We start from the raw sequence: 115,343 nt of genomic DNA, 5'->3' as shown, positions 1-115,343 counted from the left end.
CGTGAACTTAAACAAATGATTATGGCTGAAGTACAAAAGAAAGGTATGTTGCAAAATGTCAAACTTGGGCCAGGTGGTATTCGAGAGATTGAGTTTATTGTTCAAGCATTTCAATTGGTTCACGGCGGCAGAGATCATGGTTTACAAGGGCGTCGATTAATCCCAACTCTGCAACACTTATTAGAGCGTGGTTTTATAGAGAAAAAAGAGCATGATGCACTGTTAGAGGCTTATATTTTCTTACGCAGGGCAGAGAATCGTTTGCAAGAATGGAATGACCAGCAAACTCATGATTTACCGTCAGATGAATATCAACAGAATTGTCTGGCTCACTCAATGGGATTTGCTGATTATGCCGCTTTTTTAGAAGTATTAAATCAACATCGTGATTTTGTTGAAGGCCAATTTAAAGAGGTTTTTGCAGTTGAAGCAGTAAGTACAGAGGTGAATAACTGGAGCAAAGTTTGGTTAAGTGGTATAGAAGCTGAAGAAGATATTACTGAGTTTGGTCTGGATGATCCAAATGCATTTATAAGACATATTAAAGCGTTTAAACAAAGTCGGTCGGTTGCCCATTTGGGAACGGAAGGTGTTGAGCGTTTAAACTCTTTTATGCCATTGCTTTTGAACGAATTATTTAAGCAGGGCTACAGTGAAGAGATGCTAACCAGGGCACTAAAGATCGTTGAAAAAGTGGTACAAAGAAGTGTTTATTTGGTGCTGTTAAACGAGAACCCACAAGCATTAAAAAATTTAGTCAAATTAATTGAAGTCAGTGCTTGGTTAACTGATATGTTGGCTAAATATCCGGCGTTAATGGATCAGTTAATTGATGAGCGTTCGTTGTATGCTCCATTGGAGCTTGAATCCTTAAATGAAGAGGTTACCGCCATATTAGATGGTTGTTCAGGTGATGAAGAGTGTTTTATGGAACAAATTAGGCAGTGGCGCCATGCTCAGGTGTTTAAGGTAGCTGCTGCTGATGTAACAGGTAGTGTGCCCATTATGAAAGTCAGTGACTATCTAACCTGGATTGCTGAAGCTGCTCTAAATGGTGTTGTTGAATTTGCGTGGCAGTTGATGATTAAAAAAAGTGGTGTGCCAGGTGGTTTAAATCCTGAGAATCCTAGAAATCCATTTTTAGTGTTAGGCTATGGAAAAGTAGGAGGGATTGAACTTGGTTATGGTTCTGATTTGGACATTGTTCTGTTGTATGAAGGTTTGAGTCCTAGCGCATCAGCTACTAATGAACGTGGTCGACAGTTGGAAAACTCACTGTTTTTTGTGCGTATGGGACAAAAGATTATCTCCCTAATGACAACGCTTATGCCGGCAGGTGTTCTTTACGAAGTTGATACACGATTACGCCCTAATGGTGCGTCAGGTATGATTGTGACTGATTTTGAAAGTTATAAGACTTATATTGAAAATAAGGCTTGGAACTGGGAGCATCAAGCCCTAACGCGAGTAAGAGCGGTAGTGGGTGATGAGCAAAGTCGCACGGCTTTTGATAACTTTAAGAATGAGTTTTTACAAAGAGCTCGTGATAAAGCAGTGGTTAAGCAAGAAGTGGTTGATATGCGTAATAAAATGCGTCAAGCTCTTGATAAATCAAATGCTGAAGAGTTTGATTTAAAACAAGGGGTGGGTGGAATTGTGGATATTGAATTTATGGTTCAGTATCTAGTTTTGGCCTATGCAAATGAATATCCATCCTTAACCGAGTTTTCAGATAATGTGAGAATATTAGAGGCGATTGAGCAAGTAGGTTTGTTGTCTCACGATCAGGTGGAACAGCTTGTAGGCGCTTATAAGGTTTATCGTTCAAAATATCATCGCGTGGCATTGCAAAATGAAAAACCTATTGTTGAGCAGACTTGTTATTTAGAGGAGCGAGAGGCCGTTGAAGGACTTTGGAATTTGTTAATGGCTTAATTATTTTGATTTACTAAAGTAAATTTCCTAAATTTAGGAGATAAAAAAACCGCCGTAAAGGCGGTTTTTTTCTCAGTTAATCTAAAAAGATTAAGAAGAGTAGTACATGTCAAACTCAATTGGGTGAGTAGTTGCACGTAAACGTGTAACTTCTTCCATTTTAAGATCGATATAAGCGTCAATCATTAGATCAGTCATAACGCCACCTGCTTTCAAGAACTCACGGTCTTTATCAAGTGCATCTAGAGCTTCTTCTAAAGAGGCACAAACAGTGTTGTAAGTTGCTTCTTCTTCTGGAGGAAGGTCATATAAATCTTTTTCAGATGGAGCACCTGGATCGATTTTATTGATAATCCCGTCAAGACCTGCCATTAATGAAGCAGTGAATGCAAGGTATGGGTTAGCTGTTGGATCAGGGAAACGCAGTTCTACACGACGCGAACGCTCAGAAGGAGCATATGGAATACGAATAGAAGCTGAACGGTTAGAACCAGAATAAGCAAGTAGGATTGGAGCTTCAAAACCAGGTACTAAACGCTTATAAGAGTTTGTTCCAGGGTTAGTGAATGCATTCAAAGCACGTGCATGCTTCATTAAGCCACCAATATAGTAGATTGCTTCTTGTGAAAGACCAGAGTAAACATCACCAGCAAAAATGTTTTTGCCATCTTTAGATAAAGATTGGTTGATGTGCATACCAGAACCGTTATCACCAACAATAGGCTTAGGCATGAAAGTCGCTGTCTTACCTAAAGCGTGAGCTGTGTTGTGTACGCAGTATTTTAGAATCTGAACTTCATCAGCTTTTGCTGTTAAAGTGTTACCTGCTACAGCAAGTTCACATTGACCAGCTGTTGCAACTTCATGGTGGTGAGCTTCTAGGTTAAGGCCCATTGCTTCTGCCATTGCACAGATGTCTGCACGCAATTCATGTAGTTGATCTACAGGAGGAACTGGGAAGTAACCACCTTTGATGCTCGGACGGTGACCAACGTTACCGTCAGTAAATACTTTTTCAGAGTTCCAAGCTGCTTCATCAGCATCAATCTTAACAAAAGAACCTGACATATCAGCACCCCAGCGAACGTCATCAAAAATGAAGAATTCTGGTTCTGGGCCAAAGAATGCTGAGTCTGCTACACCTGTTGATTTTAAATAAGCTTCAGCTTTTTGAGCGATTGCACGTGGATCTTTTTCATAACCTTCCATCGTAGCAGGCTCAACAATCATGCAGCGGATGATAAGTGTAGGATCGTTAGTGAAAGGGTCCATGACATAACCATCAGTTTGTGGCATAAGAATCATGTCTGAGTTATTAATACCTTTCCAGCCTTGAATAGAAGAACCATCAAAAGTTTCTCCGTCAGTAAAGAAATCCTCATCAACTTTAGATGCTGGAATTGTTACGTGTTGCTCTTTACCGTGAGTGTCTGTAAAACGTAAATCTACCCATTTAACATCATTTTCTTTCATTAAATCGAAAATTGCTTGTGGCATTGTTCATGTCCTTTTTCATCTAGTGAATATAAATTTATAACATAGTGATAATAGCGTGAACCGTGCCAGGAATCCAATATTTTTTTCCAATGTTTTAAAGGCCTTTTTTTTCAATGGGTTAAGTGTATATGTGTGGATGGTTTGTTTTGCAGCTAAAAAGACTAAAGCCCCAATCTAGTGCGTTTATATAAAAATAATGGTGCGAAAGGGTAGGTGTTGATGGCTGGGGCTGGCGTTAATGTTACAGTTTTATTACAAGCTGAGAGGGTGAAAGACCTAAAATGCAATTTACCTGTCATATTCGATTGGTAACATTCGTAAAATATTAAATATCCCCTAATGCTTTTGTTAATTAATTTTGATAAAGCTAGCAAGGGAGTAAATCAATTGAAATCATAAACAGGTTAATCAGTTATGACTGCAAAGATTCAAACTAAATTGGATGCGGTATTAAGCGGTAAGGCGTTTGATAAAAGAATTCGTCGAAGAAATGTAAAAGATGCCATTTCTAAATATGTAATTTCGATTGGTGGAATGAGTGTTATTTTTTCAGTTCTACTCATTATGTTTTTTTTGCTTTACGTTGTTTTGCCACTGTTTGTGCCTGCTACGGTAACTAAAGTTTCAGAGTATGCTGTGCCTGGAAACCAGCAAGAAAAAACCCTTTACTACGGTATTGATGAATATCAATCTTCTGCAATCCGTTTTACCGATACGGGTAATTTGATTGGTTTTAATGTTAAAGATGGAGCAGTGAGTTTTGATAGAAAGCTTCCTCTAAACGGTGCCAAAATTACTGCCTATCAAGTGGTTGATGAAATTAAACATTTATTGGTGTTTGGGCTTTCTGACGGTCGAGTTTTATTTGCTCAATATGGTTATAACGTGAGTTATCCAAATGATGTTAGAACCATTACTCCAAAAGTGACTTATCCATTTGGTGAAGATGGGGTGAAATTAGCAGATGTCGCAATCTCAGCAATTACCGCTAAAGCATCTGATTCTGAATTAAAAATTGCTTATCAGGTTAAAAATGGGAAATCAGTTGATTTAAAATCCTTTACAAAAGTTGAATCAATGCTTTCTGACGATATCACTTTAGAGCAAGATGGTGAATCCCAGTTTCAAAGTAACATGCCAGTTAAGTGGTTAATGATTGACGGTAGTGGTCGTAATCTATACACCATCTCTAAAGACGGTGTTACGGATTATTATGATATTTCAGATTTATCAAATCCAAAATTAATTCAGCACGTTAATCTAACGACAGGCGATGAAAAACCGACTACGATTCGTTTTTTATTGGGTGATTATTCATTGATGATTGGTACCAATAAGGGTCATATTTATCAGTGGTTTCCAGTGCGTGATGAACAGAATGATTTTTCCTTAAAACCAATTCGTCAATTTAAAATCAGCGATTCACCTATTGAGTCGATTGGTATTGAGCTTTCTCGAAAAGGTTTTGCCGCTACAGATGCTGCTGGTAATTTTAATCTTTACCATTCAACTTCAGAACGCCACTTAGCGTCAGAAAAAGTGAGTGATGCAGATGCTAACTTGGTCACTATTGCTCCACGTGCAAATGGAGCTTTGGTTGAAACAACGAATGGCTTATTAACGCATTTTGATATCGATAATGAACATCCAGATGTGTCTTTCCATAGCTTATGGGGCAAGGTTTGGTATGAGGGCTATGAGGAGCCAACTTATACATGGCAGTCGTCTTCTGCCAGTGCCGATTTTGAACCAAAATTTTCTTTAATGCCGTTAACGTTCGGTACTATTAAAGCCGCTCTATATTCAATGTTATTTGCTATTCCTATTGCTATTTTAGCGGCAATTTATACAGCCTTTTTTATGGATAAAGCTACACGCCAATGGGTCAAGCCATCAGTTGAGATGATTGAGGCACTTCCAACCGTTATTTTAGGTTTCTTAGCTGGTTTGTGGTTAGCACCTTATATGGAAGCGCATTTAGCTGGATTCTTTGCAATACTCCTGGTGTTGCCTCTAGGTATTGTTGCATTTGGTTTTGCTTGGTCAAGATTGCCTGAGAACATAAGATTGTTTATACCAACGGGTAAACGTGCCGTGTTAATGATGCCTGTAGTTGTTTTCTTGGGCTGGTTTTCCTTGCAAATGAGCGGGCCAATTGAAAATTTAATGTTTGATGGCAATATGCGTCACTGGTTAACCGCTTCAGCAGGTATTGATTTTGACCAACGTAATGCCATGGTTATTGGTTTTGCTATGGGTTTTGCTCTTATTCCTACCATCTTCTCGGTTACCGAAGATGCTATTTATAACGTGCCAAGTTATTTAGTAAACGGCTCATTAGCTCTGGGCGCGAGTGGTTGGCAGACTCTCATGGGAGTTGTTATTCCTACAGCAAGTCCAGGTATTTTCTCGGCAATAATGCTTGGTTTTGGTAGAGGTGTGGGAGAGACAATGATTGTATTAATGGCTTCAGGTAACACGCCTCTAATGGAAGTAAATATCTTTGAAGGTATGAGAACTTTATCAGCAAACTTAGCGGTAGAGATGGCTGAGGCAGAAGTGGCAAGTTCTCACTATCGTGTATTGTTTTTAGCAGGCCTGGTACTGTTTATTTTTACCTTTATTTTTAACACGCTTGCTGAAGTTGTTCGCCAACGTATGCGTCGCAAATACGGTTCACTATAGGAGTCTATGAGATGAAAGAATGGATTAACAAGGGTGAACACTGGATTTGGATGAGTTCTGCAATGGTAAGTATCAGTGTAGTGCTGGTGTTTGGCCTGATGGGAATGATTGCGTATAAAGGTGGTGTACATTTTTGGCCACATGCTGTTTATGAGATTCATTTAAATGAAAATGGTCAAAAAGAAACCGTGATTGGTGAGCTTAGAGATGAAAAAACAGGACATGCAACTGATCCAAAAACAGGTGTTGAAACACCTGTGAATCAATACCTTATTAAAGTGGGTAATCGCGATGTATATGGTATTGATTTTAGATGGATTAACAGCGATGTGATTGATGGACCAATTGACCAATTATCAAAAGATGTCATGGTGGTTGAACGTTACGAATACGGCAATGTTTTTGGTCATTTAGTGAGTGCAAATATCAATGGTCAAAAGATTACTAATCAGACAAACTTATTACCACTTATTAAAAAGCAGCTTAAGCATAGTACTGAGACTCACAATGAAATTCATCATATTGAAAAAATAAAAATTGGTGAAATAAATTACAAAATTGAGCAACTGCGTTTTGAAGAGAAAAAGCTTAAAGCAAAAGGTGAATTCACGGATGCAGAAGCGGCGAAAATTCAAGCAGAGCGTGATGCATATCAAAAGCAATTTTCTGAGTATCAAAAGCAAACTCAGGTTTTGTATAAGAAGTTAGAAAACTACGGCGATATGACACTTGAAATTAGTGGCGGTAAAAAGCTCACGATACCGTTTAAAAAAGTGGTTAATTTTTGGCAACCAAACAATATGAATTTTGCAGAAAAGTTGGCATTTTTTGGTCATTCTGTGAGTAGTTTTTTATTAGACGATCCTCGTGAGGCTAATACTGAAGGCGGTATTTTCCCAGCCATGATCGGTACCATTACTATGGTTTTGTTAATGACAATCTTAGTGACCCCAATGGGTGTTGTTGCGGCCGTTTATATGCGTGAATACGCAAAAGATGGTCCATTGTTACGCATGGTAAGAATATCAATCAATAATTTGGCAGGGGTTCCTTCTATTGTCTTTGGTATTTTTGGGTTAGGTTTTTTTGTTTATATTTTGGGTGGCTCAATAGATGAGTTGTTTTATAACTACAAATTACCAAGCCCAACGTTTGGAACACCAGGCCTTTTATGGGCTGCGGTTACCATGGCACTATTAACACTGCCTGTAGTGATTGTTTCTACTGAAGAAGGTTTATCTCGTATTCCAAGATCGCTCAGAGAAGGAGGCTTGGCGTTAGGGGCTACCAAATCTGAAACCATAATGAAAATAGTGCTACCAATGGCAACGCCTGCGATTATGACGGGGCTAATTTTAGCTATTGCCCGTGCGGCTGGTGAGGTGGCTCCATTAATGTTGGTCGGTGTGGTTAAACTTGCACCTGAGCTTCCTGTTGATTCCATTGCTCCTTTTGTGCATTTAGATAGAAAGTTTATGCACTTAGGTTTCCATATTTATGATGTAGGTTTTCAAAGTCCTAACGTTGAAGCCTCACAACCACTGGTGTATGCAACTTCATTATTACTGGTCATTATCATTGTTGGTTTAAATATTGGTGCTATTTCTATCCGTAATCGCTTACGTGAGAAATATAAAGCCCTAGAGCATTAATCAAATTTTATAAATTAAATTGGCGTTAACTTTTACGCCACTTAGCAATAAATTACATATTTAAGTGTTGATTTACTAAAGTAAATACAACGAAATAAGGAAAGTTTTATGAGTGAACAAAGCTTATCAATCGCACTAGACAGAGAAGATAGAGCTATGTCTTTAGCAAATGAAAAAATTGCCATTGAAGTAAAAGATTGGAATTTATATTACGGAACCAAGCAAGCTTTAAATGCCATTAATATGCATATACCAGAAAACCGTGTAACCGCATTTATTGGGCCTTCAGGCTGTGGTAAGTCAACCTTACTACGTTGTTTTAACCGTATGAATGATCTAATTGATATTGTTAATGTGGATGGTCAAATGACTCTGCATGGTGATGATATGTACGCAAAAAATATGGATGTTTCTGCTTTGCGTCGTCGTGTAGGTATGGTGTTTCAAAAACCCAACCCTTTTCCAAAATCTATCTATGAAAACGTTTGTTATGGTTTACGTCTGCAAGGTGTAAAAGATAAAAATGTATTAGATGAGGCGGTAGAGTGGGCTCTGAAAGGTGCAGGCCTTTGGGAGGAAGTTAAAGACCGTTTGGATGAAAATGCCTTGGGTATGTCAGGTGGTCAGCAACAACGTTTGTGTATTGCACGTGCAATTGCCATTAAACCAGAAGTTTTACTATTAGATGAACCAACTTCAGCACTTGATCCAATTTCAACTTTGGCGATTGAAGAGTTGATTTTTGAGCTGAAAAAAGAATTTACAATTTTGATTGTTACTCACAATATGCAACAAGCGGCACGTGTATCTGATTACACAGCCTTTATGTATATGGGTGATTTAATTGAATACACCGATACCGACAGTTTGTTTACCAATCCGCAAGTAAAACGAACTGAAGACTATATTACTGGTCGATATGGTTAAAACATTTTAAAACCATTTGATTACTGTTTTTAAAACTTGTGCATAGGAATAACAAAATGGAAAGAGAACTTTTTAAGTCCCACATCTCTGGTCAATACAATCAGAATTTAGAAGAACTATTTAATCACATTCTTTCAATGGGTGGGCTTGTTGAGGCTCAGATTAAAAGCACTGTTGAAGCTGTTAAGTGTGAAGATAAGAGTTTAGCTAAAGAGATTAAACAAGTTGATAAGATTGTTAATAAAGAAGAATTAGAGATTGATCGTTTATGTGCACGTGTATTGGCACGACAACAACCAACTGCTTCAGATTTGCGCTTGGTAGTCAGTTCTATTCGTATTGCTGTTGACTTAGAGCGAATTGGTGATGAGGCTGTTAATGCATCAAAACTGGCAACTAAAATGTCTAAAGTTAAAGAGGTACCTTGCGAGGTTTTGCCTGGTTATGGTGCCCTTATGGAAATGGTGTCAATTGATTTAGATGTTCTTAAAAAAACATTAAATGCCTTTGCACAACTTGATATATCTCAGTTAGGTGATGTTTTTGATGACGATAATCGAATTTCTGAGATAAAAAAGAAAGCATTAATAGAAATCAATGAAGCTTTGAATAATAATACAGAAGACTTAGCAGAATATATAATGCAAATGTTCTTTTCTATAAGAGCTTGTGAACGTATTTCAGCCCATATTGTAAATATTGCCGAAAGTATTATTTACTTAGTCAAAGGTAAAGATGTTCGTCATATGAATTCTGAAAAATTAGATTCATTTTTAAGTACTTTAAGTAAAGAATAAATATAAATTATTAACTTTTGGGGAGTCTTTATGGGGCAAAATAAAGTGTTAGTTATCGAGGATGAAGCTGCTATCCGTGATATGTTAAAGTTTACTTTAACAGCCTCTAACTACCTTGTTAGTGAGGCAAACAATGCAGAAGAAGGTTGGAAAATTGCCCTAAACGACGCACCTGATTTAATTCTTTTAGATTGGATGATGCCAGGAACTCCAGGAGTAGCTTTAGCTCAAAGGCTTCGTCAAAATGATAAAACAAAAGCAATTCCCATTATTATGCTAACGGCACGTGGTGAAGAAGAAGATCAAGTTAAAGGGTTTGACTCTGGTGTTGATGACTTTGTAGTAAAGCCGTTTTCACCTAGAGCGTTAATCGCCCGTATTCAAGCGTTATTGAGACGTCAAACCAATGAAAAGGTTGACGTTAATCAGTTTACAGCGGGTAGTATGCGTTTAGATTTAGAGTCACACCGTTTTTACGTTGCTGATGAAGAAGTAAGATTGGGACCAACGGAATTCAATTTAATTCATTTCTTTATGACGCATCCAAATAGAGTCTTTTCAAGAGCACAATTATTGGATCATGTTTGGGGCGTTAACGTTGTGGTTGAGGAGCGTACGGTTGATGTTCATATCAGACGTTTACGTAAGTTATTAGAACCAACTAATGTTGCGGATTATATTCAAACTATTAGAGGTTCTGGTTATCGCTTTTCGGTTGTTGAGGATTAATTTTGCTGACTAACGGTATTAAGCGTGAATTAACCTGGATTGTGACCATTGCTTGGTTAATGCTGTTTTTTGCCTGGATTACTGGTTTCTGGTTGGCTACATTGTTGGCTTTCATTGTTTTTTACATGGCCCGTCAATTATGGAGCATGAAAAGATTTGAAGACTGGATGGATGCCCGTAAGCTAAATACTCATCCTCCCGCTTCAGGTTTTTGGAGTGAACTAACTTATTTAGTGTCTAAGAAGCAACGAGCTTTAGAAAAACATGCCGACCTGAATTTTTATAAATCAGAGCAATTTAAAGCAGCCTCAATGCTCATTCCTGATGCAATTGTCTCACTTGACCAAAGCAACAATATTGAATGGTTTAACACCGTTTCTAAGTCTCTTTTAGGTATAAGACGTCAAGATAAAGGCAGTAAAATTGAATCCGTTATTAGACAACCGGAATTCATTCAATATCTCAAAAAACGAGATTTCTCAAATGCGTTGACGGTGAACTCTGCCTATAAAATGTCACGTACTTATCAAATGCAAATTATTCCATATTTTGAAAATCACAAACTTTTAGTGGTTAGAGATATTACCGAACTTTACCAGTTAGCTCAGATTCGCCGTGATTTTATTGCCAACGCCTCTCATGAATTACGTACACCACTCACCGTGCTTAGAGGTTATTTAGAGGTCATGCTTGACACGCCTGGAGAACACCAACAAAACTGGCGTTTACCTCTCGAACATATGGAAACTCAATCACATCGAATGCAGTCTATTATTGAAGATTTACTCACTCTATCCACTATTGAATCAGAGTCTATTACGGCTGAAAAAGAACTGGTTGATGTGCCTAAAAAATTAAAACAACTTGAAACTGATGCTCAGCAGTTAGGTGGAGAAAGTCATCGATTTTTCTTTGAGATTGATGAAACGCTCAAAATCAATGGTTATCCTGAACCTCTAAAAAGTGTCTTTATGAACCTGGTGTCTAATGCGGTCCGTTACTCGCCAGACGGGGGTGATATCTATGTGCGTTGGTTTGCCAATAAGAAGCACGTGGTATTTGAAGTAGAAGACAATGGGTTAGGTATTTCTCAAGAACATATCCCTCGTTTAACAGAACGCTTTTATCGTGTGGATAAAGATCGCTCACGTGTTACGGGTGGAACCGGTTTGGGATTAGCGATTGTTAAGCATGTTTTAGAAAAACATAACGCCTATTTACAAATTAAAAGTGTGCTTGGTAAGGGGAGTACTTTCCGCTGTGAGTTTCCAATAACTCTTGCTCAGTAAAAAGTTTTGATTATTGCAAGTGAAAGAGTCTAATAGTTAATATCAAAGATACGAAAAACACGATTGTCTTTTGATATTTATCCAGTGCTCACATAACAGAATACCAGGCCTGGTAATTTGTGGTAATTATAAAAACAGCAACATAAGAGTAGCAACACAAGAGTAGCAACACAAGAGTAGCAACACAACACTAAAGTAAGAGCAAAAAAGGGCATATAAAATGCCCTTTTTTGTATGCTTATTTTGTAATGTTTACGGAAGCATCATACCTCTAATTGTAAAGTAAATTAACGCTGCTAAAGTCGCAGACGCTGGAACAGTAATAACCCATGCAGCCACAATTTTTAAGAAGGCTGAGCGTTTAACGAGTTCTTTTTGATAAACTTTATCAAGAGACTTACGTTCTTTTTTACTTAATTCAACTTCAGCTTCTTTGGCTTTAAGTTGGGCAAGCATTTCTTTCTTTTCAATCAAAGATGCTTTTTCAAAACGCACAATATACTCTTCAACCTCTTGCTGATCAGTACCCTGGTGGTGGTCACGAATTGATTGAATGGTTTTAGCGTAACTGCGTTTTAGGTATTCACGTAAAAAGCCCACACCAAATACACCACCCACGGCAATATGTGTTGAACTCACAGGAAGTCCAAGTTGAGAAGCCACGATAACGGTGATCGCAGCCGCCATTGCAATTGAGAATGCACGCATTTGATCAAGTTCGGTAATTTCTGAACCTACGGTTTTAATCAATTTAGGACCAAATAATAATAAACCTAAAGAGATACCAATCGCACCAATAAGCATAACCCATAGTGGAATCTCTGCTTTTGTAGACACTCCATGAGTTTGAACGGCATCATAAATAGCGGCTAAAGGGCCGACGGCATTGGCGACGTCATTTGCACCGTGAGCAAAACTTAATAGAGCCGCAGCAAAAATAAGAGGCACGGTAAATAAAGTATTTACGCTTGCTTTGCTATTTTCTAGACGTTTTGCATGGTTTGAAATAACTGGGCGTATAATTAAATAGATAACTGCGGCAAATGCTAAACCAATTAAGCTAGCTGTAACAAAATCAACTTTCCAAAGATGTTTAAGACCTTTCATAATTAAGTAAGTTGAAAATGCCCAAGCCATAATCGCAATAAGTATAGGTAGCATCCTCTTAGCGGCGCTAACCATGTCGTCACGATAGGTGATACTCCGTTTTATCCAGTAGAGGAAGCCAGCGGCTATTATTCCTCCTATTACTGGGGAGATGATCCAGCTAGCGGCAATCGCTCCCATTTTATCCCAGTTGGCAATAGACCAACCTGCCGCAGCAATACCTGCTCCTAAAACCCCACCAACTATAGAGTGTGTAGTTGAAACAGGTGCTCCCATTGCGGTGGCTAAGTTAAGCCATAAAGCACCTGCTAACAGTGCTGCAATCATAATCCAAATAAAAGTGTCACTGTCACCAATTAAGCCAGGATCAATAATGCCTTTTTTAATTGTGCTGACAACATCTCCACCTGCAATTAAGGCTCCAGCAGATTCAAATATGGCTGCTATAACAATGGCTCCAGTTAGGGTCAATGCCTTAGAGCCTACCGCTGGCCCCACGTTGTTAGCAACGTCATTGGCACCAATGTTTAGTGCCATATAACCGCCAATCATAGCGGCAACGACTAACTCGATACTGACTGTGCCAGTACCTGTTTGAATGTTGGAGGCAAATAAGATGATCATTATGATGAAAAGAAGGGCGGTTCCAAAACGAAACATCTCTTTTCTGCCACGAGAAGTGGCATTTTCAAACTCGTTTATATCTCTAAATTCCATAACGTTAACTCTATATCTGAGGGTAAGAATGTAAACGCATTGTATTAAAAATATGCTCTCAAAACTGACTTTATTACAGAAAATTTACTAATGTTCTCTTATTAAAGTCTTAATAGGGCACTAAGCCCCCTTGTTTATCCGTGTTTATACTTATATATCTTGTAACGAAAGTGTCACATTAGTGTCAATTTAGTTTTATGCGGGCTCACTATAATTTGCTGCGTATTCAAACAAACTTATGCGACATTATTTTGGAGTCACAATTATGAAAAAAGTAAACCTTTTACTTGCAATGGGATTAGCAGCGACAGTTGGGACTTCAACTACTGCTTTTGCTTCAGACTTACCAACTTACCAAAAAGTATCTGGTGTTTCTGGTAATTTATCATCAGTAGGTTCTGACACCTTAGCAAACTTAATGACATTGTGGGCCGAAGAGTTTAAACGTACTTACCCTAATGTTAATATTCAGATTCAGGCAGCGGGTTCTTCTACAGCTCCTCCAGCATTAACAGAAGGTACTTCAAATATCGGTCCTATGAGCCGTAAAATGAAGAATAAAGAAGTCGCTACGTTTGAGTCTAAGTATGGTTATAAGCCAACTCGTATTGGTGTGGCTATCGATGCATTAGCTGTTTATGTAAACAAAGATAACCCAATTGATGCATTATCTATCCCACAAATCGATGCTATTTTCTCTTCAACACGTAAATGTGGTGGTAAAGAAGATGTGACAAACTGGAAACAAGTTGGTGCTACTGGTGCTTTAGCGGATAAAACTATTCAGCTTTATGGTCGTAACTCAGTATCTGGTACTTATGGTTACTTTAAAAAGCACGCTTTATGTAAAGGTGATTACAAGTCATCTGTAAACGAACAGCCTGGTTCAGCTTCTGTTGTACAGTCTGTTACTGCTTCATTAAACGGTATTGGTTACTCTGGTATTGGTTATAAAACAGCAGGTGTTAAAGCAATTTCTGTTGCTAAGAAGCAAGGAAAGGCAGCTGTAGAAGCAACCCCAGCTAATGCGTTAAATGGTACTTACCCTTTATCACGTGTACTTTATGTATATGTAAACAAAGCGCCTAATAAACCAGTTGAGCCAGTTATTGGTGAATTTGTTAAGTTAGTTCTTTCTAAGCAAGGACAAGAAGCCGTAGTAAAAGATGGTTATATTCCTCTACCAGCTAAATTTGCTGCTAAAGAGTTAGCAAAACTTAATTAATTTAAGTTTCTTGCTACATAAAAAAGCCCCGTAATTCGGGGCTTTTTTGTTTTTAAAATTACCAGTTTCCGTAAGCAGTTATAAAGGCCGGATACTTTAAACGGGTAACTTTAAGTTTAAGTGATTGTATATTGAGTGATTAAATAAATTGGTATATAGCCAGTATAGCAATCTAAATTAATTCGATTTCAACATCATTTAATGGAATCACGCTACACGTTAAAATCTCACCGTCTCCAGCTTCATAAGCAGGGCTTTGAATCTCTTCAACTTCACCAGAAATTAAGCGTACTGAGCATGCACCGCAGTTACCACCACGGCAGCTATATGGCATATCAAACCCGTTTTCATCTAATGCTTCAAGCATTGAGAACTGACCATCAAACTCACATTCACCTTGTCCAACTACTGTAATTTTTGCCATGATGCTAACCTTTACTATATTCATAAAAAAAATTTATTTTAACAATTATAAAGACTAATCAATACAGTAAAATAGCCAAAATTTTAGTCACACAGCATAAAAGGCCACAAGCCAGGCCTGGTAAATAATTAAATAACGACTTGAACAAATAAATGGGCTGTTTTAAGTCTTAAATCAAACCTAATAAATAAAAAATAGTAATAAGTAGGAATAACGATGACTTGGTTAGATTTTCAAAACCGTTTTCAAAAAATTAGAGACAACAAAGTATTTGAGCTTTTTGTAATTTCAGTCATTATATTTTCGTCACTAATGATTGGAATACGAACCTATCATTTACCAGGCCTGGTAGAAAGTATTTTGATTGGTCTGGATTATGCCGTCACACTCTTTTTTGTGATTGAAATCACCATTAGAATGGCAGCTGAAGATCGCTTAAGGGACTTCTTTAAAAAAGGCTGGAACATATTTGATTTTGTCATTGTTGTTGTCAGCTTAATTCCACTAGATGACTCTGAATATGCTCTGATTGCTCGTATGTTACGACTGTTCCGTGTTATGCGTTTAATCTCATTTATCCCAGAATTAAGAGTGCTTGTTAGTGCATTAATTTCAGCCTTGCCAAGAATGGGTTATGTAGCATTGCTGATGTTTATCATTTTTTATCTGTATGCGGTTATTGGCAATATGCTTTATTCTCAGCTTAACCCAACTCTGTGGGGTGATTTGGGCGTATCGTTATTGACTTTGTTCCGTGTGGCCACTTTTGAAGACTGGACGGATGTTATGTACGAGGCCATGACTCTTTACAGCTTAAGCTGGATTTACTTTATTACCTTTATCTTTTTCTCGGCGTTTGTCTTTTTAAATATGATGATTGGAATAGTGGTAGAAGTATTAGATGAAGAGCACAAAAAAATGGAAGCCGAAGCTAGTGCAAAAGAGTGTGTTGATAATGTGACTGAAGAGTTAGTGGTTATTCAAAATCATGAGCAAAAAATGGAGGCCGAGATTGCCTCTCTTCACCAAAAATTAGATGCTTTGTTGGCTCAGCAACAAATGAGTAAGTAATCGAAACAGGTTATTTAGATTTAATTTGAAGGTTTAAAAAAAGGCCGTTAATTTAAGATTAACGGCCTTTTTTATTTGTGAAAGCAAAGGGAAGATTTAAACAATCAATTTAAATAATTAATTTAAATAATTATTAACCAGCAACTCCAAATATCATTCCTACCCAAGTGGTGATGGCCATAGCAATACTACCCCATATAACAACACGCAGTGCTCCTTTAAGCTTACTGGCACCGCCTACCCAGGCAGATAAAGCTCCAAGCGTACCTAAAAGTACCAGAGAGGAGATTGTGATGACTATTCCCATATTCTCTAGTGGTAATACGGCAACTAAAATTACTGGAATAATACCGCCAGTAATAAAGGAAACGGCTGATGCAAAGGCGGCTTGAATCGGGTTTGCACTATGGACCTCCGATAAACCAATCTCATCTTTCAGGTGGGCATCTAAGGCATCGTGTTCCATGAGTTCATGAGCCACTTGCAACGCGGTTTCTTTGCTAACACCTCTTTCCATATAAATAAGAGCAAGTTCATGTTTTTCGGTGTCCCAATTGTCTTCTAGGGATTTTTTTTCTATCTCTAAGTCAGCTTGTTCGGTATCTGATTGAGAGCTAACAGAAACATATTCGCCAGCTGCCATAGCCATAGCACCTGCGGCTAAAGCGGCAATGGCTACTAGCAAAATATATTCACGTTCTGCACCAGCTGCAATCACCCCAACAATTAAACTTACCACTGAGATAATGCCATCATTAGCACCTAAAACAGCCGCTCTTAACCAACCCATGCGATGGCTATAATGCTCTGTAACAAGGTGCTTATTTAAATCTTCTGGGGTATTTATTTGGTTTGTCATTGCGTTTCATTAACTCCTTCATGAGTAGCTACTTTGTATTGCAAAATTAGATTGCCAACGTAGACTACCAAACCAGTAATTTATAACCATTTTCTTGAAGAGCCATTAAAGCGGCTGCACCTACTTCTGCATATTCTGCAAAAGGGCGAATGTCTTCATCTTTCCAGCCAATGGTTTTCATGGTATTACCACAAGCAATCCAACGAACATTGTAATCTTTAGCTAAGCTTTCAACGCGTTCGTAGGTAAGAGGGTCGACTTTACGCATTGGTTTTTTGGCTAAAACATGAATACCTGGTCCAATAGCGACTACCGCAATACTGACATCATCTCCGTAAAGTTGAATCATCGCTTGGATAGAATTAAGAATATGAGTTTGGTAATCAGCATCGGATTTATCAAACATATAAACGGCTTTGTGTGTAGGTGGATCACCTGGAAAGCGGTTACTTGATGGCCCAGTAACTTCTGGGGTAACTTTTAATGTATGTTTTGGTGTGGCTGATTTACCAGCTTCGTTTGCATAGGTTGCAAAACTTGAAAACATGACACTTAAACTTAATAGTACCGTGATGAATAAACGCATAGGTCTTTCCTTTTACCTTAATAGAAAAATCAGAAAAAAATGATTTAATAATCAGATTATTGTATGTTGAATTCTTACACCAAGGCGTCTACTTGTAATAAAATTGTTTATATGTGTGATAAGTTAAGTTTATCAGTTAAGTTTTATTAAGGAATAAAAAATGATTCAACCACAAATAGAGCAAGCCATTAACAACCACTTTGACGTTCAGTTTATGGAGTTGTTAAATGAAAGTCATATGCATTCAGGGCCAGCACCAGAATCGCATTTTAAGTTAACCCTTGTCTCAAATAGTTTTGACGGGCTAAATAAAGTTAAAAGGCAGCAAGCTGTGTATAAAGCATTAGTAGAGCTTATGCCACAGTTTCATGCATTAGCTTTACATACTTATACGCCAGCTGAATGGATTGAACTAGAACAAAATATTCCCGCTTCGCCTAGGTGTACTGGCGGTCACTGAGTATAGTCATTGTTCAAATTATGGTTTTACCAGGCCTGGTAAATTAAGTAGGATTGTTTTGATTAATCTGTAGCAAAGTTCGGTTTACGGTGTTGGCTCAGAAAAGTTTGAGTCATCAGCTTTATCGGGATCAATCTCAGGATAAGTTAGGTACCAGATATGAGTAAAATTTTCTGCATCTAATTTATTTTGTAGTAATAAAATAGCTTGGACATACTGTTCAATATATTGATATTTGCCTTTTTTAAGAGACTGCCAAAGGTGACGATATTTACTAGGTAAAAAGTGCTTAAAGTGTGGGATAAGACCAAACTCACCTTCAGTTTGTTTTATGCGTTGCATTATCTCATGGCGGGCGGCAATTTTATAATTTCTCTCTTGCCCTTCAAACATCTTACTTACCCAAAAAAGTAGGGCAGCGGCAACTATAAAGCTGAGAATGGGTTGGTCAAACATAAAACTACCAAGTAAAGTAATTAACACCAAAATAATAGCACTTACTGGTATTGTTAAAACCGATACCCAAATCTTATTGCCTTTAAGTTCAGAAGCAACTGTTTTGATATTGAACTGCTGTACATCCACATCATTTAGACGTCGCAACATCTCTTCTGGCGAAGGGATATCTACTTTATTTTGAGAATCATTTGGCTGATTATCGTTCATATGAATTTGCGGTTCTTACTTTTTCTTTTTGAGTTTCGGTTTGCATAACTGCTGACAGTCAATGGTATAACGCTGTTTACTTTCCATAGCAAAAGCGGTCATTTTGCCACCCCATAAGCAGCCCGTGTCAGTGGAATGAATATTGTAAGCATCTATCGCACCAAGCGTTGACCAGTGACCAAAAAATATCTCATAGTCTTTGTTACGTCTATTTGGAAAAATAAACCATGGTTGGTATTCTGAGTCGTTATTTTTGGTTATTACAGGTACCGACTTTAATTGAAACTCTAACCTACCATTACTGTCGCAATAACGCATACGGGCAAATGCATTTACGATATAACGTAAACGTTTGTAGCCAGTTAGGCTGTCTTTCCATTTATTAGGTTCTGAGCCAAATAAATGATTGATAATATAATTTTTCCAATCACTCTGCTGCAATTGGTCTTGCACCTCTTTGGCATAATTTTGAGCTTCAGAAATAGACCATTGAGGTGGAATCCCTGCGTGAACCATGACCGAGTTGTAGATCGGGTGAGTCACCATTAACGGTTGTTTACGTAACCAATCCATTAACTCATCAACTTGCGGATGTTCTAATATGGGTTGTAAGGTGTCAGATTTTGAAACAAACTTTTCGAGTCCGCAATAGGCCGCTAAAAGATGAAAATCATGATTTCCCAACACCATATCAGCTTTGCCTTGTTGGCTTAGCGTTTTAACAAATTGCAAACATTCTAAAGATTTTGGACCACGATTGACAATATCACCCACAAACCATAAATGGTCATTGTCGGAGTTGTAGTTAATCTCTGTTAATAACTGTTGTAGCTCATCGTAACAGCCTTGTAGATCACCAATTACATAGGTTGTCATAGGGAGTGTTTCACCATCAAAATAGGTTTATTTATAAAATTTATTGTGCAGATTGTAATGTAATTTTGTAATAAAGGTTGGCCAATTCTACAAACTTTTCAACACTAATTGTTTCTGCACGTGCAGTTGGATCAATGCCACAAGACTCAATTTGTTCAGCATCTAAAACACCTTTTAATGTATTACGTAGGGTTTTGCGTTTTTGGCTAAATGCTTGTTTAACCAGTTCAGCAAATGCCTCTTGGTTATCGGCAACAAATGGTTTTTGTTGATAAGGTAGTAAACGTACAATGGCGGATTCAACCTTTGGCGGTGGCGTAAAGTTCTCAGGCCCAACGGTAAAGAGGTATTCGGCTTCACAGGCGTACTGAATCATGACACTTAATCGACCATAAGCTTTAATGCCTGGTTTTGCTGTAATACGATCAACCACCTCTTTTTGCAACATAAAATGCATGTCTTTGATGTGTTCACTGTAATTAAGTAAGTGAAACATCAGCGGACTAGAAATGTTATAGGGTAGATTTCCCACAATTCTTAGAGGTTGTTCTGGCTCAAATTCAAGTAGGGTGCTGTAGTCAAAGGCCAAGGCATCTGTATGGTGAAGGTTAAACGCAGGCTTGGTTGCAAAACGGATTTTTAACGGACCAATCAAGTCGTTATCAATTTCAATAATATCTAATCGTTTAACGACATCAATCAATGGGGTGGTTAAGGCGGCTTCACCAGGACCAATTTCTACCATATGATCAGTGTTTTTAGGACGGATAGAAGCAACTATTTGGTCAATCACTCGGCCATTGTTTAAAAAGTTCTGCCCAAATTGTTTTTTGTGTTTGTGGCCAGAAGAACGACCTGAATGCTGTTTTGCCATGCTTTTTACTCTTTAACTTGAGGGCTTATCAATGGTGGTTATTGATTATGTGAGTTTTGATTATGCGGGTTTTGATTTTGTGCCATTTGCAATGCGACTTCAATAGCGTATTCAAAACTTCTAACATCTGCTTTGCCTGTGCCTGCTAAATCTAGGGCCGTTCCGTGATCAACCGAGGTACGAATAAAGGGCAGCCCTAACGTAATATTGACCGCATTACCAAAGCCCATGTGTTTTAACACAGGTAAACCTTGGTCATGGTACATGGCTAATACGGCATCAGCTTGCTGTAAATACTTTGGGGTAAACAAGGTGTCAGCCGGTAATGGGCCGCTTAAGTTCATTTGCGAAGACAACTTCTCTAAAACAGGTTCAATGACATCAATTTCTTCACGCCCCATATGACCACTTTCACCCGCATGTGGGTTTAAACCAGTAACTAGAATGTGTGGATTCTCAATACCAAATTGGTGTTTGAGTGAATCGTTGGTAATGGTTAAAACATCGGTTAATAATGTTTGAGTGATCGCTTTTGGCACATCCGCTAAAGGCAAATGGGTGGTGGCCAAGGCGACTCGTAAACCAGGTGTGGCTAACATCATGACGACCTGTTTAGTATTACTGTCTTCTGCAAGTAATTCGGTGTGACCAGTAAATGGCAGGCCTGCTTCATTGATTACGCCTTTATGAACAGGGCCGGTAACCATACCCGCAAATTCATTATGCATACAACCTTGAATAGCTCTTTTAAGCATTTTAATCACATATTCGGCATTGGCAGGGTTGAGCTGTCCATCAACCACCGGTTGTGGAGTTTTAATTTCTTCAATAACCATTTGCAGTGCTTTGCTAGGCTGAGCAGGTTTATTGGCATCGTATTCAATGAAATCAACGTTTAAACCAAGTAGTTTTGCACGATGTTGAAGCAGAGTTTTGTCGGCGATTACCACTAACTCGATTGGCCACGCTTTTTGAGCAAGTTGCAGTACTAAATCTGGGCCAATGCCTGCAGGCTCTCCAGAGGTGATTATTAAACGTTGAGTCATCTTGATGTTCACTTTTAGGGTTGTACGAAGGCTGAAAAAAGAACCTTTATCAAGGTAAAAAGCAGAATCTCAGTCTTTGTATGTTTAAAAGGTTTTTACCTTAAAAGACTGAGTATTCTGCTTAACTAAATAAAATATGTTAAATGCTATAAGTTAAAGGCGATAAATTTTACGGTAAAGCTAAGCTTATTTTATTTGAATGTAAGCTTCATCTTTTAAGCGACGTAACCATAGGTCAAACATTTCGTTGGCTTTACGCATACGAATTGTCTGAATCGCTTTTTGAGTTTGGTCTTCGCCAGCTTTGTTTATTTCTTTTTTGTCGTCAAGGTATAACAGCATCCAACCTTTATCAGTAGCAAGTGGCGGTAATGCCGTTTTGGTTTGCTGCTGCTTAACATCTTGGCGAATAACTTCTGGAATTTTATCAATTGTGCGCCAACCCAAATCACTGTCAGCATTCACTTCAGCCGGGATATCTGGATATTTTTGCGATAAAGCCTGAAAGTCTTGCATACTGTGAATTGACTGAGAGAGCTTCATCAACTCTTTTGGTACATGAGTTCTGTCAATATCATCACTCAAAATAATAAAACGGAATAGATGGTATTCAGTTACTTCATCGATTTGACTAGTATCTTTTTTATCAGCCAATTTAATTAAGTGAAAACCACTGGCACTCTGAATAATGTCACTAACTTGACCGACTTTTAAGTTTTCAATGGCATCGGCAAAGAAGGTTGGTACTTCTGACTCTTTCATCCATCCTAAATCACCACCTTGCAGGGCTTTACCACCGTTAGAATAACGTACTGCAAGTTGTGAAAAGTCTTCACCTTCTTGAATACGTTTTTTGATTTCGGTAATTTTGTCCAATGCTTGTTGGCGTTCTTCCGGGGTTGCCGATTCTGGTAAAGCAATCAAAATGTGATTAAGTCTTACTTCCACATTTTTTTCGGCTAGTTTTTGACGTTTTAAGTAATTTTGAATTTCACTTTCAGTCACTAAAGCTTTACTAATAACTTCTTCTTGACGTAATTTTTGAATAAGCAGTTGTTCTTTAATCGTTTCACGAGCTTTTTGAAAACCATTTGGCTGCTCTATATTTAAACGATTACGTAGCTGCATTAAGCTCATATTGTTTTGTTCAGCAATGGTTTTCATTTGTGCATTAATTTCTTCGTCAGGAACTTGTAACCCTAACTGCTGAGCACGTTCAATTTGTAGCTCTTCTAAGATCATGCCATCTAAAACTTTTTTTCTAAGTGCATCTACATCATTGACCGGGATGTTTTGTGCTGCCAGTTTTTGAGACTGCTCAAACATTTTTGTCGATAATTCACTTTGTAAAATAACATGGTCGTTTACAACAGCAGCAATCTTATCTAATAACTCTTCGCCGGCATTGGCTGGTGCACTATAAAAACTAGCTGATGTGAAAAGTGTAAAAACCGTAAAGAGAGCAGAATGTAGAGTTTTTTTCATGCGTTTGCCTTTTAAAGCCTTAGTTAAGAGACTTGTTTAAAAATTAAGTCTTTTGTTTAGGTCTTGTTGAAATTTGCTACCAGAAGAGCTTAGCCCTTTAAGCTCAAACTGAATTTGAATGCCATCATTATACAAGCCATTTTCGAGTTGTGTGCGTTCTGCAATAATTTCTGCTGCCCAACAACAAGAGTCGTATCGTAAACCGATTTGTGTTTCATATAAATCTTTTTCACGCAGGTCATAACTGCTGTATAAACCCAGGTTCCAAGTGTTATTGATTTTAGTATAACCACCCATTGAAATCATTTCAGTTTCATCAGGTTCATTTCTATTGGTTAAAGTGTGGTTGACTAAGATTGTGGTCGCTTTTGATGGTTGCCATCTAATACGGTTATTCGCATTGGTTAAGGTGTATTTACTGCGGTCAAGCTGTATGGTTGAAGAGGCGTACCAATCTTGAAGGTTTAGGCCAAACTTGACAAAAATATCTGAAAAGCCATCGGTTTCTGGTGTGTTGGTTAAGGTAACTTTTCGGTCAGCTAAATAAGCGATTTGTCCAATACCAGCTTCAGCTACTTTTAGCCCTTGTGGGGTTAATAGTTTAGTGGTTAAAGCGGTGGCAATCTGTGATGTATCACCAATACGGTCATAACCGGTAAAACGGTTAAGCTCAAATAAGTTGCTAAAAGCAAGACTGCGATTATCTGTATCAAATAATGCAATATTGGATTGATCTTCATAAGGAGTATAAAGATATTGAATTTCAGGTTCTAACGTTTGGGTAAAGTTTTGGCCTGCGAGAGTAACGTCTCTTTCAAAAGTTAAGCCACCACGCACAGCAAATTGCGGAATAAAACGCTCAATATTACTTTCATTGGCAGGATTGTAGCCATTGTTTTTCATAAAGTATTGGGTTTCGTTAGCCACTAGGGTGGTTTGCAAATAACCATAATTATTTTCTACTTTATGGGTGAGTGTGGGGGCAAAGTGTAAACGAGTGGCTTCTGGTTTTCCAACGCTAGAAACGGGGTTAACAAACTCGGTAGCCGTTGCATTTAATTCCATATTAAAATGATTAAAGTATTTGCTATAACTGGCACCAATTTCTGGACGTTTTTCATAGTTAACTGCGGCATTTTGTAAACGCAAATAGCTCAGTAATTGAATGTAAGAGCTAAAGTCACCATTTTGGTAATTAAGTTGAGCTGTTCTCAGTTTTTGTGATGCTGTTTTTAGCTCATTTTGCACTGGGATATCGGCAAAAAAGTTTTCATCAGACACTTCATCCCAATTAATGTTACTACTAAAACCATGCCCCCAGTTTTGTTCTGCTTTAATGCTTGCTCGCCAACGATCAGAGATTTTATCGCCGTAAACTAAGTTGCCATCAGTGTCAGCTGATACCAGGCCTTCTGATTTGGTTAGCTGATCTTGCAGGCCTGTTAAGGTGATTTGTGCTTTATGGGTAATGCCATAATCTTTGCTGAGATATCTAAATTCGTTTTCAACCGCTAAACCGCGTTGTGTCATAGGTATGGCAGTTAAGGTGTCATCCATATTGGGGGCGATATTGAAGTAATACGGAATTTTAATATATTGGTTACTGGAATTTTGGGTTATGGATTTATAACTACCAATTTCAGGAAATAGCAAACCGCTAGCTCTATCGTCTAAAGGGTAATCAAAATAAGGCGTGTAAAAAACGGGTATATCTTTAAAGTAGATGGTGGTGTTTTTACCGACCACACGGCGAGTTTTATTGTTGATGGTTAATTCATCAGATTTTAAATCCCAATCTACTGATTTATCAGAATTGACTTTACAGGTGGTTAAAGAAGCACGGGCTAGCGCAGCTTGTTGGGCTTTTTCATCGATGCTAATTTGTTTAGACTTACCATGCACACGACTTGGCAATATTTGATATTTAGTGTCTGTTAGAACCGCTGTTTTCTGTTGATTATTAATTTTAGCCTGTTGAGCGGTAATGGTAATGTCTGGTTGATGTACTTCTATATGTCCATCAAATTGAGCTGTTTGTTGTTGTTTATTAAACAACGCCTTATCACTTAACACCACCAGCCCAGGTTGTTTAAAGACCGCTGACCCCTCCAATAAATACTGGTTATTGTCTGGTTGCGAAAGTTTGTCGGCTTCAATATGTTGTTCTGCAGGTGTTTTTGTTTTGGTATTTTTAATAACAGCAGGAATCTTTTGAGGTTCAGCAATCAGTGCAGGAGCACAAGGGTTGTTATCTAACAGAGTAGCATTGGGGTTAACTGTATTAGAGTTAACGATAGTGGGATTAACGGAATCTGCTTGGTTTTCTGAAGCAGACCAGGCATTGAATGAGAGAAAACATAAAACAAAAAGTAATGCTTTAACTGGAATTTTAGGCTGAAAAAGCCCTTGTTGACGATTTTTTTGCATTACAAAATGTGACTCAGCATTTGACATCTAATAGAGAATCATTAATTATTCACGAATTGCTTATTTTAACCGAGTATTTACCCAATGAATGAAAGATTTCAAATGATGTTGAATTGGCTTCAAAGTTTGCCCATTTTACAGGATTGTGATGTGAGCAATCCAGAACCAGCTTCTGCTGATGCGAGCTTTAGACGTTACTTTAGAATTGAGGCCCAAGGCAATGCTGGCAAACATAACTATATTATTATGGATGCCCCCGTTGAACATGAAGATTGCCAACCCTTTATAAGAGTTTCAAATCAGTTAGTAAATATGGGTTTAAATGTGCCCAAAGTGCTGGCTCAAAACCTAGAGCAAGGATTTTTATTACTCTCAGATCTGGGTAACACCACCTATCTTTCTGAACTAGAAAAAAGAGTTGAAAGCCAAGCTGAGCAACTTTATGGTGATGCCTTAACCGCTTTGGTAACGTTGCAAACTAAAGGTAATGATGCGGCAAACAGCCTGCCCGAGTATGATCAAAAACTGCTGACTACTGAAATGTCATTATTTCCTGACTGGCTGTTAGATAAACACTTAGCAATTGGGTTCGATAAACTAGAACACCAGGCCTGGGAAAATACTCAACGTACATTAATAAAATCGGCACTAAAACAGCCACAAGCCTATGTTCATAGAGATTATCATAGTCGCAATTTAATGGTGGTAGAGCAAGGTAATCCAGGTATTCTAGATTTTCAGGATGCAGTAAAAGGACCGATTACCTATGACGCGGTATCAATGTTAAGGGATTGTTATATCGCTTGGCCAGAACAGCAAGTCACTGAGTGGCAACGTAACTATTTTTTACAACTTTGTACGGCAAAGGTGATGCAACGAGATGAGTGGTCTGGCTTTCAAAAATCTATGGATTTAATGGGTATTCAACGACACTTAAAAGCCTCGGGTATTTTTGCTCGATTATTTCATCGTGACGGCAAAGATGGCTATTTAAATGATATTCCTTTGACGCTTAACTACATTGCTAAAGTGGGTGCTCAATATTCAGAAATGCACAGTCTGGTTGATTTAGTAGAAAACAAAGTACTGCCAAAATTTAATTAACTGTTTTTGAAGCGACTTATAAAATTAAAAGTCGCCTGATTTTTTTAAGTTTATTTATTAAAAACGAAACCGTTCAAAACAAAGGGCGTTAAAACATGCCAGTAACACCAATGGTAACCGCAATGATTTTAGCCGCTGGCCGTGGCAAGCGTTTACGTCCAATTACAGACTCCATTCCTAAGCCTTTAGTTGAGCTATGCGGTAAACCACTGATTGAATACCACATTGAAAAATTAGTCCATGCCGGTGTGCAAAGAATTGTGATTAACCATGCGTGGTTAGGCCATAAATTAGAGCAAACCTTGGGTGATGGATCACGTTGGAATATTCAAATTATCTATTCACCAGAGCCAGAAGGTGGGTTAGAGACGGCTGGCGGTATCATCAATGCGTTACCTTTTTTGGGACAACATCCTTTTTTAGTGGTGAATGGTGATGTGTACAGTGAAATAGATTATACAGGCCTGGTAAAACAGGCCGAGCAAATGCAGTTAAATCCAAATGCTAACCAACTTGGTCGTTTGGTTTTAGTGCCAAGTCCAGACCATAATGCTAAAGGTGATTTTGGATTGGATGAGCAACAAAATGTGACTCCGCAGGGGGAATATACCTTTGCAGGTTTGAGTATTTTGCACCCGCATCTGTTTGCTAATAAAGAGGTCGATTTTATTCCTCTCGCCCCTATTTTACGTGAGGCCATGCAGTTACAAAAAATGAGTGGGCAAATTGAAACTGCATTGTGGTCAGATATTGGAACAATTGAGCGTTTACAGGCAACCGAGTCAATTGTTTGTCCATAATGGCTTAAAGATGAATTTTGCTACTCAGCTATCATTCTGTTTATAAATTTACCAGGCCTGGTGTTTCTGTTTTGAGCCCTAACAATTATTCTACTCGTATTAATAAATGGCTCAGTGAAATGGGTGTTTGTTCTCGCAAACAAGCAGATCAATTCATTGCTGAACATAGAGTTCAAATTAATGGCGAGCCCGCTCATTTTGGCCAAAAAGTCTTTAAAGATGATTTGGTTGAAGTCGATAATCAAGTGATTAAATCACGTCCAAAACCCATTTTTTTGTTGTATCACAAGCCTGTAGGTGTTGTTTGTACACACGATTTATCAGTTAAAAATAATATTGAACAAGCGGTGAATTATCCTCAGCGTGTATTTGCGGTTGGTCGTTTAGATAAAGACTCTGAAGGCTTAATGCTATTAACCAATCAAGGTGATAGCGTTAATAAAATCATGCGAGCCGAAAATAAACATCAAAAAGTCTATAAGGTTTGGGTTGATAAAACATTAACTGAGTCATTTAAAGATTCCATGGAATCTGGTGTGGCAATTTTAGATACGGTTACTTTACCGTGTGAAGTCGAATTATTGGATGAGATGTGTTTTCAAATTACCTTAACTCAAGGCCTAAACTTACAAATAAGAAGAATGTGCAAAGTGTTAGGTTATAGAGTGTTGCGTTTGCAGAGAATTCAAATTATGAATTTTACTCTAGGTCAATTAACCGAGGGTGATACCTGCCTTTTAAGTGAAGAGGAAACGTATAAATTGCTTGTTAAATTAGATATAGCTACCGACTAAGGTATTGAGTAAAGTACCGAGTTATTTTTTAGGTTAATTTGAGATAACTTTTTACATGAAAAGTGTGTGTTTTATTCCATAGAGTTTTAAAATGTAATTAACCCAATAGATATTAAATATAAAAACAACTAAGAACTCAGAAAAAGGAAAATATATGAGCCATAAGCACAGAGCTATTATTGAAAAAGTATTTGCACACCCAATCGCAACGAATGTTGATTGGAAGAAATTGCAACATACTTTAGAGCATTTTGGTGCGACAATTGAAGTATCTAATAGCAATAAAGCTAAGATTTTTTTTAAAGATCAAGAACTTGTTTTAGGGTTACCGCATCATGGGCATGAACTTGCAGATAAAGCTGATATTACTCAATTGCGTCATTTCTTAGAAACAGTGGGCTTAACGCCAGATGCAGTGTGATTAAACATTTAGGGTATACAGATTGATTTGTAGCGTTCTAAATTATTTTGGTTTAGCTTGGTTGTTTAAGTAACAAGTTGCGAGCAATAAGCTAAGCCAAAAAGCAAAAAGGCCTGAATGGAAAACCATTCAGGCCTTTTTTTATGCCATGAAGAATGAAAGATTAACCTTCAATAACTTCGATGTTTTCTGCTTGTGGTCCTTTTTGACCGTCAGTAACAGTAAACTTAACTTTCTGACCCTCTGCAAGAGTCTTAAAGCCAGATCCTGTGATTTGACTGAAGTGAGCGAATACATCAGGTCCTGAATCTTGTGCGATAAAACCAAAGCCTTTTGTTTCGTTAAACCATTTTACGGTGCCAGTAGTGGTAGACATAATCTAATCCTAATTTTTCACAGACCTTTGTTGAGATATTGCCCAACAAAATAAAGGTCTTTAATAAGTAAAACATGCCTGAATATTCAGGCAGACATCTGTAGATCTTGCAGTTACTTATTGAAAATCAGAGCGAAACGAAAACGAACGAAATGGAAAAACAAAAAATAGTGCACTTAATCTTACGAATCCCATTATATACACATTTATTGATAATAAAAGTGAAATTAAAATGACAATATTAAAATAAAAAGACAATTTTAATTTAGGTGGTTATAAGTATAACTGCATGAATTTAAATGGTTAATTCTTTGAGTTTTTCATCCACCAGCCAAATGCCGCTCCAGTTATAAACATAATTAAAGAGTAGGTTACTGCAGGAATCATCATTGCTTCGTTGCCAATAAGAGTACCAGCAACTAATAATGCCAAGGTACCGTTTTGAATACCTATTTCAAAACCAATCGATACGGCTTGCGGGTGGCTTAGTTTAGCCGCTTTGGCTAATTGATAACCTAATATTAAAACCAGTACATTCAATAACAAAGTGGCTAAACCCGCTTGAGCAAAAAAGTCTAAAACATTGTCTTTATTTTTAAGCACAATCAACATAATAATTAACATTAAGAACAGCACAGAAAACCATTTTAAAAAGTTTTCCATTTTTGCGGCTGCGTTAGACCAGCGAGAAAGAACAAACATACCTATAGCAACGGGTACAACGGTAATTACTAATAACTGAATAATGGTTTTGGCAATGGGTAGGTTAAATTCTGTGCTATTACCCATAAAATAACTCATGCTTAATGCGGCAATAACTGGAATAGTAAAAGGCGTAATGACACTGACTACTGCGGTTAATGAGATAGATAAGGAAGTGTCACCCTTGGATAAATAGGTAAACATATTAGAGGTTGCACCCCCTGGTGCTAAAGCAATAATCATTAAACCGACAGCAATTTCTGGTGGTAAAGAGAGTGTTATGGCAATCAGGAATGCCACAATGGGTAATAAAATCATTTGCCCAATGATGCCAATACTAAAAGCTTTAGGAGATTTTGCGACATTTTTAAAGTCTGCGATTTTTAAGGATAAGCCCATGCCAAACATGATTAGAAATAAAGATAGCGGCAGAATGACTTTAGTTAAAATATCTGGTGACATGGTAAATCCTATTTGTTGAAGTTTGATAGATACTGACGCATTGTATGCGAACTAATCAAAAAATCTATCATCTTAATTAATCTTTACAAACCAGTAACTGGATTGCATCGTTTATAATTTAGGTTAATTTATTATTTTTTAAAATAGAATAAGAGAAAAGGACATCCCCAATGTTAATGGTTGTATCGCCAGCAAAAGCTTTAGATGAATCTACGCCAGTGCAAACTGATTTGCACACCAAAGGTGCTTTATTAAATGAAGCGGCTCAATTAATTGATGAATTGAAAGGTGTTGGGCCTGTTGAAATTGGGCAGATGATGCACATCAGTGAAAAGCTTTCAGAGCTAAACTACGAGCGTTTTCAAGATTGGACAATGCCTTTTCCAAAAGACAAAGCCAAACAAGCGGCGTGGTTATTTAAAGGTGATGTTTATCAAGGATTAGATGCCTATTCTTTAAGTGAAAAGGGCATTGAATACATTCAAAACCACTTGGCCATTTTGTCGGGTTTATATGGTTTGTTAAAGCCTTGTGATGATATGTTGCCATATCGTTTAGAGATGGGTACAAAGTTTGCCAATCAAAAAGGCAAGGATTTATACACTTTTTGGGGGAGTCAAATTACTGAACAGTTAAACAAACTCTTGGCTGAACAAGAGAGTAAAACATTGGTTAATTTAGCTTCTAATGAATATTTTAAAGCCGTAAAAAAGAAAGAGCTTAATGGTCGCATTATTACTCCAATCTTTAAAGATTGGAAAAATGGTCAATATAAAATTATTAGTTTTTACGCTAAAAAAGCACGCGGTCTAATGGCACGTTACGCGGCAGATAATCAGGTAGAAAATGCTGAAGATTTAAAATATTTTGATACCGATGGATATAAGTTTAACCCTGAAATGTCCTCAGAAACGGATTGGGTTTTTACACGTAAAATTGAAGATTAGTTTTTTAAACACATTTAAGATTGAAAGATTTAAATAAGGTAACCTTATGAACAAAACACCGCAAGCTGGCATTTTTTATGAATCCGCTAAACATATGTATTTTTTAGAATACCGTTTAAAAGAGGCTGAAATCCAAGAAATCAAAGCCGCAATTAGCGATGCTTTGCAATCTAAAACAGTCTCAGTGGTGATTTCCTTTGGTAAATCTGCATGGAGTAAATTACAGCCCGCTTGGTTGCCTGCGACCCTAGAGGATTTTTATGAAGTAAGAGCCACAGAGGGCGGCCATAGAGCACCGTCTACACAAACGGACTTGTTTTTCTGGTTGCAAGGTGAAGATGTGGCGGAGGTCTTTGATCAAGCCATGCACATTCAACAAAAGATGAAATCTGTTGCTAAGTTGACTTTGGATGAACGTGGTTTTGACTACCATAATCATATGGACATAATTGGCTTTGAAGATGGTACCGCCAACCCTAAAACCGACGAGCTAAAACGTGATGCCGCTTTAATTCCTGCAGGCCTGCCTGGTGAAGGAGGCAGCTTGGTGATGAGTGAGAAGTGGGTGCATAATATGGAAAAGTGGAATCAAGTGCCTGTGCATTGCCAAGAAGCGGTGGTTGGCCGCACCAAAATTGAGAATGAAGAATTGGAAGGTGACGCCATGCCTGTTGATTCTCATGTAAGCCGAACCGACTTAAAGGTGGATGGCGTAGCGATGAAAGTTTATCGTCGTTCTGCACCTTTTGGAAGCGTTAAACAACACGGGTTGCTCTATTTGGCGTTTGCTTGTGAGCTAAAACGTTTTACCACGCAACTGGAAAGTATGTATGGGCATAATGAAGAAGGGGTTATTGACCAGCTACTTAATTACTCAACTGCGGTAACAGGCTCTTACTGCTTTGCACCATCAATTGAAGATTTACAAGAAGTTTTGAGTTAGCCAATTTAACAGGTTTACCAGGATTACCAGGCCTGGTAAATTTGTTTTTGTTTTTGTTTTGTTCTGTTTTTCTATATGTATTAGATGTTTTATTGAACGGTTTGCTTATCTTCAGAAAATAAGGCATCTATATCTTCTTTATTAAAGCGTAAATGGTAGTTACACATCTCATTATGAATAACGATTTCACCTTGTTCTTCTAATACCTTGCGAACCTCTTCTTCTCCCAAAGAGAGCAGCATATTAGTAACACGCTCTTTGTCTTGAGGGCATTCATATACAACATTATCGGCTGCAAAAAGTTCTAACAACTCCTCATGGAATAAACGGTGTAAAAGTTCTTCAGAACCTAACGTTGTTAACTCTTCATCTTTAACTGTTGTAGCAATCTGCATAATACGTTGCCAACCATCTTCATCATGTCCATCGGTTTCAGGCATTTTTTGAATGAGTACGCCTCCCAGGCTGTTTTCATCTGCCGCTAACCAAAGCTTAGAAGGTAGCTGTTCTGATTGGCTTAAATAGGTTTCAAACGCTTCAGCGACCGAATTGCCTTCACGTGGAACATAGGATTGAAAGTGGTGCTCAGTTTGTGTGTTTTCTAAGGTCATTAAGATTTGACCATCACCCAATAATTCATCCATTGAACTTTCTGTGGTGATGTCTTTATTGGTTTTTGCCACCCCACGAATCTTAAGGTCATGAGTCACATCTACCACTAATAAGCTAATTGGACCAGAGCCTTGAATTTGCATGGTAATGCGGCCTTTATGTTTCATTCCATTGGCAAGTAGCACTGAAATGGCCGTTAATTCACCTAATAACTTAACGATAGAGTTAGGGTAGTGACGGTCTTTAATCATCTCTTGCCAGCTTTCTTGTAGCTGAATATGTTGGCCACGAATGTTTAGCTCTTTAAATAAAAAACGTTGTACAGAATTCATCTATCGGTATTCTCTTTTAATATTTGTATATTTGGATAATCTTTATTTAATGTTTAGTGAGCCAGTTCTTTGGCTTGTAAGTCCGCATGATAAGAAGAGCGAACCATTGGCCCAGAAGCGACATTGGTAAAGCCCATCTCATATCCTGCTTCTTCAACTTGTTTAAACTCATCTGGCGTCCAATATTTTTTTACCGCAATATGGTATTCACTAGGTTGTAAATATTGGCCTACGGTTAACATTTCAACCTCATGTGCACGTAAATCACGCATAACTTGTAAAAGTTCTTCCATAGTTTCACCTAAACCAACCATAAGGCCAGATTTTGTGACAACATTTGGGTTCATGGTTTTAAAACGTTTTAATAAATCTAAAGAGGCTTGGTAATCTGCTCCAGGACGAGCTTCTTCATATAAACGTGGCACCGTTTCTAGGTTGTGATTCAGTACGTCAGGTGCTGATTCTGACAAGGTTTCTAAAGCCACGCTTAAACGCCCTCTAAAATCAGGTACTAGGGTTTCAATGCGTAAACTCGGTAAGCTAGCACGAAGCTCTGTGACTACATTGGTAAAGTGTTTTGCACCTCCATCACGCAAATCATCACGGTCAACAGAGGTAATCACCACATACTTTAGGTTCATCGCTTTAACGGTTTCGGCTAGATGTTTTGGCTCATTGGTATCAAGCGGTTTTGGACGACCATGAGTGACATCACAAAATGGACATTTACGCGTACAGATATCGCCCATAATCATAAAGGTTGCTGTGCCGTGACCAAAACATTCGCCCAAGTTAGGGCATGAGGCTTCTTCACAAACTGAGTGCAGGCCTTTTTCACGCATAATGTTCTTAAGCTCTTTTACTCGGTGCATGTCTTTTGCTTTAGGTAATTGAGCTTTAATCCAACGTGGCTTTTTTAGTCTTTCAGCCGTTGGGTCAGGTCGATGTTTGAGCGATTTGGTTTTGTACTGGCCTTTTGGCATGGCATCATTTTTTGCTTTTAAGCTTGAAAGATTGCCGATGTCATTTAGACCAATTTCTTGATATTGTGGAGGATTAGACATACTGTTTGGTCGTCCGCTTAAAATAATTTATGAAAGTAATAGGCCGTATTATAAAGGATTATAAGAATAGGCGTTTTAGGAATCGAAATTACTTAATAGTTGTTTGAATTTGTTTGTTTAAAATCTCTGCAAGCTGCTGACCTACTTGTTGTGTTTTTGGCAGTTTTTCTGCTGAAAGTAGGTTGCTAAGCTGAGTCATTTGCATGCCTTGTAAACCACAAGGGTTAACCAATTTAAAAGGTGATAAGTCCATATCGACATTTAACGCTAAACCGTGGTAACTTTTTTGTTTACGAATCTTTAAGCCCAACGAGGCAATTTTTTGGCCATCAACATAAACACCAGGTGCATCGGCTCTGGCTTGCGATGATATATTGAACGTTGCAAGGTATTCAATAATGCTGTTTTCCAGCATTGTAACTAAAGCTCTTACTCCTAGTTTGGCACGTTTTAAATCTACTAACACATAGATAATCACCTGGCCTGGGGCATGGTAAGTGATTTGCCCGCCACGATCAGTTTGCACTATTGGAATATCTGAGCTTTGTAATATATGCTCGGCTTTTCCGTTTAAGCCTTGGGTAAAAACAGGGGGGTGTTCAACAATCCATAATTCATCTGGGGTTTCTGGTTGACGATTGTCAGTAAAGCTTTGCATGGCTTGCCAGGTTTGTTCATAAGGCTGCAAGCCCAGCGGTTTTATGAGGATAGTCATGCGAGTTTGATAAAGTCTGTCTTAAAGCGACATTAATACTTCTGGGTGTTTTTTTAGATCACCATAAATACCGTGAATTTGTTCTAAACAAGTTGCATAGATAGTCACGTTTACAGAGATAAATTTATCACCTTTCGAAGGGGTGATTTGAATGTTGTCTCTCGGTGTGTTAGGTGCATATTTACAGGCGATTTCAAACACTACTTCAACAAAGGTCTCGGTGTTTTTTCCCATCGCTTTAAGTTTAAAATCACAAGGAAATTCAAGCAGTGATTCGTTATCTGGAGTATGTAAATCTTTTGTCATAATTAACCCTTAATAAGCTTCTTAAAATATCTGCAACTAAACCTTGTCAGTAAAAGCTTTAATAAATTGTTGTTTGTGTGTTTGATAATGTGCATTCATTTTTAACCAAAGTGCCCCTGGCTTACCTGTGCCTACAGGTTTGCCATTTAATTGCGTTACCGGTAAAGCTTCTTTGGTTGAGCTTGATAACCAAATTTCGTCGGCATTATATAGCTCGTCTTCACTAATATCACGTTCTTCTATGTCTATATGGTGCTCTTTAGCGATAGATTCAATAACCATTCGGGTAATGCCTGGTAATATTTTATTACTGTTTGGCGGTGTAATTAATACGTTATCCTTAACAATAAAAGCATTGCTAGCTGTACCTTCAGAAACCAGGCCTTTTTTGGTAATTAAAATAGCATCATCTGCACCTTGGGCTTTAGCCGCAAGTTTCATCATGACATTTGGTAAAAGGGTGATTGCTTTAATATCGCATCGTAACCAGCGAATATCGTCTAAGGTCACAATTTTGATGCCGTTTTCAAGAATGTTTTGTGCCACTGGTTTTAGTGGGTTAGTGTAAGCATAAATGGTTGGTGTTAAGCAATCTGCAGGCATGTGATCACGTTGCATTTGTACACCACGCGTTACTTGTAAATAGATGAATTGGTCTTGCCAGTCATGTTTTGCTATTAAGGTTTCTAGCATTTCCTGCCACTCGCTATCAGTAAGCGGGTTTGCAATACTGGTGCCTTTTAAGCTGTTTTTTAAACGTTGTAAATGCTCTGCAAACCAAAACATTTTTTGATTGTAAACGGGGATCACTTCATAGACACCATCACCAAATAAAAACCCACGATCTTGAGTAGAAACTTGTGCTTCGGTAATAGGAAGGTATTGGCCATTTAAATAGGCGATTTGTTGGTTAAGGGTGTTGGTCATTTTGTTTCCTGCAATGACAAAGCCATGCTCAAAAAATGAACATGGCTTAAAACAGTTTAAACGGATTAAAAGTTTATAGGCTAATGTGGGCTATTCTATACTTAGCTATAACTTTTTTAGTTATTTGTAACTATCTATGACTATCTATAACTAGTTTGTAACTAGCCAATAAGAGAGTTTATGAATAGTTTAACTTGGTCAATTAATTTTTTAAAGAAAGAACCTTCTTCAACAGCATCTAAAGCAACCAGTGGTCTATCGGCAATGGTTTCATCACCTAAGGTAATGTGTAATGTACCTAAAGTTGCACCAGCTTCAATTGGGGCTTTAATTTCTGGATTAACAGAGCTTTCGATTTTAATGTTTTTATACTGACCACGTGGAATGGTAATGTATAAGTCATTGGTTAATCCTACACCAATTAAATCTCTATTTCCTTCCCAAACTTTCACATCATTTAAACGTTGTTTTGCCGTGTAAAGCTTGTGAGTTTCAAAAAATCTAAAACCGTAATTAAGAAGTTTTTGGCTCTCTTGCACACGCATTTTGGCACTTGAAGTACCAAGAACAACGGTAATTAAACGGTCGTTTTCACGTTTGGCTGAAGACACTAAGCAATAACCTGCACTCTCAGTATGGCCTGTTTTTAAGCCATCAACGGTTGGGTCTTGCCAAAGCAATTTGTTACGGTTGTATTGAGTAATGCCATTAAAGGTAAATTTCTTTTGTGAATACCATTTGTACTCTTCAGGGAATTTAGTAATTAACGCTTTTGCAAGTAGAGCCAAATCATAAGCTGTGGTGTAGTGATCAGGGTTAGGAAGACCTGTAGCATTAACAAAATGTGTGTGTTCCATACCTAAACTTTTTGCATACTTGTTCATTAGTTCAGCAAATACTTCTTCACTGCCTGCAATATGTTCTGCTAATGCAACACTGGCATCGTTACCTGATTGGATTACCATACCTTTAATCAAATCCTTAACAGAGACCTGTTTACCTACTTCAATAAACATTTTAGAGCCAGGCATTTGCCATGCTTTTTTGCTGATGGTTACCATGTCATCAAGGTGAATATTGCCATTTGCTAGTTCATTAATGACTACAAATCCAGTCATAATCTTAGTTAAGCTGGCAGGTTCAATTCGGCCATGTGCGTCTTTTTGAGCTAAAACAGCACCACTGTTGTAGTCCATCACTAAATAGGCTTTTGCAGCAATATTTGGAGCAGAAGGAATTACGTGAGGAGTAGGGGCCGCAGGAGTAGGCAGGTTTTCTGCTGAGGCAACATTGAATAGGCTAAAAAAGCTTAATAGTAAAAGCGTTAATGTCTGTTTTAGAGTAAGCATGGCTGAGTCTATTTCCCCTGGTGGTTGTGTGTTTGACGCAATAAGTTATAAAAGGTTATAAATGTTTTCGAGTGCACTAATCTAACATATTCTAGGGCAAATCGAAATGGTAACAGGCTTTAATATCGGTGATGAACTAGGGAGAAATAATGACTTTGTTTATTAATCATGCTTGAGGATAAAAAGAAGGATGGTTTTTTGTCTGGTTTACGAGAATTGAGTATGAATTTTTTACATCTATTTTAGATTTACACTGTGCTTACATAACAGAAAAAGCCACAAGGCAACCAGGCCTGGTAAAAATGTAAAAACCTTAACTCAGTTAATATTATAAATTCAGGTTGTATTAGTCTGTTAATAAACGTTTATGGGTATGAATTGACATTAAAATCCCAAAGCTAATCATTAAGGTAACCAGTGAGCTTCCACCGTAACTAATCAATGGTAATGGTAATCCTACAACCGGCAGAAGGCCGCTTACCATGCCGATGTTAACAAAGATATAAACAAACAGTGTCATGGTTAAACTTGAGGCAACTAGACGGGTAAAGTTATCTTGTGCTTGAGAAGCAATATATAAACCGCGAGCGATAACAAACGCGTACAAAGTCAGTAGGGTAATGACACCCAATAGACCAAACTCTTCTGACAGTACAGAAAAGATAAAGTCGGTGGTACTTTCAGGCAAAAAGTCTAAGTGAGCCTGAGTACTGCCTAAAAACCCTTTACCTTGAATGCCACCAGAACCAATGGCAATTTTGGATTGAATAATATGATAGCCGCTACCTAAAGGATCAGATTCTGGGTTTAAAAACGTTAAAACACGCTGTTTTTGGTATGAGTGCATAAAGTGCCAAGCAATAGGTGCACTGGCAACAGCGGCAGTGATTGAAGCCAAAATTACCTTCCAAGGCAGGCCTGCAAAAAACAGTACAAACAGTCCACTCATCGCAATTAATAAAGACGTTCCTAAATCAGGCTGAACCACAATTAAACTGGCAGTAAAAGCGATTGTTAAGGCACCCAAAAATAAACGTTTATAACTTGGAGGGAATTCGCTGTGAGCAAATAGCCAGGCTACTGTTATGGGTAAGACGAGCTTCATTAATTCGGAGGGTTGAAACTTGGCTACCCCTAAATCTAGCCAGCGTTGTGCACCTTTACCGATATCACCAAATAAAATAACCGCTACTAGCATGAGTATGCCCAATAGAAATAGCCAGGGCGTGAATATATAGATAATGTTTGGCGGGATTTGAGCAAATACAAACATAAGCCCTAATGCAAAACCAATACGAATTATGTGGCGGGTAATGACGGCTTCATCTCCACCTGATGCACTGTAAACAATTGCAACACTGGTAGTTAATAAAAGTAATAAACCTAAAAGCAGCCAACCATCAATATGTAGGGCTTCTAATAGGCCTTTGTTTTGGCGATACATTTGTTGTGGTTGTATGTTTTCTAGTTTCATTTTGAAGCAGACTTTTGTTTTTTATCTGATTTAGCATCTTTATTAGAAAGTTTATCTTTTAAATATCTTTTAATTAAATTAACACCTAATGTTGAGGCACCGCTACCACCATTTTCAACAATAATGGCGACTGCAATTTGAGGTTTGTCAACAGGGGCAAAACCAATAAATAAAGAGTGGTCATGTAGTCGTTTAGCTAATTCATCTGCTTTATATTTACCTTGATTTAAGCTAAATACTTGTGCAGTACCCGTTTTACCGGCCATTTTAAAAGGAAGGTTTTTACCATCTTTACGTGCTGTACCTTTGGCCCCGTGCATTACGTCCTCCATTCCCTGGATAACCGCTTCCCAATTTGAGATTTTTTTAATCTCAATTTGCTCAGAAGGTGAATCTTTTAATTCATTTCTCAGTAAATGCGGTTGAATAATTTTTCCACGGTTAGCTAATATGGCAGTCGCTTTTGCCAGTTGTAATGGTGTTGTTAAGTTATACCCCTGACCAATGGCCGATATTATGGTTTCACCACGATACCAGGGCTTACCTTTGGTTTTTTGTTTCCACTCTTGTGACGGCAAAATACCAGTAGATTCACCATGAATATCAATATTGGTTTTTGAACCAAAGCCAAAAGGGGCTAATGCATCATGAATGGCGTCCACACCCATTAGCAAACCTAGTTCATAAAAATAAGTATCACATGACTGTGCTATGGCTGAGTTCATATCAACTAAACCGTGTCCCCAACGTTTCCAGTCACGATAACGGTGTCCGGCATAATCAAGATAACCTGGATCGAAAATCTTTTTGGCAGGCGATATATAGTTGTTTTCTATCGCACCCAGTGCAACAAAGGGTTTGATGGTCGAGCCAGGAGGATATTGGCCATTCATGACCCGGTTAATAAATGGGCGATCTGGATCATTAAGCAGGCGACTGTAATTTTTTTGATCAATGCCATCAACAAATAAATTTGGATCAAAGGTTGGCATGCTTGCAAAAGCTAAAATTTCACCGTTTTGTGGGTCAATCGCAACCATTGCCCCACGTTTGCCTTCCAATAGAGATTCGGCATATTGTTGCAACTTAATGTCTAAAGTAAGGTGGATATCTTTACCGGGCGTGGCAGGTATAGTTTCTAACTTGCGTAAAATTCGGCCACGGGCATTGGTTTCAATTTGCTGAATACCTGGTGAACCGTGGAGAGCGTTCTCGTAATAGCGTTCAATTCCAGATTTGCCAATAATATCCGTACCGGCATACTCTTTTTCATTAAGTTTTTTGAGTTCTTTTACGTTGATACGACCAACATAACCTATCGCATGTACTCCAGTGCTTTTATATGGATAAACACGTTTTAAACGTGCGGCTAAGGTAACGCCAGGAAATTTATAACTAATAACTGAAAAACGGGCGGCTTGTTCTTCGCTAATAGCAAAAGGCAAAGTGTAGGATTTAGCACGATTGTTTTTACGAAATTTCTTGAAATATTCTTCAATTTTTTCTGGTTTAACGTTATCAAGAAGTTGCATTAATGCCAGTTCAAAAGCATGGATATCATCCATTTTTTCTCTGATCATGGTAAGAGCATAAACGGGTTGGTTATCAGCTAATAAGATGTGGTTGCGGTCATAGATTTTGCCACGAGTGGGAGGCAGGGTTTCAACAGAAATACGGTTGCCTTCTGCTAACCCGTGATAACGCTCATAGCTATACCATTGCAGATGAGCCATGCGGATAATTAAGAAACCAAATAGCACTAATACAAATCCATAAGCAAAGTAAAGCCTAAAGCGGTATAAACGCTTTTTTTGGTGGGTTTCAGCATCACTATTAAAGCTTAAAGTCTCTTTCATAGCATTCATTACCAGGCCTGCATAATCTAGGTAAGACTTTGGGTGATTTTATTTAGTGTTATTGAAAAAAATGGCCAGATAAGGATGGCAGCCGCAGGCATGCTCCAATAAGGCACAAAAGCTCCCTCATTGAGTACCGGATTAAAAATAACAAAGCTAAGCAATTGGTAAATCATCAGATAAATACCAATAATAAATGCCTGTTGCCAAGTAGGGTAGGTTCTAAACTGTAGGCGATTACGAATCATCATAAACAGAATTAAGCAGTACAGAAGGGCGTGAGCTCCTAAAGTGGTTTGGTATAACGTATCAGCCAATACGCCAAGTATAAATGCCGATGCAAAATAGGTTTTGTCTAAACAATGACTGCTCCAGTAAAGTATCGCAATTAAACTCATTGGCGGAATAAACTGTAGGTCATTATTAAGCAGCACCATACTATCTACAACCAGGGCAAACAGAAATGAGAATAAGATTAACCAGCGGATTTGATTAGAGCGAATGTTGACAAATTTTTCCGTCATTGGTTAGCTCCTGCTTTTGAATCGGTCTCATTCTTTTTGTCAGTTTTGAGGTTAAAGTCTAAGTCGAAATCAAACTTATTTGACCAGTCATCTTCTTCTTTCTGAGAAATAATAAGAACCTTATGTGACTGGTTTAGCTTAGCAATTGGAGCCGCACTAATATTAAAATAAGGGTTGTCGCCTTGTACTTCTATTTGTGTGATTTTAGCTACAGGGTAGCCCGGTGGAAAAAGGCCACCTAAACCAGAGCTTTCAATTATATCGCCTACTTTTACTTCACTATTCACAGGGATAAAACTAAGTTGGGCATTATCGTGTCCAGTGCCGTTCAAAATACCTCTTTGCCCTGTACGTTGGATTCTTACAGGGATTTGATGGTCAGGGTCAGTAATTAATAACACTCGCGAGGTAGTGGGGGTTGTTTCAATGATTTGCCCCATTATGCCTTGTGAATCAATAACCGTTTGATGAACCTTAACGTTATCTAAACTGCCTTTGTTTAAGGTAAGGAATTGTGATAACGGATTACTGCTGTAAAAAACAACGGTGGCGATTTGAACCGTTTGATTGGTTATTTTACCTGTGGTACCTAAAAGCGATTCTAGGCGTTCTACTTGAAGCTGTAAATTAGCAAGTTGTAACTGTTTGGCTTTAAGTAAAAGGACTTCGGTTTTGAGTTGCTGGTTTTCCATCTCTAAAGAGTTGATAGAGGTAAAATCAGTGGTAACCAGTTTGTAAATTTGTTGTGGAAGGGTTGCTACACGTTCAATAGGAGTCAGTGTGGTAAGAAGTACGCTTCGCACACTACCTAAGATTTGACCATAATGATCAGCAGCCATCAACACAATGGCAAGAATGAATGCAACGATGAATTGCACTCCCTCTTGTTGTGATGATGAGCTGTTAAGGTTGATCTTGATTCTCCAGGCTTAGCACGGGTTGATTAAAGCAAAATGTTTTTACTCAAAAGAGAAAACATCAACGCCTTTTTCATCCATTAATTCTAAGGCTCTACCGCCACCACGAGCCACACAAGTCAGTGGGTCATCAGCAATGATGACTGGAATTCCAGTCTCTTCAGAAAGTAATGTACTTAAGTTACGAAGCAAAGCACCCCCACCAGTTAATACAATACCATGCTCAGCAATGTCTGCCCCAAGTTCTGGAGGCGTGTTTTCTAATGCTGTTCTTACCGCACTAACAATTGCCGAAAGAGGTTCTTGTAATGCTTCTAATACTTCATTGCTATTTAACGTGAAACGACGTGGCACAGCTTCGGCGATGTTAGAACCGTGAACTTCCATGGTATCAGGATTAACTTCATGGTAAGCCGTACCAATGGTTTTCTTGATTTTTTCAGCGGTAGTTTCACCAATAATCATGCCGTAGTTACGACGCACGTATTTGATAATGGCATCATCAAAACGGTCTCCACCCACTTTAACTGAGTCAGACCAAACAATACCATTTAAAGACAGTGTTGCTACTTCTGTAGTACCACCACCAATATCTACCACCATAGAACCTGTTGGTTCAGAAACAGGCATGCCAGCACCAATTGCAGCGGCCATCGGTTCTTCAATTAAATAAACTTCGCGAGCACCTGCTCCAGCTGCTGATTCACGAATTGCACGACGCTCAACTTGAGTTGATCCACAAGGTACACAAACTAGAACACGAGGGCTTGGTTGAAAGAATTTGGCTTCATGTACTTTTTTAATAAAAGCTTGTAGCATTTTTTCGGTGACTTCAAAGTCTGCAATAACCCCATCTTTTAAAGGGCGAACAGTTTGAATATCTTGGTTTTCTTTACCAAGCATTAACTTGGCGTTTTCACCTACCGCAACAATAGAACGGCTATTGTTTCCACGTTTATTTGTACGTATTGAAACAACAGAAGGCTCATTTAATACCATGCCTTTACCACGAACGTAGATAAGCGTGTTTGCAGTACCTAAATCAATAGAGAGGTCGTTTGAGAATAGTCCCATAAATTTGCGAAACATTGAGTGCGGTCCTTAAAATTAGACTTAAAAAGAATCCTGGCATTTTAACCCATAATAGAGGTGCTTAGAAGACTAATTTTCTTTTAATTATTCAGTTAGATAAGCGAACGTAATAATCCATTATTTCTTAACACTTAATGCCAAAAAAACTTTATCTTGATTGCAAATGAAAAGGGGGCGGCATTTAACGTTTAAACCAATAAATCGCTTTTAAATGACGTAAATTGTCTTTAGAAGAGTGCGTAAATATGGTATTTTATATGGCTAAATTTTTTCTACTGGTTTTGAATTTTTAGTTAACGCTTTTGAATGGAGCAATCTGTTCAAATAATTCATTAAATTAACCAAAACGAGTAGCCAACCGTACCCGTATCCGATTAGGAGTAGAGTGTGTCTTTAGGAAAAACTGAAGTCGAATACATTTCTCGTTTAGCCGCCATTGAAGTCAAAGAGACTGAAGTTGATGATGTTGCCGCTAAATTATCTAATATTTTAGATTTATTCTCACAAATGCAAGCCGCTAATACCGATGATGTTCAACCAATGGCACATCCGTTAGACCAAGTACAGCGTTTACGTTCTGATGTCATTACAGAAACTAATCAGCGTGAAAAACTGCAATCAGTTGCACCAGCAACTGAAAATGGTTTGTATTTAGTACCCCAAGTGATTGAGTGAGAAGAACACAAAAATGCATAATTTAACTATTAAACAAATGAGTGAAAAATTACACGCAGGTGAAATTACCAGTGTGCAATTAACTCAACACTACTTAGATCGCATTGCTCAGTTTGATGCCGATATTAATGCTTACGTTACCGTGACTCCCGAACTTGCAATTGCTATGGCAGAAGAAGCCGATAAAAAATTGGCTGCGGGTGAGGGCGAGTTGTTAACTGGTATTCCGGTTGCACACAAAGACATATTTTGTACAGACGGCATTAAAACTTCATGCAGTTCTAAAATGTTAGACAACTTTATTGCTCCTTATGATGCTCATGTTGTAACTCAGCTTAAAAAAATAGGCATGCCTATTTTGGGTAAAACAAATATGGATGAATTTGCCATGGGGTCTTCTTCTGAGAGCAGTTATTACGGGCCAACTAAAAACCCTTGGGATTTAAATGCGGTGCCTGGTGGTTCATCAGGTGGCGCGGCGGCAGTTATTGCGGCTGGTCTTGCTCCAATGGCAACGGGTACTGATACGGGTGGTTCAATTCGCCAGCCAGCATCATTCTGTGGGATTACCGGTATTAAACCAACCTATGGTTCTGTTTCGCGTTTTGGTATTGTGGCTTATGCTTCAAGTTTTGACCAAGCGGGGCCAATGACTCGTTCTGCGGAAGATGCGGCCTGGATGTTAAACGCCATGGCTGGATTTGATGAGCGTGATTCAACCAGCTTAGAACGTGAAACGCCAGACTACACTGCTGAGCTAGGTCAATCTTTAAAAGGCCTAAAAGTCGGTGTGCCTGCTGAATACTTTGAAGATGGTCTAGATCCAGATGTTGAGATTGTGGTTGTTAATGCGATAGCTGAAATTGAAAAGTTAGGTGCAGAAATTGTAGAAGTTCACCTGCCTAATAAAGATTTAGCAGTACCTTCTTATTATGTATTGGCACCAGCAGAAGCGTCTTCTAACCTGTCACGTTTTGACGGTGTGCGTTTTGGTCACCGTTGTGAAAACCCTAAAGACCTTGAAGACTTATATAAGCGTTCACGTTCTGAAGGTTTTGGTCCAGAAGTAAAACGCCGTATTATGGTTGGGGCTTATGCCTTATCAGCTGGTTTTTATGATGCTTATTATTTAAAAGCACAAAAATTACGCCGTATGGTACGTGATGACTTTACTAAAGCCTTTGAATCTTGTGATGTCATTATGGGGCCAGTTGCACCAAGTACTGCGTTTAATATTGGCGAAAAGTCAGACGACCAAGTCAGTATGTACCTATCCGATTTATACACCATTCCTGTTAACTTAGCTGGTTTACCAGGCATGTCAGTGCCTGCAGGGTTTGTCAATAACCGCCCAGTGGGTTTACACATTGTTGGGCCTTATTTTAGTGAGGCAAAACTGTTGAATATTGGTCATCAATTTCAACAAGTGACTGATTGGCATAAACAGATGCCTGAACAGTATCAATAATAGGAGTTAACAGATATGAGTTGGGAAGTTGTAATTGGTTTAGAGATACACGCTCAGTTAACCACCAATACAAAGATATTTTCAGGGTCTTCCATTGCATATGGTGCAGAACCAAATACCCAGGCCTGTAATATTGATTTAGGTATGCCTGGTATGTTGCCAGTGTTAAATGAAGGGGTGATTAATAAATCTATCGCTCTAGGTTTAGCGTTAGATGCAGAGATTGGGCGTAAATCAGTCTTTGACCGTAAAAACTATATGTACCCTGATTTACCTAAAGGTTATCAAACCACACAGTTGGAATTTCCAATCGTAGGTAAAGGTACTTTAGAAATTGAAGTGGATGGGATTAAAAAGGTCATTGGGGTAACTCGTGCCCATTTAGAAGAAGATGCTGGTAAATCAAACCACGGTATTGTGCCGGGTATGAGTGGTATTGACTTAAACCGTGCCGGAACACCTCTATTAGAAATCGTTTCTGATCCTGATATGTCATCAGCAAAAGAAGCGGTGGCTTACGCAAAAAAAATGCACGAGTTGGTTCAATACTTAGGTATTTGTGACGGCAATATGCAAGAAGGTTCTTTCCGTGTCGATTCAAACGTTTCAGTTCGTAAACCTGGTGAACCTCTAGGAACTCGTACCGAATTAAAAAATATCAACTCATTCCGTTTTATTGAAAAAGCGATTGAGTTTGAGATTGAACGTCAAATCGAAGTAATTGAAAACGGCGGGCAAGTAGTTCAAGAAACGCGTCTTTATGACTCAGAAAACGACACCACTCGTTCAATGCGTTCTAAAGAAGAAGCCAATGACTATCGTTATTTTCCATGTCCAGACCTACTGCCTGTCATTATTACTGAAGAAGACATTGACGCGGTTAAAGCAACTATGCCTGAACTACCAGATGCAAAACGTGCTCGTTTTGTTTCGCAGTTTGGCTTAAGTGACTACGATGCTGAAGTGTTAACCAGTTCACGAGATATGGCCGAATTCTTTGAAGCCGTAGTCGCCGCAACGGATTCTAAAGATCCTAAATTGTGTGCAAACTGGATGACATCTGGCTTTGCCGCTGCATTAAACAAAGACGGCCTAACCGTTAAGGATGCGCCAGTCAGTGCTGAAATGTTAGCGGGCATGATTACGCGTTTAATGGATGACACCATTTCAGGTAAAATTGCTAAACAAGTCTTTGAAGCCATGTGGAACGGTGAAGGTACCGCGGATGAAATTATTGAAGCCAAGGGCCTAAAACAAATTACCGATACCGGTGCGATTGAAGCATTGGTTGACGAAGTATTAGCCAATAATCCATCTCAAGTTGAGGCCTATAAAGCCGGCCAAGAGAAGATGATGGGCTATTTTGTTGGTCAAATAATGAAAGCATCAGGCGGTCAAGCCAACCCTGGACAAGTTAATAAAATGTTAAAAGAGAAGTTAAGTTAAACGTTATTGTAATATGACTTAAAACCCATATTAATGATAAGTTTATTTAATGATTTATTCTTTTATTAGCCGTTATTTAAGCCAAATTTAAGATTACCAGGCCTGGTAATCTTAAAATAATGTGAATTTTATTTAAAAACCAATAATAAAACTTGAAAGGTTATAAAAAATCCTTATATTGGTAATTAAGCAAAATATTAAATACCACACAACACTTCTAAGGAGAAAATAATGAAGCGTATTGGTTTATTTTTACTAATGAATATTGCGGTCATTGCCGTGGCAATGTTAGTAATGAACATCTTGGGTGTAGGCAACTATATGCAAGGTACCAGCCTTAACTTAAGCAACTTGTTTATGTTTGCATTAATCTTTGGTTTCGCGGGTTCTTTTATCTCTTTGGCTATGTCAAAGTGGTTGGCAAAAATGTCAACAGGTGCCCAAGTTATCACTGAACCACGTAATGCAGATGAAAAATGGTTACTAGACACCGTTGCAAAACAAGCACAAAAAGCGGGTGTTAAAACTCCAGAAGTGGCTATTTACGACTCACCAGAGCCAAATGCTTTTGCTACTGGTATGACAAAAAACAGCTCAATGGTCGCGGTTTCAACTGGTCTATTACGTAGCATGCGTCAAAACGAAGTAGAAGCGGTTCTTGGTCACGAGATGGCTCACGTTGCAAACGGTGACATGGTAACCATGGCTCTTTTACAAGGTGTTTTAAACACGTTCATTATCTTCTTCGCTAAAATCGTAGCGTATGTGGTTGACCGTGTTGTGCTTAAAAACGAATCTGAAGGCCACAGTATTGCATTTATCGTGGTAGATATTGTTGCTCAAATCCTATTCGGTATTTTAGCAAGTATTATCGCTATGGCGTTCTCTCGTTACCGTGAGTTCCATGCCGATAACGGTGGGGCTTACCTAGCTGGTAAAGAGAACATGATTGCGGCATTACGTCGTTTACAGACAATGCAGCCTGGTGAATTACCAGACCAAATGGCCGCTTTTGGTATCTCAGCTAAAAAGTCGTCTTTCGGTGATTTATTCAAGTCTCACCCAGACTTAGAAGACCGTATTGCACGTCTAGAAGCAACACCACAAGAGCAGTTAAAAGTCGCTTAATTTAGCCGCTTTATAATGCTTAATTAAAAGCCCCGCTTAGGATTTCCTAGCGGGGCTTTTTTGTAAGGAAATTATTGCTTATTTTCTTCTTTTCTTTCAAAAATATAAAAATATATGAAAAAGGAGACTTGAAAAATAAATATAGAAATTAAAAATTGTTTAAAGTTTAGTGTATATATATATGTCAGTAATAGGCTTGGATAAGTGATGATTGAGCTGGCAAACAAAGCCATTAAAACCCCGTTTGCCCCTTCTGTTATTGGATCTTTATGAGAGTAAATAAGTACAATATTTAATATGACAATTGGAATGGTCAGAGATAGTGAAAATAGTATTAACTTGGAAGTGTCTAGCAGAGTGATAAATTCTGGTTTAAATAAATAGAGCATTAAAAACCCTGGCGATAGCATTCCAAAAAAACCAAACATTCCACTTAGTACTTGAATGTAAGTTAAGTCTTTAACGTCTTTAATCATTTTAATTCCCTTTAAGAAAACTATAAATTTACGTATTTTGATTGTATTTTATAGTTTTAAGGGGTATCAAAATGTATATTTTTTTACATGTTTTGAATAATTAGGGAGTTATATAGATTCGCCACAAATTAATCGGTTCACACTCGATTGATTTTTATATGATTGAGAAGCCTCTTTAATCTTTAAAGGCCTTTATTTTCGTGGCTCTGGCTTCCCGTCACTTTATTTGCTTGTCCAAATAAAGTAACCAAACAAAAGACACCCCGCTGACGCAATCGATTTTACTAAGCTTGTCTGCTGAAGTTTGTGAACTCGCTTCGCTCAAGCAGCACAAACTTTTAACCGCATCCTTCACTAGCGCCCAACGGAAGTGCCCTTGGGGTATAAAAGAGCGATTTCTTACAGAGGGGAGGCTTTTTCTACGCTAATTCCGTATTTCTATCTTATGTATCTTCTTATGCTGTGGCTTTTTACCAGGCCTGGTAAATCCAATTTCTATTCGGTATAGCCAACCACAAACGCCAAATACGCGCCCTGAAAGAAGTGCCCTTGGGGTATAAAAGAGCGATTTCTTACAGAGGGGAGGTTTTTTTACGTTAATTCCGTATTTCTATTGTTCACATATTCTTGTGCTGTAATTTTTACCAGGCCTGGTATGCCTTGTGAACGACCATACATTGTGGGCGTAGGGCAATAAAATCAATTTTATTTTTAAAAATAAACACTTATCGTCATTCTGGTATTGAAGTCTTAAATGTTTAATTATTTATAGATGTTTTCATCCTGTACGTTGCTATTACTCTAATAAGAATTGGTCTGCTAGTTGCTATGAGAGTATCAATTTTTTAAAAGTAAACTTAAGTGGCAGTGGTTGCCGTGCCGTACAGGATGTAATTATGTTTAAGACAATTAAGTCAAAATTGGTTGGTGGTTTTTCTTTAATCACTGTGTTGATAGTGTTGGTTGCCATTTTTAGTGTCGTTAAAATCAATGAGTCGAGTAATGGTTTTACGGATTATAGGGGGATGGCTAAGACTTCGCTTCTAGCAAGTGGAATTCAGACGAATATGTTAATGGTGCGTATGAATGTTAAGGATTATTTAATTCACCCTGTTCAGAAAGAGGTTGATGAATTTCAGACATATTACGATAAAACGTCAAAGTTGATTGTTGATGCAAAAAAGATGATTCAGGAACCTAAAGTAGCAACCATGATTGGAGATGTTTCAAAAGGATTTGCCGACTATAAGGCTGACTTTGAAGAGGTTCAACAGCTTATGCAACAGCGTAATGAGATTGTGAAAAATGGTTTGAATCTCATTGGTCCAAAGATGGAAAAATCTTTAACCTCTGTGATGCGAGAAGAGGTCAAACTTGGCGATTTTGAGATTGTCACTAATTCAGCTGAAGCGGTAAGAACACTTATGATGGCAAGGTTATATACCGTTAAGTTTATGGAAAATAATGAACAAAGTGCTATGAATAAAGTGCTAGAAGAGTTTGATAATTTGAATAGCCAGATATGGACTCTAAAATCTATGGTTAATTCAGAAAAGCTGACAGATGAATTGCAGCTTGTATCTGAAGATATCGTTGAATACAAAGAAAAGGTAGAACAACTCTATAAAGTTGTTAATGATCGTAATGACATTGTGACGAAAAAGTTAAATGTGGTTGGACCACAAATTGCCAAATTAGCAGATGACATTAAATCTTCAATGAAGGCTGAGCAAGATCGTATTGGGCCTGAAGTTCAGGAAAATAACAAGAATATTATAATTGCTATGATGGTTTCATCTGCTGTTGTGGCGTTAATTGCTATTCTTATTGCACTTTTCTTACCTCGCTCAATTGCTCGTGGCTTAGCAAGTATCCAAAATGCATTAAATAATATCAGTACGACAGGTGATTTTAGTATTAGAGCCGATGCCAGCAAAGAAGATGAAGTTGGAGATATGGGTCGAGCGGTTAATAGCTTGTTAGTTGATATGCAAAAAGCGATTGGTGAGTCTAATGAAGTGATTGTTGCTATATCAAAAGGAGATTTTTCAAAACGTATTGCCTCTGATTTAAATGGTGACTTGAATACCTTAAAGCAAGGTATAAATGGTTCAGCCGATTCTATTGATGACACTATGACTCAGTTAGCTCATGTCATGACAGCAATGAGTAAAGGTGAGTTTGATGTGTCAATTAATAGCACCAATGTTGAAGGTAAGTTTTTAGAAATGGTGCAAAGTTCTAGTTTAACGTTGAAAACGTTGAATGAAACAATCAGTGATATTATCAATATCATGACTCGCATGGAGAATGGTGATTTTGATCAAAGAGTTACGGTTGAAGCACACGGGGATTTGTTGAAGTTGAAATCAGGTGTAAATAACTCGATGGATTCTATTGAGGCGGCAATGTCAGATATCATTCGCATTGTTGTGGCTCAATCAGAGGGTGATTTAACGCAAACCATCACGGCAAGTTATCACGGTCAGCTAGATACCCTGAAGCAAGCGATTAATACGAGTGTTGCCAGATTATCTGATGTGGTCGCTAAGGCCTTAGATGCAACTAATATTCTGAGCAGTGCTGCAGATGAAGTGTCGAAAGGTGCTTTAGACTTGAGTCAGCGAGTACAAGAACAGGCTGCTGCTTTGGAAGAGACTTCTGCAACCATGGATGAAATGAATTCGGCTGTTCAGGGTAATACGGATAATGCACAAGAAGCGAGTGAAGTCGCCCAAGACGTGCAATCTAAGGCCAATACTGGTGTTTCAGTTATGAATCAGACCATTGAAGCGATGGATTCGATTCAAGAGTCGAGTCACAAGATTAATGAGATTGTCTCTTTAATTGATGGGATTGCATTCCAGACTAACTTGCTAGCACTTAACGCGGCGGTTGAAGCGGCCAGAGCAGGTGAACATGGTCGAGGTTTTGCCGTTGTGGCGGGTGAAGTTCGTGCACTTGCTCAAAAATCTGCAGAAGCTGCAAAAGATATTAAAACTCTTATTGAAGAAAGTGTTAAACGCATTGATGATGGTACTCAATTGGCAAGTGAGTCGGGCAAAATGCTAGGCGAAATTAATACTTCAATTGAAACGGTAAGCCAGATGATTAAGCATATCGCTGAGGCATCGGGTGAGCAAGCAACTGGTGTAAGCCAGGTTCATCAAGCGATTAGTCAGATTGATGAGGTAACGCAACAAAATGCGGCATTGGTTGAAGAAACCTCAGCGGCTTCAGCGAGTATGAACGACCAAGCTAATCTGCTAAGTCAAGAGATGGCATTCTTCCATATCGGAGCACAAAATAATGCTTTTAAGGCTCCTTCTGTTCTCAATACGTCAGCAGAGAGTATCTCAAGTTCTACTCAGGTTAGTTCTCAAAAATCGGATAAAGCTGCTTCAGAACCAAAAAAAGAGATGAAAAATGAGCAAAAGCAGACGTCATCAGACACTGTTGAAACCTATAAAAGTAAAGAGACTGGTAGCAACGGTGATGAATGGCAAGACTTTTAAAATAACTAAAAACCAATTGAGATATTAAGGCAGAATAAAGCTGATTCACTTCAATGAAGTCTTTCTCAATAGGTTACAAAAGTTTTCGTGTTCAACGATTAATATAAATTTACCAGGCCTGGTAGATTTAAGACACAAAAAATCTTAATGAAATGCACCCTAAAAGTTGGAGATAATATCCAGCGGATTAAGGTGCATTTTTTACGTTAATTCCGTAATTCTATTGTCCACGCCTTCTCGTGATGTAAATTTAAGTTTTACCAGGCCTGGTAGTTCTATTTTTATACGCTTACTGAAAAGTTTTACCTTGATGTTTAAGCCAACCATTTATGTGTCGGCCTCTTGGGTCATGATGTGTCCAGTGTATTACGCCGCCTTTAGAATTCCATTCGTATTCGCCATAAAAACTAACCGTATCACCTTTTTTAAGCCTGTTGATGCGTGGCGCTAAATCGATATTATGGGCAATCAGTAAAGTTTGACCAGAAGAAAGTCTGATTATAAATCTTTGATGTTGGCTTCCATTAGTATCGTCGGCCAAGATTTTAATGACCTTGCCAGAACCTTGAACTTGAATATCGCTTTGTTGGTTTTTAAAGGCATGAGTGATTGCTTGGTTATGGGTTATGTTTTGATCTGCATAGGCTTGGAATAAACTATGGGTGTTATTGGACAGCCCGTAGAGTGTAAAACTGATAACAATAAGGGTAAGTAATTTTTTCATAATAGTTCCTGGCTAGGACGGGCATTGATCTGTTCAGAGTATAGTTTTATAGGTAAGCCTGTCTAGGCTGATTATAATAAAGAGAATTCTTAATTATACTAATTTAAACAATTAGTTAGTGTTCTTGTCGTTTGTTAAATAAAAGTGTAATAAAAGTGTAGTAAAGATTACAGATGCGTTTGTTAATATTTTTTAGGTCGAGTTTGCTGGCGTAGTGATGTTGGCAGATACCTCAACTACATTCTTATCTGGAGATAAACGTGAAAAAAATATTAGCAGTTGCAGCTTTAGCCGCAAGTATGTCAACATCAGCCTTTGCTTCTACCATTGAAGGAACTGGTGCATCTTTTCCATATCCTGTTTATAAAGCATGGATTTCTGATTACTACAATGCAACAGGCAATAAGGTTAATTATTCGCCAACTGGTTCTGGTACTGGTATTAAAGAGATTAGTGCTCGCCATGTAGATTTTGGTGGGTCTGATAAGCCTTTAAAACCATCGGTCTTAAAAAAATCTGGTCTTTATATGTTCCCAACTGTAGTGGGAGCAATTACGTTCTCTTATAACCTACCTGGTGTAAGTGACCTAAAATTGTCTGAAAAAGCAATTTCTGGAATTGTTATGGGTGATATTAAATACTGGGATGACGCTATTTTAAAGCAAGATAACCCAGAAGCTAAATTACCGCATGAAAAAATTCTTTTTGTTCACCGTTCTGATAAGTCTGGTACTACATTTAACTTTACTTACTACCTATCAAAAATGAACAAAACTTGGAATAAAGAGTTTGGTGCTAAAAAAGCGATTAACTGGCCAATGGAAAATCGTGTAGCTGGTAAGGGTAACTTTGGTGTTTCTACTGCAATTGAAACCAATAAATACTCTATCGGTTATGTTGATTATGCTGATGCTAAGAAAAACGGCTTACAAATGGCAACTGTTCAAGGTAATGGCGGTAAATTCTATGCTCCAACTACCGAGAACTTTGTTGCAGCAGCAGGGCATGCGACTTTAGATCCTAAGAAAGATTTCTATTCAATCATCGCTTATCCAGAAAGTGCTTACCCAATGGTAGCGGCAACGTTTATTTTGTTACCGAATGATTCTAAGAAAAACAAAGAAGTAACTAACTTCTTTGATTATTCTTACAAGCATGGTGATAAAGCCGCTTCTGATTTAGGTTATGTTCCTTTACCAGAAAGCGTTAAAGAAAAAATTCGTGGTTATTGGTCTGATAAAGGCGCTAAATAATAACGGTTAAAGTATTTAAATGCGGTGTTAAATGCACCGCATTTAGTGCTTTTATAAAAAAGACGTAAAAGAGAATTTATGCTTTTTTATAAAAGTTCTTTAATACTTTTTTAAATGCATTTAAATATGGCCTTTTATATTGGCTTTATCTTGTTATCCTCCGTGTTTATAGATTTTTATATTCCATTTGAGTTTTTGTAGGGTTGGTATGGAAAAAATATTTGCAAGACTGTCACAGGTAAGTGCAAGCCTAGTTTTTGTTGTGCTGATTGCAACATTGGTAACACTTTATATCTCAGCAAAGCCTGCAATTGAAGCTTTTGGTGTACATTTCCTTTTTGACTCTCGCTGGGGCGTTGATGTGGCAAATGAAACTATGCCAGATGATAGCGTGCAAGAAAACTCAGTTTTAACTCAAAAGTCTACAACAGGTTCCGCTGAGAGCTCTAGCTCGGCTGATGAAGACCTAGATGGCGGTATAAATGTAGGTGATGAAGACCTAGATGGTGGTATAAATGTTGGGGACGATGATATTAATGTTGGCGATGATGACATTAATGTGCCTGACGATGATATTAACTCTGATAGTGGAGATGAAGCAAATTCAACACATACAGAGGTTTTTGGTGGTGCTGTTGCGATTGTTGGTACGGTTTTTTCAACCATTATTGCTTTACTGTTTGCGATACCTTTAGCGATGGGAATTGCCATCTTCTTGTCTGAAATAGCTCATCCTCTCATAGCTAAACCCGTTGGAATTGCCATTGAGTTGTTGGCAGCCATTCCTAGTATTATTTATGGTATGTGGGGCTTGTTTTATTTTGGCCCATTTATCGCCTCAATTTTTGGTGGGCATTCTGTTTCATTGTTGGTTGCTGGATTAGTACTTGGCGTAATGGTTATCCCTTTTATGGCAGCGTTAAGCCGTGATGCTATTAATACTACCCCAGATGTATTAAAAGAAGCGGCTTACTCGGTAGGGGCAACTAAGTTTGAAGTCATTAAAGATGTCATTTTCCCTTATGCCAAAGCAGGGATTATTGGTTCAATCATTATCTCTTTAGGTCGAGCGATTGGTGAAACAATGGCGGTGGCATTTGTCATTGGTGGTGTATTTGAGTATGCGAGCTCCGTCACTGATCCTACCAACTCAATTCCAGTGGTGCTGGCAAATAGTTTCTCTGAATCAAGTGGTGTAAGTTTGGCCTCGTTATTCTATTTATCCTTAATATTGTTTGTAGTAAGTTTTATTGTCATTTTTACCGCCAAACACTATTTCTTAAGAAGAGGTAAATAAGCATGAGACTTTGGATTAATAAAATTGTGCTTGGGTTGTCTACTTTAGCGGCGTTGATTGGGTTGTTATTTCTTGGTTGGATCTTAGCTACCTTGATTATTAAAGGCTCTCACGCACTTTCACCTTATATTTTTACCCACGATTTAATCAATAACGGTATTCGAAACTTATTGTTTGGTCAGTTTATGATGGCGGGTTTGGCAACATTAATTGGTATTCCAATTGGGATTATGGCGGGGATTTATTTGCAGGAATACAGTAACGGCAGTAAATATGCCGATTTTATTCGTGATTTATCAGACGTTATGATGTCTGCACCATCTATTGTTATTGGTACTTTTGTTTATGCCATTATGGTTGTACCAATTGGTCATACTGCTGGTTGGGCTGGTGTGTTTGCTTTATTTGTGATGATGTTACCTATTGTGGTGCGTGCTACCGACGATATGTTAAGCCTTGTGCCAACCGAGTTAAGAGAAGCAGGTATTGCGATTGGAGCTTCAAAATATCATGTAACGGTTCATATTATTTTACGAGCGGCTAAGGTGGGTATTGTAACCGGACTTATTTTGGCATTTGCCCGTGTAGTTGGTGAAACAGCTCCACTTTTATATACCAGTGGTTCAAGTGTGTATTGGTCAACAGATTTGTCAGATACCTTTCCTTCGATTACTGTTTCTATTTATAACCTAGCTACCATGCCAGACGACAAAATGGTTGATCTTGCTTGGGCGGCTGCTCTTGTTTTAACTTTCTTTGTATTAATACTGAACCTTTTAGGTCGGTATGTTATTAGAGAAAAGCATCATTAAAAGGTTTTAGTGTGAAAGATATTGCCAATATTATGGAAATTCAGGATTTCAGTTTTACTTACCCTAAAACTGAAACACCTTCTTTAAACAAAATAAATTTACCGATAAAAGAGAACCATATTACGGCTTTGATTGGGCCAAGTGGTTGTGGTAAATCTACTTTGTTACGAGCAATGAATAGAATTCATGATTTATATCCTGGTTGTACCTATGAAGGGGCAATTAAGCTAAAGAACCGTGATCAATCTGTTAGCGATATATTAAATATTAAGAAAGAGAATGAATTTATAGCTTTGCGTCAACGTGTGGGTATGATTTTTCAAAAACCGACTCCGTTTCCAATGACCATTTATGAAAACATCGCTTATGGTTTGCGTATTGCAGGTACTAAAAACAAAGCAGATATTGATAATATTATTGAGCAATCTTTGCGTGATGCGGTGTTATGGGATGAGGTAAAAGACCGATTGCATAAAGACGCACGCGGTTTGTCAGGTGGTCAGCAACAACGTTTGTGCATTACGCGTGTTGTCGCTTTAAAACCTGATTTAATGTTGTTTGATGAACCTACTTCGGCACTTGATCCGATATCTACTCTGGCCATTGAAGAGATGCTTTTTGGTTTAAAAGAAAAATACAGCATTGCAATTGTTACTCACAATATGCAGCAAGCTGCACGTATTTCTGACTACACTGCTTTTATGTATTTGGGTGATCTAATTGAATTTAATAGTACTGATAAGATGTTTACCAATCCAAAAGAAAGACAAACAGAGAACTACATTACTGGTAAGTTTGGTTAGAAGATTTAGAAGATATAATCCCGCCTTTAAACGGCATTTTAAAATTTGATTTATTTTGTTAGGCATAATATCAGTTGATAAAAGCTCAACTGATTTTATGCCGTTAAGTTTGTTTTTGTTAAATATTAGTTTGTTAAATATTAATTAGTTAATATTATTAGTTAATATTTTCTTAGTCAAACTGCTATATTCAGGTGAGCGTTCACTATTCACCTGTGCCAAAGTTTTCGGCAACATAATCAATATCTTTATCACCACGACCTGATAGGTTAATCAAAATAGTACTACCAGGGTTAGCTTTACCGTGTTTCATGGCCCATGCAACCGCATGAGAGCTCTCTAAAGCTGGAATAATACCTTCCATACGTGAAAGCTTGTAAAAAGCATCTAAAGTCTCATCATCAGTCACCGCGTGATAATTTACTTTGCCCATCGTTTTTAGGTAAGAATGCTCTGGACCAACGCCAGGATAATCTAAACCAGAAGCGATTGAATGAACGGGAGCAGGGTTGCCGTCTTCGTCTTCTAGTAATAAGCATTTAAAGCCGTGAATCATACCTGGCTTACCGTATGTCATGGTAGCTGAGTGCTCACCAAGATTGGTGCCACGACCTAATGGTTCAACACCATTTAGACTAACACCTTCATCTTCTATAAATCCGGCAAACATGCCCATGGCATTAGAACCTCCGCCCACACATGCACCGACTTGATCAGGCAATTCCCCCGTCATTTCTAAAAACTGTTCACGTGCTTCATGGCCTACAACTGATTGAAAGTTACGCACCATCATTGGAAAAGGGTGTGGCCCAACAACAGAACCAATGGCAAACAAAGCCGTATCTGCTTGAGGAACATAAGAGTCAAAGGCTGAATCAACGGCTTCCTTTAAGCTACGTCCGCCAAAAGAGACTGGTACAACTTTAGCACCAAGTAGCTTCATACGAGTAACATTAGGAGCTTCTTTGGCAATATCAATTTCACCCATGTGAATTTCACACTCCATTCCAAAATAAGCAGCGGCTGTGGCTAATGCTACACCATGCTGTCCAGCACCTGTTTCTGCAATAAGTTTGGTTTTACCCATGTGTTTTGCTAATAAGGCTTCAGCCATGCAGTGGTTAAGTTTGTGAGCTCCAGAGTGATTTAAGTCTTCACGCTTTAAGTAGATATGTGCACCACATTCCTTACTTAGGTTATGTGCATAGTAAACAGGAGTTGGACGGCCTTGGTAGTGTTTACGAATGTACTTAAGTTCATTTATAAAGTCAGCCGATCGACCTAATTCCATATAGGCTTTATTAATCTCTTCAAAATGTGGAATCAAAACTGGCGGTAAAAAGGCACCACCAAAATCCCCAAAAAAACCTTCTTGGTTAGGAAAACTTTTTAAATAAGACATTCGTTTTTCTCCTCTGTATTTTTAATAACGAACATAAAGTTTACTTAGGATACACATAAATCAATCTGAGTAAAAGGGAGTTACAAGCAGTAAGTTTATTTTATTTTTATAGAGATAAATAAGAAATTAATAAGCGGGTTGTGCTTATAAAGATGATTAATATTTCGATGTTTTAGTTTGACTGGGTTTGAAGAAATAAATGATTCTATCTTCTGGATAGCAAATTAAAGATACTGAAAAGGTTTGATTTTAAAACGGACGTTATATGGCTAAAGAATAAAATTCTAAAGCCATATCAAGGAGTACTGGTATTTGATTTAAGGGATAACTTAAACAGCACTACCAATAGATAAAGATAGTGAACTATAAATTAAACTTAATACGGCCATAGGAAGGCCAGTTGATAAAAGTTTAACTGGTACAAATCCACCCATAGGGTTTTTGTCTTTTTGTTTATTGCGACTGAACATGATAATTATTCCTTATGCACTTATAAAATTAATTGATTCATGATTAGTATAAGGTTTTTCTATGATATATCAAGTTTTTTTATGAAAGCAATAAAAAATTTAGTGATGTCTAAATTGTTGTATTTGAATGCATTTTTACAGGTTGTTTGATTTTATTAATAATGAGAAGCTAGATTCTTTTCAAGAAGTCACAGAAAAATGTATGTTTTTTGGGGTTGTTTTAATCATGTTGAATTTAAAAAAAAGAAAATGTATAAGGTATCAATTAGATTACAAGTTAGAAATTATTAAAAGTAAACAATAGTCTTTTATCGTTTTACCAGGCCTGGTAAATTATCAAAAAACATGAGTTGTTTTTGCAGTTCTAAATTTAAGATTGGTATGAGTTGACGATTGAAGGAAATTAAGTTGAAAAAAGCGATTGGAGAGATATAAGTCGATTTCAATAGATTGAGTTTCTATATATAAAAGACTAAAGACTAAAAACTAAACACTAAAAACCCCAATTAAGGGGTGTTAGGCAAGCAGGCAGTTTTAAAACAATTGACGTTTATTAGTCATATTAGGTTAGCTACCCTTCAAGGCGACTAAAAATATTACGCAATACGGCTTTTACCTTCTGCTTGAATACGTTTAATCATGTGATAAAGCCCAGTTGATCGGTTTGGTGAGAGTTGTTGTAATAAACCGATTTTACCTAAAAACTCTAACGGAGCTGTAGCGACTTCTTGCGGGGTTCTGCCATTGTAAATTTTGAGCAGTAGAGCAATTAATCCTGACACTATGGCAGCATCACTTTTAGCTTGCATAAATAAGTGACCATCTTTCTCTTCAATATGAATCCATACTTGAGATTGGCAACCATGAATACGATTCGCTTCTGTTTGATAGCTATCATCTAATTGCTGAAGTTGTTTACCCATATCAATAAGATATTTGTAGCGGTCTTTTGGGTTTTCAAAGTGCATAAAACGTTTAGTTAAATCTGCTTGCACTTCTTCTATGCTTTTTTCAGGAACAGTGTAGTCCACAAGAAAATCCTTTATATTTTTAATGCGGCATAGTTTACCAAATTATATGGTCTTTGTATTTGCCACAAAAAATCGTGTTTTATTGTTAGCAATAAAAAGGCAAATACAGTAATCTAAATTACAATTTTTTATTCTAAAAATTCATTATTAAGGTTTACGAATTTGAAACAGTGGTTACTTGGTTTTACATTTCTTGGGTATTTTTTCTTTACACAACAAAGCATGGCTATGCAGTTGCATGGTGAAAAAGCTTTATCATTGCCGCTATACAAACCAAGCAAAACTGGGGTAATGAAAACGTTGGATAAAATGAATATTAAATACGTTGTAGATAACGAGGGGGACTTGGTTTATACCATGAATAAAAAGGGTTGGACGGGTTATGTTATTTTTAGTATGGCAGGTAAAAATAAGAATTTATGGAGTTTGCAAATGCGTACCCAATTTGCAACTAAAGCCAGTTATTACGACGATTTACTAGAGTTTACCAATAATTGGAATGCAACCCATAAAATGCCTAAGATAGCCATGAGAAACCGCGGCAAAATGGTATTAAGTTTTAATTATCCAGTGCAGTATGGTTTTAATCCTAAAGAGTTTAAGTTTAATGTATTTAACCTATTTAACCGAACAGCAGAAGAAATTGGGGCTGAAATTAATTCTATGCGTCGTTAGTCTTTAATTAGTGATTGTTAATTAGTTATTCTAAATGGTAACTTACAGGCACTTTAATAGGCCACTTTTTACGGTTAATCTCTTTGGGAAACGGCTTAAAATAATGAGCCATCTTAACCTGAAATATCTCTAATGCAGCTTGATCTAAAATGCTTCTGCCAGAAGTTTCTATAATGGTTAACCCAGTAATTCTGCCATCGGGTAATAGGTTAAACTCAATAATTACATCTCCTTGCCATTGACGTCTTTTTGCTCTTTTTGGGTAGGTATCCTGAGCATAAGCCATAATTTTTTGTCTTAGATCATGTAAATAAACCTGTTCTGCATTAGCTACTTGTTGAGAGCTGTACGCAGGTTTGGGTTTGACTACAGGTTTAGGTTCTTGTGGTTTTACTACCGGTTTATGGGGCTCTATTTTAGCAGTCGTGTTTTCAATGGGTTTGGGCTGTTGTTTTTTTGGCTCAATTTTTTTAGGTTTCTTTTTTACAACCTTTTTTATCTCTTTTACAGGTTTCTTGATAGGTTTAGGCTTGGGAATCGGTTTCGGTTCTGGCTTGGGTTCAGGCTTAGGTTCCGGTTTAACCTCTTCAACAACAGGTTTGGTTACCGGTTCTGATATTGGTTCAGGTTCAGCTGTTTCAATGGGTGGTTTTTCTTTAATGGTTGGTTCAGAAAACATGGCTAAAGTAACAGGTACTTGGCTTAGTTTTGGGTCAATACTTTCTTTTAAGGGAGTTATTGTCCACAACCAATAACCTACTGCGAATAATAGGCTGTATATAATGACGGCAAGAATAAAAGAGAGAGTAGATAAAGGCTTCATTCACTTTGCGATTTAGTGAGAATAGTAAGGTTGTTGAGTTCATGACCTTTTAGGGCATCAACTAAAGAGACAAAAGTGCCAAAGTCAGCTTTTTTATCGACTTGTAGGGTAATAGCTTGTTCACTATTTAGGGTCTGTAAAAAAGCCTTTATGCTGTCTATATTTTGAGGTTTTTCGTCAACAAAATATTCATTGTGTTCATTAATTGAAAAATGAATTGGTTTTTCATCTTCTTGCGGAACATAGCTTTGGGTATTGGAGGTCTCAGGCAGTTCAATATTTAAATTGTCTTTTACAATAAAACTTGCTGTCATCAGCACAATGGCCAAAAGCACTAACATAACGTCAATCAACGGTATGACGTTCATGTTTTCGAAACGTTTTGGTCCAGAATCCATCATAATTTTTCTCTGCTTACTCTATTTACTTAACTAATAAATTACTAATGAATTACTGGTTTTGAGAACGATACAGTGCTTTGAGTACATCTACTTTTCTAAGTAAAGCACTGTAGGCAATGATCGCGGGTATGGCAATGGCAATACCTGCTGCAGTGGCTTTAAGTGCCAGTGCCAGCCCTGTCATAATTGACCCCGTATCGAGTGATTGGTTTTGGCCCATGTCGTAAAAAGTGATTAAGATTCCTACCACGGTTCCTAATAGACCAACAAACGGTGAGTTTGATCCAATAATAGACAAAATGGTTAAATTGCGGGTTAAGTCAATATTAAGAAGTTCGCTGTCTTGATACTCTTGAAGATTAATTGAACGATAGAACAGCACGCGTTCAATAGTTACCCATAAAGCAAGAAAACCCATGGTGCCTAAAATCCCAAAAACGGCGAAGTCTAGATAGGTTTTTAGTATTTCCATTTTGCTGTTTATCCTTGCGTAGAGTTATTTTTTAATGCTTGATTTGGTTGCTTATTTTAATACTTTATTCGTATAGATACTTAAGAAAGTATTAAGGTAGAACATGGTTATGTCTTGAGCATATTATAAAGCGAATGCAAGATCCTTTAGTACCTAACTATGGTTAAATCATATTTATTTACTGAATAATGGTAAAATTAGAATGATTATTTATGTGAATAAATAGATTGAATTTTTAACGAGTAGAGGTAACTATGAAACGTCGTGATCTTTTAAAATCTGCTTTAGGATTATCTGTTGGTTTAGCAGGTATGTCGGCATTAAATCCATTGTATGCAATGGATGATATGGCTTTTAAAGGGCCAGCAGTACCTGATATTGATGCGGTCAAAGTTTCTGAGCGTTGCTATATGATTCCAGCATTAGGGGCTCACCCAACACCTGAAAACTTTGGGATGTTTAGTAATCCAGGTTTTGTGGTAACGTCTGATGGTGTTGTGGTTGTTGATACTGGGAGCTCGGTACAAATTGGGGAGATGGTTTTACGCCAAATTAAAAAAGTCACTGATAAGCCAGTCGTAAAAGTAATCAATACACACTTCCACGGTGATCATTGGTTAGGTAATCATGCTTTTGTTGCGGCTAACCCTAATGTAGAAATTATCTCGCACCCAGAATGTTTGAAAACTTTAAAAAATGGAGCTGATAAATTTTGGTTTGATTTTATGCAACAAAATACCAATAACAAGATTACTGGTACAGTTGTGACCTTGCCTAATAAGATGGTCAATGGCGGAGAGGAGTTTACTGTAGGTGATACTACATTCAAAATTCACCACTATGGTCAAATGCATACGGTGTCTGATATTGCAGTAGAAGTGGTTAATGATAAAACTGTTTACACTGGTGATATGGTTATGCGTCGTGTTGCTAATATGGAAGATGGATCTTACCTAGGAAGTATTAAAGGGTTACAAGCTCTTGCTGACTTAAACTTTACGCACTACATTCCGATGCACGGTAAAGCAGATAATGTTCAGTTAATTAACGAGGGTAAAGAGTTCTTAGAAACGATTTATACCAATGTTGAAACTTTATATGATGAAGGGCTGTCTGATTTTGAAATGAAACCTATTATTATGGATAAGCCATTTATGAAAAATGTGGCGAGCCAATGGCCTGGTTATGAATCGGCTATTGGTAAGTTTATTGTAGTGGCGATTGCTGAAGTAGAGAGAAACATGTTCTAAACCGTTATGCTCTCCACTAAACCCTTTTTACGGGGTCAAAAAAACCGAGTTTAACTCGGTTTTTTTATTTCTTTTGAATTTGTTTTTTTAAACCTACAAACGATTATTTACCATCAATGAAGTCTAGAATGGCATCTAACCCTGCATGGTTTAATGCTATATTGGCTTGTTGTTGCACAGTAGGCTTAGCATGATACGCCACTGACAATCCAGCTTCTTTCATCATCGTTAAGTCGTTAGCTCCATCACCAATAGCAATAACTTGATTGGGTTGAATATTAAGTTCTTTACACAGTTCGTGTAAAAAATCAGCCTTGGCTTGAGCACCGATGATATTGCCAACAACCTTACCTGTTAGTTCACCATTTTCTTGGTCGAGCACATTGGCACGAGTAAAGTCTAAGTTATATTCTTTTTTAAGGCGATCAGTAAAAAATGTAAAACCACCAGAAACCAGGGCAAACTTAATGCCATGATCATGTAGCCCTAATACACATTTCTCTGCTCCAGGGTTGAGTCTTAAACGATCGCTATAGACATATTGCAGTGCACTTGTGTCTAAGCCTTTTAATAAAGCAACACGTTTGATTAATGACTCTTCAAAATTAAGCTCACCGCGCATAGCCGCTTCTGTAATGGCTGATACTTCTGGCTTAACATTTATGTAGTCAGCAATCTCATCAATACATTCGATGCTAATGAAGGTTGAGTCCATATCGCTAATAACCAGTTTAATTTCTTTGGGATTAAAATTTTCTGGCAAAGTGCTAATGTCTACTTGGATTTCATTGGATAGGTTTCGTACTGATTCAGTGGTTAGAGTTTGTTCAAGTTCAATACGAAAATGGTTATTAATTTTAGTCGGTTTACCTTGTTGACCATATGTGCGTTCAATGACTTTAATCTGTTCAAAGTTTAGGGTGTTGCTATGAATAATTAGAGTGGTCATTTGAAATCCTATAAAAATGTATGAATGCTAGAGGCGATATTTTTGGTTTTGGGTGACTTGAGAAGGTCTAGTTGAGTTTAATTATGTATATTCAACAGGAACTATTTTAGTCTTTGCAAAACGATCCTGCAAAAGTTGTTGTTTGGGTAAGAATAAACCAATCCAGCCTACCAAAAAAAATACGACAGTAAATACAAACCGTAAGTTTGCATTGTAGCGAGAGAGTGGAGTGTTATCTGCGTTTACAATCTTTATTTTCCAGGTTCTTAAACCAGGGGTTTGTCCAGATTGTGTCCAGAAATAAGTTAAATAGACGTAAGTTATGCCTAAAATGTATATTTGAAACGCAAATACAGCAGCTTGGTTTTCTTCAAATGATTTGCCTTGCCATAAAACAAATGGGATTGCAAAAACAAACCAAATTGCAACCAGCAAAATTAAGTCATAAAGATTGGCAAAAAGTATTTTAAATCCACTCATTTCTGTAAAGGCTTATAATTAGAGTTATTAAAAAATTGACTTGTATTGTACACGTTTCAATTGGGTTAATAATAGCCATTAACATTGTTTAAAAAGTTCAAAAGAGGGAAAAAATTTGAATTTAATTGCAGATAGTCTTGGATTAGGAACCCTCGTTGGGGGGTGGGTATTATTTGTACTGATATTAATTTGGGCGTTAAAAACCGCACCTTGGCATAAAGTTGATGGTGATAGAGGAGCACAACATGTCTTATTAGGCATGGCTGTTATTGTTTTTTTTATTTGGCAAGTAGGGGCCAGTATTGACAACGGTATTACCTTCCATTTTCTATTAATGACCTTAATGACAATGATGTTTGGCCCACAGTTTGCCATTTTAGCGATGTTATTAGCCTTAATTGGTGTGGTATTTGAATCTGATTTGGGTTGGCTAGCTCTTGGGATTAATGCTGTACTAATGGGGGTTGTGCCCATAATGGTTTCTTGGTTCATGTATAGAATTGGTGCTAAGTTTTTAGAACCCAATTTTTTTGTATATCTTTTTTACAATGGCTTTTTGTCTGCGGCCGTGGGGATTGTGATCTCTTTAGGTCTAAGTACCTTGGTTATGCTGGTCAATGATGTGCATACAATGAGTGTTTTGAAGCAGAGTTTTATCGTTTATATTCCCTTAATGGCCACACCTGAAGGCTTTGTAAACGGTATGTTATTGGCTGCAATGATCTTATTAAAGCCACAATGGGTTGCGACATTTCATGATTCCAACTACATTAATGGTAAATAAAAAACGGTAAATCAAAAACGGTAAATCAAATAGATGATAAAAAAGATGTTTGCAAAATGGCTTAGAGCTTAGAGCTTAGAGCTTAGAGCTTAGAGCTTAGAAGCTTGGTCATAGGGCATGCCAGGCCTGGTAATTTTAATGAATTGGTTTTAATTTAAGCATATCTAAAAATTGTAGATATAAAAAAACCGATGTTCTATAAAGAGACATCGGTTTACAGAAATGTAACTTAATCTAATTTAAAAAAAAGATTATTTTTCCCAGCCCGCTTTTAGGCCTTTCCAAGATTCCATTTGAGCTACTTCAGCATTTGCAGTTTTATACGCTTCTTTAGCGTATTTCATTGCTGTAGCATCATCACCCTTAGCTTTAGCTGCTTCAGCTTTATCTAAATAAGTATCAAAATAAGGCTTCTTCATTTTTTTCTGCTTCCAAACATCGTTAACAGCTACAGCTTTAGCGTGAGCTGCTTTAGCACTATCAACAATATCGGCATAGCTAGTTGGCGTTGTTTCATTAGCAGTACAACCACCCATACCAAGTGCTGTTACAAGTGCTGTTCCGATTAATAATTTTTTCATTGGGTATATCCTCCAGATTTACGAGCTTTTAGCTTAAATAAGCTTTATATATTTTTTATATATTTTATTTTGTCGCAATCATTGTAATCGCTATTGACAGAATGTTAAAGCTTAATACGAACACTTTTTTTGCTGTTTTCGCATAGATGCATACGTTATTAAGTTTACCCCGGTCGTGTCAATCTTTATAATACCCAATATTGGATGAAAATAACGTTATTTTTCTATTATTATTGTGGCTTAAAACGCTGTAACTAATTGAAATTTAATGGAGTTAACTTTTTAGTAAAGTTTTTCGGTTCTTTTTAGAAAAATAACTGATTAGCCTATAAGTTTTATATAAGGTAGAAAAAAATGAGAATTTTGCAAGATGCATTAACTTTTGATGATGTTTTATTGGTTCCAGCACACTCTACAGTGTTACCAAAAGATGTCTCATTAAAAACTAAATTAACAAAAGAAATATCTTTAAATATTCCATTTGTTTCTGCTGCAATGGATACAGTTACAGAAGCACGTTTGGCGATTTCTATGGCTCAAGAAGGCGGAATCGGTATTATTCATAAAAACATGACAGTAGCAGAACAGGCTCATGTTGTGAGTAAAGTTAAAAAATATGAACACGGTGTGATTTTAGAGCCAATCACTGTTCAGCAATCAGATTCGGTTGAAGATGCGATTAAAAAGACAAAAAGTAATCGTGTATCAAGTGCCCCTGTTATGGATGGTGACGATTTAGTTGGAATTGTAACTAGCCGTGATATTCGTTTTGTAACGGATATGTCTCAGCCAGTTTCAAAAATCATGACGCCAAAAGACAAACTAGTAACGGTTAAAGAAAAAGAAGACCCAGAAGTAGTTTTAGGACTTTTACATGATCACCGCATTGAGCGTGTTTTAGTGGTAAACGATGATTTTCGTCTTAAAGGCATGATTACCGTATCAGATATGATGAAGAAATCTGATCACCCAAATGCGTGTAAAGATGATGAAGGTCGTTTACGTGTTGGTGCGGCAGTAGGTACGGGTGCAGAAACAGAAGAACGTGTAGCTGCATTAGTTAAAGCCGGTGTAGATGTTATTATTGTTGATACCGCTCATGGTCATTCACAAGGGGTTCTAGACCGTGTTGCTTGGGTTAAACAAAATTACCCACAAGTTCAAGTCATTGGTGGAAACATTGCAACAGGTGAAGCGGCTTTAGATTTAGTTGCTGCGGGTGCAGATGGCGTTAAAGTTGGTATTGGTCCAGGTTCTATTTGTACTACTCGTATTGTTGCTGGTGTGGGTGTACCTCAAATTACAGCTATTTCAAATGTAGCTAAAGCATTAGAAGGAACTGGAGTTCCTTTAATTGCAGATGGTGGGTTGCGTTTTTCAGGTGATGTAGCTAAAGCAATTGTTGCTGGTGCATCTGCTTGTATGATTGGTTCTATGTTTGCAGGTACAGAAGAGTCTCCTGGTGAAATCGAATATTTACAAGGCCGTGCTTATAAGTCATACCGCGGTATGGGATCTTTAGGTGCAATGGCACAGCCTTCTGGATCGAGTGACCGTTATTTCCAGGCTTCAAACGCAGAAGATAAACTTGTACCAGAAGGGATTGAAGGTCGCGTTGCTTACAAAGGTCCGTTGGCTCCAATCATTCACCAACTAGTTGGTGGTGTTCGTTCTAGTATGGGTTACACTGGATGTAAAGACATTGCAACTATGAATACTAAGCCTTCATTCGTTAAGGTAACTTCAGCGGGTATGGCAGAAAGTCATGTTCACGATGTCACCATTACAAAAGAAGCACCTAACTACCGTTTATAATTTGAATGCCACGTATTTAGGCATTTAAATGGGTATTATTATTCTTTTAGAGACAGAATAAACCTTCAAGGCTTTTACGGGATAGCTGTAAAAGCCTTCTGTCTTTATAAAAACTGTACAGATTTGGAAAATTTATGACACAAGCAAATATTCATGACCATCGCATTCTTATCCTTGATTTTGGTTCACAGTACACGCAGTTAATTGCTCGTCGTATTCGAGAAATAGGGGTATATTGCGAAGTAGAGCCATGGGACATTGAGCCTAAAGATGTAGAAGCGTTTGGTGCTCGCGGGATCATTCTTTCTGGTGGCCCTGAGACAGTTATTGGTGATGATGCTCCATCAGCACCAGAAATTGTTTTTAATTTAAATGTGCCTGTTTTAGGTATTTGCTACGGCATGCAAACTATGGCTCAGCAGTTAGGTGGGCAGGTTATTAATGCTAATGAACATGAATATGGTTACGCTAAAGTGCGTGCTCATGGTCATACTAAATTGCTTGTGGATATTGAAGACGAAGTCACCCCTGAAGGGTTTGGCATGTTAGATGTTTGGATGTCTCATGGTGACCGTGTTGATGCTATGCCTGACGGTTTTAAATTAATGGCTAGCACGCCAAGCTGTCCAATTGCTGGTATGGCAAATGAAAGCAAAAACTTCTACGGTATTCAGTTTCACCCTGAGGTGACGCACACCAAACAAGGTATGCGTATGATTGAACGTTTTGTGGTTGATCTTTGTGGCTGTCAAAAATTATGGACAACTGAAAATATCATTGATGACAGTATTGCTCGTGTTCGTGAACAAGTCGGTACAGATCAAGTAATGTTAGGCCTTTCTGGTGGTGTAGATTCATCTGTTGTTGCTGCTTTATTGCATAAAGCCATTGGTGACCAGCTAACGTGTGTGTTTGTCGATCACGGCTTACTGCGTTACAAAGAAGGTGATCAGGTCATGGCCATGTTTGCCGAAAACATGGGTATTAAAGTGATTAGAGCTGATGTTGAAGATCGTTTTATGAACGCTCTAGCAGGTGAAGTTGATCCAGAGAAAAAACGTAAAATTATTGGCCGAGAATTTATTGAAGTTTTTGATGAAGAGTCAGCCAAGCTAAAAGGTGTTAAGTGGTTAGCTCAAGGTACAATTTATCCAGATGTAATTGAATCAGCGGGTTCAAAAACAGGCAAGGCTAAAGTCATTAAGTCTCACCACAACGTAGGTGGTTTACCAGAAGATATGGAAATGTCTTTAATTGAACCTTTACGAGAGTTATTTAAAGATGAAGTGCGTAAGTTAGGCGTGGCGTTAGGGTTACCTTATAATATGGTTTATCGTCATCCTTTCCCAGGTCCAGGCTTGGGTGTTCGTATTTTGGGTGAAGTGAAAAAAGAGTATGCTGACATCTTACGTTTAGCAGATAACATTTATATCGAAGAATTGATTAAATGGGATTTATACGACAAAACTTCACAAGCATTCACTGTATTCTTACCTGTTAAATCAGTAGGTGTGGTAGGTGATGCACGTCGTTACGATTATGTGGTAGCTTTACGTGCTGTTGAGACAATCGACTTTATGACTGCTCGCTGGGCACATTTACCGTACGATTTCCTAGAGCATGTTTCAGGACGTATTATCAATGAGATCCCTCGTATTTCGCGTGTCACTTACGATATTTCAAGTAAACCACCAGCAACCATTGAGTGGGAATAAATCATAAACCTGTTTGAATAGTAAAAAGGCCTTATATTAAATAAGGCCTTTTTTTTACAAAAAATAATGTTGAGTACGTAAATGGCTAAAAAAGTAGAATGTCCAAAAGGCTTAAGCCAAGAAGAGCAAGATGAATTTTGGATAAATTACGCACAAAAAGTGGCGGCGAAAGCTGAAAAAATTGGTGAAGTTCCAGTAGGAGCATTAGTAGTATTAGACAATCAATTGATAGCTGAAGGTTGGAATCAATCTATTACCCAAAATGACCCAACGGCTCATGCGGAAGTTATCGCTTTAAAAAAAGCGGGTAAAATATTAAATAATTACCGTTTAATAGATACAACACTTTATGTTTCTTTAGAGCCTTGTGCCATGTGTGCCGGAGCGATGGTTCATGCAAGAGTTAAAAGGGTAGTTTTTGGTGCCTATGATCAAAAAACGGGTGCAGCAGGAAGTGTGTTTAATTTGGTTGATGCTTCACAATTAAATCATCAGTTGCTAATTACGGGCGGTGTTAATCAAGAGGCTTGTTCTCAGCAAATTAGCCGCTTTTTTCAAAACCGTCGTGAGGCTAAAAAACGTGAAAAAATGGATAAAAAATTAATTAATTAATAAGGTTAGAAGTAAAAAACCTTACTATTCTCTATTAACTGGCTTGGCTATTGCTTAATGATTCTAGAAATTTGTAATTGACTATTTATATAGTCATTTTTTTCAAGAAGCTTAACGTAGTCTTTTGAAAAAATATTGACCTATAACCTAGGCCACCAAAAATTTTAATTTAAATATGAAAAAAAACGTTGACCCCGCAGAGGGCATAAACACCATTAACATATTGCCTGGTGAGTTTTACGTGACCAGAGAGAACGAACGAATTGAGACAATTCTAGGTTCTTGTATTTCTGCTTGTGTTAGGGATCCTATTGCGGGTGTAGGTGGTATGAATCACTTTATGCTCCCGGTAAATAAAAATACCAATAGTGGTAATGAGTTGTCAGATGCCAATCGGTATGGCAACTTTGCAATGGAAAACTTAGTCAATTCTTTGTTAAGTGCCGGAGCAAGAAGAGAGCGTTTAGAATTTAAAATTTTTGGCGGTGGTCGAATCATGAGTTCGATGACTAACGTGGGTTGGTACAATATTGGCTTTGTATTTGATTATATTTACACTGAAGGCTTTAAGGTGGTATCACAAGACATTGGAGATATCTATCCAAGAAAAGTCTTGTACTATCCTTTAAGTGGACGAGTTCGTGTAAGAAGATTAAATGCGATGCACAATCAGACATTAGCTGATGAAGAAAGTCGCTATATAAATAATATTGAATCTAAGCCTGTTGAAGGCGATGTAGAACTTTTCTGAGGAAATTGCTATGGATATGATGGAAACTTTTCGCCAAACTTACCTGGAAGAGAGTTTTGAGGGTTTGGACGTTATGGAGACAGGTTTATTAGAACTGCCGCCAGGAACGCCTGATAATGAAAAGATTAATGAAATCTTCCGAGCAGCTCACTCAATTAAAGGCGGCAGTGGAACTTTTGGATTTAGTGAAATTGCTGGGTTTACTCATGTCTTAGAGACATTACTGGATGAGATGCGTGACAATCGTAGAGATGTTACGCAGGAGTCTATTGATGCGATGTTAGCCGCTGTTGATATTTTGCGAGATATGTTAACTAAACTACAAGATCATGAGCCTATTGATGAAGATCGTGCCAGTGAAGTACAGAGCGTTTTAGAAGCGATCTTGAATGGTGAAGAAGTTGAACCTATTGCTGAAAAATCCTCAGAAAGTGCCCAGCCAGAAGAACAAACTGCCGCTGGTAGTGGTTGGATTATTGACATCATTCCAGAAAAAGATTTATTACAAACCGGTAATGAACCATTACGTATTTTCAGGGAGCTAGAAACGCTTGGAAAATTAGAGGTTAAAGCAAATTGGGAAAACTTACCAAACGCCGCTACCTTTGATCCAGAGTCACTTTATTTAAGCTGGGAGCTTACTTTAACTGGCGATTCAGTTAATGAAGATGATATTAAAGAAGTCTTTGAATGGATTGATGGTGATGGTGCAGAAATTAAATTGAAAGCATTAACAACCACTAGTCAACCAGAAGCCGTTGCAGAGGTAGCCCCTGCCAAAGAAGTGGCAACTTCTGCCACACCTGAAGCTCCTGTTGCTCAAGCTGAAGTCAAACCCGCGGCTAAGCCTAAAGCCAAACCTGATACAAAAGCACCTAAACAAGAAGGTTCAATCCGTGTAGATTTAATTAAAATCGACCAAATGGTGAACTTAGTTGGTGAGCTAGTTATTACTCAATCAATGTTAAGTCAGTTTGGAGAGCAAGCTGAACAAAGCTCAGATAACTCTCAAGAAGCCAACATGGAATGGGTTGATAAACTTAAAGAAGGTTTAACCCATTTAGAACGTCATACTCGAGAGTTGCAAGAATCGGTTATGAATATTCGTATGTTACCAGTAAGTTTTGCCTTTAATCGTATGCCAAGAATTGTGCATGATGTAAGTCAAAAGCTTGGTAAACAAATAGAATTGGTTATGGAAGGTGAAGGTACTGAGTTAGACAAAACCATGCTTGAGCAGTTAACTGATCCGCTAGTACATATTGTACGTAACTCAATTGACCATGGTATTGAAAGCCCAGAAGTGAGAGTTGCGGCTGGTAAACCTGAAAAAGGGACGGTTAAAATGGCCGCTTTCCATCAAGGTGGTAATATTCTTATTCAGATTACCGATGATGGTGCAGGTATTGATTACAAACGTATTGAAGCCAAAGCCATTGAGAAAGGTGTCATTGAGGAAGATCATAATCTCAATAGGGATGAAATCGTAGATTTAATCTTCCATGCAGGCTTCTCAACCGCCGATGTGGTGAGTGATATCTCTGGACGCGGCGTGGGTATGGATGTTGTAAGAAGAAATATCCGTGGTTTAGGTGGTTCGGTAGATGTCAAAACAACGCCAGGTGTAGGTAGTGTCTTTACCATTCGTTTACCATTAACCTTAGCAATTCTTGACGGTCAATTATGTTCTGTGGGAAGTCAAACCTATGTGTTCCCATTGATTTCAATTATAGAGTCTATTCAGGTTGATAAGTCTCATGTTAAAGGCATTGCTGGCGAAACAGAATTGTATAAATTACGTGATAGCTATATTCCCGTTATTCGTTTACACAAAAAATTGGGCATTAAAGATGCCCACCAAGACCTTGAAGATGGACTGCTTGTTGTCGTTGAAGATGCTGGACAACGTGCTGGTATATTTGTGGATGACCTTTTGGGTCAACAGCAAGTAGTTATTAAAAGTTTAGAAAGTAATTTTATGAAAATTGAAGGTATTGCTGGGGCAACTATTTTAGGTGACGGTACCGTTTCATTAATCCTAGATGTCAGTGAAACCGTATCTTCGCATAAAGGTGGTAATGCTCATATGAATGTTGCATAATGCAATTCATAAAACGACCGATTTAAATTATAAAAACATTCAAGGTTTAGTGAGAAGAGATGAATATGGCAAAGCAAGAAGCAGATTATGTGTTGGGTTCTAAAGAAGTTCAACAGACCATTTTGGTTTTAAATTTGTCTATTGCTCAAATTGATCTATCCATTACAGAAGGTGATAACTCGGTAAATACATTAATTGATTCATTTACCTATATGTCACAACACATTCAACAAATTCAACAAGCTGGTAGTAAGCTTGTTGAAATGAGTGAACAAACTGGCGATGTAGATAATCATACAAATTTGTTATTGAGTGAAGCGAGTGAACTATCTGCAAAAATGCAACAAGCCATTATTGCTTTTCAGTTTTACGATAAACTTAGCCAACGTTTAGAACATGTTTCACACGGTTTAACAGGCCTGGCAGAAATTGTTTCTCATGAGATGAAAGTTAAAAGTGAATCTGAATGGGAAGCATTTAAATCAAGCGTACGAAAAGGTACAACCATGAGAGAAGAGGAAGAGTTGTTTGAACTTATCTTTGATCAACATGTGCCAACCGAAGAAGCCATTGAAATAATGAAAGAACGTATGCGTAATCGTATGCATCAAGAAGAGCAAGATGAAGAAGAGATAGAGTTTTTTTAGCCCAATCTCAAACTTACCCTCAAACTTAAAGAACCCGCATTAGCGGGTTTTTTTATGCCTAAAATTCAATTTGAAGTGACAAAATCTTATTGTTTTATTTGCCGATAAAAATAATTGAATTCTATTTATAAGTATTATTAATAATAATGGCGTCTCAAACAAATACTTAGTCACCAAAATATGAGGCAACAATGAAGTTAGCACATACAAAATACACTCAAAAAATCTCCTTAGCAGGCCTGTTAATTGGTTTTTTATTTATTCCGCTTAATGCATTAGCCGCAGGCTTAATGCCATTTGTTTTAGGTAATGCCTCGTCAGAAACAAGCGTTGCCTCTGCATCTGCAAAAGTACAGCAAGCTCTTAAAGACAATGGCTTTAATGTTGCAGGCACTTACTCACCAACTAAAGATGCAACCATTATTGTGGTGACAAATAATCAACTTAAAAAATTAGCCGCTATGTCTAAACATGGTGGGTTTGGTGCTATGGAACGTGTTGCGGTTACGAAGAAGGGCGGAAAAATTGAGGTTAGTTATACTAATCCAACTTATCTATGGAACATTTATAGAATGAAAGGTGATATTGCACCGATACAAGCGGCTATGCAAAAAGCACTTGGTAAACAGTCTGAGTTTGGTGCTGACAAAGGCTTATCAGCTGATGAATTACGTGATTACCATTATAAAATGATGATGCCGTATTTTGATGACGAAGATGAATTAGCGGAATATGATTCTTATAAAGAAGCCGTTTCTGCAGTTGAAGCTGGTTTAAAAGCCAAACAAGCAGGCAGTAAAAAAGTTTATCGTATTGATATCCCAGGTAAAGAGGTTACGGTTTTTGGTGTAGCCTTAAACTATAAAGAATCAGCAGATAAAAATATCTCTAAGAAGATTGATCTTACTGGACACTCTCATGCGGCTCATTTTCCTTATGAAGTATTGGTAGTCGGTGACGAGGTGATTGCATTAAACGGTAAGTTTAGAATTGCCATCAACTGGCCAAGTCTTTCTATGATGGGTGATGGTAGTTTTATGAGTATATCCGGTGCTCCAGATGATATTAAAGAGGCGTTGACTGCGGTAGCTGAAAATAAAAAGATAGAAAAAGAGTCAGACAGTTTGTTATAAAGTAAATCTGTTACTCTTTAAATAAAAAAAGCACAGATTTTTCTGTGCTTTTTTTGTTTTTAAGGCTTGAAAACGGTTTTTTAAGCACTATGAATGAGTCATGTTTTTATAACCAATTTAAAAACCTCAAATCAAATTAGGAGATGTATTAATGAGTGCAACAGAGACTCACGCGTTTCAAACCGAAGTAAACCAACTTTTAAAGTTAATGATTCACGCCCTGTATTCAAACAAAGAAATTTTTGTGAGAGAGCTTGTTTCTAACGCATCGGATGCATTAGATAAGTTACGTTTTGAAGCGGTTTCAAATGACGCCTTAACAGAAGGTGAAGAAGAGTTAGCGGTTAAGCTAGAGTTTAATAAAGAAGCTCGTACAATCACGATTACCGATAACGGTATTGGTATGACTCGTGATGAAGTGATTGCAAACATTGGTACCATTGCCAATTCAGGTACAAAAAAATTCCTAGAATCCATGACAGGTGACCAAGCTAAAGATTCAAACTTAATCGGTCAATTTGGTGTAGGTTTCTACTCATCATTTATTGTTGCGGATGAAGTGTCTTTAGTTACCCGTAAAGCTGGTACAGATGCCGCTGAAGGAACCAAATGGGTATCTAAAGGTGAAGGCGAATTTACTTTAGAGACTGTTGAAAAAGCCCAAAAAGGTACTGTCATCACTCTTCATTTAAAAGAAGATATGGATGAATTTCTAGATGAACACCGTCTAAAAACCATTATTACTACCTATTCTGATCATATTAACTTTCCAATTAAAATGGAAAAATCAGAGTGGGATGAAGAAGCCAAAGAATCTAAAGCAACGGGTGAGTTTGAGCAAATCAACAAGGCTACTGCTATCTGGACTCAACCAAAGTCTGAGTTATCTGATGAAGATTACAAAAACTTCTATCAAACTATCTCACATGACTTTAATGAGCCTTTAGCACATATGCATAACAAAGTAGAAGGTACTTTAGAGTACACTTCTTTGTTGTATATTCCTAAAAATGCACCATTTGATTTATACGACCGTGAACGTCGTTATGGCCTTAAGTTGTATGTTAAGCGTGTATTCATTATGGATGACGCAGAACACCTAATGCCTACTTACCTACGTTTTGTACGTGGGGTAATTGACTCAGCAGATCTACCGCTTAACGTTTCTCGTGAAATTTTACAGAGCAATAAAGTGGTTGATAAGATTCGTTCAGCTTCGGTTAAACGTGTATTAGACCAACTAGCTAAAATGGCCAAAGCGGAAGAGCAAGAAGAGTACAACGGTTTCTGGGATCAGTTTGGTCAAGTGATGAAAGAAGGTGTGGTAGAAGATTTTGCCAATAAAGATAAAATTGCCAAATTACTACGTTTTGCCTCAACAGAAAATAACTCTTCAGCAGAACAGCGTGTTTCATTAGAAAGCTATGTTGATCGTATGCAAGAAGGCCAAGAAGCGATTTACTTTATTGTTGCAGATACGCATGCGGCGGCAAAAGGTAGCCCACACCTAGAAATGTTCCGTAAAAAAGGCATTGAAGTACTGCTACTTTCAGATCGTATTGATGAGTGGTTGGTGTCGCACCTTACTGAATTTGATGGCAAACAACTTAAATCAATTACCTCTGCAGACTTAAAAGAGTTTGAAGACGAAGCGGATAAAGATATTTCTGAAGATGAAAAACAAGCGCGTGAAGCTTTAACTGAAAAAGTTAAAAAAGTGATTGAAGATAAAGTTTCTGATGTTCGCATTACGCATCGTTTAACAGATTCTCCAGCTTGTGTTGTGAGTGCAGAAGGTGATATGTCTGCTCATATGGCTCGTATGATGGCTCAAATGGGACAAGAAATTCCAAAACAAAACCCTGTTTTAGAATTAAACCCAGATCACGCATTAGTTAAAAAGCTTGAAAGTATTGATGATGAAGCCAAATTAAAAGAGTGGTCATTGTTTTTACTAGAGCAAGCTCAATTGGCAGAAGGTGATCAGCTTGAAGAGCCAGCCGAGTTTATTAAACGTATGAATGCGTTATTAAGCGAAGTGATTTAAACTCTTTAATCTATTCAATTTAAATCATTCATTTGATGTAAACCCAATTTACCAGGCCTGGTAAATTGGTTTTTTTGTTTATTAAGTAAATATACACAGATAGACTATATTTTATAAATTAATCATTAACTTAATGTATATATTCAGAAAAATCAGATGATTTTATGGCACAATAACGCCAAATTTTTAGAGCTATGGCTTTTATAGATGCATCAACAAATATTGATAGCATTTCCTCTCTTTCATAGCAAATACACAATTAAGGACAACATTTTGATTTCTACAGCAAATATCACCATGCAGTTTGGTGAAAAACCTCTTTTTGAAGATATCTCAGTTAAATTCGGTAACGGAAACCGTTACGGTTTAATTGGAGCTAATGGTTGTGGTAAATCAACCTTTATGAAGATTCTTGGGGGCGATTTAGAGCAAACGTCTGGCACAGTAAGCATCGATGAGAATGAACGTGTTGGTAAACTTAAGCAGGACCAATTTGCTTATGAAGAGTTTAGTGTTGTCGATACCGTTATTATGGGGCAGCCAGAACTTTGGGAAGTAAAGCGTGAGCGTGATCGTATCTATAGCCTGCCTGCAATGACTGAAACAGAAGGTATGTTAGTTGCAGACTTAGAAGTTAAGTTTGGTGAGATGGACGGATATACCGCAGAATCTCGTGCTGGAGAATTACTACTAGGTTTAGAAATTCCAGTAGAACTGCATTTTGGTCCAATGAGTGAAGTTGCCCCAGGTTGGAAGTTACGTGTGCTGTTGGCCCAAGCCTTATTTTCTGATCCAGACATTCTGTTACTTGATGAGCCAACCAACAACTTGGATATCAACACGATTCGTTGGTTAGAAACGGTGTTGAATGAACGTAAAAGCACAATGATTATCATCTCGCATGATAGACATTTTCTAAACAGTGTTTGCACACACATGGCTGATTTAGACTATGGTGAGTTACGACTTTACCCTGGTAATTACGATGAGTATATGACTGCTGCAACAATGGCTCGTGAACAACTATTATCTGATAATGCTAAAAAACAAGCACAGATTGCCGAGCTTAAAACTTTTGTTAGCCGTTTCTCAGCAAATGCATCAAAAGCTAAACAGGCCACTTCACGTGCTAAGTTAATTGATAAGATTGAATTAACTGAAGTTAAAGCCTCTAGCCGTGTGAACCCGTTTATTCGTTTTGAACAAGACAAAAAATTGTTCCGTTTAGCATTAGAAGTTGAAAAACTTGGTAAAACATACAATAACGATGGCGAAGTCAATGAAGTCTTTAAAGACCTAAACCTAATGTTAGAAGTAGAAGAGCGTTTAGCGGTGCTTGGTGCCAACGGTGCAGGTAAAACCACTTTTCTAAAATGTTTGGTTGGCGATACCGAGCTCACCTCTGGAGCGGTTAAATGGTCTGAAAATGTAAAGATTGGCTATTACGCTCAGGATCATGCAAGTGATTTCGAAGAAGATTTAACGTTGCTAGATTGGATGGCTCAGTGGAAACAAGAGGGCGATGATGAACAAGCTCTGCGTGCCGTTTTAGGGCGTTTATTGTTCTCGCAGAAAGAGATTGATAAGTCTGTTAAAGTGCTTTCTGGTGGTGAACAAGGCCGCATGTTATTTGGTAAGTTAATGTTACAAAAGCCAAATGTACTGATTATGGATGAGCCAACCAACCACTTAGATATGGAATCAATTGAATCACTCAATTTAGCGATGGAAAACTTTCCAGGTACCATTATCTTTGTCTCACATGACCGAGAGTTTGTTTCATCCATCGCCACACGTTTATTGATAATGAAAGAAGACGGTATTGAAGACTTTAGAGGAGACTATGAATCTTATTTAGCAACTCAAGTTTAGAAGTACAATTTTTTGAATTTTTAGTTTGCTGAAGTTAAACGATATTTTGTCGTATTTTCATTTAGTCTTTTTAAAACAGAGAAGCCCGCTATTTAATCTATAAATAGCGGGCTTTTTTGTATCTTAATTAACAGAAGCTTAGAGGAGAGGTTAGAGAGTAACTTCTGTCAATAAAGATGCAAACTTTTGTGAAACACTCTTATTTAAAAGACCATTTCTAAATGTGGTGACCAATCTGGAATATTCACACCAGCATCAGGGTTTGCTGACATATGGTGTGCAGAAGCAGTTGATACGATACCAAAAGTTAATAGTGCTGCAAAAATAATCTTTTTCATGATATTTACCTTTTCTTTTATTCTGTCTTGTTTCTTAAATTCAATCTTTTGAATCTATTTAAAAAACCATATCTAAATGTGGTGATGTATCTGGGATATAGATACCTGCATCTTCATATTCAGCCATATGGTGTGCAGACGCTGTTGAAGCGATACCAAAAGTTAATAGTGTTGCTAAGAAAATCTTTTTCATGATATTTACCTTTTCTTTTATTCTGTTTTGTTTCTTAAATTCAATCTTTTGAATCTATTTAAAAAACCATATCTAAATGTGGTGATGTATCTGGAATATAGATACCTGCATCTTCATATTCAGCCATGTGGTGTGCAGACGCTGTTGAAGCGAAACCAAAAGTTAATAGTGCTGCAAAAATAATCTTTTTCATGATATTTACCTTTTTAATTCTGTTTTAGCTTGTTTCTTAAATGTAATCTTTTGGATTTTTAAAAAACCATATCTAAATGTGGTGATGTATCTGGAATATTCACACCAGCATCAGGGTTTGCTGACATATGGTGTGCAGACGCTGTTGAGGCGATACCAAACGTTAAAAGTGCTGCAAAAATAATCTTTTTCATATTCTTTCCTTACTAAATTGTTTTATTTATTAAGTGATTAACTGTTAAAAGAAATGTGATTCTACTCATTATAGAAGAGAGGGCTTTTGGCCATCTTTTACAAGAGTCTTGCATCACAATTAAATAGATAAGTAGCCTGTAAACATTGCAACTAATTTAAGGATTTTCATTAAATGTAAATAAGTTACATATCTTGATTTACACTATAAATGTAAAATTATTACATGTCAAATTAATTTGAGTATATTTTTATTATTTTTTTATAAAATATGGGGTTTTCTAGAATTAACTTATTGATTTTAAAGTGTTAAAAGAGAAATGGTGGGAGTTGATGATTTCTGTAATTAACTAAAAAGAGTGTTAATGAATAAAAAATAAATAATAAAAAAGCCCCTAGAGTAGGGGCTTTGGTTGGGGTTAACTTTCAATCACCAGGCATTGTTTTGCCTTAACTGTAAGTTAACCTATTTAAGTTCACGTTGTTTTAATTGAGGTTATTGAGGTAGTACCTCTTCCTCAACATCATAATCTTTACGCTGTGCCCAAATGTCACTACCTAATAGATAGTCAGCAGCACTATCTGGTGCCTCAGCTGGGTCTAGTTCTTGTAACCAGATAGAATAAAGCGTTTTACCATCAGGAGAAGCGATGTTTTGCACCTCTTTTTCTTCCGCAACGGTCTTTGTAATTGCTTCATTCATGTCATCAACAGGTACTGAGGCTTCAGGATTTGATGGTACTTTTTCCCAGGTGTCACCACCATCGGTCGAGCGAGTTAAGAATAAATCTTCCTCTATACCTGTTCCCATTTCGACTGTACCGTAGGTAATAAACACGGTATTTGGATCTCTTGTTTCTAACCCTGGAATCGCTTCAGAGGTTGGAATCAATCTTGGATCCAATGTTGAAATGATGTTATTGGTAATGTTTGATACATTATATGGAGTTGTCCAGTTTGTACCATTATTATCAGAACGAGTTACCGTAAAGTTGTTAGACAAGTGCCCAACCCCTGTTAAACGCCATGATGGAGTATATTCATAACCAATAAAGATGGTGTTGCCACTTAAGAAACCACGTGGAGAGAAAGTGTTCTCCCAATTGTTTTCCCAAGTTGCATCATCTAAGTTAGCTTCAGTCCAAGACCCCACTGTTCCCTCATCATCCACAGCCACATGTGAACTTAAGTTCCAGCTATTAGAAGGCCAGGTTTCTGTGCCCATAATCGCTGCCATATCTTCTTTGGTATTTAAGTTCGATACATCGTAACCACCTTTGGCTAGACGTAAATACATGTCAGAAGAGGCACCTTGGGTTTCAATTCCAGATTTATATAGAATTCCCCATAAATGAGCATTCGGAGCTATAGCACCAGCTCCTTGACCATCCGTACCTAGAACATCTTTAGAATCAACTTGAGTAATCAATGTTAAACGTCTAACGTTTTCAAGCACAGGTGTACCATCTTCTTCATTAGGTCTAAGTTCATTAACAATCGTTCCAGGAGCAATCGGAGTAGGAGCCGTCATGTCAAAAGAGTGCACATACGCGATTTTACCTTGGTCTTGAACTGGAATGGTATCTAAGGTTTCACTATTTGGAACCCCTGGTAAGCTGGTCGCTTCACCTTTAGTTTCTTCATAACCTAAGATAACTTTATTGCCAAACAAGCCAATAATTGGTCGTGAAGCTCCTGTATCACCATTTAACAGCTGTTTTTCTACAATATCAGGCGTATCGTTGTAAATCGCTCTGATTGGATCATCGTAGTTACTAAAGCATTTGCCATTATCGCGTGGGTCTTCGTCACCAGTTGCTGTAAAGGTACCATTGTCTGCACAAAGATTTGCACAATATTGAGCACCTGTGCCATTGTCTACGTTCTCTTGTAAACAAACCGCGTTATCACTGATTGGTACTGGAGTTGCCAAGCTATACAGTGCTTTTGGTTTAAGTGTTTCATTATCGGTATCTGGTGAGCCACCAATTACTGCATCAGGATCGGCAACATCAAATTTATCCATAGTGATGTAGCTATACCAAATATCGGTTTTATGATTTGTGGTTGCACCACTCCATCCTTCACCAGGGCCAGAACCACTACCTGGGCGTAAACCTTCAGGGTCTTCTTGCCAAGACACTACAAAGCCAGTGGTATCAGAAGCAATCGTCACTTTATTTGAGTCACGACGACCAGAAGTTAATTGCTCAGGAGCAAACCAGTCAATATCGTGATCTGTTTCATTAAACACACCACGAGCCACCCAAATGCAGCTAAACGGCACTTCATGTGCTTCTACAGTTTCACCTGCATATTCTTCAATCCCTTCATAATTGATAGTGCCTTGAGGACCATTCACTAAATATAAGTCGTCTGGATAAGTGGTTTTACCATCTACGATAACCTGTTCAAGGTTTGATGGGTTACCGCTTGGGCAAAACTTATCATTCCAAGCTACCAATACTTTGTTGCCTTCGGTTTTCATTGCAGGGTGGAATGAGTGACCATAGTATGGGAGTTTTTCACCAGTACCGTAATAATCCACTTCAATAGATGAATTTTCTGCCGTATTTGAAATATTAACTGGCTTCCAGGTAGCACCCTTATCAAGGGATAGGGCCACAAAGGTATCGGCAAAGTGTTCTATGTCTGGGAGTTCAGAACTACCTGTCCCCATTAAAAAACTACCTGTCATCGTGTCAGTGTAGCTCACTAACAAAGGTCTTACAGCGGGTGCAGTGTCATCCACAGTACCAGACGCAGTCGTTTGCGTGGTATGCAACATCATACTGGCAATACTGTGACCACCGCTACCCATTGCAGGGGTTCTAGAGATATTCTTGTGTACGGTAATGTCACCACTGATGGCTGAATCAAAATGATATTCAGCTTCTTGGTCAGTTACAACGTGGTCATCTGGTGAATCTGTTGCATCAACAACGGCTTGTAGTATTGTGGCTAATTGTGCTGCAAAGGTTTCCGCTTCGGCTGGCGTCATGGCTGAAAAATCGATTTCATCCAAATTAATACCAGCATCCGTCATGGCTTGCTCTAAAGCGATAATAGCTTCTTCTGTAATGGTTATACCGTTAGAAGCAACGCCGTCGCTATCCAATGATTGTAATAAAACCAAAATATTTAAAACGCGCTGGTCAAGGGTAGCATCAGGCCCAAAAAAATCTTTTGGTGTAACTTCATCTACTGAACCAAGTAATTGACCTAGTCGGATACGATCACCTAAATAGAAAACCACGTTTTGACCATTAGCAAACTGATAGTGACCAGCTGAATCAGTTTTGCCGTTAAAACGCCCTTTGTAAGTTAAACCTTCCACAGCTGAGTCAACAAACGTACCCGTTAATGCTGTTTCACTACTAGAACTATCGCCACTATTAAAACAACCTGCAACACTTAATCCTAGAGCCAGCGTTACAGCAATTGCGATGGGTTTTTTAGTAAATATATTCATATTTCCTCTCTCTAATCTCAATTGCAAAAAAATATACAATCCTCATCAGTTATTCTATTTAGATAAGTAATTCTCCTGTATAGCCTGTTAGGGTGAATTTTTTGGTGATTGTAGAAAACCTTAATTTAGATCAACTTTTTAGATGCTCATGTGGCAGAACCGATAGCATAAAATCAATGTAAATTTAGTGGAGGGTTAATAGTCTTTAATTTCGATAACAGTTGTTGTTTAAGAATAATCACATTTACGGTAGTATTGAATAATCGATGATTTAAAAGAGATTGATATGCAAGTTAACAATAAAGTAAGTGCGTTGCTGTTAGGTTTTTTTATCTTTTTAGGCTTAAGTTCTTTAGGCTATTTATTAGGCAATTCGGCTTTGAAATATAAGCAGCTAGATAGAACGGTAACGGTAAAAGGATTGTCTGAGCAAGAGTTTAAAGCCGATATTGTGATTTGGCCTATAAGGTTTGTGGTTGCCAGCAATAATGTGGAAGATCTCTATGGCAAAATTGATGAAAACAATCAAAAAATAAAAGTCTTTCTTGAAAAGAATGGCATAAAAGCAAGTGAAATCTCTTTTGCATCACCCTCCATTAACGATAAAACCGCAGAGCAGTATAGTAATGCGATAAAGCCAGAATACCGTTATTCTGGTTCTCAAATAGTAACCGTATATTCCAAAAATATAGATGATGTTTTGGCGGTTAAAAGTAAGTTATCAGAACTGGGTAAACAAGGCATTGTGCTAACGGGCAGTGGCTATCAAACACAAACCGAGTATTTGTTTACACGCTTAAATGAGGTTAAACCGCAAATGATTGAAGAAGCTACCCGAAAAGCTAGAGAAGTCGCAGAAAAATTTGCAACCGACTCTAACAGTCAGCTAGGAAAAATCAAAAAAGCTTCACAAGGACAATTTACCATTAGTTCAAGAGATAAAAATAACCCGCAAATAAAAAAAGTGCGAGTAGTCTCTACTGTTGAATATTATCTTTCAGATTAATAATGAATATTCTTAGTATTCAATGGTCGCCAATCTGGCAAGACAACCAGGCTAATTTACGTTTGCTTCAAGAAAATTTTGAAGCTAATTTAAATAGCTCGCTACAAACCTCACCTAAAAAAACATCATTGAAAATAGATTTGGTAATACTGCCAGAGCTGTTTCATGGCGGTTTTTCAATGCAACCAGAACGGTTTGCAGAATCGATTGATGGAGAAGTGAGCCAAATTTTAGCAGGCCTGGCAATAAAGTATTCTGTTGCGATTGTTGCCGGTGTCGCACAAAAACAAGTGCGTACAACCTGCCATGGACAAGAAACCAAGTTTTATAACCGTGCCTTGGTATTTGATTCTAACGGGCAACAAATTGGTGCTTATACAAAACAAAAATTGTTTAGTTACGCCCATGAACAACAAACCTATTCTGAAGGTCATCAGCCTGTGATTGTTGATATTAAAGGTCAACCTTTTGCTGTGTTAATCTGTTATGACTTACGTTTTCCTGAGCTATTTAGGCAAGTCGCCAAACAAGTCAAAGGCATAATTGTGATTGCTAACTGGCCAGCTTCTCGGCAAACGCATTGGGAGGCCTTACTTAAGGCCAGAGCTATAGAAAACCAATGTTTTATGGTTGGCGTAAACCGCATTGGTCAAGATGGTAATGGCTTAGACTATATTGGCGGTTCAATGGTTGTTTCACCCTTGGGAGAGGTAATAGCTTATGGGGGCGAAATGGATAAGACGATGACTGCTAGTATTGATATTAGTCAAACTAATCTCGTTCGCCAGCAGTTTCCGTTTTTAGATGATATGACAATAGAATAATAAACAAGATTAGCGTTATTCAAATAATTTACTCTATGAACAAATTACATTCAGCATAGGCCATACTAGGCCTTTATACCCTCTTGCGGGGTGCGGTAAATTGCTTAATTACCGTTAATTAGGAATCTGTTTGGTATTGTTTAATGCTTTTAATGCCTTATTAATAGACTGTTTTAAATAATACGGATAAAAGTCATAAGCTCCAGAAAGCAGTTGGTCAGTAATGACTTCACCTTCGCCATTTACAAAAATCACCACCGGCAAACTGGTTAGATTGTATAAATCTTTAAATTCTTTATTTGGCAATTTATCGCCATAAAAATCAACGGTGGTTTCATCCACATTTACATTAATTTCAGTCATTAAAACAAAGCCATCTAAAGCACCAGAATACAACGTAGGTACAATTGCTTCATCTTTTAAATTTTGAGTTGATTTTAAACCTTTGGCTGAGAACAAGATGGCAATTGGAATATTTTGTTTAATCGCCTTTTTCCCCAGCTCTTGTAAATTGGTAGCAATTGGTAATACGCTTGTATCGCTGTAAGCATTGACCGAAAACAGACTCGAAAACAAAAGCGAAATTACCAGGCCTGGTAAAACCAAAATTGAGCGAAAGGAAACCTTTTTAAACACAGTCATCTTGTTAATCCTTTAAGTAACATAAAACCAAAAACATAACATGCTAGTTATCGTGTTAGTTATATTACCAGGCCTGGTAAAAGAGAAAATGATTTTATCAATTGAATAAATACAGAGAGAATCGTTTGGTTTTAATAGCTGATGTTGTAGGTTGGAATGTAGGCGAAGCTGATTAAATTAAGATGATTAAATTAAGATGATTAAATTAAGATGATTAAATTAAGATGATTAAATTAAGATGATTAAATTAAGATGTGTAAATTAAGTTTAATACTAGGCAAAGCAGGTTGCTTTGCCTAACTAAATAGTATGAGTAGATTGTGCTAATTATTAACTAAGCAACAATATCTAACAACTCTACATCAAATACTAAAGTTGAGTAAGGAGCGATCTTTCCACCAGAACCTTGAGCACCATAGGCTAATTCTTGAGGAACATATAAACGCCACTTAGAACCTGTAGGCATTAACTGTAAAGCTTCTGTCCAACCCGCAATAACACGGTTAACAGGGAACTCAGCAGGCTGGCCACGTTCTACTGAACTATCAAATACCGTACCATCAATTAACGTACCGTGATAGTGAGTTGAAACCGTTGATTCAGCACTTGGTTTCTCGCCAGACCCTTCAGTAAGAATCTCATACTGCAAGCCTGATTCAGTTACAAAAACACCTTCTTTTTTAGCATTTTCAGCTAAAAAAGCTTCGCCTTCAGCCGCTGCAGCTTGAGCTTTTTCAGCTTGTTTTACTTGCATAATATCGTTAATTTCTTGAAACGCTTTCGCAAAGCCAGCATCATCAATTGGGCTAGCAACACCAGAAAGAGCATCAAGAACACCAGCGGCAACCGCTTCAGCGTTAACACCCTCAAAAGGGTCAGAAGCTAATTGATCACCCATTTGACGACCAATTCCGTAACTGACAATGTCAGCAGAAGACGTATAGTTATTAGACATATTAAAAGTCCTGTTAATGAGACCGTTGTACGAACCAATGAGCGGATAAATACGGCTATAATCCTCAATCTTCAGCCTAAAAAATACGCCCAATAGCTTTGGCTATTATGCGTATTTTTTAGACTAAATCTAAAGAATTCTATCGCGTTTTTCTCTCGCCCCTGGCTCGTACAAAGGTCTCTAAAATGAAAAACGGCTATCTTAGCATAAATGGACGAATGATAGGAAAGCAGGGGGGATATCGGTGTTTAAAACCTTAAATAAATTTACCCTATGCTCACAATATATAATTTGCCACAGGACATACCAGGCCTGGTAAATTTGAATAACTTCACTCAAATCATGCCACGTACTTTAGCCGCTAGCCACGGTGAAACTGCACTAACAAAAAGCACCAAAAGAAATAAGTCTCCTTTCATGATATTAAATACCTGGAGTATTTCCAGCCAGGTATTTCCGATTACATAATGCCCAAATAGAAACTCAAAGGATAACGTAAGCAATACCCAAAATAGACCAATCCAAATGTATACCTTGGGTTCGGTTGAGTCGAAGAATGAGATAAAAGCAAATGTGATTATAAAAACCAAAATAGATAACAATATACCGCTTAAAGGCAAAGCAAAATTAGCCCCTATGGTCGGAACCAGTACTGACTCATGAAATATTCCATTTAATATGGCAGCAATAACAATCACAAGCCATAATCCGGTTGCTTTGAGTAATAGGATGCTCATTCTTTATAATTCCTAACCTTACATAAAGACTGCTGCGTCAGCGACGCCTAGCAAAACGAAGTAGAGCTCTATTTTTGATGTGTTTGTTATGCATTCAGGGCCCACATCCTCGCACCATGCCAAACAATATAGGCCAAACCGCCAAGGAGCAAAGACCAGCTCTGTAACTCTCCATAGAACTTCATCCTTTTCTGCTGCTGCTTTACAGTTTCATTTAGTCGAGATTTGAACAGGCTAATTATTTCAGTTGCATTTCCGCCTTGATATGAACTCAGCTCACGCTTGAACGCCAAATAGTTCTGATTTTGAAAAGTGACGCTCGCTGCATACTCCACTACACGCAATCCCGCAACGAAACTTATGGCCCATAAGCCAATAGCAAAACCGAGTGGAATGTGGATAAAGCCCAAAGGCTCAACTTTTGATTGAGTCATCGCAAAACCAATGGCTGAGGCAGCAGCCGCCAGGAGGAAATAAATATACTTTTCCTGAGAAGCTTTGAACAGCTTACCCATTTCTAGCTCAAGGTTTTCTGACACTTCGGCCTCCTGTGCGGCATTGCATAACTATAATTACACATCCTAATATCATGATATTACGTTTTTGAATCAGTATATAAAAATGCCGTTTTATCTGTTTTTTATCTTGATTTTTCTAGTCTTGTTTTTGTTCAAACTCAACAGGTTCAATCGCGGTATTTCTTACTACCACAGTGCCTGCCATTTTGTCGTGCCAGCCTTGTTTGCGTTTATCGATTCCTACCCAAATCAAACCTAAACATAGTGGAATGGTTGAAACAAAATACCCTAAATAGCGAATAATAAATTGGCTTGTACTTGGCTTTTGCCCTGTATTGGCATCAAGAATCGTGAGTTTTAAAGCCATTTTTCCTGGGGTGGCGGATTTGTATGTCCAAAATACAATCACCGCGATAGCTGGGAAAATATAGCTAATAATAAAATCCCAAGTACCCATAAGGATTGATTCGCTTGTCCAATAATTATCACCGTAAATCATTAATAGTATAGGGGTGGTGACTAATAAAAGAATCAGTGTGTCGATAAGTGAAGCACCAACCCGAATCCAAAAACCAGCGTATTCAAGATTATTCATCATTTGTATCCTTTGATAATGAATGATTGATTCTATCGGAGTGTGGATAAATACGTAATCAGTTTTTATTATGATTGAGAAAGTAAGATTATTTACCAGGCCTGGTAGGTTGATTTTAAGGTTTGATTCGACTTAGCTATTGAGAAGCCTTTTTAAATATCTATATACCTTTGAAATTGTCATTTAGGCTTCCCCTTACCTTATTGCTTGCCCAATAAGGTAAGCCAACAAGGGCACCCCGCTCCATAAATTGGCAAGTTCTAAAACTCATTCACTGAAAACGCTGAACTCGCTCCGCAAGCTACGCTCTAACAGCAGCGTTTTTTAAACGTTCACTTCGTTAAGAACTCTGCACAATTTATTCCAAGGGGAATCTTGGCGTTTGTGGTTGGCTTTACTTATATAAACGGTAACTTACCAGGCCTGGCATGCCCTGAGGCAATCTATGCTTTGTAAGCACAGAGTAAAAAGTTTCAGCACAAGAATATGCATAAGATAGAAATGCGGAATTAACGTAGAAAAAGCCTCCCTTCTGTAAGCAATCGTGATTTCACTTAGCGTAGGATGCGTTTAAAGATTTCCATTGTCTGAGCATAGCGAGTTATGGGAATCTCAGCAGACAAGCTTAGTGAAATAGATTGTGTCAGCAGGGTGCCTTTTCTTTGCTTCCTTTCTTTGGGCAAACAAAGAAAGGGAGGGGAAGCCTAATAGTTAAAATTGAAGAGATATAGATATTTATAAAGGCTTCTCAATAGATAAGAAAAGTATTCAAACTTACAAATTCACCACACCCCGAAAGGGGGTATAAAGCCCTGGTATGCCCAGTGGCCGACCATTCATTGTGAGCATAGGGTAATTTATTTAAATAGATACGGAAATAAAGCGATTTTTTGTTCTTGGCTCAGACCACAGACGGTTTCAATATTGTGTTCTGGTATTAGCTCTGGGTTTGGGTAGTGTTGAATGGCTTTTTCTAGGCTTTCTTCACGTAATAAATGCAAGATTGGATAGGGTGCTCGGTTGGTTAGGTTTTCGGCATCTTCTGGTTCGGTGCCTCCAAATTGATAGTTTGGGTGAAAAGTGGCAACTTGAAAGATTCCTTCCCACTCGTTGTCTTCAATTAGAGCATCAACGTATTCTAAAAAATCATTGTAGTCGTAAAAATCGCCCAGCATATTGGGCACAATTAACAAAGTGGTTTCAATGTTTTCCGGTTTGCTTTCAGCTAGTAAATTGAGCTCGGTTTGCAGATCTTCTAGTAAGTTGGCATCACTGGTACTTTGTGAAATAGATAGGCGAATTTGTTTGTCTCTAAAAGGTTTAGAGGCAAACGGGCATAGATTAAGGCCAATTACCACTTGATCTAACCATTGATTAACACTGTTAAGAATATGCTCGTTTGTTTGGTTAGTCATGTGGGTTCCTGTGGTGCTTTTTGGAAAAATTAAACAATGGTTTGTTTAAGAATAGAGCTGTTAATGAGTTGGTCTTGCTCGCCGATTAGGTGGGCAAAAACATTTTCGGCACTGTTTTGTGATGCATCGTAAACATAGATGGTGAGTTCATCGCCAGGTTGTAAAAATACCTTTTCTCCAAACTCTGTGTAGGCGGTAGCTCCTAAACTAATCATAATACTTTGCGGATAAGAGGCTTGTTTCAAAATTTGATGAAGGTTTTCTAAAGGGCCAAAGTCTTGTTGGTTATTAAGCCTTTCAATCATCCAGTCATTTAGCTGTTCGTGAAAGTAAGAGTAGGTTAGTACTGAGCTGTCTTTGCCATAAGCGTGAATTAAGCCATCACGTTTTAGGAATGAAGCGATATGAAAGGTGTCTAATTCACAACTAGGTTTAAAGCTATTTAACTCAATAAAGTCTTCTGAGATTCCTTTGGTTGAAGCTCCCCAATTTTTTTTATCACTGATCTTTTTGGCACCTGGTTTACGAATAGAGCAGTCATTAAAAGCGGTAAAGGCTTTTGGGGTTAGTTGAATGATTTTGCCTTCATCATAACTTACATCAAACAGTATGCTCACTTCAGGCTCTGCTTGTAGGTGAGCATTATCTTCTAGGTTTTTAGGGTAGTGAATCTCTGTGGACGACAGAGGGTATTGACCAACCTGTTTGTCTGACCCTGTTACATAATAGGGAAACAGCCCTTTTGGAGCATGACTTGAAGCAGTTTTAACATTAACAAAATCGGGTGTTTCTCCCGCTTGTTCTAGGTGGCCTGCAAAGTTGCCGGCTACACCAAAGCCAACTAGGTTTTTTAGGGTGTTTTTATCAATATGATAGTAACTCATGGGAACTCTTAGTAATTATTTGTCTTGTTTGTTTTTGCCTAACATGCGTAATAAAGTGGCATCTTTATAAACTAAGTGATGTTTAAGAGCTCCTGCGATATGAAGCAAAATCACGGCAATCATCACTTTACCCGTAATTTCATGAAACTCTTCAGCAAATTCATGAAGATCGTGATTTTCGGCTACGATATTTGGTAAGGTGAATAAGTTAAAAAATGCCACTTCATGACCGCCAGAATTAGACATGACCCAACCTGAGATAGGCATTAAAATCATGGCTAGATATAGGATGCCTTTTACTGCGTGCCCTAGGATATGTTCAAATTTATTTTTAGAAAGTTGCGGAGGGTTTGCGCTAACTTTTAGCCATATTAATCTCAGCATCATAAGCATAAATAGGCCAATACCTAATGATTTATGTAAATCATACAATTCAAATTTTTCTGGGCTTTTTTCTAGGTCGCTCATATATAAACCAAGAGCTATTAAGCCAATAAATAGAAAGGCACTAAGCCAGTGGTTGGCACGTGTTACTAGTCCATAATTTTGTTCACTGTTTTTTAGCATTTTGAGTATCCATTTTGTAGTTTTTGATTGTTTTAATAATGTGGTTAAGCAAATGTTTAATATAAAAGGCTTTGGAACTTTCGACGATATATTGTAACCAATTCAGGTGCTTTTGCCGAAAGCATTTCAAAGGCTTTTATGAGAGATTTTTGCGGCAAACATTCTTCAAAGCCTCTATCTATACTAAAAAGTTTTAGTAAAGTTTGTAGAGCATTTTCTGCTTGACCGTTTAGCATTAAAAAGCCTGCTAAAAAATGTAGAGCGGTGCAGTCATTTGGGTTTTTGGCTAAAGTGTCTTGAAGGGTTTGAATGTCTGGCGAGTTTGCAATGGCATCTGAGAAATACAAAATGCCGTCCAACTCTTTGCCTTTTGGGTCTTTTTGAGCTTCTTCAGGTAGTTTGTAAAAGAGATTTTTAGCGTTATCTAAATGCCCGGTATGTAAATACATCTGAACTAAATCTAAATGAATTTTATAGTTATTAGCATTGAGTTTTGCCGCTTCACCTAATAGTTGTACTGCTTGGTCAAATTCACCATTTGCAAAGGCTTCGTTAGCTTGTTTACGCATGACTTCAGAAGGCTCGTCTTTAATATAATTATTGAGCATAGAACGATAGGCATCTTCAGATAATAGGCCTTCGTATTCGGTAACGATGTCACCGTTTTGAATCAGTTTGTAAAACGGAATATTTGGCGAACCAAGTTTTTGGGCTAAGTCAGTTTGTTGAGCGGCATTGATTTTGGCGAGAATGAATTTACCAGCAAATTCCTGTGCCAGCTTTTCTAAAATGGTGTTGGCTAATTTACTCTGCTCATTTAGCGGTGACCAAAAATTTAGCAAAACGGGTAAACGTTTTGAGTTCTGCATAACCATTTCTTGAACATTGTTTAACGTAATATCAACAATCATCGCTTCTTGCATTGATGGTGTCCTTTAAGCGTGTTTGAATGAGTTGAACCTTATTAATAGGGTGCATTATAGTGCAAAAAACAGCTTGATAAAGTTAAGCTTTCCATCATTGAGTAAACAATAATTAATCAGTTTTATTACTTGGAATGCTAATGGGGTAAAATTAAGACATATTTTCTTTTTATTAATTTTAAAGTCAAAAGGCGTTTTATGACCATGCTAGATGTAGTTGGACTACGTAAAAATTTAATAAGACGTTATGTCTTGGCTTTATTTTTAATCGCATTGCTTTCTACTCTTGCGTTTACTGGCCTGATAACGGCCATTAAAGGTTCAGATAATTCTGCCTATTTGGTTAATATTTCAGGTAAACAACGTATGCTTAGCCAAGCTATTGTTTTAGATGTTTATCGAATTAAGGCCGTACGTGAAAAGATGACCAATAATTCTGATTATGATTTAAACAAAGAGTTAATTATTTTTAGTAATCGTTTAAAAAGAAATATTAGTGAGATGGGTGCGGCTAATCATCAGTTGAGTACGGGTAACTTTTTAAGCCATGGTAATAGTGTTTTGTCACCTGAATTAAATGAGCTGTATTTTGGTTCAGCCCAACTTGCAAAAGAGGTTGATAATTTTTTAGCTTTAGCTCAAAAGTTGAATAAAGAGGTTGTTGTTGGTCAAGGGATTGAAAAAATTGCTCACTTAAGTCAACTGTCGCTTTTGCTTTTACCAGAGCTTGATAAAGCCGTCAAAATATATCAAAAAGAGGGTGAGAATAAACTCGCATCTCTTAAGACGGTAGAAATGCTTGTTTGGTTGTTGACCATTATTGTTCTGTTGTTTGAAGCGCTTTTTATTTTTCAGCCATTGGTTCGTAGAATCACAGAGTTTGCTAATAAGCATAGTGGAAATAAGCGTGAGCTTGAATACCAAGTAGAGTTACGAACATTAAAGTTAGAACGTGCAAATCAAAGATTAGAAGATTTGGCTTCGCATGATGCTTTAACTGGACTACAAAATCGATTGAACCTAGAGCAAAATGTTGAGCGAATTGTTGAACTGCACAAAAAATATAGCACTCCATTTGCGGTCTTAATGATTGATGTTGACTGGTTTAAGTCAGTAAATGATGATTATGGTCACGAAGCTGGAGATTTTGTATTAAAAGAGTGTGCTCAAATGTTAATTAAATCAGTTCGTCAAACGGATTTAATTTATAGAGCAGGTGGGGAAGAGTTTGTTATTTTGTTTGAAAGCATCTCTTTAGATGAAGCAAAAGGCAAAGCTGAAGAGATCCGCCAAACATTTGAAAAACATATATTTAAATATCGTAATTTTGAAATTAAAAAAACCATTAGTATTGGTGTTTATCACTCTGATTTAGGTTCGGTTCAAAATTTTAAATCCATCTATAAGATGGCTGACGATGCTCTTTATCATAGTAAAGCCATAGGCCGTAACCGAGTCACTTTTTGTGAGAGAAGCACTATACAAGTTATGGAAGATGCTCACCATAAAAAAGGTAATTCTGTCTTTATTCGTTTTGATGCGAATAGTTTTAGGGAACTTGATAATACCCGCAGACTTAAAAACACGGATGGCTGTATTAAGCCTTGTGAAGTAAGTGAAAACGTTTTGGAGTTAATGGGGGTTCAAGCGAGCAGGTTAATTGATGGAGAGCATTGTATAAGAGAGTTTTTACACCCTGATGATTTTGACGTAGTTACAAAGTTTGCCGAAACCGGTTTGGAATTGGCTGAATTAAGTCAAAAATATAAATTTCAGACACTTTTATGGCAATCTTCTTTTAGAATTTTAAATGTTGTTGGAGATGTAAAAATTACTAGTTTAGAAGTCTATTTTGAACCAGGTAAAGTTCAAGGTTCGTTAGGTTCGCTTAAGCTAGAGTTGTTTGAGAGTCAAAGTATTCATTCTGCATTTGGAGATTCCTTATTGGTCTTTAATTTTCATGCAATGTTAGAAAATACTAACGACTACATTTACTTTAAAGACCGCTACCATGTCTTTACCGCGGCAAGTAAAACGTTAGTGAAACTGACAAAAGTACAAGACCGAGCTGAGTTGGTCGGTAAAACCGATTATGATGTCTTTCCAAGAGAATATGCCGATAAGTATTTTAAACTTGAAAAACAGGTTTTTAGTGGTGAGGTCGAAGTGGCTCAAGAGTACCAGCCAACCTTAGATGATGAGGGTAATAAAGGCTGGGTAGATAATCGCAAATATCCAATTAAAGATCAAAATGGCCAAATCATCGGACTATTTGGTATCGCCAGAGCGATGTCAGATCGAGAGCATGAGTATCTGCTTGAAGTTAGTTCGAGTGACTAAGTTATTAGTCATTTTATTTTTTTAACAGTGCTTTAAGTTGATAGACCTTATCTAAAGCCATTCTGGGCGTTAACTCATTGGGATCCACTTCTTGCAGTAGCTGCTCAATTTGTTCTAATGCTGGGTTAGCCTGATAACTAAACATATCAAATTGTTGAATAGGTTCAGCGGCTTTATTATTTTGGCTGCTTGCTGACTGCAATGACGGTGATGCCGACTTTTGACTCGCTGCTTGATTTTCTAACTGCACTAGATGTTGTTGAGCTAGTTGAATAACGTTTTGTGGAACACCTGCCAAAGCGGCAACTTGTAAACCATAACTTTGTGAAGCAGGACCATCTTGCACCTGGTGTAAAAATACAATACTGTCTTGGTGTTCAATGGCATCTAAATGTACATTAATGGTGTTTGTAAATTGTTCGGCAAGGCTGGTTAATTCAAAATAATGGGTGGCAAATAAACAGTAGCCTTTAACGTTTTGGGCTATGTGCTCTGCAATGGCCCAAGCTAACGCTAAACCATCAAAAGTAGAGGTTCCTCTACCGACTTCATCCATTAATATCAGCGAGTTTTCGCTAGCGTGATGCAATATATTAGCGGTTTCTGTCATCTCAACCATAAAGGTAGAACGCCCAGAAGTCAGGTCATCTGAAGCCCCAATACGAGTAAAGATTCGGTCAATTGGCCCAAGCTCAGCTTTATCGGCTGGCACATAACTTCCCATAAATGCCATTAAGGTAATTAACGCAGTTTGACGCATATAGGTGGATTTACCGCCCATATTTGGCCCAGTGATAATATGCAGTTGTCGGTCTTCATTAAAGAGGGCGTCGTTTGGAATAAACGGTTCTGTTGAAACGGCTTCAACCGTTAAATGGCGACCTTGTTCAATTACCAGGCCTGGTGAATTGGTTAAAACAGGACGAGTTAAATTTAAACGTACTGCTTGTTGTGCAAGGTTAACTAATACATCGAGTTCGGCAAGAGCATTTGCACAGCTTTGCAGTTTTACAAGCTCAGTGTTTAAGGTTTCAAGAAGTTCCTGGTATAACCATTTTTCACGTGATAGTGCTTTTTCGCCGGCACTTAAAATCTTGTCTTCAAAGGTTTTAAGTTCAGGAATAATATAGCGTTCTTGGCCTTTTAAGGTTTGACGGCGTATATAGTCAGCAGGTACTTGCTCACTATGCAGTTTGCTGATTTCAATGTAGTAACCGTGTACTCGGTTATAACCGACTTTTAATCCCTGAATCCCCGTGCGTTCACGTTCACGTTTTTCTAATGCTAATAGATAATCACCTGCTTCATTTTTTAAATTGCGCAGTTCATCCAACTCGGCATCATAACCTTTGGCAATCACACCACCATCTCTAATCAGCATAGGAGGGTTATCAATAATTGCTTTGTCTAATAGCTCAGATAACTCTGGAAAGGTGCTCATTTGATGAGCGAGTTCAGTCAGTTTTGTTGAATCGTTTAAATCTGCTAATTGAGTTTGAAACTCTGGTAAAGCATTTAAGGTACGGCCAATATGTAAGCAATCACGAGGGCGGGCAGAGCGTAATGCAACACGGCTTAAAATTCGCTCCATATCGCCAACGTGTTTTAACGTTTGGCGAAGTTCGTCGTCTTTATGATTAGTAATGATGGTGTCAATGGCATCTAAACGCTGATTAATTATCTCACGATTTCTAAGTGGCTGATTAAGCCAACGTTTTAATAGACGACTACCCATTGCCGTGGCGGTATTATCTAAAATTGCCGCTAGGGTATTGTTGCTGCCACCGCTTAAATTGGTATCAATTTCTAAATTGCGGCGGCTAATTGCATCGAGTACCAAGGTATCGGTAGTTTGATAACTATGAAGGCTTGAAATATAGCTTAAGTCACTTTGCAACATACTTTGGGCATAGTGCAAAATGACGCCCGATGCACTAATTGAAGCATTGTTTTTTTCGCAGCCATAGGCGACTAAGTCTTGTGTTTGAAAATGGGTGATTAGGCGTTTACGGCAACTAGCAACATCAAAATGCCAACTAGGGTATCTTACCAGGCCTGGTCTTTTCAGTAGGCTTTCAGGTAATTGTTCTCTAAATAGATCATCATCTGGCACTAACAGTTCAGAGGGCTTTAAACGCTCTACTTCTGACAATAATTGGTTTAAAGAATCGAGTTGAGCAGTTTCAAATCGTCCGCTAGAAACTTCTAAATAAGCAATACCATAGTGTTGGTCTTGTTGAGTGATGGTAACCAGTAAGTTTTCGTGTCGGTCTTCAAGCAAAGCCTCTTCAACCAGCGTGCCTGGGGTAATGACTCTGACCACTTTACGCTCAACTGGGCCTTTGCTGGTTGCAGGGTCTCCAACTTGTTCACAAATCGCGATTGACTCACCTAATTTAACCAGTTTGGCTAAATAACCCTCAGCAGAATGATGTGGAATACCTGCCATAGGGATTGGCTCACCACCAGATTTGCCGCGTGCAGTGAGGGTAATCTCCAATAGTTCTGAAGCCTTTTTTGCATCATCAAAAAACAGCTCATAAAAATCCCCCATTCTATAAAACAGAAGATGATTTGGGTGTTGTTCTTTAATTGCCAAGAACTGCTGCATCATTGGTGTGTGTGAGGATTTTGTCATAGTCGATTCTTGGAGCTTGTCTTTTAAGAATTTTAATAGCGATTAAAAAGAGGTATGCTATGGCTTATTAATAATCTATGCAAGTGCATTGTGATGAGCAGGATAAAAATTGTCTTATTGTTTTTAGAAATTTAAGACGGTTTTTTTAGCGATTAGGAGAGAGTTACGTGAAGTTTGAGTTATTGGTATCTCAAGTGGGGCAGAGATTAATTGAGCATGGTGCAATGGTGGTAACGGCCGAATCTTGTACCGGCGGCATGATAGCAGAAGCCTTAACTTCAATTGGTGGTAGTACCGCGTGGTTTGACCGAGCTTATATTACCTATAGTTATGAATCTAAAACTGAAATGTTGGGTGTTAATGAATCAACCTTGCAAAAATCTGGTGCAGTTAGCCAGCAGTGCGTTGAAGAAATGGTGTTAGGTGCTTTGCAACAATCACATGCCAATGTGAGTGTGGCTTGTAGTGGTATTGCTGGCCCGGGTGGTGGCTCAGTAGATAAGCCTGTTGGTACTGTTTGGCTAGCATGGGCTGTGCAGGGGCAGACCGAAGTGGTTTCACAACAATTTAATTTTGATGGAGACCGAGAAGCGGTTCGAGAACAAACAACAGAAGCGGCTTTAGAAGGGATTTTGAGGTTGCTTAATTAAGGGTTGCTCTCTTAAATATCTGGTAAATAGAGCTAAGTTTTAAATTTGGTTAATTTAGCCTAGTTAAAAACCTGAAATTATCTAGTGCTATAGCATTTGTTTGACTAGGATTTATGATTAAATTATGGGATAATTTAGAGTTCAAGATTGCCTTGGTAATAATGGTAATGTTTTTAAGCTGATTGGTTGAGTAAGCTTGTATATACTCCCACGCTAACATTGTATAAATACATGCTAAACCTTTGTTTTGACCAACTATTTTGTTTTTAGATGAGTGTTGCTTATTTCAAAAACGGATGTTTGGCAAGCAAGGGTTTTTTATTGCAAAGTAGAAAGTCTGTTTTTTTAAAATGAAAATGCAAAGATTTTTCATTAGGTTGCTACAAAATCTTTAGTAGTCACTTTAAAAAAATTAGTTAAGAACGGCTTTTTAACGTGAACTAAAAACATAAGCATTAAGAACTAAAGCAAGAGATACGTTATATCCAACGCCGAAACCAAAAAGGAAAAGCACTAAATGGATGAGAATAAGCAAAAAGCATTAGCCGCTGCACTAGGCCAAATTGAGAAGCAATTTGGTAAAGGTTCAATTATGCGTATGGGCGACAGCACTGTACCACGTGATATTGAAGCAGTTTCGACTGGTTCTTTAGGGCTAGATATGGCGTTGGGTATAGGCGGTTTGCCAAAAGGACGTGTTGTTGAAATTTATGGTCCAGAATCATCAGGTAAAACCACATTAACTTTACACGTAATTGCCGAGATGCAAAAAGCAGGTGGAACAGCGGCGTTTATTGATGCAGAGCACGCTTTGGATCCAATCTATGCTGAAAAACTTGGCGTTGATGTTGATAACTTATTGGTTTCTCAGCCAGATACAGGTGAGCAAGCGTTAGAAATTACCGATTCTTTAGTACGTTCTGGTGCGGTAGATGTTGTGGTGGTTGACTCGGTTGCCGCTTTAACACCTAAAGCAGAAATTGAAGGTGATATGGGTGACTCTCATATGGGTCTTCAAGCTCGTTTAATGTCTCAAGCGTTACGTAAGTTAACGGCAAATATTAAGCGTACTAATACACTGGTTATTTTTATCAACCAGATTCGTATGAAAATTGGTGTTATGTTTGGTAACCCTGAAACCACAACGGGTGGTAATGCACTTAAATTTTATGCGTCAGTTCGTTTAGATATTCGCCGTATTGGTGCTATCAAAAAAGGCGATGAAATCTTAGGGAATGAAACTCGAGTTAAAGTGGTTAAAAACAAAGTTTCTCCGCCATTTAAACAAGTTGAATTTGATATTCTTTATGGTCAAGGTATCTCCCGTGAAGGTGAGATTATTGACTTAGGTGTTAAAGAGAAGTTGATTGAAAAATCTGGTTCTTGGTATGCCTACAACGGCGCAAAAATTGGTCAGGGTAAAGATAATGTACGTCAGTACTTAATTGATAACCCAGAGATTGCCGCAGAATTAATGGATAAAATTAAGATAGCGACAATGCCACAGCCAAAAGTTAAGGCTGATGCTGAAGAAGCGGCTGAGTAAGTTATTAATCAAATGCTTCATTGGGGTTTAAACACACCTTGAAAAATGCAGAAGAGTTTTTAGCAGAGTTAGCCATGAAATCAGGAGCGGATTTAGGGATTGAGCCTAGTCCGCGTTCTGCTATTGAAAAAGCTGAATTTTTACCTCTATCTTCAGAGGATAAAAGCACTGCTGAGCTTGCTAAAAAAATTGAAGCCAAAGCCGTTGCATTATTGGCGATGCGTGAGCATGGCTCTAAAGAGTTAAAACAGAAGTTATTAGCTAAATTTCCAGAAACTTCTGAGTTGTTGGCAGATTATGCAGAACAACCAGGCCTGGTAAATTTATTGGTGACTGATGTGTTAACACTTTGCCAAGAAAATAATTGGCAAAGTGATGAGCGTTATGTTGAACAAGCTGTTCGGAATTATGTTGATAAAGGGCATGGCCCGCAAAAAATCAGACAAAAATTACAACAAGCTTGTTACAACAACGATTTAATTTCAGCCGCTTTAGATTGGGATGAATCGGATTGGGCAGAACTTGCTCAGCAAGCGCTAGAAAAAAAATATGGTAGCTGTAAAAAGCCAACAGAACAAAAAGAACAGGCAAGACGCATGCGTTTTTTACAAAGCCGTGGTTTTGCTCAGAGTACGATTTGGAAAGCGTTCCGTTGAGGAACTTTGTCAAAAGAACTCACAATATAAATAGTTAGTATTAAACAGAATTCATAATATTTAAGGTTATTTTCACTATGACGAGTGCCGAACTCAGAAAAGCTTTTCTAGATTATTTCGTTAAGCAAAATCATACTGCGATTCATTCAAGTCCAGTAGTGCCTGGTAACGATCCTACGTTGCTATTCACCAACGCCGGAATGGTTCAGTTTAAAGAGACGTTTCTTGGTCAAGAACAGCGTGATTACACACGTGCTACGAGTGTACAGCGTTGTATTCGTGCCGGTGGTAAACACAATGACCTTGAAAACGTTGGTTATACTGCACGTCATCACACTTTCTTTGAAATGCTAGGTAACTTCAGTTTTGGTGATTACTTCAAAAAAGAAGCGATTAAGTTTGCTTGGGATTTTTTGACCAAGGAGCTAAAGCTTCCAGAGGAAAAACTCTGGGTAACCGTATTTGAAGAAGATGATGAAACTGCAGACATCTGGTTAAAAGAGATGGGTATTAGTTCTGAGCGTTTCTCACGTTGTGGTGCTAAAGATAATTTTTGGCAAATGGGGGACACGGGCCCTTGTGGACCTTGTACAGAAATCTTTTATGATCACGGTGCAGATGTAGCGGGAGGACCTCCTGGTTCGCCAGATGAAGATGGTGACCGTTATATTGAAATCTGGAACTTGGTTTTCATGCAATTTGACCGTGCCGCAGACGGTACTTTAACGCCTTTACCAAAACCTTCAGTGGACACTGGTATGGGGTTAGAGCGTTTAGCTGCTGTTATGCAGAATGTTCACAATAACTACGATATTGATTTGTTCCAAGCGATTGTGAAACAAGCCGCTAAACTGACAAACCAAACCGATTTAACCAATAACTCATTACGTGTTATCGCCGACCATATTCGTTCTTGTGCTTTTACGATTGTGGATGGAGTTTTACCTTCAAATGAAGGGCGTGGTTATGTATTGCGTCGTATTATTCGTCGAGCCATTCGTCATGGTTATAAGTTAGGTATGAACGATGCATTCTTCTATAAGTTAGTCCCTGTTTTGGTTGAACAGATGGGTGAAGCTTATCCGGAGCTAGTCAAAGAGCAGGCTAATGTTGAGCGTGCGCTGAAATTAGAAGAAGAGCGTTTTGCAGAAACACTTGAAAACGGTATGAAGTTATTAGAAGAGTATATCTCGACTATGCAGGGCAAATCGATTGATGGTGAGATAGCGTTTAAGCTTTATGACACTTATGGCTTCCCGTTAGATTTAACTGCTGATGTTGCCCGTGAAAAAGGCTTAACTGTTGATGAAGCTGGTTTTGAAAAGTCAATGGAAGCTCAGCGTGAACGTGCACGTTCTGCAAGTAATTTTGCGGCACAGTCTGCAGGTAAAATTGATTACTCTGGTGAAACGCAGTTTATTGGTTACACTCATGATGATGCCGATGCTAAAGTCATGGCGATTTTTGTGGATGGCACTTCCGTTGACTCTATTGCAGAGGGAACTGAAGCCGTTGTTATTCTAGATAAAACCCCTTTTTATGCTGAATCTGGTGGTCAAGTTGGTGATGCTGGTAGTTTGACTGAAGGAATGAACAGTTTCCATATTGATAGCTGCCAAAAGCAAAGCAAAACGTTTTTGCATATGGGTAAAGTGACTGCAGGCTCGGTTTCTGTAGGTCAAGTTTTACACGCTCAAATTGATGTTGATGGTCGTCGTTCATCAGAGCGTAATCACTCTGCAACACATTTATTGCATGCCGCTTTAAGAACGGTTTTAGGTACGCATGTACAGCAAAAAGGGTCTTTAGTTACTCCAGATCGTTTACGTTTTGACTTCTCACACTTTGAGCCAATTAAACCAGAGCAGTTACTTGAAGTTGAAAAGCTGGTTAACAAAAACATTATGCTTAACAATCCTGTTGGCACCAATGAGATGGACATTGAATCGGCTAAAGAGAAAGGTGCTATGGCACTGTTTGGCGAGAAATACGGTGATGTTGTTCGTGTGGTTGATATGGGTGACTTCTCGGTAGAGCTTTGTGGTGGAACTCATGTTTGTTCTACCGGTCAAATTGGCCCGTTTAGATTACTTTCTGAAACAGGTATTGCCTCTGGTGTTCGCCGTATTGAAGCAGTAACCGGTGAGGGTGCATGGGCAGCGATTTATGAAGATGACAAAACGTTATTAAATGTAGCGGCTTCGGTTAAATCTGATAAAAACCAAGTTGAAACAAAAGTAGCTCAATTGGTTGCCGACCATAAAGAGCTAGAAAAACAGTTTAAGCAGTTGCAATCAAAAATGGCCTCGTCACAAGGTGACGATTTAGCAAATCAAGCTGTAAAAGTTGGTGATGTAAATATTCTAGCGGCTCAACTAGAGGGTGCAGATGTCAATACACTTCGTGAAACGCTTGATAAGTTAAAAGACAAGTTAGCACCAGCCGCAATTGTATTGGCAGCAGTAGATGGTGAAAAAGTGTCTTTAGTTGCTGGTGTTTCTAAAGAAGCAACCAGTACCTTTAAAGCGGGAGAGCTTGTTAACCATGTTGCACAACAAGTTGGCGGTAAAGGTGGTGGACGTCCAGATATGGCACAAGCTGGCGGTAAAGATCCAAGTAAGCTTGCAGAAGCATTAGCTTCTGTACAGGCCTGGGCAGAGTCAAAATAATATTATTAAAACCGCAGAGTCAATGGCTCTTTTAATTAAGTAAAGATAAAAAATGGCATTAATCGTTCAAAAATTTGGCGGAACTTCAGTTGGAAACGTAGAACGTATTCAACATGTCGCCAAACAAGTCGCTAAAACCGTTAGCGAAGGTCATCAAGTTGTAGTGGCTGTATCAGCCATGAGTGGTGAAACTAATCGTTTAACTGCGTTAGCTAAAGAGATGCAAGATCGCCCATCTAAAAGAGAGATGGATGTATTGTTAACAACGGGTGAACAGGTCACTATTGCGTTATTGAGTATGGCTCTTCAAGAATTGGATTGCCCTGCAGTTTCTTACACAGGTTGGCAAGTACCTATTCAAACAGATGACTCATATTCAAAAGCACGAATTGAAAAAATTGATGGCACTAAAATTTTAGCCCAAATAGGGCAAGGTAAGGTTGTGGTGGTAGCTGGTTTTCAAGGTGTGTCTTTTGATGGGGATATTACAACCTTAGGTCGTGGTGGTTCAGATACCACAGCAGTGGCTTTAGCGGCTGCTTTAAACGCTGATGAGTGCCAGATTTATACCGATGTTGATGGTGTTTATACTACTGATCCTCGTGTAGTACCAAATGCCAAACGTCTAGACAGAGTGACCTATGATGAAATGCTTGAACTAGCAAGTTTGGGAGCTAAGGTACTACAGATTCGTTCAGTAGAGTTTGCCAGTAAATACAATGTACCTCTAAGAGTATTGTCGTCAATGAAAGAAGGTGGCGGTACTCTAATTACCACAGAAGATAAATTTAAGGATAATGATATGGAAAAGCCACTCATTTCAGGGATTGCGTTTAGCCGAGATGAGGCAAAGTTGATGATTTTAGGTGTGCCAGATAAACCAGGCGTGGCTTATCAGATTCTTGGGCCTATATCTGATGTTAATATTGAAATTGATATGATTATTCAAAACCAGGGTGTAGATGGTACAACGGACTTTACCTTTACCGTTAGCCGTAATGATATGGATGCCGCATTAGAAATCTTACAAGGTATTTCTTTGAAGTTGGGTGCTCGTGAAGTAATTTCTGATGACACTATCGTTAAAATATCAATGGTAGGTGTGGGCATGAAGTCTCACGCAGGTATTGCCAGTAAAATGTTTAAAACTTTGGCTGATAACAATATCAATATTCAAATGATTGGTACGACTGAGATTAAAATCTCTGTCGTGATTGACGAACCAAACCTAGAGTTAGGGGTTCAATCATTACATGAAGCGTTTGAATTAGATAAGTAATTTTAGATAAGTAATTATTAAAATTCTGACCTCAAAAAAGCCTGCAATTGCAGGCTTTTTTGTATCCAAAATAAAGCAAATGGAGTATGCCATACGTTCAATGTATTAACTATTATTAATATGTTTTTATAAGCATAACTAATTATGCGTAGCTAATAAAAGAAATTATACTAAATATTCGAATAGCTTTATTTTTAGGAATAAGCGATGTTGGTTTTAACTCGCAAGGAAAATGAATCTCTGGTTATCGGTGATGATATCAAGTTAACAATCTTATCTGTTAAAGGTGGTCAAGTGCGCGTAGGGATTGAAGCTCCTTCAGAGGTCTCTATTCATAGAGAAGAATTATTACTAAAGCTCCAAGAGATTAAACCTGTTATCCAAAATAAAGATAAAGCTCATGCATAATTGCAATTCATTATAATTATTTCACTTCTACACACTCTACTAATCGATACTCTGCCAATCTACTATATCAAGCTCAATCATATAGTTAAGTAAACTTTTGCTGTTTAAATTCATATTGTTGTTCAAATAAAACTAAAAAAAGCCAAATCAACGTTTACAACAAAGCCTTAACCTTGTATTATACGCTCCAGAAATTGGAGACGTGGCCGAGAGGCTGAAGGCGCTCCCCTGCTAAGGGAGTATAGGGTTTGTAGCTCTATCGAGGGTTCGAATCCCTCCGTCTCCGCCATTTCTAACCGTTGAAATTTAGTATTAATAAAGAGTTGACTCTTAGCAAATTCTCTCTATAATACGCCTCAACAAACAAGGCGCCCGTAGCTCAATTGGATAGAGTACTCGGCTACGAACCGAGCGGTTAGGGGTTCGACTCCCTTCGGGCGCACCATATTTTAAAGGCTTGTAATAAGAAATTATTACAGGCCTTTTTTATTATCTACAATTTTTCTGCCTGTCTCGATTTTAAGTTTCCTTTGTAAATTTGCTAAACTCTATATTTAAGAAGTCATGTATAAACGTGATGAATAAAATTTAATTCAAAACATTTTTACCAGGCCTGGTAATTTTAAATTGGGTTCATTTAAATCGCTTAAAAAAGGTGTCTTAATGAAAGCTTTACTGTTTGCCACGCTATTAATTTTTACATCTGTAGTCCATGCAGGGCAGCCACTGTTTGATAGTCATCTTCATTACGGTGGAGAGGATGCAAAGCAATATTCGCCAAAACAGATTATTGAGATATTTGATCGTAATAAGATTGAATATGCCTTGGTTTCAAGCACTCCTAATGATGGAACTGAAGCATTATATAAATATGCACCTAAGCGTATTATTCCGTTTTTAGGTTTATATAAAACGTTAGGTGATAAGCGTGATTGGATGTGGGATGAATCGGTTATTCCTCGTGTTGAGCAGGCTTTGCAAAGTGGTATTTATAGAGGTTTAGGTGAGTTTCATATATTTGCCAAAGACCGCAAAAGCCCTGTTTTAAAACAGATTGTGCAAATGGCCGTTGAACGTAATTTAATGTTGCAGGTACATAGTGATTCAGTCATTATTGATGAAATCTTTTCTCAAGCACCAAATATAAAAATACTGTGGGCTCATATGGGAACAGATCCTGAACCCGAAGCTTTAAGAGCGGTATTAAAAAAACACCCAAACAACTTATATATTGATACTTCTGTACGTGATAAACAGTTATTAGAAAATGGTGGTTTGTCTAAAGAGTGGCAACAGCTGTTTATTGATTATCAAGACCGTTTTATGGTGGCGGTAGATACTTTTAGTGTTAACCGTTGGAATACATTTGATTCTGTCGTTAACGATATTCATAGCTGGTTAGCAGATTTGCCGCCAGAGGTGTCTAAAAAACTGGCTTATGATAATGCCTATGACTTATTGGTTAAAACCCATGATAATTAAGGTTAATTGATTTTATCCTATGCTCATAGGGTATGTTAAGGCAACAGGGTTTACCAGGCCTAGTAAATTCCAATTGAAACTAAAAGGCCCCAAAGATTTGGGGCCTTTTAGTATAAAAAACTATGAAGTTACGGAATGCTTAAGGAAGAACAAATCCAATGGCTTCATGTACAGTTTTAAGTGTTTTTTGAGCTTGTTCACGAGCTTGTTCTGCACCTTTTGATAAGATGTTGCGTAGTTCGGTTTCTTCGCTACGAATTTCGTGAAAACGCTTTTGCATGGGTTCTAAATACTCCACAACCAACTCACCCAATTCAACTTTTAGGTGTCCATACATTTTGCCTTCAAAATGCTTTTCTACTTCACTAATTGGTTTACCACTAATCACTGAATAAATGGTTAATAGGTTAGATACACCCGGTTTATTTTCTAAATCATAATAAATTTCTGAACCCGAATCGGTCGTAGCTTTTTTGAACTTTTTAATAATGGTTTTTGGGTCATCAAGCAGTGCAATAAAGTTACTTTTGTTTTCATCTGACTTTGACATTTTTGACATTGGGTCTTGAAGGCTCATAATGCGCCCACCTGATGTAGTTGGTGGAATAAATGGCTCTGGAATTTTAAAAATCTCTTTATCAAAACGATTGTTGTAACGAGTAGCTAAATCACGAGTAAGTTCTAAGTGCTGCTTTTGGTCTGCACCAACTGGAACCATCTCTGTTTGGTATAACAAAATATCTGCCGCCATTAACACTGGGTAATCAAACAAACCAACGTTGATGTTTTGTGAATGTTTTGCTGACTTGTCTTTAAACTGCGTCATACGGTTCAGTTCACCCATATAGGTTGAGCAGTTTAATACCCAAGCTAATTCTGCGTGTTCTGGTACATGTGATTGGATAAAAACTTTGCTTTTATCTGGATCAATTCCAGAAGCAAGATAAAGAGAGACAAAATCTAAACTACGGTTATAGAGTTCTTTTGGGTCTTGATCAACGGTGATGGCGTGCATGTTAACCAAAGAAAACAGGCAGTCGTAATCATCTTGCATGGTTACCCAGTTTTTGATTGAACCGATATAGTTACCAATCATTAAATCGCCAGAAGGCTGAATACCACTGAATAAAATAGGTTTTGAGTTTGTCATAGGAGTCTTATCTTTGTTTTAGCTATTTTTAATAGGGCAATATTTTCGCATTTTCTAGGTCTAAAGACTAGCGACGAAAGGGGATTGCGAGCCAAATATTTATAATATAAAAGGAATTATTTTTTTAGTGCGTTCCTGATAAATTTGGTAGTGGGGGAGTTTTTCGATTAATAAAGACTCTTCATAGGTGAGTTTAATAAATAACGTGATAAATAGAGCACCAAAAAGCGATAGCCCAATCCAGCTTAAATCTAAAATCACGAGTGGTAAGAAAAACAACACAATTGAAAAATACATTGGATGGCGAATAAAACGATATGGCCCGTCTGTTACCAGTTCAATGTCTGGCATCGGGTCTGGCACAATATTAAAGTGGCCAAGATGCATGGCTTGAACTGCCCATAAGCCAATAAAGACCGCAATGGCTTCTACTATTAACACAAAAGTATTTAGGCTAAGGGGGAGTTGCAACAATAAAAGCGCGATTAAGCCAAATTGTAAGGTAACTAAACTAAAAGAAACTGCAGGATGTTTCATTGTTGTCATGCTTTTTACTCTTTTTAATTTGGATTGTTTAATTGTTGGTTTGATTATTTAATTAGTTGAAATTAAATAGTTGAGGTGTAATTTTGGCTACTTAAAAATAAAGCCTCGTTAGATTATATCTATTGAGGCTTTTATTATTGATGAAAAATGAATTTAGAGTCTTAATTTTTGGTGGTTAAACCATTACTCATTACTTTCCCCTAAATCTTCGTTCATAAACTCTTTGTAAATGTGCACGGCATTGTTTTTATGAGTTTGTTCAAAAACAGGGCGGTCTTTATATGCTGATTGATCTATTTTGTCTAGATCTTCAAGAGAACCACCTGCATCAATAACGGCTTTAACTTCTTTTTGCATATACTTAAGGTAATCATAAGTATCTTCTTTAACTTTTTGCATATTGGTGGGTGCACCGTGACCAGGAATAACTAAAACATCCTTAGGCATGGCTTTCATAAACTTTTCAAAGGTTGTCACCCATTTTTGTGTGTCGGTATAGGAAAACAGAGCAATCATACGTTGGTTGTAAGCTAAGTCACCAGGTAAAACAATGTTTCGCTTAGGTAGATAGACAATGGTTGAGCCAGGAGTGTGACCTGCACCAAAATTCATTATTTCAACCTTTTCTCCGCCACCAACATCAACGGTCATTTTGTCATCAAAGGTGGTGAATTTATCAGATACGTCAACTGCAGAATCAGTAATTTCATGGCCTACGCGGTTGCCCCAGCTGTTTCTAATCTTACTGAACCCATTATGAAAGTCTTCATTAGCAACACTGTGCGAATAGAGGTTTTTTACCCCTTGAGCAACCCAGTAACTCGCACCCAAATAAGCGTGACCTTGGCTGTTTTCTACAGCGAGCCATTTCACAGGTTTATTGGTGTATTTTTTAATCACTTGATGAAAAGCATGTGCCACTGCTGGGTTTGGCCCAGCATTAAAAACAAACACGCCATCTTCAAATTCAATAAAGGTAAGGTTGTTGTTTAAACCAAAATTACTTGGGTTGTGCCAAATCATACTGCCCACAATAGTGTAGACACCGTCAGCGACTTTTATTGGTTTGGGTAGAGTTATTTTTTTGCCTATATAGCCTTTTTTTGCCTGAGTTTTAATCACTTCTTTTTCATAGGCTTTAACACTTTGAGAGATAGTGTCATCACCAGGAAATGCCTGCATCTCTTTTGCGTAATGAGCAAAGCTCTCACTATAAGGATCTTGAGTTTGAGCTTGAGATGCGGTAGCCCCAAATAAAGCGAAAATTATTGAACTATAAAGTATTGTTTGTTTCATGACGAACTCCTTTAGTGCACGGGGTGTTTTGACTGCTGAACACTGCCTTTTACAGGTTTAGAGAAAAAAGTGTTAACAATAGATTGAATGCTATAAGCCTGGGTGGTGTTCCAAGGCATCAGCGACATAAATCGGGCTAAAAAACAATAGTTCAACAAGACCATTGCTGTTGTACCAATAATTTGAAGGTAGAAAATAAAATACAGTGGTGGATACATAGCCATTATCAATAAAAGTAAATACGCTAATCTAACTTGTACTGCAAAGTTTGATATTTTTGGTGTTAACCAAAAAAAGTGAATGACTTGAATAACATTAAAAATTATCGCCCACATAAGTGCTTGAGGTTCAATAGTAACTCCTGCAATTAATAGTAAATCAGTAATGGCCCAGTAGACCCAGATTAAATTAAATTTTGATGTAAACATTTTATGCTCTTTATGGTTAGTAACTTGGTATGACTCAAGTAGGTTGTTTATAGGTTTTTTTAAAATTATTCAATTTTTTCAATGGCAATGCTTCGCCAGCAAGTGGTTGTAATTTCATCAAGATAGCTTGGTAATGGGCGTTCTAGCATATTGTCTAAACCAAGTTGTACTAAACGTAATACGCCACCAAAAGTGCTAGCACTAGCAACCATAACGTCCATTTTTACCAAGCTGCCTTCTTCCATGCCTTGAGAGATAACGTCACGTAATGTTAAGAACGGTTGAGAAGAGCAAATGGGCGGAATCTGTGGCATAAACTCTTTGTGACGAGCCGTTAAAATAAATTGCATTACCTCAGGATGTAATTCAGCCGTGTCAATCATCCATTTAGAAAGAGTATAAAAACGGTCCCAACTGGAAGAGTATTCTCTGAGAATATTTTGTTGTTCTCGGGTGATTTGGCTTAGTAAAGTTTGCATCAGTGTTTCAGCAATGGTTTGCTTATCCTTAAACGCATGATAAATAGAGCCAGTACTGATTTTTGAATGTTTTACTATCTCAGGAATAGAGGTGTTGAAAAAACCTTTTTCTACAAATAACACTAATGCACTGTGTAAAATTTTAATTTGGGTTTTAGACAAGTTTTCGTTGATTAGAAAGGTTTGCATCATAACTCTTTTTGATAACAGGCTTTAGATTTAGAATGCTTATTCTAGAATAGATATTCTAATTAAGCAATAAAGTTCAGTTAATCTGAGCTAATATGCTAAAAATCAATTGAATTCATTGCAGTATCTCTAAAACACGCTAAAATGAAACCCTATTCTTTGAACACAAATTTATATCCCTATATGCAACGAATTATTCGTAAAATCAGTGCCTTTTTTTCAAGGTCAAAAGCCCTTCCTAAACACGATTCAATAGGAAAGAATTCACCTGTTATTGTAAAACGTCAAGAGCATGGCATTTCTCGCTCGCAAATTGATAAAGCCGCCTTGGATGTTTTATATGGTCTTAAACGTGGAGGTTATGAGGGTTATTTAGTTGGCGGTTGCGTACGTGACTTACTTCTAGGTCTTGAGCCTAAAGATTTTGATGTGGTAACGAGTGCAGAGCCAGATCAGGTAAAAACGGTTTTTAAACAACGTTGTCGCTTAATAGGTCGTAGATTTCGCTTAGCTCATGTACGTTTTGGACGTATGGTGATTGAAGTAGCCACCTTTAGAGGCCAGGGTGATGGAGATGGTCGTAAAGATCGTTTTGGTCGAAATGGAAAAGCATCAGGCCCAGCTAGACAAGTTGATGATAGTGGGCGTTTACTTAGAGATAACGTTTACGGCACAATTGAAGAAGATGTTTGGCGTAGAGACTTTACTGTAAACGCTCTATATTATGATATTAAAACCTTTTCTATTACAGATTACGTAAATGGCTTAGAGGATATTAAAAAAGGCCAACTTCGCTTAATTGGTGATCCGGAAACACGCTATCGTGAAGACCCTGTACGTATGATTCGTGCAATTCGATTTGCTTCAAAACTTGGTTTTAACATAGAGAAAAAAACTGAAAAGCCGATTGTAAAACTAGCGCCACTTTTGCAAGATGTTTCTAATGCACGTATGTTTGAAGAGGTATTAAAACTCTTTCATAGTGGTGTTGCGGTAGAAGTTTTTGAAAAGCTACGCCACTACAATATGTTTGACCATCTATTTCCATTGACCGAACAAGTTCTGTCTGAAGAGAAAGACGGCTTTCCGAGAATGTTGGTGATTGAAGCTCTTAAAAGTACCGATAGTCGTATTCAAGAAGGCAAGTCGGTTAATCCAGCGTTTTTGTTTTCAGCAATGCTTTGGGAGCCAATGTTAAAGCGTAAACAGTTCTTTTTAGATGAAGGGTTTGCTCATCAGGATGCTTTTTTTGCCGCCGCTAATGATGTGATTGAACAACAAATTAAACGTACTGCAATTCCTAAACGTTTTACGGCTCAAATGCGAGATATCTGGAATTTACAACACCGTTTGCCTAAACGTCATGGTGATCGAGCACAGAAATTGATGGAGCATCCACGTTTTAGAGCGGCTTATGATTTCTTAGGTGTTAGGGTGGCTGCTGGTGAATCTGAAGTTCAATCAATATTTGACTGGTGGACAACTTATCAAGAAAAAGACCCGGTTGAACAAGTGGCTTTTGCCAATTCAGTTGAAAAACCACAACGCAAAAAACGTGTTCGTCGTAATCGTAATTTTTACAGAAAACGCAGTCAGTCTGCTGAATCAAAAAGCTAACCTGAAATTGGTTTGTTAATGTCTAACAATACTATTTATCTTGGACTGGGTAGCAACCTTGCTAACCCAGTTGAGCAATTAAAAAAAGCTTTAAAATCTATTTCGGTATTGCCTAAAACTCACCTCGATCAGTGTTCCTCTTTTTATGGTTCAAAACCTTTGGGCCCGCAAGATCAACCAGATTTTGTAAATGCAGTATGTAAAATCCAATCTGAATTATCGCCTCAAGAATTGTTGCTTTCATTGCAAAAAATAGAGCAAGAACAAGGGCGAATAAAAAAACGTCATTGGGGTGAGCGAGTGATTGATTTAGATATCTTGCTTTATGGCGAGCAACTCATTGAAACCGAGACTTTAATCGTGCCGCATTCTCAAATTGCTTTACGAGATTTTGTTCTGGTACCACTAGCAGAAATTTCTCCAGGCCTGGTCATTCCTGGTAAAGGTTTAGTTACAGATTTGTTAGATAATCTTGATGAGTCTTATCTTATGACTCTTAATTAGTCTGATTTTTTATCAGGCAACTATAAATTCAATATAATATCTATATTCAAAAATAACCTGTTTAAGCCTGCATATCAAAATTTACTATAAGACAATAGTTGGGCTTTTCATTTTAGGAATCAATATGTCAATCACTCTTTCCAAACTAAAAAAAATGCATCAAGAAGGTAACAAAATTGCGTGTTTAACTGCGTATGATGCAAGCTTTTCCCATTGGGTTTCTCAAGCTGGTGTAGAGGTAATTTTGGTGGGTGACTCTTTAGGCATGGTTGTGCAAGGGCATACAACAACTTTACCCGTTACTTTAGATGACATGGTTTATCACACAAAAATGGTTCAGAGAGGAAATCACCAGGCCTGGTGTATTGCTGATTTACCGTTTATGTCTGATACCACTGTAGAGCAAACCCTTAAAAGTGCCGCCCGTCTAATGAAAGAGGCGGGGGCAAATATGGTAAAACTAGAAGGTGGAAATCGAGTCATTAATGCGGTATCTGCTTTGTCTGAAATTGGTGTTCCTGTTTGTGGGCATCTTGGTCTTTTGCCTCAGTCAGTAGAAAAACACGGTTATAAAGTGCAAGGTAAAGATGATTCTTCTGCAGAGCGTTTGCGTAAAGAGGCATTGCAGCTTCAAGAAGCTGGTATGGATATGTTAGTACTTGAGTGTGTGCCACAATCATTAGCAAAAGAAATTACTGAGGCTTTGTCGATTCCTGTTATAGGAATTGGTTCAGGTCTGTATACGAGTGGTCAAGTATTGGTTTTGAATGATATTTTAGGTATTACCGTGGGTAACACACCAAAGTTTTCTAAAAACTTTATGGAACAAGCCGACTCTATTCAAGAGGCTTTAGCTAGTTATGTCCGCGAGGTAAAAAATGCAGAGTTTCCTTCACAAGAGTATTTAGTCGGCTAAATAGTATTAGCCGCTAGATTCTTTTTAGCCTCAATTCAAATTTCAAATCTATCGTTTTTAGTATCACTTTATAAATATCGTTTAGTGAATTTTATTTATCAAGCTAACTGGAGTAATGAATTGTATGCAAATCTTAGAACAAGTTAAGCCACTACGAGTTCAGGTATCAGAATGGAAAAAATTAGGTTATTCCATTGGCTTTGTACCGACTATGGGGAATTTGCATAATGGTCATCTTAGCTTGGTTAAAATGGCTCAACAGAAGTGCGACAAGGTCGTGGTGAGTATTTTTGTAAACCCAATGCAATTTGGGCCTAATGAAGACTTTGCAACTTATCCTAGAACGTTTGAGTCTGACCAAAAAAAATTGGCTGATATGCAGGTTGATGCGGTTTTTTATCCGAGTGTGGATGAAATATATCCAAAAGGAATTAATCAAACTAGTGTTCATGTGCCAACCGATTTGACAGGCCTGTTAGAGGGGGCTACCAGGCCTGGACATTTTGATGGTGTTACAACCGTTGTTTGTAAACTATTTAATATGGTGCAGCCTGATAAAGCTATTTTTGGCCAAAAAGATTACCAGCAACTAGTGGTTATAAAAGCAATGGTGGATGATTTGGCACTGCCAATTGACATTATTTCAGCTCCTATTGGTCGAGATATAGACGGATTAGCCCTTAGTTCAAGAAACCAATACTTGTCTGCAGAGCAACGTAAAATTGCCCCTAAACTGCAAACTTTATTACAAGATATCGCTACTGCAATTCAATCCGGAAATAACGCTTTTATTGATTTGTGTAATACGGCAAGTCAGAGTTTGTTAGCAGAAGGATTTGATCAAGTTGACTATATACAGGTTTGTGATGCCGATACTTTATTGCCTGTAAAATCCTTTGATAAAAACCTAGTTATTCTTGGCGTTGCTAGATTAGGAAACACGCGATTATTGGACAATATATTGCTAATAAAATAATGCAAAAAATACGTTTGATGAGTTGTTATATTTAAAACGACCTAACAATTCTTACCCTTTTATTAAAATATTTAACAAGTGCGATTTTAAATATATGAGTTTTTCGACATTAATTGGTTTAGTCGCTGGTATTGCTATTGTTCTCATGGCCATGGCTATGGGTTCGTCTATTGGTATGTTTATTAACCTACCAGGCATGATGATTGTTGTGGGTGGTACGGTTGCCGCGACCATGATTCGCTACTCTATGGCTGATAGTTTTAAAGCCATAGGCATGTCTTTTAGTGTGTTAAAAGTCTCTTCAGAAGTAAGAGATTTTAATGAACTGGTTGATATTACCGAAGACCTGTTACGCATAGTCAGAAGTAAAGGTGTGTTGGCTATGGAGAGTTACGAAGTCAACAATTACTTTTATCAAACAGGTGTAAGAATGATTGTTGATGGTTATTCTTTAGACTTGGTTAAACAGACATTAAGGGAAAAAAATAAACTCCTCATAGAGAAAGCAGAGACGAGTGCTGGTGTTTTTCGCTCTGTTGGTGATGCTGCACCAGCATTTGGAATGATAGGGACTCTGGTTGGGTTAATACAAATGTTGTCTAACTTAAGTGATCCTTCTGCCATTGGACCAGCAATGGCAGTGGCCATGTTAACAACTCTTTATGGAGCGATGATTGCCAATCTGTTTGCTTTGCCTGTTGCCGATAAAATTGAGTCTTGGGTGCAAAATGAATCAGAAAGAGAGCTATTAATTATTGAAGCAATTGATAGCATTGGTCAGGGACACAACCCATCAGTAATGCGTGACTTATTAGCCCCTTATCTGCAAATGAATAAAAAGGTGAAAGATCGTGGCGAGGAAGGCTAAAGGTGGCCCTGCTTGGTTGGCAACTTTTGCAGACTTAATGTCTCTGTTAATGGCTTTGTTTGTTCTGCTATATGCAATGTCTAGTGCCGACGTGCCAAAATATAAAGCAGTAGTTGAATCTTTGAGTGAAGCACTGGGTAATGGAAGTGAGCTTACTCCAGAACAAGAGCAGTTTTTTCAATCTCTCCAGCTTTCTATGGATACGGAATCTAAAAAAACTCAGCAACCAAAACCTGAACCGAAAATCACTCAGCAAACAATCATTGATAACTTGCAACCGCTTTATAAAAGTTTGATTAAGACCTATTCGGAAGCGGGCAAAAATAGTGAAATTAAAATTAATTATGACAAAGAAAATAATCAAATCAGATTAGTTTTTCCTGAACAAATAGCCTTTGATCCAGGAAGTGCAGATTTAAAACAACGTTTTATTGTGCTGTTAAAAAAGTTTTTTCAGTTTAGGGATGAAAAGGTAGCATTACAGGTTGTTGGACATACTGATAGCCAACCAATTTCAGGCGGTCGTTTTAAGTCAAATTGGGAGCTTTCAAGTGCTAGAGCGGCAAGTGTTATTGAACAGTTGGTCAGTGATAA

General features: G+C 37.8%; 108 protein-coding genes and 2 tRNA genes (2 of these 110 only partly in view). 55 read left to right on the top strand and 55 right to left on the bottom strand.

Translation table 11 applies throughout. The annotated features are described in order from the left end of the window. On the top strand, positions 1 to 1,935 hold the 3' portion of the coding sequence (glnE, locus tag ACORJQ_RS11215; protein WP_321324583.1) for a bifunctional [glutamate--ammonia ligase]-adenylyl-L-tyrosine phosphorylase/[glutamate--ammonia-ligase] adenylyltransferase. Its footprint begins 801 nt before the window's first position; the window shows 1,935 of its 2,736 coding nt (coding positions 802-2,736); its start codon lies off the left edge, out of view; its stop codon occupies positions 1,933 to 1,935. Between the two features lie 90 nt (positions 1,936 to 2,025). Here glnE and glnA read toward each other — a convergent pair whose 3' ends face one another. Continuing rightward, entirely contained in the window at positions 2,026 to 3,432 is a 1,407-nt protein-coding gene (glnA, locus tag ACORJQ_RS11210) for a type I glutamate--ammonia ligase (protein ID WP_321324581.1), read from the bottom strand. A gap of 414 nt (positions 3,433 to 3,846) precedes the next feature. Between glnA and ACORJQ_RS11205 the strand changes: the two genes are divergently transcribed. The 6 genes from ACORJQ_RS11205 (at position 3,847) to phoR (ending at position 11,511) form a co-directional block, all read left to right on the top strand. Next, positions 3,847 to 6,117, top strand: coding sequence for an ABC transporter permease subunit (locus ACORJQ_RS11205; RefSeq protein WP_321324579.1), 2,271 nt, complete (start codon positions 3,847 to 3,849; stop codon positions 6,115 to 6,117). A gap of 11 nt (positions 6,118 to 6,128) precedes the next feature. Then, on the top strand, positions 6,129 to 7,769 hold the full coding sequence (pstA, locus tag ACORJQ_RS11200; RefSeq protein ID WP_321324577.1) for a phosphate ABC transporter permease PstA: 1,641 nt from the start codon (positions 6,129 to 6,131) through the stop codon (positions 7,767 to 7,769). A gap of 108 nt (positions 7,770 to 7,877) precedes the next feature. After that, a complete protein-coding gene (gene pstB, locus ACORJQ_RS11195) occupies positions 7,878 to 8,696 on the top strand; it encodes a phosphate ABC transporter ATP-binding protein PstB (RefSeq protein ID WP_321324575.1) in 819 nt (272 codons plus the stop codon). Positions 8,697 to 8,752: 56 nt separating this feature from the next. Further along, positions 8,753 to 9,493, top strand: a complete 741-nt coding sequence (gene phoU / locus ACORJQ_RS11190; protein WP_321324573.1) for a phosphate signaling complex protein PhoU — start codon at positions 8,753 to 8,755, stop codon at positions 9,491 to 9,493. A gap of 30 nt (positions 9,494 to 9,523) precedes the next feature. Next, complete coding sequence (gene phoB / locus ACORJQ_RS11185) at positions 9,524 to 10,222, top strand: phosphate regulon transcriptional regulator PhoB (protein WP_321324570.1); 699 nt, start codon at positions 9,524 to 9,526, stop codon at positions 10,220 to 10,222. Positions 10,223 to 10,224: 2 nt separating this feature from the next. After that, positions 10,225 to 11,511, top strand: a complete 1,287-nt coding sequence (gene phoR, locus ACORJQ_RS11180; protein ID WP_321324569.1) for a phosphate regulon sensor histidine kinase PhoR — start codon at positions 10,225 to 10,227, stop codon at positions 11,509 to 11,511. A gap of 252 nt (positions 11,512 to 11,763) precedes the next feature. On the opposite strand, the gene ACORJQ_RS11175 is transcribed toward phoR, so the two are convergent. Then, positions 11,764 to 13,335 (bottom strand): inorganic phosphate transporter, encoded by a 1,572-nt coding sequence (locus ACORJQ_RS11175; protein ID WP_321324567.1) that lies wholly within the window; start codon positions 13,333 to 13,335, stop codon positions 11,764 to 11,766. A 265-nt stretch (positions 13,336 to 13,600) separates the two neighbouring features. On the opposite strand from ACORJQ_RS11175, the gene ACORJQ_RS11170 reads away from it, so the two are divergent. Continuing rightward, positions 13,601 to 14,560, top strand: coding sequence for a PstS family phosphate ABC transporter substrate-binding protein (locus tag ACORJQ_RS11170; RefSeq protein WP_321324565.1), 960 nt, complete (start codon positions 13,601 to 13,603; stop codon positions 14,558 to 14,560). Between the two features lie 172 nt (positions 14,561 to 14,732). On the opposite strand, the gene ACORJQ_RS11165 is transcribed toward ACORJQ_RS11170, so the two are convergent. Continuing rightward, positions 14,733 to 14,984 (bottom strand): 2Fe-2S iron-sulfur cluster-binding protein, encoded by a 252-nt coding sequence (locus ACORJQ_RS11165; protein WP_321324563.1) that lies wholly within the window; start codon positions 14,982 to 14,984, stop codon positions 14,733 to 14,735. A gap of 216 nt (positions 14,985 to 15,200) precedes the next feature. Between ACORJQ_RS11165 and ACORJQ_RS11160 the strand changes: the two genes are divergently transcribed. Then, complete coding sequence (locus ACORJQ_RS11160; RefSeq protein WP_321324561.1) at positions 15,201 to 16,055, top strand: ion transporter; 855 nt, start codon at positions 15,201 to 15,203, stop codon at positions 16,053 to 16,055. A gap of 133 nt (positions 16,056 to 16,188) precedes the next feature. Here the strand turns inward: ACORJQ_RS11160 and ACORJQ_RS11155 are convergent, their stop codons facing one another. Next, on the bottom strand, positions 16,189 to 16,914 hold the full coding sequence (locus ACORJQ_RS11155) for a VIT1/CCC1 transporter family protein (protein WP_321324560.1): 726 nt from the start codon (positions 16,912 to 16,914) through the stop codon (positions 16,189 to 16,191). Between the two features lie 64 nt (positions 16,915 to 16,978). After that, complete coding sequence (locus ACORJQ_RS11150) at positions 16,979 to 17,500, bottom strand: DsrE family protein (RefSeq protein WP_321324558.1); 522 nt, start codon at positions 17,498 to 17,500, stop codon at positions 16,979 to 16,981. Between the two features lie 160 nt (positions 17,501 to 17,660). Here ACORJQ_RS11150 and ACORJQ_RS11145 point away from each other — a divergent pair, with 160 nt between their 5' ends. Next, the gene (locus tag ACORJQ_RS11145; RefSeq protein WP_321324556.1) at positions 17,661 to 17,960 is read left to right on the top strand and encodes a BolA family protein; all 300 of its coding nucleotides are present in this window, start codon (positions 17,661 to 17,663) and stop codon (positions 17,958 to 17,960) included. An 84-nt stretch (positions 17,961 to 18,044) separates the two neighbouring features. Here ACORJQ_RS11145 and ACORJQ_RS11140 read toward each other — a convergent pair whose 3' ends face one another. The 6 genes from ACORJQ_RS11140 to ACORJQ_RS11115 all read right to left on the bottom strand — a co-directional run bounded on the left by ACORJQ_RS11140 (position 18,045) and on the right by ACORJQ_RS11115 (position 25,361). Further along, a complete protein-coding gene (locus ACORJQ_RS11140; protein ID WP_321324555.1) occupies positions 18,045 to 18,626 on the bottom strand; it encodes a hypothetical protein in 582 nt (193 codons plus the stop codon). Positions 18,627 to 18,641: 15 nt separating this feature from the next. Continuing rightward, a complete protein-coding gene (locus ACORJQ_RS11135) occupies positions 18,642 to 19,502 on the bottom strand; it encodes a symmetrical bis(5'-nucleosyl)-tetraphosphatase (RefSeq protein ID WP_321324554.1) in 861 nt (286 codons plus the stop codon). Positions 19,503 to 19,542: 40 nt separating this feature from the next. Continuing rightward, positions 19,543 to 20,376, bottom strand: a complete 834-nt coding sequence (rsmA, locus tag ACORJQ_RS11130; protein WP_321324553.1) for a 16S rRNA (adenine(1518)-N(6)/adenine(1519)-N(6))-dimethyltransferase RsmA — start codon at positions 20,374 to 20,376, stop codon at positions 19,543 to 19,545. Between the two features lie 38 nt (positions 20,377 to 20,414). Then, complete coding sequence (gene pdxA / locus ACORJQ_RS11125) at positions 20,415 to 21,422, bottom strand: 4-hydroxythreonine-4-phosphate dehydrogenase PdxA (RefSeq protein WP_420719561.1); 1,008 nt, start codon at positions 21,420 to 21,422, stop codon at positions 20,415 to 20,417. 186 nt (positions 21,423 to 21,608) lie between these two features. After that, a complete protein-coding gene (locus ACORJQ_RS11120; protein ID WP_321324552.1) occupies positions 21,609 to 22,907 on the bottom strand; it encodes a peptidylprolyl isomerase in 1,299 nt (432 codons plus the stop codon). Positions 22,908 to 22,943: 36 nt separating this feature from the next. Beyond that, on the bottom strand, positions 22,944 to 25,361 hold the full coding sequence (locus ACORJQ_RS11115; protein WP_321324550.1) for an LPS-assembly protein LptD: 2,418 nt from the start codon (positions 25,359 to 25,361) through the stop codon (positions 22,944 to 22,946). 75 nt (positions 25,362 to 25,436) lie between these two features. Here ACORJQ_RS11115 and ACORJQ_RS11110 point away from each other — a divergent pair, with 75 nt between their 5' ends. The 4 genes from ACORJQ_RS11110 (at position 25,437) to ACORJQ_RS11095 (ending at position 28,453) form a co-directional block, all read left to right on the top strand. Next, a complete protein-coding gene (locus tag ACORJQ_RS11110) occupies positions 25,437 to 26,438 on the top strand; it encodes an aminoglycoside phosphotransferase family protein (protein WP_321324549.1) in 1,002 nt (333 codons plus the stop codon). Between the two features lie 95 nt (positions 26,439 to 26,533). Beyond that, positions 26,534 to 27,238: an N-acetylmuramate alpha-1-phosphate uridylyltransferase MurU gene (gene murU / locus ACORJQ_RS11105; protein ID WP_321324547.1), complete on the top strand. Its 705-nt coding sequence runs from the start codon at positions 26,534 to 26,536 to the stop codon at positions 27,236 to 27,238. A 17-nt stretch (positions 27,239 to 27,255) separates the two neighbouring features. Beyond that, the gene (locus ACORJQ_RS11100; protein ID WP_321324545.1) at positions 27,256 to 28,032 is read left to right on the top strand and encodes a pseudouridine synthase; all 777 of its coding nucleotides are present in this window, start codon (positions 27,256 to 27,258) and stop codon (positions 28,030 to 28,032) included. A gap of 154 nt (positions 28,033 to 28,186) precedes the next feature. Then, the gene (locus tag ACORJQ_RS11095; RefSeq protein WP_321324543.1) at positions 28,187 to 28,453 is read left to right on the top strand and encodes a hypothetical protein; all 267 of its coding nucleotides are present in this window, start codon (positions 28,187 to 28,189) and stop codon (positions 28,451 to 28,453) included. A gap of 163 nt (positions 28,454 to 28,616) precedes the next feature. Here the strand turns inward: ACORJQ_RS11095 and ACORJQ_RS11090 are convergent, their stop codons facing one another. Then, the gene (locus ACORJQ_RS11090; RefSeq protein ID WP_321324542.1) at positions 28,617 to 28,829 is read right to left on the bottom strand and encodes a cold-shock protein; all 213 of its coding nucleotides are present in this window, start codon (positions 28,827 to 28,829) and stop codon (positions 28,617 to 28,619) included. Positions 28,830 to 29,132: 303 nt separating this feature from the next. Next, positions 29,133 to 29,993, bottom strand: coding sequence for a bile acid:sodium symporter family protein (locus tag ACORJQ_RS11085; protein WP_321324540.1), 861 nt, complete (start codon positions 29,991 to 29,993; stop codon positions 29,133 to 29,135). Between the two features lie 170 nt (positions 29,994 to 30,163). On the opposite strand from ACORJQ_RS11085, the gene yaaA reads away from it, so the two are divergent. Beyond that, the gene (gene yaaA / locus ACORJQ_RS11080; RefSeq protein WP_321324538.1) at positions 30,164 to 30,940 is read left to right on the top strand and encodes a peroxide stress protein YaaA; all 777 of its coding nucleotides are present in this window, start codon (positions 30,164 to 30,166) and stop codon (positions 30,938 to 30,940) included. Positions 30,941 to 30,986: 46 nt separating this feature from the next. Next, positions 30,987 to 31,883, top strand: coding sequence for a Dyp-type peroxidase (locus tag ACORJQ_RS11075; RefSeq protein WP_321324536.1), 897 nt, complete (start codon positions 30,987 to 30,989; stop codon positions 31,881 to 31,883). Positions 31,884 to 31,972: 89 nt separating this feature from the next. Here the strand turns inward: ACORJQ_RS11075 and ACORJQ_RS11070 are convergent, their stop codons facing one another. The 11 genes from ACORJQ_RS11070 to ACORJQ_RS11020 form a co-directional block, all read right to left on the bottom strand. Further along, positions 31,973 to 32,827 carry an Hsp33 family molecular chaperone HslO gene (locus ACORJQ_RS11070; RefSeq protein ID WP_321324535.1) on the bottom strand — a complete coding sequence of 285 codons (855 nt, stop codon included), beginning with the start codon at positions 32,825 to 32,827 and terminating at the stop codon, positions 31,973 to 31,975. A 53-nt stretch (positions 32,828 to 32,880) separates the two neighbouring features. Then, positions 32,881 to 33,891 (bottom strand): lipoyl synthase, encoded by a 1,011-nt coding sequence (lipA, locus tag ACORJQ_RS11065; RefSeq protein WP_321324533.1) that lies wholly within the window; start codon positions 33,889 to 33,891, stop codon positions 32,881 to 32,883. A gap of 88 nt (positions 33,892 to 33,979) precedes the next feature. After that, entirely contained in the window at positions 33,980 to 34,606 is a 627-nt protein-coding gene (lipB, locus tag ACORJQ_RS11060; protein ID WP_321324530.1) for a lipoyl(octanoyl) transferase LipB, read from the bottom strand. Between the two features lie 21 nt (positions 34,607 to 34,627). Then, positions 34,628 to 34,912: a YbeD family protein gene (locus ACORJQ_RS11055; protein WP_321324528.1), complete on the bottom strand. Its 285-nt coding sequence runs from the start codon at positions 34,910 to 34,912 to the stop codon at positions 34,628 to 34,630. A gap of 36 nt (positions 34,913 to 34,948) precedes the next feature. Beyond that, positions 34,949 to 35,839 (bottom strand): D-amino acid aminotransferase, encoded by an 891-nt coding sequence (locus ACORJQ_RS11050; protein ID WP_321324526.1) that lies wholly within the window; start codon positions 35,837 to 35,839, stop codon positions 34,949 to 34,951. Between the two features lie 161 nt (positions 35,840 to 36,000). Next, complete coding sequence (locus ACORJQ_RS11045) at positions 36,001 to 37,188, bottom strand: D-alanyl-D-alanine carboxypeptidase family protein (RefSeq protein WP_321324524.1); 1,188 nt, start codon at positions 37,186 to 37,188, stop codon at positions 36,001 to 36,003. A gap of 346 nt (positions 37,189 to 37,534) precedes the next feature. Continuing rightward, positions 37,535 to 38,662 (bottom strand): rod shape-determining protein RodA, encoded by a 1,128-nt coding sequence (gene rodA / locus ACORJQ_RS11040; protein WP_321324522.1) that lies wholly within the window; start codon positions 38,660 to 38,662, stop codon positions 37,535 to 37,537. Continuing rightward, positions 38,659 to 40,527 carry a penicillin-binding protein 2 gene (gene mrdA / locus ACORJQ_RS11035; RefSeq protein ID WP_321324520.1) on the bottom strand — a complete coding sequence of 623 codons (1,869 nt, stop codon included), beginning with the start codon at positions 40,525 to 40,527 and terminating at the stop codon, positions 38,659 to 38,661. Before mrdA ends, rodA begins: the two co-directional genes overlap by 4 nt. 17 nt (positions 40,528 to 40,544) lie before the next feature. After that, positions 40,545 to 41,042: a rod shape-determining protein MreD gene (gene mreD / locus ACORJQ_RS11030; protein ID WP_321324518.1), complete on the bottom strand. Its 498-nt coding sequence runs from the start codon at positions 41,040 to 41,042 to the stop codon at positions 40,545 to 40,547. Beyond that, positions 41,039 to 41,920, bottom strand: coding sequence for a rod shape-determining protein MreC (mreC, locus tag ACORJQ_RS11025; RefSeq protein ID WP_321324516.1), 882 nt, complete (start codon positions 41,918 to 41,920; stop codon positions 41,039 to 41,041). Before mreC ends, mreD begins: the two co-directional genes overlap by 4 nt. An 81-nt stretch (positions 41,921 to 42,001) precedes the next feature. Continuing rightward, positions 42,002 to 43,048 carry a rod shape-determining protein gene (locus ACORJQ_RS11020; RefSeq protein ID WP_321324514.1) on the bottom strand — a complete coding sequence of 349 codons (1,047 nt, stop codon included), beginning with the start codon at positions 43,046 to 43,048 and terminating at the stop codon, positions 42,002 to 42,004. Positions 43,049 to 43,438: 390 nt separating this feature from the next. Between ACORJQ_RS11020 and gatC the strand changes: the two genes are divergently transcribed. The 4 genes from gatC (at position 43,439) to htpX (ending at position 47,768) form a co-directional block, all read left to right on the top strand. Then, positions 43,439 to 43,726 carry an Asp-tRNA(Asn)/Glu-tRNA(Gln) amidotransferase subunit GatC gene (gene gatC, locus ACORJQ_RS11015; protein WP_321324512.1) on the top strand — a complete coding sequence of 96 codons (288 nt, stop codon included), beginning with the start codon at positions 43,439 to 43,441 and terminating at the stop codon, positions 43,724 to 43,726. Between the two features lie 13 nt (positions 43,727 to 43,739). Next, positions 43,740 to 45,194 (top strand): Asp-tRNA(Asn)/Glu-tRNA(Gln) amidotransferase subunit GatA, encoded by a 1,455-nt coding sequence (gatA, locus tag ACORJQ_RS11010; protein WP_321324510.1) that lies wholly within the window; start codon positions 43,740 to 43,742, stop codon positions 45,192 to 45,194. Positions 45,195 to 45,209: 15 nt separating this feature from the next. Next, positions 45,210 to 46,640, top strand: a complete 1,431-nt coding sequence (gene gatB / locus ACORJQ_RS11005; protein ID WP_321324508.1) for an Asp-tRNA(Asn)/Glu-tRNA(Gln) amidotransferase subunit GatB — start codon at positions 45,210 to 45,212, stop codon at positions 46,638 to 46,640. A 231-nt stretch (positions 46,641 to 46,871) separates the two neighbouring features. Then, positions 46,872 to 47,768, top strand: a complete 897-nt coding sequence (gene htpX, locus ACORJQ_RS11000) for a protease HtpX (RefSeq protein ID WP_321324505.1) — start codon at positions 46,872 to 46,874, stop codon at positions 47,766 to 47,768. A gap of 71 nt (positions 47,769 to 47,839) precedes the next feature. On the opposite strand, the gene ACORJQ_RS10995 is transcribed toward htpX, so the two are convergent. After that, the gene (locus ACORJQ_RS10995) at positions 47,840 to 48,244 is read right to left on the bottom strand and encodes a hypothetical protein (protein WP_321324503.1); all 405 of its coding nucleotides are present in this window, start codon (positions 48,242 to 48,244) and stop codon (positions 47,840 to 47,842) included. A gap of 896 nt (positions 48,245 to 49,140) precedes the next feature. Between ACORJQ_RS10995 and ACORJQ_RS10990 the strand changes: the two genes are divergently transcribed. After that, entirely contained in the window at positions 49,141 to 51,759 is a 2,619-nt protein-coding gene (locus tag ACORJQ_RS10990) for a HAMP domain-containing methyl-accepting chemotaxis protein (protein ID WP_321324501.1), read from the top strand. 289 nt (positions 51,760 to 52,048) lie between these two features. Here ACORJQ_RS10990 and ACORJQ_RS10985 read toward each other — a convergent pair whose 3' ends face one another. Then, entirely contained in the window at positions 52,049 to 52,483 is a 435-nt protein-coding gene (locus ACORJQ_RS10985; protein ID WP_321324500.1) for a DUF3465 domain-containing protein, read from the bottom strand. Between the two features lie 260 nt (positions 52,484 to 52,743). On the opposite strand from ACORJQ_RS10985, the gene pstS reads away from it, so the two are divergent. The 4 genes from pstS to pstB (ACORJQ_RS10965) all read left to right on the top strand — a co-directional run bounded on the left by pstS (position 52,744) and on the right by pstB (ACORJQ_RS10965) (position 56,648). Then, positions 52,744 to 53,736: a phosphate ABC transporter substrate-binding protein PstS gene (gene pstS / locus ACORJQ_RS10980; protein WP_321324498.1), complete on the top strand. Its 993-nt coding sequence runs from the start codon at positions 52,744 to 52,746 to the stop codon at positions 53,734 to 53,736. A 208-nt stretch (positions 53,737 to 53,944) separates the two neighbouring features. Further along, complete coding sequence (gene pstC, locus ACORJQ_RS10975) at positions 53,945 to 55,033, top strand: phosphate ABC transporter permease subunit PstC (protein WP_321324496.1); 1,089 nt, start codon at positions 53,945 to 53,947, stop codon at positions 55,031 to 55,033. 2 nt (positions 55,034 to 55,035) lie between these two features. Further along, a complete protein-coding gene (gene pstA, locus ACORJQ_RS10970; RefSeq protein WP_321324494.1) occupies positions 55,036 to 55,845 on the top strand; it encodes a phosphate ABC transporter permease PstA in 810 nt (269 codons plus the stop codon). 11 nt (positions 55,846 to 55,856) lie between these two features. Continuing rightward, positions 55,857 to 56,648 carry a phosphate ABC transporter ATP-binding protein PstB gene (gene pstB, locus ACORJQ_RS10965; protein WP_321324492.1) on the top strand — a complete coding sequence of 264 codons (792 nt, stop codon included), beginning with the start codon at positions 55,857 to 55,859 and terminating at the stop codon, positions 56,646 to 56,648. Between the two features lie 205 nt (positions 56,649 to 56,853). Here the strand turns inward: pstB (ACORJQ_RS10965) and trpB are convergent, their stop codons facing one another. The 3 genes from trpB to ACORJQ_RS10950 all read right to left on the bottom strand — a co-directional run bounded on the left by trpB (position 56,854) and on the right by ACORJQ_RS10950 (position 59,551). Next, positions 56,854 to 58,050 carry a tryptophan synthase subunit beta gene (trpB, locus tag ACORJQ_RS10960; protein ID WP_321324490.1) on the bottom strand — a complete coding sequence of 399 codons (1,197 nt, stop codon included), beginning with the start codon at positions 58,048 to 58,050 and terminating at the stop codon, positions 56,854 to 56,856. Positions 58,051 to 58,379: 329 nt separating this feature from the next. Next, a complete protein-coding gene (locus tag ACORJQ_RS10955) occupies positions 58,380 to 58,520 on the bottom strand; it encodes a hypothetical protein (protein ID WP_321324488.1) in 141 nt (46 codons plus the stop codon). A gap of 596 nt (positions 58,521 to 59,116) precedes the next feature. Beyond that, positions 59,117 to 59,551 carry a SufE family protein gene (locus ACORJQ_RS10950; protein ID WP_321324487.1) on the bottom strand — a complete coding sequence of 145 codons (435 nt, stop codon included), beginning with the start codon at positions 59,549 to 59,551 and terminating at the stop codon, positions 59,117 to 59,119. Between the two features lie 162 nt (positions 59,552 to 59,713). On the opposite strand from ACORJQ_RS10950, the gene ACORJQ_RS10945 reads away from it, so the two are divergent. Further along, positions 59,714 to 60,226 (top strand): YbjN domain-containing protein, encoded by a 513-nt coding sequence (locus tag ACORJQ_RS10945; protein WP_321324486.1) that lies wholly within the window; start codon positions 59,714 to 59,716, stop codon positions 60,224 to 60,226. Positions 60,227 to 60,251: 25 nt separating this feature from the next. Here ACORJQ_RS10945 and ACORJQ_RS10940 read toward each other — a convergent pair whose 3' ends face one another. The 3 genes from ACORJQ_RS10940 to exbB are packed head-to-tail and all read right to left on the bottom strand — an operon-like array spanning position 60,252 to position 61,922. Then, positions 60,252 to 61,049, bottom strand: a complete 798-nt coding sequence (locus tag ACORJQ_RS10940; RefSeq protein WP_321324485.1) for an energy transducer TonB — start codon at positions 61,047 to 61,049, stop codon at positions 60,252 to 60,254. After that, on the bottom strand, positions 61,046 to 61,450 hold the full coding sequence (locus ACORJQ_RS10935) for an ExbD/TolR family protein (protein ID WP_321324483.1): 405 nt from the start codon (positions 61,448 to 61,450) through the stop codon (positions 61,046 to 61,048). The genes ACORJQ_RS10940 and ACORJQ_RS10935 overlap by 4 nt, the downstream gene beginning before the upstream one ends. A gap of 49 nt (positions 61,451 to 61,499) precedes the next feature. Further along, a complete protein-coding gene (exbB, locus tag ACORJQ_RS10930; protein WP_321324482.1) occupies positions 61,500 to 61,922 on the bottom strand; it encodes a TonB-system energizer ExbB in 423 nt (140 codons plus the stop codon). 254 nt (positions 61,923 to 62,176) lie between these two features. Here exbB and ACORJQ_RS10925 point away from each other — a divergent pair, with 254 nt between their 5' ends. Beyond that, positions 62,177 to 63,172 carry an MBL fold metallo-hydrolase gene (locus ACORJQ_RS10925; RefSeq protein WP_321324481.1) on the top strand — a complete coding sequence of 332 codons (996 nt, stop codon included), beginning with the start codon at positions 62,177 to 62,179 and terminating at the stop codon, positions 63,170 to 63,172. Positions 63,173 to 63,275: 103 nt separating this feature from the next. On the opposite strand, the gene serB is transcribed toward ACORJQ_RS10925, so the two are convergent. Beyond that, entirely contained in the window at positions 63,276 to 64,121 is an 846-nt protein-coding gene (serB, locus tag ACORJQ_RS10920) for a phosphoserine phosphatase SerB (protein ID WP_321324479.1), read from the bottom strand. Positions 64,122 to 64,202: 81 nt separating this feature from the next. Next, on the bottom strand, positions 64,203 to 64,601 hold the full coding sequence (locus ACORJQ_RS10915) for an RDD family protein (RefSeq protein ID WP_321324477.1): 399 nt from the start codon (positions 64,599 to 64,601) through the stop codon (positions 64,203 to 64,205). Positions 64,602 to 64,716: 115 nt separating this feature from the next. On the opposite strand from ACORJQ_RS10915, the gene ACORJQ_RS10910 reads away from it, so the two are divergent. Further along, positions 64,717 to 65,385: an energy-coupling factor ABC transporter permease gene (locus tag ACORJQ_RS10910; RefSeq protein WP_321324475.1), complete on the top strand. Its 669-nt coding sequence runs from the start codon at positions 64,717 to 64,719 to the stop codon at positions 65,383 to 65,385. Between the two features lie 251 nt (positions 65,386 to 65,636). On the opposite strand, the gene ACORJQ_RS10905 is transcribed toward ACORJQ_RS10910, so the two are convergent. Then, on the bottom strand, positions 65,637 to 65,966 hold the full coding sequence (locus ACORJQ_RS10905) for a hypothetical protein (protein ID WP_321324473.1): 330 nt from the start codon (positions 65,964 to 65,966) through the stop codon (positions 65,637 to 65,639). A gap of 354 nt (positions 65,967 to 66,320) precedes the next feature. Here ACORJQ_RS10905 and guaB point away from each other — a divergent pair, with 354 nt between their 5' ends. The 9 genes from guaB to ACORJQ_RS10860 all read left to right on the top strand — a co-directional run bounded on the left by guaB (position 66,321) and on the right by ACORJQ_RS10860 (position 78,659). After that, complete coding sequence (guaB, locus tag ACORJQ_RS10900; RefSeq protein ID WP_321324471.1) at positions 66,321 to 67,781, top strand: IMP dehydrogenase; 1,461 nt, start codon at positions 66,321 to 66,323, stop codon at positions 67,779 to 67,781. Between the two features lie 134 nt (positions 67,782 to 67,915). Beyond that, on the top strand, positions 67,916 to 69,496 hold the full coding sequence (gene guaA / locus ACORJQ_RS10895) for a glutamine-hydrolyzing GMP synthase (RefSeq protein ID WP_321324469.1): 1,581 nt from the start codon (positions 67,916 to 67,918) through the stop codon (positions 69,494 to 69,496). A gap of 81 nt (positions 69,497 to 69,577) precedes the next feature. Next, positions 69,578 to 70,108 (top strand): tRNA adenosine(34) deaminase TadA, encoded by a 531-nt coding sequence (tadA, locus tag ACORJQ_RS10890; RefSeq protein WP_321324468.1) that lies wholly within the window; start codon positions 69,578 to 69,580, stop codon positions 70,106 to 70,108. 175 nt (positions 70,109 to 70,283) lie between these two features. Beyond that, positions 70,284 to 70,859, top strand: coding sequence for a chemoreceptor glutamine deamidase CheD (cheD, locus tag ACORJQ_RS10885; protein ID WP_321324467.1), 576 nt, complete (start codon positions 70,284 to 70,286; stop codon positions 70,857 to 70,859). A 10-nt stretch (positions 70,860 to 70,869) separates the two neighbouring features. After that, positions 70,870 to 72,960, top strand: coding sequence for a chemotaxis protein CheA (locus tag ACORJQ_RS10880; RefSeq protein ID WP_321324465.1), 2,091 nt, complete (start codon positions 70,870 to 70,872; stop codon positions 72,958 to 72,960). Positions 72,961 to 73,025: 65 nt separating this feature from the next. Continuing rightward, positions 73,026 to 73,607 carry a hypothetical protein gene (locus ACORJQ_RS10875; protein WP_321324464.1) on the top strand — a complete coding sequence of 194 codons (582 nt, stop codon included), beginning with the start codon at positions 73,026 to 73,028 and terminating at the stop codon, positions 73,605 to 73,607. A gap of 191 nt (positions 73,608 to 73,798) precedes the next feature. Continuing rightward, a complete protein-coding gene (locus ACORJQ_RS10870) occupies positions 73,799 to 74,740 on the top strand; it encodes a hypothetical protein (RefSeq protein WP_321324462.1) in 942 nt (313 codons plus the stop codon). A gap of 151 nt (positions 74,741 to 74,891) precedes the next feature. Further along, positions 74,892 to 76,787, top strand: coding sequence for a molecular chaperone HtpG (gene htpG / locus ACORJQ_RS10865; protein ID WP_321324459.1), 1,896 nt, complete (start codon positions 74,892 to 74,894; stop codon positions 76,785 to 76,787). Positions 76,788 to 77,060: 273 nt separating this feature from the next. After that, entirely contained in the window at positions 77,061 to 78,659 is a 1,599-nt protein-coding gene (locus ACORJQ_RS10860) for an ABC-F family ATPase (RefSeq protein ID WP_321324457.1), read from the top strand. 203 nt (positions 78,660 to 78,862) lie between these two features. Here the strand turns inward: ACORJQ_RS10860 and ACORJQ_RS10855 are convergent, their stop codons facing one another. The 5 genes from ACORJQ_RS10855 to ACORJQ_RS10835 all read right to left on the bottom strand — a co-directional run bounded on the left by ACORJQ_RS10855 (position 78,863) and on the right by ACORJQ_RS10835 (position 83,046). After that, entirely contained in the window at positions 78,863 to 78,997 is a 135-nt protein-coding gene (locus tag ACORJQ_RS10855; protein ID WP_321324455.1) for a hypothetical protein, read from the bottom strand. A 58-nt stretch (positions 78,998 to 79,055) separates the two neighbouring features. After that, positions 79,056 to 79,190, bottom strand: coding sequence for a hypothetical protein (locus ACORJQ_RS10850; protein ID WP_321324453.1), 135 nt, complete (start codon positions 79,188 to 79,190; stop codon positions 79,056 to 79,058). 58 nt (positions 79,191 to 79,248) lie between these two features. After that, the gene (locus tag ACORJQ_RS10845) at positions 79,249 to 79,383 is read right to left on the bottom strand and encodes a hypothetical protein (RefSeq protein WP_321324451.1); all 135 of its coding nucleotides are present in this window, start codon (positions 79,381 to 79,383) and stop codon (positions 79,249 to 79,251) included. 58 nt (positions 79,384 to 79,441) lie between these two features. Beyond that, on the bottom strand, positions 79,442 to 79,576 hold the full coding sequence (locus tag ACORJQ_RS10840; RefSeq protein WP_321324448.1) for an SH3 domain-containing protein: 135 nt from the start codon (positions 79,574 to 79,576) through the stop codon (positions 79,442 to 79,444). Between the two features lie 494 nt (positions 79,577 to 80,070). Further along, a complete protein-coding gene (locus tag ACORJQ_RS10835) occupies positions 80,071 to 83,046 on the bottom strand; it encodes a choice-of-anchor O protein (RefSeq protein ID WP_321324446.1) in 2,976 nt (991 codons plus the stop codon). A gap of 286 nt (positions 83,047 to 83,332) precedes the next feature. Between ACORJQ_RS10835 and ACORJQ_RS10830 the strand changes: the two genes are divergently transcribed. Together ACORJQ_RS10830 and ACORJQ_RS10825 are read left to right on the top strand one after the other, a co-directional pair. Continuing rightward, a complete protein-coding gene (locus ACORJQ_RS10830; protein ID WP_321324445.1) occupies positions 83,333 to 84,052 on the top strand; it encodes an SIMPL domain-containing protein in 720 nt (239 codons plus the stop codon). A gap of 2 nt (positions 84,053 to 84,054) precedes the next feature. After that, positions 84,055 to 84,876: a nitrilase-related carbon-nitrogen hydrolase gene (locus ACORJQ_RS10825; RefSeq protein WP_321324443.1), complete on the top strand. Its 822-nt coding sequence runs from the start codon at positions 84,055 to 84,057 to the stop codon at positions 84,874 to 84,876. Positions 84,877 to 84,990: 114 nt separating this feature from the next. Here the strand turns inward: ACORJQ_RS10825 and ACORJQ_RS10820 are convergent, their stop codons facing one another. The 9 genes from ACORJQ_RS10820 to ACORJQ_RS10780 form a co-directional block, all read right to left on the bottom strand. Continuing rightward, positions 84,991 to 85,518: a hypothetical protein gene (locus ACORJQ_RS10820; RefSeq protein WP_321324442.1), complete on the bottom strand. Its 528-nt coding sequence runs from the start codon at positions 85,516 to 85,518 to the stop codon at positions 84,991 to 84,993. A 334-nt stretch (positions 85,519 to 85,852) separates the two neighbouring features. Next, complete coding sequence (locus tag ACORJQ_RS10815; protein ID WP_321324440.1) at positions 85,853 to 86,473, bottom strand: BamJ family beta-barrel-assembly machinery protein; 621 nt, start codon at positions 86,471 to 86,473, stop codon at positions 85,853 to 85,855. A 335-nt stretch (positions 86,474 to 86,808) separates the two neighbouring features. Further along, positions 86,809 to 87,210 carry a hypothetical protein gene (locus ACORJQ_RS10810; RefSeq protein WP_321324438.1) on the bottom strand — a complete coding sequence of 134 codons (402 nt, stop codon included), beginning with the start codon at positions 87,208 to 87,210 and terminating at the stop codon, positions 86,809 to 86,811. A gap of 86 nt (positions 87,211 to 87,296) precedes the next feature. Continuing rightward, complete coding sequence (locus tag ACORJQ_RS10805; RefSeq protein WP_321324436.1) at positions 87,297 to 87,749, bottom strand: hypothetical protein; 453 nt, start codon at positions 87,747 to 87,749, stop codon at positions 87,297 to 87,299. A gap of 115 nt (positions 87,750 to 87,864) precedes the next feature. Beyond that, on the bottom strand, positions 87,865 to 88,326 hold the full coding sequence (locus ACORJQ_RS10800; protein WP_321324434.1) for an RDD family protein: 462 nt from the start codon (positions 88,324 to 88,326) through the stop codon (positions 87,865 to 87,867). 854 nt (positions 88,327 to 89,180) lie between these two features. Continuing rightward, entirely contained in the window at positions 89,181 to 89,738 is a 558-nt protein-coding gene (locus ACORJQ_RS10795; RefSeq protein WP_321324431.1) for a DUF1415 domain-containing protein, read from the bottom strand. 29 nt (positions 89,739 to 89,767) lie between these two features. Then, positions 89,768 to 90,622: a DUF5718 family protein gene (locus tag ACORJQ_RS10790; RefSeq protein WP_321324429.1), complete on the bottom strand. Its 855-nt coding sequence runs from the start codon at positions 90,620 to 90,622 to the stop codon at positions 89,768 to 89,770. A 15-nt stretch (positions 90,623 to 90,637) separates the two neighbouring features. Beyond that, positions 90,638 to 91,189 (bottom strand): cytochrome b, encoded by a 552-nt coding sequence (locus ACORJQ_RS10785; RefSeq protein WP_321324427.1) that lies wholly within the window; start codon positions 91,187 to 91,189, stop codon positions 90,638 to 90,640. A gap of 56 nt (positions 91,190 to 91,245) precedes the next feature. Further along, positions 91,246 to 92,112 (bottom strand): tetratricopeptide repeat protein, encoded by an 867-nt coding sequence (locus ACORJQ_RS10780; protein WP_321324426.1) that lies wholly within the window; start codon positions 92,110 to 92,112, stop codon positions 91,246 to 91,248. A 198-nt stretch (positions 92,113 to 92,310) separates the two neighbouring features. Between ACORJQ_RS10780 and ACORJQ_RS10775 the strand changes: the two genes are divergently transcribed. Continuing rightward, positions 92,311 to 94,452: a diguanylate cyclase gene (locus ACORJQ_RS10775; RefSeq protein WP_321324424.1), complete on the top strand. Its 2,142-nt coding sequence runs from the start codon at positions 92,311 to 92,313 to the stop codon at positions 94,450 to 94,452. Positions 94,453 to 94,465: 13 nt separating this feature from the next. On the opposite strand, the gene mutS is transcribed toward ACORJQ_RS10775, so the two are convergent. Then, on the bottom strand, positions 94,466 to 97,090 hold the full coding sequence (gene mutS / locus ACORJQ_RS10770) for a DNA mismatch repair protein MutS (RefSeq protein WP_321324422.1): 2,625 nt from the start codon (positions 97,088 to 97,090) through the stop codon (positions 94,466 to 94,468). A gap of 167 nt (positions 97,091 to 97,257) precedes the next feature. Between mutS and ACORJQ_RS10765 the strand changes: the two genes are divergently transcribed. The 9 genes from ACORJQ_RS10765 (at position 97,258) to ACORJQ_RS10725 (ending at position 105,780) form a co-directional block, all read left to right on the top strand. After that, a complete protein-coding gene (locus ACORJQ_RS10765) occupies positions 97,258 to 97,740 on the top strand; it encodes a CinA family protein (RefSeq protein ID WP_321324420.1) in 483 nt (160 codons plus the stop codon). A gap of 517 nt (positions 97,741 to 98,257) precedes the next feature. Then, on the top strand, positions 98,258 to 99,286 hold the full coding sequence (gene recA / locus ACORJQ_RS10760; protein ID WP_321324418.1) for a recombinase RecA: 1,029 nt from the start codon (positions 98,258 to 98,260) through the stop codon (positions 99,284 to 99,286). A gap of 38 nt (positions 99,287 to 99,324) precedes the next feature. Further along, positions 99,325 to 99,942 carry a regulatory protein RecX gene (locus tag ACORJQ_RS10755; protein WP_321324416.1) on the top strand — a complete coding sequence of 206 codons (618 nt, stop codon included), beginning with the start codon at positions 99,325 to 99,327 and terminating at the stop codon, positions 99,940 to 99,942. Between the two features lie 77 nt (positions 99,943 to 100,019). Beyond that, positions 100,020 to 102,611, top strand: a complete 2,592-nt coding sequence (gene alaS, locus ACORJQ_RS10750; RefSeq protein ID WP_321324414.1) for an alanine--tRNA ligase — start codon at positions 100,020 to 100,022, stop codon at positions 102,609 to 102,611. 52 nt (positions 102,612 to 102,663) lie between these two features. Further along, the gene (locus ACORJQ_RS10745) at positions 102,664 to 103,890 is read left to right on the top strand and encodes an aspartate kinase (RefSeq protein ID WP_321324413.1); all 1,227 of its coding nucleotides are present in this window, start codon (positions 102,664 to 102,666) and stop codon (positions 103,888 to 103,890) included. 207 nt (positions 103,891 to 104,097) lie between these two features. Continuing rightward, positions 104,098 to 104,298 carry a carbon storage regulator CsrA gene (gene csrA / locus ACORJQ_RS10740; protein WP_321324411.1) on the top strand — a complete coding sequence of 67 codons (201 nt, stop codon included), beginning with the start codon at positions 104,098 to 104,100 and terminating at the stop codon, positions 104,296 to 104,298. A 196-nt stretch (positions 104,299 to 104,494) separates the two neighbouring features. Continuing rightward, a tRNA-Ser gene (locus ACORJQ_RS10735) sits at positions 104,495 to 104,587 on the top strand. Positions 104,588 to 104,666: 79 nt separating this feature from the next. Beyond that, positions 104,667 to 104,743: transfer RNA gene (locus ACORJQ_RS10730), tRNA-Arg, on the top strand. A 218-nt stretch (positions 104,744 to 104,961) separates the two neighbouring features. Continuing rightward, the gene (locus tag ACORJQ_RS10725) at positions 104,962 to 105,780 is read left to right on the top strand and encodes an amidohydrolase family protein (RefSeq protein WP_321324409.1); all 819 of its coding nucleotides are present in this window, start codon (positions 104,962 to 104,964) and stop codon (positions 105,778 to 105,780) included. A 139-nt stretch (positions 105,781 to 105,919) separates the two neighbouring features. Here the strand turns inward: ACORJQ_RS10725 and trpS are convergent, their stop codons facing one another. The 5 genes from trpS to ACORJQ_RS10700 form a co-directional block, all read right to left on the bottom strand. Further along, on the bottom strand, positions 105,920 to 106,930 hold the full coding sequence (gene trpS, locus ACORJQ_RS10720) for a tryptophan--tRNA ligase (RefSeq protein ID WP_321324407.1): 1,011 nt from the start codon (positions 106,928 to 106,930) through the stop codon (positions 105,920 to 105,922). A gap of 99 nt (positions 106,931 to 107,029) precedes the next feature. Beyond that, the gene (locus ACORJQ_RS10715) at positions 107,030 to 107,476 is read right to left on the bottom strand and encodes a methyltransferase family protein (protein WP_321324405.1); all 447 of its coding nucleotides are present in this window, start codon (positions 107,474 to 107,476) and stop codon (positions 107,030 to 107,032) included. Between the two features lie 183 nt (positions 107,477 to 107,659). After that, on the bottom strand, positions 107,660 to 108,772 hold the full coding sequence (locus tag ACORJQ_RS10710; protein ID WP_321324403.1) for an MBL fold metallo-hydrolase: 1,113 nt from the start codon (positions 108,770 to 108,772) through the stop codon (positions 107,660 to 107,662). 11 nt (positions 108,773 to 108,783) lie between these two features. Continuing rightward, positions 108,784 to 109,200 carry a hypothetical protein gene (locus ACORJQ_RS10705; protein WP_321324401.1) on the bottom strand — a complete coding sequence of 139 codons (417 nt, stop codon included), beginning with the start codon at positions 109,198 to 109,200 and terminating at the stop codon, positions 108,784 to 108,786. A 65-nt stretch (positions 109,201 to 109,265) separates the two neighbouring features. Beyond that, complete coding sequence (locus ACORJQ_RS10700) at positions 109,266 to 109,868, bottom strand: TetR/AcrR family transcriptional regulator (RefSeq protein WP_321324399.1); 603 nt, start codon at positions 109,866 to 109,868, stop codon at positions 109,266 to 109,268. 159 nt (positions 109,869 to 110,027) lie between these two features. Between ACORJQ_RS10700 and pcnB the strand changes: the two genes are divergently transcribed. The 6 genes from pcnB to ACORJQ_RS10670 all read left to right on the top strand — a co-directional run. After that, positions 110,028 to 111,485: a polynucleotide adenylyltransferase PcnB gene (pcnB, locus tag ACORJQ_RS10695; protein ID WP_321324397.1), complete on the top strand. Its 1,458-nt coding sequence runs from the start codon at positions 110,028 to 110,030 to the stop codon at positions 111,483 to 111,485. Between the two features lie 18 nt (positions 111,486 to 111,503). Beyond that, complete coding sequence (folK, locus tag ACORJQ_RS10690) at positions 111,504 to 111,989, top strand: 2-amino-4-hydroxy-6-hydroxymethyldihydropteridine diphosphokinase (protein ID WP_321324395.1); 486 nt, start codon at positions 111,504 to 111,506, stop codon at positions 111,987 to 111,989. Between the two features lie 124 nt (positions 111,990 to 112,113). After that, positions 112,114 to 112,905, top strand: coding sequence for a 3-methyl-2-oxobutanoate hydroxymethyltransferase (gene panB / locus ACORJQ_RS10685; RefSeq protein ID WP_321324393.1), 792 nt, complete (start codon positions 112,114 to 112,116; stop codon positions 112,903 to 112,905). Between the two features lie 115 nt (positions 112,906 to 113,020). After that, on the top strand, positions 113,021 to 113,881 hold the full coding sequence (gene panC / locus ACORJQ_RS10680; protein WP_321324391.1) for a pantoate--beta-alanine ligase: 861 nt from the start codon (positions 113,021 to 113,023) through the stop codon (positions 113,879 to 113,881). A gap of 94 nt (positions 113,882 to 113,975) precedes the next feature. Continuing rightward, complete coding sequence (locus ACORJQ_RS10675) at positions 113,976 to 114,749, top strand: motility protein A (RefSeq protein ID WP_321324389.1); 774 nt, start codon at positions 113,976 to 113,978, stop codon at positions 114,747 to 114,749. Next, positions 114,733 to 115,343, top strand: partial view of an OmpA/MotB family protein gene (locus tag ACORJQ_RS10670; RefSeq protein WP_321324387.1) — the 5' portion only. It continues 139 nt past the right edge of the window; 611 of the gene's 750 nt are visible here — the first part of the coding sequence; it begins with the start codon at positions 114,733 to 114,735; the stop codon falls past the right edge of the window. The genes ACORJQ_RS10675 and ACORJQ_RS10670 overlap by 17 nt, the downstream gene beginning before the upstream one ends.

The organism is Thiomicrorhabdus sp., from assembly GCF_963662555.1.
Taxonomy (GTDB): domain Bacteria; phylum Pseudomonadota; class Gammaproteobacteria; order Thiomicrospirales; family Thiomicrospiraceae; genus Thiomicrorhabdus.
This window is presented reverse-complemented; position numbering and strand designations above follow the sequence as displayed.

What these genes read in the sequence shown, in the direction of transcription:
- ACORJQ_RS10845 (WP_321324451.1), bottom strand. Translation starts at nt 79,383, where the DNA reads ATGAAAAAGATTATTTTTGCAGCACTATTAACTTTTGGTTTCGCTTCA.
- mreD (WP_321324518.1), bottom strand. Translation starts at nt 41,042, where the DNA reads ATGACGGAAAAATTTGTCAACATTCGCTCTAATCAAATCCGCTGGTTA.
- exbB (WP_321324482.1), bottom strand. Translation starts at nt 61,922, where the DNA reads ATGGAAATACTAAAAACCTATCTAGACTTCGCCGTTTTTGGGATTTTA.
- serB (WP_321324479.1), bottom strand. Translation starts at nt 64,121, where the DNA reads ATGACCACTCTAATTATTCATAGCAACACCCTAAACTTTGAACAGATT.
- ACORJQ_RS10850 (WP_321324453.1), bottom strand. Translation starts at nt 79,190, where the DNA reads ATGAAAAAGATTTTCTTAGCAACACTATTAACTTTTGGTATCGCTTCA.
- ACORJQ_RS10825 (WP_321324443.1), top strand. Translation starts at nt 84,055, where the DNA reads ATGAATATTCTTAGTATTCAATGGTCGCCAATCTGGCAAGACAACCAG.
- ACORJQ_RS10725 (WP_321324409.1), top strand. Translation starts at nt 104,962, where the DNA reads ATGAAAGCTTTACTGTTTGCCACGCTATTAATTTTTACATCTGTAGTC.
- guaA (WP_321324469.1), top strand. Translation starts at nt 67,916, where the DNA reads ATGACACAAGCAAATATTCATGACCATCGCATTCTTATCCTTGATTTT.
- murU (WP_321324547.1), top strand. Translation starts at nt 26,534, where the DNA reads ATGCCAGTAACACCAATGGTAACCGCAATGATTTTAGCCGCTGGCCGT.
- ACORJQ_RS10675 (WP_321324389.1), top strand. Translation starts at nt 113,976, where the DNA reads ATGAGTTTTTCGACATTAATTGGTTTAGTCGCTGGTATTGCTATTGTT.
- folK (WP_321324395.1), top strand. Translation starts at nt 111,504, where the DNA reads ATGTCTAACAATACTATTTATCTTGGACTGGGTAGCAACCTTGCTAAC.
- lipA (WP_321324533.1), bottom strand. Translation starts at nt 33,891, where the DNA reads ATGTCTAATCCTCCACAATATCAAGAAATTGGTCTAAATGACATCGGC.
- ACORJQ_RS10835 (WP_321324446.1), bottom strand. Translation starts at nt 83,046, where the DNA reads ATGAATATATTTACTAAAAAACCCATCGCAATTGCTGTAACGCTGGCT.
- ACORJQ_RS11050 (WP_321324526.1), bottom strand. Translation starts at nt 35,839, where the DNA reads ATGACCAACACCCTTAACCAACAAATCGCCTATTTAAATGGCCAATAC.
- tadA (WP_321324468.1), top strand. Translation starts at nt 69,578, where the DNA reads ATGGCTAAAAAAGTAGAATGTCCAAAAGGCTTAAGCCAAGAAGAGCAA.
- ACORJQ_RS11045 (WP_321324524.1), bottom strand. Translation starts at nt 37,188, where the DNA reads ATGCTTACTCTAAAACAGACATTAACGCTTTTACTATTAAGCTTTTTT.
- ACORJQ_RS11155 (WP_321324560.1), bottom strand. Translation starts at nt 16,914, where the DNA reads ATGACAAACCAAATAAATACCCCAGAAGATTTAAATAAGCACCTTGTT.
- rsmA (WP_321324553.1), bottom strand. Translation starts at nt 20,376, where the DNA reads ATGGCAAAACAGCATTCAGGTCGTTCTTCTGGCCACAAACACAAAAAA.
- pstA (WP_321324494.1), top strand. Translation starts at nt 55,036, where the DNA reads ATGAGACTTTGGATTAATAAAATTGTGCTTGGGTTGTCTACTTTAGCG.
- ACORJQ_RS10870 (WP_321324462.1), top strand. Translation starts at nt 73,799, where the DNA reads ATGAAGTTAGCACATACAAAATACACTCAAAAAATCTCCTTAGCAGGC.
- ACORJQ_RS11110 (WP_321324549.1), top strand. Translation starts at nt 25,437, where the DNA reads ATGATGTTGAATTGGCTTCAAAGTTTGCCCATTTTACAGGATTGTGAT.
- ACORJQ_RS11085 (WP_321324540.1), bottom strand. Translation starts at nt 29,993, where the DNA reads ATGTCACCAGATATTTTAACTAAAGTCATTCTGCCGCTATCTTTATTT.
- ACORJQ_RS11070 (WP_321324535.1), bottom strand. Translation starts at nt 32,827, where the DNA reads ATGAATTCTGTACAACGTTTTTTATTTAAAGAGCTAAACATTCGTGGC.
- pstB (WP_321324575.1), top strand. Translation starts at nt 7,878, where the DNA reads ATGAGTGAACAAAGCTTATCAATCGCACTAGACAGAGAAGATAGAGCT.
- panC (WP_321324391.1), top strand. Translation starts at nt 113,021, where the DNA reads ATGAATTGTATGCAAATCTTAGAACAAGTTAAGCCACTACGAGTTCAG.
- trpB (WP_321324490.1), bottom strand. Translation starts at nt 58,050, where the DNA reads ATGTCTTATTTAAAAAGTTTTCCTAACCAAGAAGGTTTTTTTGGGGAT.
- htpG (WP_321324459.1), top strand. Translation starts at nt 74,892, where the DNA reads ATGAGTGCAACAGAGACTCACGCGTTTCAAACCGAAGTAAACCAACTT.
- ACORJQ_RS10905 (WP_321324473.1), bottom strand. Translation starts at nt 65,966, where the DNA reads ATGAAAAAATTATTAATCGGAACAGCACTTGTAACAGCACTTGGTATG.
- ACORJQ_RS10710 (WP_321324403.1), bottom strand. Translation starts at nt 108,772, where the DNA reads ATGAAACAAACAATACTTTATAGTTCAATAATTTTCGCTTTATTTGGG.
- ACORJQ_RS11055 (WP_321324528.1), bottom strand. Translation starts at nt 34,912, where the DNA reads ATGACAAAAGATTTACATACTCCAGATAACGAATCACTGCTTGAATTT.
- lipB (WP_321324530.1), bottom strand. Translation starts at nt 34,606, where the DNA reads ATGACTATCCTCATAAAACCGCTGGGCTTGCAGCCTTATGAACAAACC.
- ACORJQ_RS11075 (WP_321324536.1), top strand. Translation starts at nt 30,987, where the DNA reads ATGAACAAAACACCGCAAGCTGGCATTTTTTATGAATCCGCTAAACAT.
- ACORJQ_RS11020 (WP_321324514.1), bottom strand. Translation starts at nt 43,048, where the DNA reads ATGTTTCGCAAATTTATGGGACTATTCTCAAACGACCTCTCTATTGAT.
- ACORJQ_RS11135 (WP_321324554.1), bottom strand. Translation starts at nt 19,502, where the DNA reads ATGACAACCTATGTAATTGGTGATCTACAAGGCTGTTACGATGAGCTA.
- ACORJQ_RS10800 (WP_321324434.1), bottom strand. Translation starts at nt 88,326, where the DNA reads ATGATGAATAATCTTGAATACGCTGGTTTTTGGATTCGGGTTGGTGCT.
- ACORJQ_RS10745 (WP_321324413.1), top strand. Translation starts at nt 102,664, where the DNA reads ATGGCATTAATCGTTCAAAAATTTGGCGGAACTTCAGTTGGAAACGTA.
- ACORJQ_RS11160 (WP_321324561.1), top strand. Translation starts at nt 15,201, where the DNA reads ATGACTTGGTTAGATTTTCAAAACCGTTTTCAAAAAATTAGAGACAAC.
- alaS (WP_321324414.1), top strand. Translation starts at nt 100,020, where the DNA reads ATGACGAGTGCCGAACTCAGAAAAGCTTTTCTAGATTATTTCGTTAAG.
- ACORJQ_RS10955 (WP_321324488.1), bottom strand. Translation starts at nt 58,520, where the DNA reads ATGTTCAGTCGCAATAAACAAAAAGACAAAAACCCTATGGGTGGATTT.
- ACORJQ_RS11090 (WP_321324542.1), bottom strand. Translation starts at nt 28,829, where the DNA reads ATGTCTACCACTACTGGCACCGTAAAATGGTTTAACGAAACAAAAGGC.
- ACORJQ_RS11175 (WP_321324567.1), bottom strand. Translation starts at nt 13,335, where the DNA reads ATGGAATTTAGAGATATAAACGAGTTTGAAAATGCCACTTCTCGTGGC.
- ACORJQ_RS10985 (WP_321324500.1), bottom strand. Translation starts at nt 52,483, where the DNA reads ATGAAAAAATTACTTACCCTTATTGTTATCAGTTTTACACTCTACGGG.
- yaaA (WP_321324538.1), top strand. Translation starts at nt 30,164, where the DNA reads ATGTTAATGGTTGTATCGCCAGCAAAAGCTTTAGATGAATCTACGCCA.
- ACORJQ_RS10880 (WP_321324465.1), top strand. Translation starts at nt 70,870, where the DNA reads ATGGATATGATGGAAACTTTTCGCCAAACTTACCTGGAAGAGAGTTTT.
- ACORJQ_RS10780 (WP_321324426.1), bottom strand. Translation starts at nt 92,112, where the DNA reads ATGCAAGAAGCGATGATTGTTGATATTACGTTAAACAATGTTCAAGAA.
- ACORJQ_RS10705 (WP_321324401.1), bottom strand. Translation starts at nt 109,200, where the DNA reads ATGTTTACATCAAAATTTAATTTAATCTGGGTCTACTGGGCCATTACT.
- ACORJQ_RS10830 (WP_321324445.1), top strand. Translation starts at nt 83,333, where the DNA reads ATGCAAGTTAACAATAAAGTAAGTGCGTTGCTGTTAGGTTTTTTTATC.
- recA (WP_321324418.1), top strand. Translation starts at nt 98,258, where the DNA reads ATGGATGAGAATAAGCAAAAAGCATTAGCCGCTGCACTAGGCCAAATT.
- mrdA (WP_321324520.1), bottom strand. Translation starts at nt 40,527, where the DNA reads ATGAATGCTATGAAAGAGACTTTAAGCTTTAATAGTGATGCTGAAACC.
- ACORJQ_RS10785 (WP_321324427.1), bottom strand. Translation starts at nt 91,189, where the DNA reads ATGCTAAAAAACAGTGAACAAAATTATGGACTAGTAACACGTGCCAAC.
- ACORJQ_RS10775 (WP_321324424.1), top strand. Translation starts at nt 92,311, where the DNA reads ATGACCATGCTAGATGTAGTTGGACTACGTAAAAATTTAATAAGACGT.
- ACORJQ_RS10840 (WP_321324448.1), bottom strand. Translation starts at nt 79,576, where the DNA reads ATGAAAAAGATTATTTTTGCAGCACTTTTAACGTTTGGTATCGCCTCA.
- guaB (WP_321324471.1), top strand. Translation starts at nt 66,321, where the DNA reads ATGAGAATTTTGCAAGATGCATTAACTTTTGATGATGTTTTATTGGTT.
- ACORJQ_RS11150 (WP_321324558.1), bottom strand. Translation starts at nt 17,500, where the DNA reads ATGCGTTTATTCATCACGGTACTATTAAGTTTAAGTGTCATGTTTTCA.
- ACORJQ_RS10925 (WP_321324481.1), top strand. Translation starts at nt 62,177, where the DNA reads ATGAAACGTCGTGATCTTTTAAAATCTGCTTTAGGATTATCTGTTGGT.
- ACORJQ_RS11115 (WP_321324550.1), bottom strand. Translation starts at nt 25,361, where the DNA reads ATGTCAAATGCTGAGTCACATTTTGTAATGCAAAAAAATCGTCAACAA.
- ACORJQ_RS10815 (WP_321324440.1), bottom strand. Translation starts at nt 86,473, where the DNA reads ATGTCTAATAACTATACGTCTTCTGCTGACATTGTCAGTTACGGAATT.
- ACORJQ_RS10790 (WP_321324429.1), bottom strand. Translation starts at nt 90,622, where the DNA reads ATGAGTTACTATCATATTGATAAAAACACCCTAAAAAACCTAGTTGGC.
- ACORJQ_RS10810 (WP_321324438.1), bottom strand. Translation starts at nt 87,210, where the DNA reads ATGAGCATCCTATTACTCAAAGCAACCGGATTATGGCTTGTGATTGTT.
- pstC (WP_321324496.1), top strand. Translation starts at nt 53,945, where the DNA reads ATGGAAAAAATATTTGCAAGACTGTCACAGGTAAGTGCAAGCCTAGTT.
- ACORJQ_RS10875 (WP_321324464.1), top strand. Translation starts at nt 73,026, where the DNA reads ATGGCAAAGCAAGAAGCAGATTATGTGTTGGGTTCTAAAGAAGTTCAA.
- ACORJQ_RS10915 (WP_321324477.1), bottom strand. Translation starts at nt 64,601, where the DNA reads ATGAGTGGATTTAAAATACTTTTTGCCAATCTTTATGACTTAATTTTG.
- cheD (WP_321324467.1), top strand. Translation starts at nt 70,284, where the DNA reads ATGAAAAAAAACGTTGACCCCGCAGAGGGCATAAACACCATTAACATA.
- phoB (WP_321324570.1), top strand. Translation starts at nt 9,524, where the DNA reads ATGGGGCAAAATAAAGTGTTAGTTATCGAGGATGAAGCTGCTATCCGT.
- ACORJQ_RS10700 (WP_321324399.1), bottom strand. Translation starts at nt 109,868, where the DNA reads ATGCAAACCTTTCTAATCAACGAAAACTTGTCTAAAACCCAAATTAAA.
- panB (WP_321324393.1), top strand. Translation starts at nt 112,114, where the DNA reads ATGTCAATCACTCTTTCCAAACTAAAAAAAATGCATCAAGAAGGTAAC.
- ACORJQ_RS10935 (WP_321324483.1), bottom strand. Translation starts at nt 61,450, where the DNA reads ATGATGGATTCTGGACCAAAACGTTTCGAAAACATGAACGTCATACCG.
- pstA (WP_321324577.1), top strand. Translation starts at nt 6,129, where the DNA reads ATGAAAGAATGGATTAACAAGGGTGAACACTGGATTTGGATGAGTTCT.
- htpX (WP_321324505.1), top strand. Translation starts at nt 46,872, where the DNA reads ATGAAGCGTATTGGTTTATTTTTACTAATGAATATTGCGGTCATTGCC.
- ACORJQ_RS11145 (WP_321324556.1), top strand. Translation starts at nt 17,661, where the DNA reads ATGATTCAACCACAAATAGAGCAAGCCATTAACAACCACTTTGACGTT.
- trpS (WP_321324407.1), bottom strand. Translation starts at nt 106,930, where the DNA reads ATGACAAACTCAAAACCTATTTTATTCAGTGGTATTCAGCCTTCTGGC.
- ACORJQ_RS10990 (WP_321324501.1), top strand. Translation starts at nt 49,141, where the DNA reads ATGTTTAAGACAATTAAGTCAAAATTGGTTGGTGGTTTTTCTTTAATC.
- ACORJQ_RS11170 (WP_321324565.1), top strand. Translation starts at nt 13,601, where the DNA reads ATGAAAAAAGTAAACCTTTTACTTGCAATGGGATTAGCAGCGACAGTT.
- gatB (WP_321324508.1), top strand. Translation starts at nt 45,210, where the DNA reads ATGAGTTGGGAAGTTGTAATTGGTTTAGAGATACACGCTCAGTTAACC.
- ACORJQ_RS10995 (WP_321324503.1), bottom strand. Translation starts at nt 48,244, where the DNA reads ATGATTAAAGACGTTAAAGACTTAACTTACATTCAAGTACTAAGTGGA.
- ACORJQ_RS10820 (WP_321324442.1), bottom strand. Translation starts at nt 85,518, where the DNA reads ATGACTGTGTTTAAAAAGGTTTCCTTTCGCTCAATTTTGGTTTTACCA.
- ACORJQ_RS10855 (WP_321324455.1), bottom strand. Translation starts at nt 78,997, where the DNA reads ATGAAAAAGATTATTTTTGCAGCACTATTAACTTTTGGTATCGTATCA.
- ACORJQ_RS11095 (WP_321324543.1), top strand. Translation starts at nt 28,187, where the DNA reads ATGAGCCATAAGCACAGAGCTATTATTGAAAAAGTATTTGCACACCCA.
- ACORJQ_RS10715 (WP_321324405.1), bottom strand. Translation starts at nt 107,476, where the DNA reads ATGACAACAATGAAACATCCTGCAGTTTCTTTTAGTTTAGTTACCTTA.
- ACORJQ_RS10795 (WP_321324431.1), bottom strand. Translation starts at nt 89,738, where the DNA reads ATGACTAACCAAACAAACGAGCATATTCTTAACAGTGTTAATCAATGG.
- ACORJQ_RS11205 (WP_321324579.1), top strand. Translation starts at nt 3,847, where the DNA reads ATGACTGCAAAGATTCAAACTAAATTGGATGCGGTATTAAGCGGTAAG.
- glnA (WP_321324581.1), bottom strand. Translation starts at nt 3,432, where the DNA reads ATGCCACAAGCAATTTTCGATTTAATGAAAGAAAATGATGTTAAATGG.
- phoU (WP_321324573.1), top strand. Translation starts at nt 8,753, where the DNA reads ATGGAAAGAGAACTTTTTAAGTCCCACATCTCTGGTCAATACAATCAG.
- mutS (WP_321324422.1), bottom strand. Translation starts at nt 97,090, where the DNA reads ATGACAAAATCCTCACACACACCAATGATGCAGCAGTTCTTGGCAATT.
- pdxA (WP_420719561.1), bottom strand. Translation starts at nt 21,422, where the DNA reads ATGACTCAACGTTTAATAATCACCTCTGGAGAGCCTGCAGGCATTGGC.
- ACORJQ_RS11140 (WP_321324555.1), bottom strand. Translation starts at nt 18,626, where the DNA reads ATGAACGATAATCAGCCAAATGATTCTCAAAATAAAGTAGATATCCCT.
- ACORJQ_RS11165 (WP_321324563.1), bottom strand. Translation starts at nt 14,984, where the DNA reads ATGGCAAAAATTACAGTAGTTGGACAAGGTGAATGTGAGTTTGATGGT.
- gatA (WP_321324510.1), top strand. Translation starts at nt 43,740, where the DNA reads ATGCATAATTTAACTATTAAACAAATGAGTGAAAAATTACACGCAGGT.
- ACORJQ_RS10940 (WP_321324485.1), bottom strand. Translation starts at nt 61,049, where the DNA reads ATGAAGCCTTTATCTACTCTCTCTTTTATTCTTGCCGTCATTATATAC.
- ACORJQ_RS11120 (WP_321324552.1), bottom strand. Translation starts at nt 22,907, where the DNA reads ATGAAAAAAACTCTACATTCTGCTCTCTTTACGGTTTTTACACTTTTC.
- csrA (WP_321324411.1), top strand. Translation starts at nt 104,098, where the DNA reads ATGTTGGTTTTAACTCGCAAGGAAAATGAATCTCTGGTTATCGGTGAT.
- rodA (WP_321324522.1), bottom strand. Translation starts at nt 38,662, where the DNA reads ATGAAACTAGAAAACATACAACCACAACAAATGTATCGCCAAAACAAA.